At 44.3% G+C, this 115,343-nt stretch carries 99 protein-coding genes and 1 pseudogene (2 of these 100 only partly in view); 44 read left to right on the top strand and 56 right to left on the bottom strand.

Going from position 1 to position 115,343, the window contains the following annotated elements; translation table 11 throughout:
* Positions 1-295, bottom strand: partial view of a ShlB/FhaC/HecB family hemolysin secretion/activation protein gene (locus NG798_RS10610; protein WP_261222481.1) — the 5' portion only. Its footprint begins 1,451 nt before the window's first position; the window shows 295 of its 1,746 coding nt (coding positions 1-295); its start codon is at positions 293-295; its stop codon lies off the left edge, out of view.
* A gap of 325 nt (positions 296-620) precedes the next feature.
* Positions 621-1,508: a hypothetical protein gene (locus tag NG798_RS10605; RefSeq protein WP_261222480.1), complete on the bottom strand. Its 888-nt coding sequence runs from the start codon at positions 1,506-1,508 to the stop codon at positions 621-623.
* 293 nt (positions 1,509-1,801) lie between these two features.
* On the opposite strand from NG798_RS10605, the gene NG798_RS10600 reads away from it, so the two are divergent.
* Positions 1,802-2,089: a hypothetical protein gene (locus tag NG798_RS10600; RefSeq protein WP_261222479.1), complete on the top strand. Its 288-nt coding sequence runs from the start codon at positions 1,802-1,804 to the stop codon at positions 2,087-2,089.
* Between the two features lie 97 nt (positions 2,090-2,186).
* Here NG798_RS10600 and NG798_RS10595 read toward each other — a convergent pair whose 3' ends face one another.
* Positions 2,187-2,729 (bottom strand): hypothetical protein, encoded by a 543-nt coding sequence (locus NG798_RS10595; RefSeq protein ID WP_261222478.1) that lies wholly within the window; start codon positions 2,727-2,729, stop codon positions 2,187-2,189.
* A gap of 86 nt (positions 2,730-2,815) precedes the next feature.
* Between NG798_RS10595 and bchH the strand changes: the two genes are divergently transcribed.
* From bchH to NG798_RS10575, 4 genes are all read left to right on the top strand, one after another.
* The gene (gene bchH / locus NG798_RS10590) at positions 2,816-6,487 is read left to right on the top strand and encodes a magnesium chelatase subunit H (protein WP_261222477.1); all 3,672 of its coding nucleotides are present in this window, start codon (positions 2,816-2,818) and stop codon (positions 6,485-6,487) included.
* Positions 6,488-6,504: 17 nt separating this feature from the next.
* Positions 6,505-6,843, top strand: coding sequence for a Dethiobiotin synthetase (locus NG798_RS10585; RefSeq protein ID WP_261222476.1), 339 nt, complete (start codon positions 6,505-6,507; stop codon positions 6,841-6,843).
* 33 nt (positions 6,844-6,876) lie between these two features.
* The gene (locus tag NG798_RS10580) at positions 6,877-7,743 is read left to right on the top strand and encodes a shikimate dehydrogenase (protein ID WP_261222475.1); all 867 of its coding nucleotides are present in this window, start codon (positions 6,877-6,879) and stop codon (positions 7,741-7,743) included.
* Positions 7,744-7,966: 223 nt separating this feature from the next.
* Positions 7,967-8,401 (top strand): hypothetical protein, encoded by a 435-nt coding sequence (locus NG798_RS10575; RefSeq protein WP_317619579.1) that lies wholly within the window; start codon positions 7,967-7,969, stop codon positions 8,399-8,401.
* Between the two features lie 85 nt (positions 8,402-8,486).
* On the opposite strand, the gene NG798_RS10570 is transcribed toward NG798_RS10575, so the two are convergent.
* The 3 genes from NG798_RS10570 to upp all read right to left on the bottom strand — a co-directional run bounded on the left by NG798_RS10570 (position 8,487) and on the right by upp (position 9,982).
* Positions 8,487-8,783 (bottom strand): YggT family protein, encoded by a 297-nt coding sequence (locus NG798_RS10570; protein ID WP_261222474.1) that lies wholly within the window; start codon positions 8,781-8,783, stop codon positions 8,487-8,489.
* A gap of 99 nt (positions 8,784-8,882) precedes the next feature.
* Positions 8,883-9,212 carry a hypothetical protein gene (locus NG798_RS10565; RefSeq protein WP_261222473.1) on the bottom strand — a complete coding sequence of 110 codons (330 nt, stop codon included), beginning with the start codon at positions 9,210-9,212 and terminating at the stop codon, positions 8,883-8,885.
* Between the two features lie 119 nt (positions 9,213-9,331).
* The gene (gene upp, locus NG798_RS10560) at positions 9,332-9,982 is read right to left on the bottom strand and encodes a uracil phosphoribosyltransferase (protein ID WP_261222626.1); all 651 of its coding nucleotides are present in this window, start codon (positions 9,980-9,982) and stop codon (positions 9,332-9,334) included.
* Positions 9,983-10,270: 288 nt separating this feature from the next.
* On the opposite strand from upp, the gene crtH reads away from it, so the two are divergent.
* Both crtH and lepB read left to right on the top strand, forming a co-directional pair.
* A complete protein-coding gene (gene crtH / locus NG798_RS10555) occupies positions 10,271-11,836 on the top strand; it encodes a carotenoid isomerase (RefSeq protein ID WP_261222472.1) in 1,566 nt (521 codons plus the stop codon).
* Between the two features lie 69 nt (positions 11,837-11,905).
* Positions 11,906-12,958 carry a signal peptidase I gene (gene lepB / locus NG798_RS10550; RefSeq protein ID WP_261222471.1) on the top strand — a complete coding sequence of 351 codons (1,053 nt, stop codon included), beginning with the start codon at positions 11,906-11,908 and terminating at the stop codon, positions 12,956-12,958.
* Positions 12,959-13,393: 435 nt separating this feature from the next.
* Here the strand turns inward: lepB and NG798_RS10545 are convergent.
* The 5 genes and pseudogenes from NG798_RS10545 to NG798_RS10525 form a co-directional block, all read right to left on the bottom strand.
* A pseudogene (locus tag NG798_RS10545) lies at positions 13,394-13,702 on the bottom strand (avidin/streptavidin family protein); the annotation flags it as partial.
* Positions 13,703-13,714: 12 nt separating this feature from the next.
* Positions 13,715-13,870 carry a hypothetical protein gene (locus NG798_RS10540; RefSeq protein WP_261222470.1) on the bottom strand — a complete coding sequence of 52 codons (156 nt, stop codon included), beginning with the start codon at positions 13,868-13,870 and terminating at the stop codon, positions 13,715-13,717.
* Between the two features lie 128 nt (positions 13,871-13,998).
* Positions 13,999-14,469: a hypothetical protein gene (locus NG798_RS10535; RefSeq protein WP_261222469.1), complete on the bottom strand. Its 471-nt coding sequence runs from the start codon at positions 14,467-14,469 to the stop codon at positions 13,999-14,001.
* 136 nt (positions 14,470-14,605) lie between these two features.
* Complete coding sequence (locus NG798_RS10530; protein WP_261222468.1) at positions 14,606-16,201, bottom strand: tetratricopeptide repeat protein; 1,596 nt, start codon at positions 16,199-16,201, stop codon at positions 14,606-14,608.
* 310 nt (positions 16,202-16,511) lie between these two features.
* A complete protein-coding gene (locus tag NG798_RS10525) occupies positions 16,512-17,333 on the bottom strand; it encodes an RNA polymerase sigma factor (protein ID WP_261222467.1) in 822 nt (273 codons plus the stop codon).
* Positions 17,334-17,701: 368 nt separating this feature from the next.
* Here NG798_RS10525 and NG798_RS10520 point away from each other — a divergent pair, with 368 nt between their 5' ends.
* Positions 17,702-18,730, top strand: coding sequence for a DNA cytosine methyltransferase (locus NG798_RS10520; protein WP_261222466.1), 1,029 nt, complete (start codon positions 17,702-17,704; stop codon positions 18,728-18,730).
* A 117-nt stretch (positions 18,731-18,847) separates the two neighbouring features.
* On the opposite strand, the gene NG798_RS10515 is transcribed toward NG798_RS10520, so the two are convergent.
* A complete protein-coding gene (locus NG798_RS10515) occupies positions 18,848-19,381 on the bottom strand; it encodes a phosphate-starvation-inducible PsiE family protein (protein ID WP_261222465.1) in 534 nt (177 codons plus the stop codon).
* A 346-nt stretch (positions 19,382-19,727) separates the two neighbouring features.
* On the opposite strand from NG798_RS10515, the gene NG798_RS10510 reads away from it, so the two are divergent.
* Entirely contained in the window at positions 19,728-20,129 is a 402-nt protein-coding gene (locus NG798_RS10510; RefSeq protein ID WP_261222464.1) for a fasciclin domain-containing protein, read from the top strand.
* A 58-nt stretch (positions 20,130-20,187) separates the two neighbouring features.
* Here the strand turns inward: NG798_RS10510 and NG798_RS10505 are convergent, their stop codons facing one another.
* The 5 genes from NG798_RS10505 to purM all read right to left on the bottom strand — a co-directional run bounded on the left by NG798_RS10505 (position 20,188) and on the right by purM (position 24,122).
* Positions 20,188-20,472 (bottom strand): NfeD family protein, encoded by a 285-nt coding sequence (locus tag NG798_RS10505; RefSeq protein ID WP_261222463.1) that lies wholly within the window; start codon positions 20,470-20,472, stop codon positions 20,188-20,190.
* Between the two features lie 854 nt (positions 20,473-21,326).
* Positions 21,327-22,154, bottom strand: coding sequence for a PHP domain-containing protein (locus NG798_RS10500; protein ID WP_261222462.1), 828 nt, complete (start codon positions 22,152-22,154; stop codon positions 21,327-21,329).
* Positions 22,155-22,262: 108 nt separating this feature from the next.
* Positions 22,263-22,655: a HEPN domain-containing protein gene (locus NG798_RS10495; protein ID WP_261222461.1), complete on the bottom strand. Its 393-nt coding sequence runs from the start codon at positions 22,653-22,655 to the stop codon at positions 22,263-22,265.
* Complete coding sequence (locus NG798_RS10490) at positions 22,652-22,960, bottom strand: nucleotidyltransferase domain-containing protein (RefSeq protein WP_261222460.1); 309 nt, start codon at positions 22,958-22,960, stop codon at positions 22,652-22,654. Before NG798_RS10490 ends, NG798_RS10495 begins: the two co-directional genes overlap by 4 nt.
* A 157-nt stretch (positions 22,961-23,117) precedes the next feature.
* Entirely contained in the window at positions 23,118-24,122 is a 1,005-nt protein-coding gene (purM, locus tag NG798_RS10485; protein ID WP_261222459.1) for a phosphoribosylformylglycinamidine cyclo-ligase, read from the bottom strand.
* 436 nt (positions 24,123-24,558) lie between these two features.
* On the opposite strand from purM, the gene NG798_RS10480 reads away from it, so the two are divergent.
* From NG798_RS10480 to NG798_RS10465, 4 genes are all read left to right on the top strand, one after another.
* Positions 24,559-25,698 carry a septal ring lytic transglycosylase RlpA family protein gene (locus NG798_RS10480; protein ID WP_261222458.1) on the top strand — a complete coding sequence of 380 codons (1,140 nt, stop codon included), beginning with the start codon at positions 24,559-24,561 and terminating at the stop codon, positions 25,696-25,698.
* A 177-nt stretch (positions 25,699-25,875) separates the two neighbouring features.
* A complete protein-coding gene (locus tag NG798_RS10475; RefSeq protein ID WP_261222457.1) occupies positions 25,876-27,471 on the top strand; it encodes a bifunctional pantoate--beta-alanine ligase/(d)CMP kinase in 1,596 nt (531 codons plus the stop codon).
* A 164-nt stretch (positions 27,472-27,635) separates the two neighbouring features.
* Positions 27,636-28,649, top strand: a complete 1,014-nt coding sequence (locus NG798_RS10470) for a polysaccharide deacetylase family protein (protein WP_261222456.1) — start codon at positions 27,636-27,638, stop codon at positions 28,647-28,649.
* A 211-nt stretch (positions 28,650-28,860) separates the two neighbouring features.
* Complete coding sequence (locus tag NG798_RS10465) at positions 28,861-29,076, top strand: photosystem II protein, Psb35-related (RefSeq protein WP_261222625.1); 216 nt, start codon at positions 28,861-28,863, stop codon at positions 29,074-29,076.
* Between the two features lie 61 nt (positions 29,077-29,137).
* On the opposite strand, the gene NG798_RS10460 is transcribed toward NG798_RS10465, so the two are convergent.
* The 4 genes from NG798_RS10460 to gltB form a co-directional block, all read right to left on the bottom strand.
* Positions 29,138-30,799: a hypothetical protein gene (locus tag NG798_RS10460; RefSeq protein WP_261222455.1), complete on the bottom strand. Its 1,662-nt coding sequence runs from the start codon at positions 30,797-30,799 to the stop codon at positions 29,138-29,140.
* A 60-nt stretch (positions 30,800-30,859) separates the two neighbouring features.
* Positions 30,860-33,556 carry a CHAT domain-containing protein gene (locus NG798_RS10455; protein WP_261222454.1) on the bottom strand — a complete coding sequence of 899 codons (2,697 nt, stop codon included), beginning with the start codon at positions 33,554-33,556 and terminating at the stop codon, positions 30,860-30,862.
* A 97-nt stretch (positions 33,557-33,653) separates the two neighbouring features.
* Positions 33,654-34,241 carry a Uma2 family endonuclease gene (locus NG798_RS10450; RefSeq protein ID WP_261222453.1) on the bottom strand — a complete coding sequence of 196 codons (588 nt, stop codon included), beginning with the start codon at positions 34,239-34,241 and terminating at the stop codon, positions 33,654-33,656.
* Between the two features lie 260 nt (positions 34,242-34,501).
* Positions 34,502-39,172, bottom strand: a complete 4,671-nt coding sequence (gene gltB, locus NG798_RS10445; RefSeq protein WP_261222452.1) for a glutamate synthase large subunit — start codon at positions 39,170-39,172, stop codon at positions 34,502-34,504.
* Positions 39,173-39,835: 663 nt separating this feature from the next.
* On the opposite strand from gltB, the gene NG798_RS10440 reads away from it, so the two are divergent.
* The 10 genes from NG798_RS10440 to NG798_RS10395 all read left to right on the top strand — a co-directional run bounded on the left by NG798_RS10440 (position 39,836) and on the right by NG798_RS10395 (position 54,055).
* Positions 39,836-41,767 (top strand): phosphodiester glycosidase family protein, encoded by a 1,932-nt coding sequence (locus tag NG798_RS10440; protein WP_261222451.1) that lies wholly within the window; start codon positions 39,836-39,838, stop codon positions 41,765-41,767.
* A gap of 215 nt (positions 41,768-41,982) precedes the next feature.
* Positions 41,983-42,396 (top strand): phosphomannose isomerase type II C-terminal cupin domain, encoded by a 414-nt coding sequence (locus NG798_RS10435; protein WP_261222450.1) that lies wholly within the window; start codon positions 41,983-41,985, stop codon positions 42,394-42,396.
* An 81-nt stretch (positions 42,397-42,477) separates the two neighbouring features.
* Positions 42,478-42,801: an iron-sulfur cluster assembly accessory protein gene (locus NG798_RS10430; RefSeq protein ID WP_261222624.1), complete on the top strand. Its 324-nt coding sequence runs from the start codon at positions 42,478-42,480 to the stop codon at positions 42,799-42,801.
* A gap of 202 nt (positions 42,802-43,003) precedes the next feature.
* Positions 43,004-43,414: a 30S ribosomal protein S12 gene (gene rpsL / locus NG798_RS10425; RefSeq protein WP_261222449.1), complete on the top strand. Its 411-nt coding sequence runs from the start codon at positions 43,004-43,006 to the stop codon at positions 43,412-43,414.
* A 257-nt stretch (positions 43,415-43,671) separates the two neighbouring features.
* Entirely contained in the window at positions 43,672-44,142 is a 471-nt protein-coding gene (gene rpsG / locus NG798_RS10420; RefSeq protein WP_261222448.1) for a 30S ribosomal protein S7, read from the top strand.
* A 307-nt stretch (positions 44,143-44,449) separates the two neighbouring features.
* Positions 44,450-46,525, top strand: a complete 2,076-nt coding sequence (gene fusA, locus NG798_RS10415) for an elongation factor G (RefSeq protein WP_261222447.1) — start codon at positions 44,450-44,452, stop codon at positions 46,523-46,525.
* Between the two features lie 162 nt (positions 46,526-46,687).
* Positions 46,688-47,917 (top strand): elongation factor Tu, encoded by a 1,230-nt coding sequence (gene tuf, locus NG798_RS10410; protein WP_261222446.1) that lies wholly within the window; start codon positions 46,688-46,690, stop codon positions 47,915-47,917.
* A gap of 185 nt (positions 47,918-48,102) precedes the next feature.
* Positions 48,103-48,420: a 30S ribosomal protein S10 gene (rpsJ, locus tag NG798_RS10405; protein WP_261222445.1), complete on the top strand. Its 318-nt coding sequence runs from the start codon at positions 48,103-48,105 to the stop codon at positions 48,418-48,420.
* A gap of 163 nt (positions 48,421-48,583) precedes the next feature.
* Positions 48,584-49,225: an LON peptidase substrate-binding domain-containing protein gene (locus tag NG798_RS10400; RefSeq protein WP_261222444.1), complete on the top strand. Its 642-nt coding sequence runs from the start codon at positions 48,584-48,586 to the stop codon at positions 49,223-49,225.
* A gap of 648 nt (positions 49,226-49,873) precedes the next feature.
* Positions 49,874-54,055: a non-ribosomal peptide synthetase gene (locus NG798_RS10395; RefSeq protein WP_261222443.1), complete on the top strand. Its 4,182-nt coding sequence runs from the start codon at positions 49,874-49,876 to the stop codon at positions 54,053-54,055.
* Between the two features lie 72 nt (positions 54,056-54,127).
* Here NG798_RS10395 and NG798_RS10390 read toward each other — a convergent pair whose 3' ends face one another.
* Together NG798_RS10390 and pheA are read right to left on the bottom strand one after the other, a co-directional pair.
* A complete protein-coding gene (locus NG798_RS10390; protein WP_261222442.1) occupies positions 54,128-55,546 on the bottom strand; it encodes a hypothetical protein in 1,419 nt (472 codons plus the stop codon).
* Between the two features lie 515 nt (positions 55,547-56,061).
* On the bottom strand, positions 56,062-56,943 hold the full coding sequence (pheA, locus tag NG798_RS10385) for a prephenate dehydratase (protein ID WP_261222441.1): 882 nt from the start codon (positions 56,941-56,943) through the stop codon (positions 56,062-56,064).
* 220 nt (positions 56,944-57,163) lie between these two features.
* Here pheA and NG798_RS10380 point away from each other — a divergent pair, with 220 nt between their 5' ends.
* On the top strand, positions 57,164-57,751 hold the full coding sequence (locus tag NG798_RS10380; RefSeq protein WP_261222440.1) for a DUF1997 domain-containing protein: 588 nt from the start codon (positions 57,164-57,166) through the stop codon (positions 57,749-57,751).
* 50 nt (positions 57,752-57,801) lie between these two features.
* Here NG798_RS10380 and NG798_RS10375 read toward each other — a convergent pair whose 3' ends face one another.
* The 4 genes from NG798_RS10375 to NG798_RS10360 form a co-directional block, all read right to left on the bottom strand.
* On the bottom strand, positions 57,802-58,419 hold the full coding sequence (locus NG798_RS10375; RefSeq protein WP_261222439.1) for a ribonuclease HII: 618 nt from the start codon (positions 58,417-58,419) through the stop codon (positions 57,802-57,804).
* A gap of 200 nt (positions 58,420-58,619) precedes the next feature.
* Entirely contained in the window at positions 58,620-61,061 is a 2,442-nt protein-coding gene (locus tag NG798_RS10370; RefSeq protein ID WP_261222438.1) for an Rne/Rng family ribonuclease, read from the bottom strand.
* A 1,376-nt stretch (positions 61,062-62,437) separates the two neighbouring features.
* The gene (locus tag NG798_RS10365) at positions 62,438-65,059 is read right to left on the bottom strand and encodes a TIGR03960 family B12-binding radical SAM protein (RefSeq protein ID WP_261222437.1); all 2,622 of its coding nucleotides are present in this window, start codon (positions 65,057-65,059) and stop codon (positions 62,438-62,440) included.
* Positions 65,060-65,302: 243 nt separating this feature from the next.
* Entirely contained in the window at positions 65,303-65,644 is a 342-nt protein-coding gene (locus NG798_RS10360) for an STAS domain-containing protein (RefSeq protein ID WP_261222436.1), read from the bottom strand.
* A 406-nt stretch (positions 65,645-66,050) separates the two neighbouring features.
* Here NG798_RS10360 and NG798_RS10355 point away from each other — a divergent pair, with 406 nt between their 5' ends.
* A complete protein-coding gene (locus NG798_RS10355) occupies positions 66,051-66,230 on the top strand; it encodes a hypothetical protein (RefSeq protein WP_261222435.1) in 180 nt (59 codons plus the stop codon).
* A 242-nt stretch (positions 66,231-66,472) separates the two neighbouring features.
* Here the strand turns inward: NG798_RS10355 and NG798_RS10350 are convergent, their stop codons facing one another.
* Entirely contained in the window at positions 66,473-66,841 is a 369-nt protein-coding gene (locus NG798_RS10350) for a hypothetical protein (protein WP_261222434.1), read from the bottom strand.
* 118 nt (positions 66,842-66,959) lie between these two features.
* On the opposite strand from NG798_RS10350, the gene dusB reads away from it, so the two are divergent.
* The gene (gene dusB / locus NG798_RS10345; protein WP_261222433.1) at positions 66,960-68,000 is read left to right on the top strand and encodes a tRNA dihydrouridine synthase DusB; all 1,041 of its coding nucleotides are present in this window, start codon (positions 66,960-66,962) and stop codon (positions 67,998-68,000) included.
* 190 nt (positions 68,001-68,190) lie between these two features.
* On the opposite strand, the gene apcB is transcribed toward dusB, so the two are convergent.
* Positions 68,191-68,700 (bottom strand): allophycocyanin subunit beta, encoded by a 510-nt coding sequence (gene apcB, locus NG798_RS10340; RefSeq protein WP_261222432.1) that lies wholly within the window; start codon positions 68,698-68,700, stop codon positions 68,191-68,193.
* A 484-nt stretch (positions 68,701-69,184) separates the two neighbouring features.
* On the opposite strand from apcB, the gene glnA reads away from it, so the two are divergent.
* The 4 genes from glnA to NG798_RS10320 all read left to right on the top strand — a co-directional run bounded on the left by glnA (position 69,185) and on the right by NG798_RS10320 (position 73,888).
* Positions 69,185-70,606 carry a type I glutamate--ammonia ligase gene (gene glnA, locus NG798_RS10335; protein WP_261222431.1) on the top strand — a complete coding sequence of 474 codons (1,422 nt, stop codon included), beginning with the start codon at positions 69,185-69,187 and terminating at the stop codon, positions 70,604-70,606.
* A gap of 635 nt (positions 70,607-71,241) precedes the next feature.
* Positions 71,242-72,303: a class I SAM-dependent methyltransferase gene (locus tag NG798_RS10330; RefSeq protein ID WP_261222430.1), complete on the top strand. Its 1,062-nt coding sequence runs from the start codon at positions 71,242-71,244 to the stop codon at positions 72,301-72,303.
* Between the two features lie 271 nt (positions 72,304-72,574).
* Positions 72,575-73,072 carry a YbjN domain-containing protein gene (locus NG798_RS10325; RefSeq protein WP_261222429.1) on the top strand — a complete coding sequence of 166 codons (498 nt, stop codon included), beginning with the start codon at positions 72,575-72,577 and terminating at the stop codon, positions 73,070-73,072.
* A gap of 6 nt (positions 73,073-73,078) precedes the next feature.
* Entirely contained in the window at positions 73,079-73,888 is an 810-nt protein-coding gene (locus tag NG798_RS10320; protein WP_261222623.1) for a biotin/lipoate A/B protein ligase family protein, read from the top strand.
* Here the strand turns inward: NG798_RS10320 and NG798_RS10315 are convergent.
* The 3 genes from NG798_RS10315 to psaK form a co-directional block, all read right to left on the bottom strand.
* Positions 73,863-74,276, bottom strand: coding sequence for a DUF2127 domain-containing protein (locus tag NG798_RS10315; protein WP_261222428.1), 414 nt, complete (start codon positions 74,274-74,276; stop codon positions 73,863-73,865). The two genes, NG798_RS10320 and NG798_RS10315, sit on opposite strands and share 26 nt — an antisense overlap.
* Before the next feature lie 103 nt (positions 74,277-74,379).
* Positions 74,380-75,612: a site-2 protease family protein gene (locus NG798_RS10310; RefSeq protein ID WP_261222427.1), complete on the bottom strand. Its 1,233-nt coding sequence runs from the start codon at positions 75,610-75,612 to the stop codon at positions 74,380-74,382.
* A 335-nt stretch (positions 75,613-75,947) separates the two neighbouring features.
* Positions 75,948-76,214, bottom strand: a complete 267-nt coding sequence (gene psaK, locus NG798_RS10305) for a photosystem I reaction center subunit PsaK (protein WP_261222426.1) — start codon at positions 76,212-76,214, stop codon at positions 75,948-75,950.
* Between the two features lie 154 nt (positions 76,215-76,368).
* Between psaK and NG798_RS10300 the strand changes: the two genes are divergently transcribed.
* Positions 76,369-77,013, top strand: a complete 645-nt coding sequence (locus tag NG798_RS10300) for a phosphoribosylanthranilate isomerase (protein WP_261222622.1) — start codon at positions 76,369-76,371, stop codon at positions 77,011-77,013.
* 25 nt (positions 77,014-77,038) lie between these two features.
* On the opposite strand, the gene folE is transcribed toward NG798_RS10300, so the two are convergent.
* From folE to accA, 3 genes are all read right to left on the bottom strand, one after another.
* Positions 77,039-77,770 (bottom strand): GTP cyclohydrolase I FolE, encoded by a 732-nt coding sequence (gene folE / locus NG798_RS10295; RefSeq protein ID WP_261222425.1) that lies wholly within the window; start codon positions 77,768-77,770, stop codon positions 77,039-77,041.
* A 111-nt stretch (positions 77,771-77,881) separates the two neighbouring features.
* A complete protein-coding gene (locus tag NG798_RS10290) occupies positions 77,882-78,607 on the bottom strand; it encodes an SDR family oxidoreductase (RefSeq protein WP_261222424.1) in 726 nt (241 codons plus the stop codon).
* Between the two features lie 272 nt (positions 78,608-78,879).
* Positions 78,880-79,857 carry an acetyl-CoA carboxylase carboxyl transferase subunit alpha gene (gene accA, locus NG798_RS10285; RefSeq protein WP_261222423.1) on the bottom strand — a complete coding sequence of 326 codons (978 nt, stop codon included), beginning with the start codon at positions 79,855-79,857 and terminating at the stop codon, positions 78,880-78,882.
* 269 nt (positions 79,858-80,126) lie between these two features.
* Here accA and NG798_RS10280 point away from each other — a divergent pair, with 269 nt between their 5' ends.
* On the top strand, positions 80,127-80,591 hold the full coding sequence (locus tag NG798_RS10280; RefSeq protein WP_261222422.1) for a tellurite resistance TerB family protein: 465 nt from the start codon (positions 80,127-80,129) through the stop codon (positions 80,589-80,591).
* 181 nt (positions 80,592-80,772) lie between these two features.
* Here NG798_RS10280 and NG798_RS10275 read toward each other — a convergent pair whose 3' ends face one another.
* A complete protein-coding gene (locus NG798_RS10275; RefSeq protein WP_261222421.1) occupies positions 80,773-81,804 on the bottom strand; it encodes a long-chain acyl-[acyl-carrier-protein] reductase in 1,032 nt (343 codons plus the stop codon).
* A 361-nt stretch (positions 81,805-82,165) separates the two neighbouring features.
* Complete coding sequence (locus NG798_RS10270) at positions 82,166-82,861, bottom strand: aldehyde oxygenase (deformylating) (RefSeq protein ID WP_261222420.1); 696 nt, start codon at positions 82,859-82,861, stop codon at positions 82,166-82,168.
* Positions 82,862-83,177: 316 nt separating this feature from the next.
* On the opposite strand from NG798_RS10270, the gene NG798_RS10265 reads away from it, so the two are divergent.
* The gene (locus NG798_RS10265) at positions 83,178-84,068 is read left to right on the top strand and encodes a carbohydrate ABC transporter permease (RefSeq protein WP_261222419.1); all 891 of its coding nucleotides are present in this window, start codon (positions 83,178-83,180) and stop codon (positions 84,066-84,068) included.
* Between the two features lie 226 nt (positions 84,069-84,294).
* On the opposite strand, the gene NG798_RS10260 is transcribed toward NG798_RS10265, so the two are convergent.
* The 4 genes from NG798_RS10260 to NG798_RS10245 form a co-directional block, all read right to left on the bottom strand.
* Positions 84,295-84,795 (bottom strand): peptidoglycan-binding protein, encoded by a 501-nt coding sequence (locus tag NG798_RS10260; RefSeq protein ID WP_261222418.1) that lies wholly within the window; start codon positions 84,793-84,795, stop codon positions 84,295-84,297.
* Between the two features lie 254 nt (positions 84,796-85,049).
* Positions 85,050-85,346 (bottom strand): hypothetical protein, encoded by a 297-nt coding sequence (locus NG798_RS10255; RefSeq protein WP_261222417.1) that lies wholly within the window; start codon positions 85,344-85,346, stop codon positions 85,050-85,052.
* A 404-nt stretch (positions 85,347-85,750) separates the two neighbouring features.
* Positions 85,751-86,785 carry a hypothetical protein gene (locus NG798_RS10250; RefSeq protein ID WP_261222416.1) on the bottom strand — a complete coding sequence of 345 codons (1,035 nt, stop codon included), beginning with the start codon at positions 86,783-86,785 and terminating at the stop codon, positions 85,751-85,753.
* A 232-nt stretch (positions 86,786-87,017) separates the two neighbouring features.
* Positions 87,018-87,503 (bottom strand): DUF4112 domain-containing protein, encoded by a 486-nt coding sequence (locus NG798_RS10245; protein ID WP_261222415.1) that lies wholly within the window; start codon positions 87,501-87,503, stop codon positions 87,018-87,020.
* A 210-nt stretch (positions 87,504-87,713) separates the two neighbouring features.
* Here NG798_RS10245 and NG798_RS10240 point away from each other — a divergent pair, with 210 nt between their 5' ends.
* Both NG798_RS10240 and NG798_RS10235 read left to right on the top strand, forming a co-directional pair.
* Complete coding sequence (locus NG798_RS10240; protein ID WP_261222414.1) at positions 87,714-89,030, top strand: pentapeptide repeat-containing protein; 1,317 nt, start codon at positions 87,714-87,716, stop codon at positions 89,028-89,030.
* Positions 89,031-89,174: 144 nt separating this feature from the next.
* On the top strand, positions 89,175-89,945 hold the full coding sequence (locus NG798_RS10235) for a ChaB family protein (protein ID WP_261222413.1): 771 nt from the start codon (positions 89,175-89,177) through the stop codon (positions 89,943-89,945).
* Positions 89,946-90,025: 80 nt separating this feature from the next.
* Here NG798_RS10235 and NG798_RS10230 read toward each other — a convergent pair whose 3' ends face one another.
* On the bottom strand, positions 90,026-90,946 hold the full coding sequence (locus NG798_RS10230; RefSeq protein WP_261222412.1) for an Rpn family recombination-promoting nuclease/putative transposase: 921 nt from the start codon (positions 90,944-90,946) through the stop codon (positions 90,026-90,028).
* Positions 90,947-91,002: 56 nt separating this feature from the next.
* Here NG798_RS10230 and NG798_RS10225 point away from each other — a divergent pair, with 56 nt between their 5' ends.
* Both NG798_RS10225 and NG798_RS10220 read left to right on the top strand, forming a co-directional pair.
* Positions 91,003-91,890, top strand: a complete 888-nt coding sequence (locus tag NG798_RS10225; RefSeq protein WP_261222411.1) for an NAD(P)-dependent oxidoreductase — start codon at positions 91,003-91,005, stop codon at positions 91,888-91,890.
* 48 nt (positions 91,891-91,938) lie between these two features.
* Complete coding sequence (locus tag NG798_RS10220; RefSeq protein ID WP_261222410.1) at positions 91,939-93,162, top strand: NAD(P)/FAD-dependent oxidoreductase; 1,224 nt, start codon at positions 91,939-91,941, stop codon at positions 93,160-93,162.
* Positions 93,163-93,209: 47 nt separating this feature from the next.
* Here the strand turns inward: NG798_RS10220 and NG798_RS10215 are convergent, their stop codons facing one another.
* The 7 genes from NG798_RS10215 to NG798_RS10185 form a co-directional block, all read right to left on the bottom strand.
* Positions 93,210-93,956: a HEAT repeat domain-containing protein gene (locus tag NG798_RS10215; protein WP_261222409.1), complete on the bottom strand. Its 747-nt coding sequence runs from the start codon at positions 93,954-93,956 to the stop codon at positions 93,210-93,212.
* A 45-nt stretch (positions 93,957-94,001) separates the two neighbouring features.
* The gene (locus tag NG798_RS10210) at positions 94,002-94,475 is read right to left on the bottom strand and encodes an N-acetyltransferase (protein ID WP_261222408.1); all 474 of its coding nucleotides are present in this window, start codon (positions 94,473-94,475) and stop codon (positions 94,002-94,004) included.
* 107 nt (positions 94,476-94,582) lie between these two features.
* A complete protein-coding gene (locus tag NG798_RS10205) occupies positions 94,583-94,834 on the bottom strand; it encodes a hypothetical protein (RefSeq protein WP_261222407.1) in 252 nt (83 codons plus the stop codon).
* Positions 94,835-95,077: 243 nt separating this feature from the next.
* Positions 95,078-96,004, bottom strand: a complete 927-nt coding sequence (argF, locus tag NG798_RS10200; RefSeq protein WP_261222406.1) for an ornithine carbamoyltransferase — start codon at positions 96,002-96,004, stop codon at positions 95,078-95,080.
* A 311-nt stretch (positions 96,005-96,315) separates the two neighbouring features.
* Positions 96,316-96,723, bottom strand: a complete 408-nt coding sequence (locus tag NG798_RS10195) for a response regulator (RefSeq protein ID WP_261222405.1) — start codon at positions 96,721-96,723, stop codon at positions 96,316-96,318.
* A 550-nt stretch (positions 96,724-97,273) separates the two neighbouring features.
* Entirely contained in the window at positions 97,274-97,681 is a 408-nt protein-coding gene (locus NG798_RS10190) for a response regulator (RefSeq protein ID WP_261222404.1), read from the bottom strand.
* Between the two features lie 143 nt (positions 97,682-97,824).
* Complete coding sequence (locus NG798_RS10185; RefSeq protein ID WP_261222403.1) at positions 97,825-99,990, bottom strand: ATP-binding protein; 2,166 nt, start codon at positions 99,988-99,990, stop codon at positions 97,825-97,827.
* A gap of 192 nt (positions 99,991-100,182) precedes the next feature.
* Between NG798_RS10185 and NG798_RS10180 the strand changes: the two genes are divergently transcribed.
* Together NG798_RS10180 and NG798_RS10175 are read left to right on the top strand one after the other, a co-directional pair.
* Positions 100,183-100,713 carry a pentapeptide repeat-containing protein gene (locus tag NG798_RS10180; protein ID WP_261222402.1) on the top strand — a complete coding sequence of 177 codons (531 nt, stop codon included), beginning with the start codon at positions 100,183-100,185 and terminating at the stop codon, positions 100,711-100,713.
* Positions 100,714-100,788: 75 nt separating this feature from the next.
* Positions 100,789-101,643 (top strand): TlyA family RNA methyltransferase, encoded by an 855-nt coding sequence (locus tag NG798_RS10175; protein WP_261222401.1) that lies wholly within the window; start codon positions 100,789-100,791, stop codon positions 101,641-101,643.
* Between the two features lie 21 nt (positions 101,644-101,664).
* Here NG798_RS10175 and NG798_RS10170 read toward each other — a convergent pair whose 3' ends face one another.
* The 4 genes from NG798_RS10170 to NG798_RS10155 all read right to left on the bottom strand — a co-directional run bounded on the left by NG798_RS10170 (position 101,665) and on the right by NG798_RS10155 (position 106,215).
* Positions 101,665-103,029, bottom strand: a complete 1,365-nt coding sequence (locus NG798_RS10170; protein ID WP_261222400.1) for a GTP-binding protein — start codon at positions 103,027-103,029, stop codon at positions 101,665-101,667.
* 236 nt (positions 103,030-103,265) lie between these two features.
* Positions 103,266-104,702 carry a DUF697 domain-containing protein gene (locus NG798_RS10165; RefSeq protein ID WP_261222399.1) on the bottom strand — a complete coding sequence of 479 codons (1,437 nt, stop codon included), beginning with the start codon at positions 104,700-104,702 and terminating at the stop codon, positions 103,266-103,268.
* Between the two features lie 111 nt (positions 104,703-104,813).
* On the bottom strand, positions 104,814-105,311 hold the full coding sequence (locus NG798_RS10160; protein ID WP_261222398.1) for a group I intron-associated PD-(D/E)XK endonuclease: 498 nt from the start codon (positions 105,309-105,311) through the stop codon (positions 104,814-104,816).
* 637 nt (positions 105,312-105,948) lie between these two features.
* On the bottom strand, positions 105,949-106,215 hold the full coding sequence (locus tag NG798_RS10155; protein WP_261222397.1) for a hypothetical protein: 267 nt from the start codon (positions 106,213-106,215) through the stop codon (positions 105,949-105,951).
* 304 nt (positions 106,216-106,519) lie between these two features.
* Between NG798_RS10155 and thrC the strand changes: the two genes are divergently transcribed.
* Positions 106,520-107,599: a threonine synthase gene (gene thrC / locus NG798_RS10150; protein WP_261222621.1), complete on the top strand. Its 1,080-nt coding sequence runs from the start codon at positions 106,520-106,522 to the stop codon at positions 107,597-107,599.
* Here thrC and NG798_RS10145 read toward each other — a convergent pair.
* Positions 107,544-108,158, bottom strand: coding sequence for a hypothetical protein (locus NG798_RS10145; protein ID WP_261222396.1), 615 nt, complete (start codon positions 108,156-108,158; stop codon positions 107,544-107,546). The genes thrC and NG798_RS10145 overlap by 56 nt on opposite strands.
* A 94-nt stretch (positions 108,159-108,252) precedes the next feature.
* Between NG798_RS10145 and NG798_RS10140 the strand changes: the two genes are divergently transcribed.
* Positions 108,253-109,128, top strand: coding sequence for a YihY/virulence factor BrkB family protein (locus tag NG798_RS10140; protein WP_261222395.1), 876 nt, complete (start codon positions 108,253-108,255; stop codon positions 109,126-109,128).
* Between the two features lie 167 nt (positions 109,129-109,295).
* On the opposite strand, the gene NG798_RS10135 is transcribed toward NG798_RS10140, so the two are convergent.
* Entirely contained in the window at positions 109,296-109,487 is a 192-nt protein-coding gene (locus NG798_RS10135; protein WP_261222394.1) for a hypothetical protein, read from the bottom strand.
* Between the two features lie 246 nt (positions 109,488-109,733).
* Here NG798_RS10135 and NG798_RS10130 point away from each other — a divergent pair, with 246 nt between their 5' ends.
* Complete coding sequence (locus NG798_RS10130) at positions 109,734-110,291, top strand: SRPBCC family protein (protein ID WP_261222393.1); 558 nt, start codon at positions 109,734-109,736, stop codon at positions 110,289-110,291.
* A 210-nt stretch (positions 110,292-110,501) separates the two neighbouring features.
* On the opposite strand, the gene clpB is transcribed toward NG798_RS10130, so the two are convergent.
* Positions 110,502-113,132, bottom strand: a complete 2,631-nt coding sequence (gene clpB / locus NG798_RS10125) for an ATP-dependent chaperone ClpB (protein WP_261222392.1) — start codon at positions 113,130-113,132, stop codon at positions 110,502-110,504.
* 304 nt (positions 113,133-113,436) lie between these two features.
* Between clpB and NG798_RS10120 the strand changes: the two genes are divergently transcribed.
* Together NG798_RS10120 and NG798_RS10115 are read left to right on the top strand one after the other, a co-directional pair.
* The gene (locus tag NG798_RS10120) at positions 113,437-115,263 is read left to right on the top strand and encodes a DUF2079 domain-containing protein (RefSeq protein ID WP_261222391.1); all 1,827 of its coding nucleotides are present in this window, start codon (positions 113,437-113,439) and stop codon (positions 115,261-115,263) included.
* A 14-nt stretch (positions 115,264-115,277) separates the two neighbouring features.
* Positions 115,278-115,343, top strand: partial view of a glycosyltransferase gene (locus NG798_RS10115; protein WP_261222390.1) — the start only. It continues 666 nt past the right edge of the window; 66 of the gene's 732 nt are visible here — the first part of the coding sequence; the start codon lies at positions 115,278-115,280; its stop codon lies off the right edge, out of view.

Genomic DNA, 115,343 nt, shown 5'->3' with positions numbered 1-115,343 from the left:
AATTAAATTGTTGAATTTTTATTTTTCCGGGGATGTTTTCGAGCAAGCTTTCTGCTGGTGCCGGTGGGGTGGTAGGGGGTTGCAAAAGTTGTTCTGGTGGCGGCAATAAAGGCGGTATAGGCAGGGGAGTTGATTCTCTCTCCGCAGGGGGGATGGGGTTGGGAATTGGGGGATTTTGGGCGTTTGTGTAGGGTTCTGCGGCGAGGAGTGGTTTAAAAAAAGCTAATAACTCAACCAGGAAGAATATTAAAAAGTAAAAAAGCTTTTTTGCATCATTGAGGGGAGGTTTTTTCATGGGTGTGAGGAAAGTAGCTTTTTATCAGCTTTGTTTGCAATAAACTAGGGATTTCAATTGCATGAACTAAGGGCAAAAAATCGCTTTTCTAGCTTTCAGAAGCCTTGATTTATACCTAACTATCAGAAAAGGGCATTGAGACTTAGAGATTTTCTAGTGACTAAAGAAGCTGAAAACTTATTCAAACAAGAAAAATAGACCCCTGACAAAAAAACGCCTGAAACCCCTGTGAATAGTACATTCATTCGGTACTAACAAAACATAACTTTTGATTTTTGTCAATAAGTAATATTATTTGTGGAATTTGATTGATGGCTTGATAAAGTTATTCCCAGCCTCTTACTCTTTGAGTTTGAATTTGTTGGGGTTGCCGGTCGGGGAGATTTTCTGAGAGTTTAGAAAGGGCTGTTTGTAATGATTTAACTTGTTGGGGGTCAATTTGCGTTTCTAGTTCTTTGGCCAGGTTTTCGAGGTGGGTAATGAGTTGGCTAAGGGTGGCTGCGAGGGCGTCGGTATTCGATTGTTGTTGGAGTTTTTTGACTTGAATAACTAAACGTTTGAGGAAGGGTTTAATAATTTTTTGATTTTTTTGTTCGAGTTGCTCAATGCGTTCTTGGAGTTGTTGAATTTGGGTTAGCACCGGCTCGTTTTCGAGGTTTTCATCAATTTGAGTTTCGGGGTTAATTGCCGACGGGGGCAAAGTTTGCCGCAAGGTGTCGATTTCGTTTTGTAAATTGTTTTGAATTTCGCTTAAATGTGCATTGCTGGTATCTCGTAAGCGCAGAATGGCCCGCCGCAAAATCAGGAATTCTTCTTGAATTTTTGCCTCGTTTAAGGGAGTGTTGGTTTCCTCCATTCGTTGCTGTATTTGTGTCCACAATAGAGCTAATCTAACTATTGATTCTTCCATTTCTCGCAGGCGTTCTGCGGCTGGTAAGCGGCGCATTTGCGCTCGTACAGATTCTACCTCACTTCGCAGTTGACGCTCTACATAACTAATGGCGGCGTTGGTGTTTTTTGTGTTCAGTGTGGTTTGCGTTTGCAGACGTTGGCGGTTAATAAAATTTAACGAAAGCGCCACAGTTAAAGGTGCGGCTGCAAAAATGGCTTGGTTCAATATTGCAGCGCAGATGGTTCCGGCTGCTGAGGCGATCAAAGAAGCTGATTCTGCTATTTCGAGCCGGTTTGACGGCTGGTTTTTAAGGTTGCTCACGGCGTTAAGGGGCTAGAGGTAGCGCATCATAGCTGTAGTTTAGTGCAATTTAGGCCGGCCCGCGTTTATTGAGCAGGTTGTTATTGTGTGTGACAGTTTTCCGACTGTCTACCGGCTACTCGCTGGCCTATTATGGGCCGGTGTGGCGAAAAGTCTTGCAAATAAAGGATTATGGCGATTTTAAGGCAAACTGGCTCGCGGCGTAGGCGGTAAAGGCGGCGCTAAGAGTGGCACATCTTGATCCCAGTAATGCCACAATTTTTTTTAGGTTAGATACAGGGAAAAACAAGTCAATGCTCAATTTCTCACACACTTGTTTACAGTGTAGTTTCTATTTTATCCGCCAAGTTGAGGCCAAGGAGAATGTCATGTATAACAGCGATTATTTGCCGATGTGTTCTGTGATTAATGATTTGGATGCGCTAATTTCAGAAATGGATAATAACCCGGCTTTGTCTCCTTGGGTGGTTCGTTTGGTTCTCAAGTCTATTAAGGATAAAGCGATAAAAATGGCGACAGGAAAAGAAGAGATTTTGCTTTGTCTTGAGGAAGAATTTAATATTAAGGCTTTATTAAATTAATGCGGGTTTAACCAGGGTGGAAGTGTTTTTTTTTTAATAAACCCAACCCTGGTTATCAGAAAATTGCAAGTTTTAATACCCCCTCGCTGGCTTGAGTTTAAAAAAGTTCGCCACCGAGGGGATAATTTTGTTTTGCTTTGGCGAGTTTGCTGGGTTTGTTGCTGCGTTTTGTGGTTTTTTGTTTGGCGGTGTTGAGGTTTTTTTGATAGTCCGCAAGTTTTTTCTTAATTTGTGCTTTTTTGGGGTGATCTGTGGGTACTTGTTTCATTAATACAATGGCTTCTTGCCACCGGCTTTCTACGAGTTTCCAGTCGTCTGGTGTTGCGGATGACTGGGAGAGGCTTGTGGCGCTGGCGGCTTTGTCTTCTGCAAGTTCAAAGGGATCTTTTCCTGGGGGAAAGGTTGCGGCGGGGGTTGTGGCTGGTTTGGCTGGGGCTGCTGCGGGTTTGGCTGGGGCTGCTGCTGGGGTTGCAGCTTGGGGGGTTGGTGCCGGTGGGGGTGCAGTTTCGCCGCCACAGGCGCTTAGGGTGGCTAGGAGTGCAAATAGGGGCAGGAAATGGCGGGTTTTTTGGCTTTTCATGGCTGTGTAAAAACGCTTCTCTTCTGTTTTACGATCAAGTGCCGGTTTTTGATAACGCATTAGGTAAGAACTTTAAAGTTTAATTCTCGATTGTTTTGAAACTGCCATTACAATCTAAGGTGAAGAAATATTTCCGGGTTTTGGCCATGAAACGGATCGTCTTGATTGCTGGGTTTGAAACATTCAATGCAGAGTTATACCGCAAAGCTGCACAGATGGCGAGTTCTGGCTGTTTTGATTTAGATATTTGCATATTTAGTGATGCTGATATTTCTACCCAACCGGCGAATGTTGCTGAGGCGCTGCAAAATGCTGATGTATTTTTTGCCAGTTTAATTTTTGATTATGATCAGGTTTTATGGTTGCGAGAACGGGTGCAAAATATTCCTATTCGGTTGGTGTTTGAGTCGGCTTTGGAGTTGATGAGTTTAACGCAAATTGGGGCGTTTAAAATTGGTGATAAACCGAAGGGTATGCCAAAGCCGGTAAAGTTTATTTTAGATAAATTTGGCAATGGCAAAGAAGAGGATAAACTGGCGGGGTATATTAGTTTTTTGAAAGTCGGGCCGAAGTTGCTTAAATATGTGCCGGTGCAAAAAGTTCAAGATTTACGAAATTGGTTAATTATTTACGGTTATTGGAATGCCGGTGGTGTGGAAAATGTCGCGGCAATGTTTTGGGTTTTGGCTGAAAAATATCTGGGTTTAAAGGTTGGGGAAATTCCGCCACCTCTTGAAACTCCCAATATGGGTTTATTACATCCAAAATATAACGGTTATTTTGAATCTCCCCGCGCTTATTTACAATGGTACCGACAAAATATAGAAAAAAGTCTTAATCCGACGGTGGGAATTTTGCTTTACCGCAAGCACGTTATTACAAAACAGGCTTATATTTGGCAATTAATTAGGAAATTTGAGGAGGCCGGTTTAACTCCTTTGCCGATATTTATTAACGGCGTTGAAGGTCATGTGGCGGTGCGAGATTGGATGACTACAACTTATGAAATAGCACAACGTCAAAAGGGAAATATTGAAACAGCTTCTCTTTCAAAAGATGCGGTTGAAGTTGATGCAATTGTCTCAACGATTGGGTTTCCATTGGTAGGCGGGCCGGCCGGTTCGATGGAAGCAGGCCGGCAAATTGAAGTTGCTAAACGTATTTTATCTGCAAAAAATGTGCCTTATTTTGTCGCCGCGCCTTTATTAATTCAAGATATCCATTCATGGACTCGTCAAGGTATAGGCGGTTTACAAAGTGTCGTTTTATATGCTTTACCAGAATTAGATGGGGCTATTGATACAATTCCTTTGGGAGGTTTAGTTGGCGAAGATATTTATTTAGTTCCTGAACGAGTCAAACGCTTAACCGGCAGAATAAAAAGCTGGATAAATTTACGCCAAACACCCCCAGAAAACCGCCGCATTGCTGTTATGTTATATGGCTTTCCTCCGGGTTATGGGGCAACCGGCACAGCAGCATTATTAAATGTGCCTCGTTCGTTACTCAATTTCTTAATTGCCCTCAAAAAACAAGGTTATAATGTTGGGGAATTGCCAGAAGACGGCGAAGAAATCATCCGCCAAGTAAAACAAGCAGATGAAGCTGTAGAAACACCGCGACAAGTTAATGCTCAAACTTTAGAAAAATGGTTAGGATACCTTTTAACTACCCGCATTGAAAAACAATGGAAATCTCTAACCGGCACCGGCATAAAAACTAACGGCGATGAATATCAAATTGGCGGAATACAGTTAGGAAATGTTTGGATAGGTGTACAACCCCCATTAGGAATTTCTGGCGACCCCATGCGGTTAATGTTTGAGCGAGACATGACACCACATCCGCAATATGCAGCGTTTTATAAATGGCTACAAAATGAATATCAACCTCATGCAGTTGTGCATTTTGGAATGCACGGAACTGTTGAATGGTTGCCGGGATCTCCGCTGGGAAATACCGGCTACTCTTGGTCTGATATTCTCCTAGGAAATATGCCAAATTTGTATATTTACGCGGCTAATAATCCTTCCGAGTCAATTTTAGCCAAACGGCGGGGATATGGGGTCTTAATTTCGCATAATGTACCGCCCTATGGTCGGGCCGGTCTTTATAAAGAGTTGATGATTTTGCGAGATTTAATTGCCGAATATCGGGAAGATCCACAGAAAAATTCAGCCTTACAAGAAGCCATTTGTAAAAAAATTGTTGATACCGGCCTTGATGCAGATTGTGCTTTTGAGGAAGCAAAAAAATTAGGCATTTCTTTTTCGCCAGAAAATGCTCGAATGTTCAGCAAAGATGCCCTTAATCATTATTTTGTCAAGGTGTATGAATACTTGCAAATTGTTGAACAACGGTTATTTTCTTCTGGGCTGCATACTTTGGGACAATCGCCAACCGATGAGCAATTGAAGAGTTATTTAGATGCCTATTTTGGTACAGAGATAGTCACCGGCAAGATGCCGGTGCCACTTAGTGAGAAAATGCCGGTGTCACCAGAAAAAGAAGTCTCACAAATAAAAGATTTGTTAATGCAAACAACCGATGAAATAACGAATCTTTTACGCGGTTTAAATGGCGAATATATCCCCCCAGCCCCCGGTGGAGACTTGCTAAGAGATGGCCCCGGAGTATTGCCTACAGGTCGCAATATTCACGCATTAGATCCCTATCGAATGCCATCACCGGCAGCCTATGAAAGAGGACGAGAAATCGCCAAAAAAATCATTTCTCAGCAGTTAAAAGAAACAGGCAAATACCCGGAAACTGTGGCTGTAATGTTGTGGGGTTTAGATGCCATTAAAACCAAAGGTGAATCCTTGGGAATTTTGTTAGAATTGGTAGGGGCTGAACCTGTCAAAGAAGGAACCGGTCGCATCGTTCGCTATGAATTAAAACCACTCGCAGAAGTCGGACATCCTCGCATTGATGTGTTAGGAAATTTATCAGGAATTTTCCGCGATAGTTTTGTAAATATCATTGAATTATTGGATGATTTGTTTTTGCGGGCATCCCAAATAAATGAACCCGAAGAACAAAATTTTATCCGCAAACACGCCTTACAATTAAAAGCCCAAGGCGTTGAAAACGTTTCCGCGCGGTTGTTTTCTAACCCTGCCGGTGATTTTGGTTCTTTGGTAAATGACCAAGTAGTTGATAGTAATTGGGAAAATGGAGATGAATTAGCCGATACTTGGCGCAGCCGAAATGTCTTTAGTTATGGCCGCAAAGATAAAGGTCAAGCGCGCCCAGAAGTGCTGGATAAGCTATTACAAACCAGTGAAACAATAGTGCAAGAAATTGATTCTGTAGAATATGGTTTAACAGACATTCAAGAATATTATGCCAACACCGGCGCCCTCAAGAAAGCAGCAGAAAAACAAAGTGGTAAAAAGGTAAATGCCAGTTTTGTTGAAAGTTTCTCTAATGACACCACCCCGCGTAAATTAGAAGAAGTATTACGGATGGAATATCGCAGCAAATTACTTAACCCAAAATGGGCTGAAGCAATGGTAAATCAAGGTAGTGGCGGCGCTTATGAAATCTCCCAACGAATGACAGCTTTGATCGGGTGGGGTGGAACAGTAGATTTTACTGATAATTGGGTTTATGAACAAGCAGCGGATACCTACGCTTTGGATACAGAAATGGCGAAAAAATTGCAGCAAGCCAACCCGGAAGCATTTCGCAATATTGTGGCGCGAATGTTAGAAGCAAATGGGCGAGGTTTTTGGCAGGCTGATGAAGATAAGTTAAATAAATTACGCACCTTGTATGATAGTATAGATGAGAAAATCGAAGGCGTAACAGTTTAACTTAATCTTAGATAAAAATGGATTACAAAACCGCTCGTAACTTTCTCATAGACCAGGGAACTGCTTTAATTACTCAAAAAAATCCTGACGCTTTTCTCCTCTTACTCAAACAAGGAAAACCCCCCATCCCTGGTCAAATGACCTCTCTTTTACTTGCCCTGAAACTTATCCAAGATACCCTCGTTGAACAAACTACAATTGACCGCACTCTCGGCGGCGCTATCTATCTATTAGTCATAGAAAGCTATAGACTATTTGAAGACGGAAAGCGGGCCGGTGTTGATTGGCCGCCCCTTTTAAAAGAAGACCTCAGACGCCTTTCTGATACCGGCGCTGAAATATTTTTTGGTCATTAGTCATTAGTCATTAGTCATTAATTCTTAACTCCCATGATTACAGGAAAAACACAACTTTTAGGCGTCATTGGCAACCCCGTTGAACACTCCCTCTCACCCGTAATGCACAATGCAGCAATCGCCAAATTAGGCGTTAATTATGTCTATATTCCACTGCCGGTTAAACCCGAAAACTTAGCAGCCTCAATTAACGGATTTTCTGCAATTAACCTAGCCGGTTTTAACATCACCATCCCCCACAAACAAGCGATTTTACCTTTCTTATCCGAAGTTTCAGATGTCGCCAAAGCAGTCGGGGCAGTTAACACTGTTTGGCGTACTCCTAACGGTTGGGCCGGCACTAATACCGATGTTGAAGGCTTCCTCGCACCCCTCCACACCTACAACCGCAACTGGCAACAAACCAGCGCCATTATATTAGGAATTGGTGGCGCTGCCCGTGCCGTTGTAGCCGGTTTATCTCAATTAGAAATCGCCGAAATACACTGCATTGGAAGAGATATAAACAAACTCGAAGCCTTTAAACAAAGCTGGCAAAATAGCCCGGTGCCGGTTAATATTATCACCCATACTTGGGAAGAATTAAATGCTTTAATTCCTGAGTGTGGCTTACTCGTAAATACAACCCCAGTCGGGATGTATCCCAAAGTTGAGGAAATGCCGGTTTCTGGCGAACAAATCGCCTTATTAAAACCAGAAACAATTGCTTACGATTTAATTTATACACCCAATCCCACCGAATTTTTAAAAGCCGCAAAACAAGCCGGCGCTATTGCCATAGATGGCTTAGAAATGCTTGTTCAACAAGGCGCAGCAGCCCTAAAAATTTGGTTAAATCAGCCGGTGCCGGTAGATATAATGCGCGATTCTTTGAAAGCAGCCCTTGGCTTAAAAAACTAAATTTCAGGACTTACCCACGTTAAGCTTAGAAACCGGCTTTTTCTACCAAAATCTTAGATTTTCCTCCTAAATACTGATTAGAAACCCGGTTTGTGAACTTGCAACACGCGCTTATAATCAAAAAAAATCTGTAAACCGGCCCCAACACCCCAGACAGGTCTATAACAAGGTTAAATAGAAGAATAACCCCAAAAAATTGTTTAAAACTTAAGGAGTTGAACCCGTGCTAAAAATCATTCGACAGACACTTATCCTTACCATCATATCTCTGCTACTGGTGACTTGCATTTATGCTACCCCCGCCATAGCATTAACCCAAATTCAACTCACAAACACATCCTACAAAGAATGTCCCCCCGAACTTGCAAAAGGCAGCGTCACCAGTGGCGACATCACCCCAGCCAACTGCTTTTTAATCACCGGCACCGCCATCAACCCCACCGGCAAAAGCGTCTTTGATGCCGACGTTTTTGGCCGCATTTACGACGCCAACAACGACACAGTAATGCCAAACCGCACCCGCATCGGCAACCTCGAAGAAATTCCCCCTGGCGAAAGTCCTTTTGAATTCAGAATTTCCGTGCCGGCAAACCAACCCACCCCATTAAAACTCGAAAAACTAAAAGCCGCCGGTTTTACTCGTCAAGTCCGCCGCTAAAATCATAGAAGCCCAGTTTATTAAATAAACCGGGCTTCTGGAATTTGTCGCAAAAAGCAACCAATGGTTTGTAAAAGCTTTTTCCCTAAAAACCAGCCGTTGGAAATGACAACAAAGCCGGTATTTGACCAATTACACTCTGAAGAACATTCAGCAAAATAAATGCCAAAAAAGGAGAAAAATCTAAGCCACCAATGGGCGGAATAAGCGAGCGAAAAAGATTCAAATAAGGATCAGTTAATTGGCTCAAAATTGAAAAAGGCGGATTGTAGAAATCAATATTCGGAAACCAACTCAAAAGAATCCGAACCACCAGCAGCACATTGTAAATCGCCAAAAACTGGACTAGGGCGTTAACCAATAAAAGAACAGCAGAACTCATAGGCTTTTAGCTTTTTTTGTGAACTTTACCACCATGCCTTAGTTTAATCCATCCAGGCGGCTCGTAATGATCGGCTCTCCGAACCTATCTTTCAGCCGCTTAAATATCTTCCATCGGCAAACGCTCAGTTTCCATCCCAGCACTACCATTCACAGTCTGTAAACCGTGCCTTACATCATCAATGGCATCATTCAGTTGAGCGATCTTATCTTCCAAACTCCGCCGCGCCGACTCCATATTATTATCTTCCTTCAACTGCCGGTTTTTTCCCCGCATCGCCTGACGTTCCATCCGCGCATTCAAACGCGCCTCATCGCCGGAGCCAGCCTCAGCACGACGCGACAGCAAAACCCCCAAAACACCACCCACCACACCGCCAAACACAGCGCCGGCAATAAATCCACCCGCAAAACCATCTTTATTACTCATTGTTTGCCCTCAAAAACGTACCTCAATTTCACTTTAGATTGTCATTGGCCAAAAGTCATTAGTCATTGGTCTTATGACTATGGACTAATGACTATGTGGGAATTCAGCCTACCGCAAAACTAAGTTCCAAAAGTTCTATCACCGGCATCACCCAACCCAGGCACAATAAACCCCTGTTCATTCACTGTTTCATCAATCGTTGCCGTATAAATATTCAAACTGGGATAAGCCACACTCAACTTTTGCAGAGCCGGCGGCGCCACCACCACCGAAATAATCCTTACCAAAGCCGGATCTACCCCCCGTTTCGTCAATTCCCCCATCACCGCCATAATTGTCCCACCAGTCGCCAACATCGGCTCACTGATCAACACCCGCGTCTGCGGAGCAAACTGTTCTGGTAACTTATTCAAATAACAGCTAACTTCCAGCGTCTCCTCATTTCTCACCATGCCTACATGATAAATTCCCGCCAAAGGCAACACCGCCTGGGCACCTTCTAGCAAAGCCAAACCGGCCCGCAAAATCGGCACCACCACCACCGGCACCTCTGGCGATACCATCGTTGCAGGACAAGGAGCCAAAGGCGTTTGCACCGCTGTTTCTTCCGTTGGCAACCAATCTCGACTCGCCTCATAAGTCAACCACCGGCCCAACTCCGTCATCGCACTGCGAAACAACGGCGTCGGCGTCAGCGCATCGCGGGCCACAGCCAGCCAGTGCTTAATCAACGGATGGGGAGGAACGTAGACCCGCATTTGAATACTCATAGGCACTAAATCACCGCGCTTGTTACAGACGCGAATATCATACCGTGCAAGCTCCCCCTCCAACCTCCCCACCGCTTCTTGAAAATTTTTTCCAAGAGTATTGACAAAGATTTTCAACAAGCGTTATAGTCATTTAAAGTGTTCTCCTCTCTAAGGATCGGCAGGCGGGATCGGTAGGTCATGGTTGACAGATCCCGTGCTTTTTTTTTCAGGCCGGCTTTTCTAATGGTTGCAAAGCTGTACACTCAAAAATAATTCACGCACTTCTTTAGAATTTCAGATTTCCCCATGCCAGCTTCTGCTCAAAATAAAGCCACCCTCAACCCCATCCCCTCCCAGGGGCCGGCGGAGGGTCAATCTGATAAAGCCTTTGATGTTATTGTTATTGGCTCTGGAATTGGCGGTTTAGTCACCGCAACCCAACTGGCCAGCAAAGGCGCAAAAGTCCTCGTTCTGGAAAGCTACATTATCCCCGGTGGTAGCGCTGGGTATTTTGAGCGCGAAGGCTACCATTTTGATGTTGGTGCCTCGATGATTTTTGGCTTCGGCTCCAAAGGCACCACCAACCTGCTCACCAGAGCGCTTTCTGCCGTTAACGTCAGCCTCGAAACCATCCCCGATCCCGTCCAAATTCACTATCATTTACCGGGTGACTTAGAGCTACAAGTCCACCGGAATTATGAGAAATTTTTGCAAGAACTAACCGAACGATTTCCCCACGAACGCGAGGGAATCCGTCGGTTTTATGATGAGTGTTGGAAAGTCTTTAACTGCCTCAACGCGATGGAACTCTTATCGCTAGAGGAACCCAGGTATTTAATGCGGGTATTTTTCCAGCATCCGCTCGCTTGTTTGGGGTTGGTAAAATATTTGCCTTTAAATGCTGGAGATATTGCCCGGAAATTCATTAGTGACCCGGAGTTGTTGAGGTTTATTGACATTGAGTGTTATTGTTGGTCGGTGGTGCCGGCAGATATGACACCAATGATTAATGCCGGTATGGTATTTTCTGACCGGCACTATGGGGGAATTAATTATCCCAAAGGCGGAGTCGGCCAAATTGCTCAAAAACTCGCAGACGGTTTAGAAAAAGCCGGTTCACAGATTCGCTATAAATCAAAAGTCAGTAAAATTATCACCGAAAAAGGCCGAGCAGTTGGCGTGCAATTGGTGAGTGGGGAAGTGTATAAAGCCAAGCGGATTGTTTCTAATGCAACTCGTTGGGATACCTTTGGAAAACTATTGCCGGCTACCGAAATACCTTTTGCTGAGCAGAAATGGCAAGAACGTTATAAAAAGTCGCCAAGTTTTTTAAGTTTGCATTTGGGAGTTGAGGAAGATTTAGTGCCGGTGGGTACAGCTTGCCATCATATTTTGCTGGATAAATGGCAAGAAATGGAACAGCCAGAAGGCACAATTTTTGTTTCTATTCCTACCTTGCTTGATCCAGATTTAGCGCCCAAAGGTTATCACATTATCCATGCTTTTACGCCCAGTTGGATCGATGATTGGGAAGGGTTATCGGCGAGTGAATATGAAGAGAAAAAAGAGCAAGCGGGGTGGCGTGTAATTGACCGCTTAGAGAAGATTTTTCCGGGGATAGATAAAAAATTGGATTTCATGGAAATAGGGACTGCTCGCTCACACCGGCGCTTTTTAGGCCGGGAAGATGGAACATACGGGCCAATTCCTCAACGTAAATTAATGGGGTTATTAGGAATGCCTTTTAACCGCACATCAATTCCGGGGTTATATTGTGTTGGAGACAGCACTTTTCCGGGGCAAGGTTTAAATGCGGTGGCATTTTCTGGGTTTGCTTGTGCTCATCGCATTGCTGTTGATTTAGGATTGTAATTTTTTGCCCAGACCGCCTATTGTCTGGGCTATTATTTCCATTCCAATACTTAACCTTAAAGTATCAACATGGCTAACACAGAACAAATTTCAAAAGAACCTTGGCTGGCAGTTAATTTATCCAAAATATTCCCTGGAATTGGACAAATCTATGCCGGCAATGTTTTGAGGGGAATTATTTGGATAATTGCTTATATTGGTTTATTGATTTTTATAATTTATTCCTTAATCAATCCTCAAATAAATTTGGGAATAACTTTAATATTTACAGGGATTTATTTATTCTTGAGTGTAGCAAATTTTTTTGATGCTCATCGCTGTGCAAAAAAAGCAAATCAGCCGCACTTTGAAAGCCAAAGAAAAAGTAGCAAAGACCCCTGGCTGGCTGTATTTTGGACATCCTTTATTTTAGGGGCCGGTCATCTTTATATCAAAAAAACATTAATTGGTTGTGGTTTGTTATTTTTTTGGGTCTTAGGATTAATTATTCCCCCGCTAGGATTGTTGCAAATTTTACTAACTCCTTTTATTGCTTATCACGCCTATAAAGCCACTCCTACAAATCGGCCAAAATCGCAAAAATATCTTAAAAGTTTGATAGCATTAGTCATAATTTTGCCATTGGTAATTTCTGTGGTTATGAGTGGGGCAATCAGATTATATATTGCTGAAGCCCGCTATATTCCCAGTGATTCAATGCAGCCAACACTACAAATTAATGACCGCTTAATTATTGATAAAATAACCTATCAATCCCAAGCACCACAACGGGGAGATATCATAGTTTTTAATCCTACCGAAAGTCTCATTCAGCAAAATTTTAAAGACGCTTTTCTTAAGCGTGTAATAGGTCTAGGCGGAGAAAAAGTAGAGGTAAAAGAAGGCCAGGTTTATATCAACAATCAGCCTTTAGAAGAAAGCTATATTGCAGAGAAACCCGATTATCAATACGGCCCCATAACAGTAGCCAACAACGAGTATTTTGTGCTAGGAGATAACAGAAATAATGCTTATGATAGCCATTATTGGGGCTTTGTACCAAGGCAAAATATTATTGGCAAGGCAACTAAAAAGTTTTGGCCTCCTCAGCGGAGCGGTTCCATTGAAAAAGTAAACTATTAATTGGATAATCGAAAAAACACGGCTTGAAATCACTAGCAAGCTTGTGGTTTCAAGAATTTTTTAATTAAGCAAGGTGGCTACAGGATTGTGTGGAATGAAGATATCGATCAAGCGTGAGTATAAGCTTTGAAAAAATGGCATAACCGTAGCAGAAGGTGATGGCTTAGTTATTCCTAGAATAGCAACTGCATTTTTGTCTTCGACCCCCCCAGCCCCCCTTGGTAACGGGGGAGTATGATGAGTTGCGGATTTTACCCCCCCAGCCCCCCTTATTAAGGGGGGAGTATGATGTTAATTTCAGGTATCCCCTCAATCTCCCATCATCTCCCGCCATTAGTATTCAGCGAGAAGGCATCATAGACATCACACGACAATTGAGAAGGTGCGTTACGAACAGAGCTAACGCACCCTACAAGATTAGTGATCGCTGCAAGATCAATTGTCTTTTGTGAAAATGTCTTGATTAACCCAGGTAGATTGCCAATTATTTGTGGGGACTGTCTGCGCTGTAAGCAGCCAAGTCGTAACTATCTGATCTTTTTGTAGTTGACCAGACCAAGCAGTAACAGAACTACATTTCGACAAATCGTTTGTCCAAGAAACTAGGAATCCCAACGAGGGTAAATTGGTGCGTCCTACTAATGGAAAAGTTCCTTTTGCACAGCCACTTGCGGAAACGGCGGTTTGATAAGAACCTTTAACTTCTCCGTCAGCGCTTACACTTTCAATAATCATTTTCGATCCTAACTGGTTTTTCTAAGTTCCTACCAGAATCGACGTATTACTTTGAGCTTTAGTAACCTCACCATCCACATCAGCCATAGTCCGAGCATTAGCAGGAACCTGAAAACCTCCAAAGGCAAAGGTTACAGCTAATAACACAGCAAAAAAAACTTTAGTTAGAGATTTCATTGAGATTTTCATCCTCTAGTTGTCAAGATATAACAGACGTTTCCCAACCCCAATTTGGGAATTTTTCGAGTTACGAGGAAATTTTCTCCCCAAAAATCCCCCCTCAACCGCTAGAACCCTTCCCCCTCTTACCTTTTCATTCTAATTTCCCTAACTGCATTGCTTATATCCATCAGTTTGTCTGCTAAATCAAAATTGTCGGCGTCCATAGCCATCATCGCTTTCGTCCCTGCCCAAGCGTTTAGCATCCGCCAACAGTTTTCAACTTTGTCTTGAGGTTGAGATGGGCAGAACGCCAATAATATTGTTTTACTGTCTGGCTTTGTCAAGGCATCTTCAAATTTTGGAAAATATTTATCACCAGACCAATCTGCCCGCCTCACCATATCGTATATCTGACTTGCAGACTGAGCAATTAAATAAGTATCTTGTGTGGAATTTAACTGCCTAGATGGAATACTTTCCACAGGAAGTTTTACAGAGTCTGACTGAAAATTTTCAGAAGTAATTAAGTTGGTCGCAGCAAAACTGCTTATTGATGTGGATGACCACAGGAAAATTGTGCCGAGTGCAATCTGTATTTTGCGGGATGTGTTCATTTTTTGCTAAGTAAAGATGTAAGTAATGTACAGCCTGTAAGCGGTCTTCTTTGACCGCTTATTTATTAGACGTTTCCCAACCCCAATTTGGGAATTTTTCGAGTTACAGGCAAATTTTCTCTCCAAAAATCCACACTCAACCCCTAGAACCCTTCCCCCTCTTACCCTTCAACCGCAGCAAACTCTTCTCAACCTCCCCACGCGCTGGATACAACAACTGCTGACTCAAAGCACTTTCATAAGCCTGTACCGCCCCCAACCTATCCCTCAACCCCACCAAGACTCTCCCTAACCAGTAATCAGCCATAGCCGGGTTAAACGTTCTCAATTCCTGACATCCCTCACCGGCAACTTTCCACCACCGCTGACTAGCCCCAACATCCCCCAGCACCTGGTAACTCTCCGCCAGCCACAACGCCGTCGGCACGAATTGCAGAGAAATTCCCGCTGGTAACAACTTCCATCCTTTCTCCAACGCCTCCACCGCTTCTTGATGTTTAAGCGCCAAAGCCAACACCCGCCCATGACGAAACCAAGCATCAGCTAACTGCGGCTGAAGTTTTGTCGCCTGAACAGAAACTTTACATCCTCGTTCAATTTCTTTGAAATGTTCCACCAACACCCGCCCCGCAGTCGCCCAAACACTCCAACGTTCAGGAAATCGTTTCAGCATCTGTTCTACCACAAAACGCAATTCTTCCCAGCGTTTGGCAGCCGGTAAAATTTCACATAATACGCGATAAATTTCACAATTATCGGGATACAGTTGATAAGCATTCGCCATCATCTGTGCTGCTTTTTGATATTCTCCCGTGTCGTATAAGCACCGGCCATAGTAATACCAACCATAAGGATGATTGGGGTGTTCGGTGGTAAACTCTGCTAACACCTCCACACCTTGCCGCCAATCGCCTCGGAAGATGTGATAATAGCCCAGAGAATTGTGAGCCTCAGCCCCATGAGGAGTTTGCCGTAGTAAAGAGGTAATCATACTTTTCGTTAGTTTCCCCTCTGTGGCAGAAACTAACCTCATCTGAAGACGTTGCTCGATTTGTCTTTGCATTACCCTAAAATCATTGGGAAATAGAGCTATAAGCTTGCTCAACTGCTCTGTTGCGGCGCTCATATCCCCCACCGCCAGATTCGCATCATGGCTGTAAATCAACGCCACAATATCATCTGGGTTAATTGCCAAAATTTGCTCCACAGCACTGAGCACGCCAAGATGATTTTCTATCTGCTGATACACCTGTGCCAAAGCCAGCCAGTGAACGACTATTTCAGGTTCTAAATGAGTTGCTAAATTAAAGGCAATAATTGCTTTGTCACTCTCACCCCGACAAACTGCAATCAATCCCTTGATATGATGCTGAGTTGCTTCGTTTTCGTAACAAAATAAGGCTTTTTCATAGACTTCTATTGCCTCTTTTTCTCGTTTCATTATCTGCAAGATTTTCCCCAGTTGCAGCCGCACACCCATTAATTTTGGTTGTCGCTCAATCACTTGATGATATTCTGCAACGGCTTGGTGCCAGTTTCCCATCTGGTAAAGCAAATTAGCTAGTTCTAACCTTTTTTTCCATCCTTGGGGATATTTCTGGACATACTTACTTAAAGTGTTCAATTTCTGCTCTTGTCTAGCCGGCTTTTCTTCTAAGAAAAAGTGAACATTCATCTCCAGCCCAGAGGATTGACAGAACTGCACCAATGATGTTGTAAAGTGTCCAGACATAATTTAGACTGGCTTATAGATAAGGGGAAATAGAATAATTAACGTTGATCAGATTATGTCTTGGTTACTCAAACTGAACAAGCTATAAAAGATTAATTCTTATCAAAGAAAATCCAATAGGGAGTATCCCAAATGTGCAAATTGCCCTCAGACTGGAAGTCTGGAGCTATTGCATTCTTAGTCAGCAAATAATGCACCCCCCCTAGCCCCCCCTTGTCAAGGGGGGGCTAGGGGGGGGTTAGGGGGGTGGAATTTCCCGCCTTAATAAGCAGGGCTGGGGGGGTTCCAATTTGTATGACTCCAGCCACTTTCATCTCCAGGCTAGAGAATTGAAGGAACTGTACAAGTAATGTGATAAGCTTTCCTGACATAGTACGGTGACTTGATAGCTAATTTCTTCATCCTGGCTTTTTGGGGGAATTAGTGATTCCCAATTGCATTCGGGTTGTGACTTTTCTGGCAAAGGAATTACCAACTTTAAGGCGGGCGAGGAACAATTTAAAGAAGTCTTATCTTCACCGGCCAGATATTTGATTAAATGCCTTCGCAGAATACGTCCGGCTTTTCTCACGCATTTGCGGACGTTTTCTTCAGAGAATGGAAAGAGCTTGGCAATATCTTGATAAGATTTATTTTGGCAGTGGTATAAGACAAAAGTCTCGCGGAGTGTCGGAGGCAAGCAGTCAATTTTATGGTAGATATATGCCTGCAATTCCAGGTCTATAAGATTAGGTTCAGTAAATCCTAAGTTAGAATAAAGTGCTGAATAATCTTCAAATTTAATCTCGTCTATGTTTTCAATTATTAATGTTTCTCGTTTTTGTTTTCGATGCAAATTTATGCAAAAATTATGGACAATTTGAGTTAACCAAGCTTTAGGACATTTAATTTGACTTCCATAGTTTTGCCATTCATTCCAGGCTTTAAGCATTGCCTGACTCAATACTTCTTCGGCATCAATTGGGTTTGAGTTCATCCACTTGAGACAGCAATGGGAAAGATAATCTTGATGCGTCTGCCATTCTTGCCAAAAACTTGCATTTTTATTTTCTGTTTCATCCCACAAAGTTGATGCAGCCACTGATTGAAAAGATGACCTGATTTTTAGATTTCCATTGCCATTGTTTTCCATTTACATTTATTATAATGGATAATATAATAATTTTTGCTGATAAGATTATGTCTTATATAAGCAAGCTTAACAATACAATAAAGGTTAATTTTTATTAAAAAAATCAATAAACTCTGACAATTAAGAAATACCCCCCTTAATCCTAATTTTGTAGGGGTTTGATCAAAACCAAAAGTGTAGTGTGGAAGCCTCGACTAACTCGGTGTAAGCTGAGATACATTCCGGCTTTTTTAGCACCTCCTTGTCAATTTGTAACAACAAAGCTTTCCCTTTAACAAAGCTGCTTGGGTTCATAGATCCAAGGTGACATAGTTAAAGTAATTAGGACAAACGCTTAGAAACGCCTGTTTTTTCGGTAAGACTAGATTTTGATTGGTGAATTTATGAATGAATATTTGTTTTTATTAAATAATTTGCTTCGGCCTTTAGAAGAAAAAAATAAAGCAATTGCTGTTTCTTTATTTTCGGGAGGTGGTGGCTTAGATTTAGGGTTATCTTGGGCCGGCTTTGATATTAAATATGCTAACGATACTGTAACCTCTTATTGCCATACCATTGCTTACAATTTTCCTCATTGTATAGCCGAAACCAAAGATATCCGCACTGTAACCGGCGCAGAAATTAAAGACAAAATCAAAGAAAATTCGATTACCCTGTTGGCCGGCGGGCCCCCCTGTCAAGCCTTCAGTATTTTAGGACAGCGGGGTTCCTTTTCGGATGCACGGGGACAGCTAGTTTTTGAATATATCCGCTTGGTGAATGAATTACAACCGGCAGCCTTTATTTTTGAAAATGTGCCTGGTTTATTAACCTTAAATAAAGGCAAAGATTGGCAGAAATTACTTTCATATTTTCAAGAAAAAACCGGCTATTTTATCCAACAGCCGCAAGTATTAAATGCCGCAAATTATGGAGTACCGCAAATTCGTAAACGGGTATTTGTCGTAGGGTTTCGGCAAGAAAAAATATTTAATTTTCCGCCACCCACACACCCAGACTCAGCAAACTGGATACCAGCAAAGTTAGCCTTAGAAGATGTCGAAAATTTACCAAATCACGAGATTAGAATTCATGGCGATAGAGTGAGAGAAAGGTATGAAAAACTAGCCCCAGGAAGCCGAGATAAAATAGATCATAGCGATAGAATTAATCCTGAAAAACCCTCACGCACAGTGTTAGTAGGTTCCGCTGGGGGTGGGGGTAGACCACATATTCATCCTTATTTTCCCCGCCATATTACAGTCAGAGAAGCGGCGCGTTTGCAGTCGTTTCCTGATTGGTATAAATTTTTAGGAACAACAACAGCACAATACCGGCAAGTAGGAAACGCAGTACCGCCGTTATTAGCATTAGCTATTGGCAACTCTCTGAAAGAAGCTTTAGAAAAAAACCCTTAAACCCTCAATTACAATCAATTTCTATCTGCGTTCATCTGCTACAGGATGCGGTTAAAATATAAACCGCAGATAAACGCGGATAAACGCAGATATAGAAAAGTAATTTTGGCCAAAAGTTTAATGACCGTTTTTGTCGGCGTATATTTGACTATCAAAAGTCTCTTTGAGTTGCTTTTCTTTGTAGCGTTGGACGATGCGGCGTTCTGGATCTACTCCTTCAAAGGTTGGAGGTATCCAAGCGCGAACAAGGAGAATTGCGGCTAAAACAAGTAAAAAGGCACCGGTGGATAATATTTGCACCCATGCTGTTTCTAAGACTCCTCGGACAATAACTTCTCGCAAAACAGACACGATAGAAACTTCCACAGCAACACCAATAGAAATGCGCTGTTCTTGTAAGTAAAGAATCAAAAGGCGAAACAGTTCAACTAGAATCAAGAGAAATAAAATATCGGCTGTGACTTCTTTAAAGTTTAATGGCGGAAGCAGGGAGAAAAACATTTCTCGAAGCTGTAGAACCATGAAGCAAAATAAGCCAATACATAGGGAAATTACGATTAAGTCTTGGATGGTTTCGAGAATTGGAATTACCCAAAAGCGAGTTAACCATTTTTCGGCACGGTTAACGGGTGGTTGTTCTAAGTTGTCCATTTCTAGCACCTCTGGCCTTTGTTTACCGTTCTACTTTATCTTAGTTTTACTTATAAAAAAACCTAAAAATGATTAGCTTTTTATATTGAATGGATTATTTAATTTCGTAGCATGGGTAAGGTTTAAGGCTTTTTCTAGGGCGATATGGTTTGGCTGAGCTTACCTTTTTAAGATATAAGTGCAAGGTATTATGACGGGAAAACTCCAAATTTCAATAGAAATAGTTAATAAATACAATGTAAGTATTACACTAATTAAGTAGCGATTTTTGATGCCGGTGCTAATTATTACGCGGAATTAGCTTAGGATACGATCATGGTTTTTTTTGAGAAGTCCAGAGAAACGCATGGCTGATATTGTGGATATTGCGGTGAGTTCCGACTCGTTTAAGACGCTTGTTACTGCTGTTCAAGCTGCCGGTTTGGTGGAAACGCTGAAAAGTCCGGGCCCGTTTACGGTTTTTGCGCCAACAGATGATGCTTTTGCAAAGCTTCCCCCCGGAACTATACAAACGCTGGTACAAAATATTCCCCAACTTACGAGAATTTTGACTTATCATGTTGTCGCCGGTAAATTAATGAAGGCGGATTTAGAAAAGTTGGGTGTGGTGACTTCGATTGAAGGTGCACCGATTCCAATTGATTGTTCTGATGGTTTTGAAGTGAAAAATGCTACGGTTGTTGCGGGAGATATCGAAGCTGATAATGGGGTTATTCATGTGATAGACAATGTAATTTTAATGGGTTAAATGCAGAATGTAAAAAAACCCGGTTTTAATCAATGACCGGGTTTTTTATTAAGCTTCTTTACATCATCCACAGCGGTTCAACAATTAAGGTAATGCGCTGTATGCCGATTACTCGAACTTTTTGGCCTGGTTCTAAAACAATTTCTGTTTCGCAACGTGCCGGCCACCAGGTTCCTTGAAATCTCACTCTTCCTTTTTTACTAGGGCCCAGGATTGTTTCATCAACAATAGCAATTTCTTCGTGATCTCCGAGTTCTTCGCGGACTCTAAGTTTTGTTCTATGGCAGTTGGGATTTGAGCAATAAGGAGAAACTGAAAATAAATGGCTTATAAAGTGAAACATATCCTAACACCACCTTACTATGCAGAAAATTAAAGTTAATTGCTATGGGTTTTTTTATCCCTACAATTTAACTTTATGATGGTTCTGGAGTTCCTAGACCGGCCGGTATCTCACTATCTGGGGTGGTTTGATTTGCGGGGTGAAACCCTACAACTGGTAACGGTTTGAAGAGAAGAAAAAGTAGACAGTTGACAAATTGGTTTAAAAAAAAACCCCTAACTGGCCGGTTAGGGGGGGTGAATAGCTTAAAAATTTAAAGAGGTTCATTGCAGGCTTTTTGAGGGGTGTGATACCCTGGGGGTAACTCACACCGGCTTGGGGTTTAAGTGACATTTTAAAAGGGCCTCTTGTGTTTTAATAACGACCCAGCGGCCAGTGTGGGGGTCACGGTAGGTGTGAAAAGGGTTTTGTTGCAGTTTGGGGTTTTTGGTAGTAGTCATAATTGCAGAACTCCTGACAAGCATACCCAGTTTTTATGCTTTGCAAATATTGTAGGGCTTTTGTGATTAGTTTTCTGTGAGGATAATAAAGGTTTGATGTGATTGTTGTCAACAAATAGCTGTGATTTTGATCGGGTTTATGCCTGCTGTCTGCCGGTCTGGCATTTTATCGGTGTTTAGCGTCTTTGCTGGTGTTTTCTTCCCCAGCACAGAAAATCTGCTTTTGACTAGACAAAGTACGGAAAATTTTTGTTAACTAGATAGCCATTTAACGGGGAATTAAGGGGGGAGTTTGGTTTCTTTTGTTTTCACTCAGAAATGTGTGAGAAAGAAGCGATAAACGAAAAACCCGGTGTCGTCTTCTTCTAAGCGAAAAGGTACCGGGTTTTTGCTGTGAAGATATGCGGCTTCTTGCTATTTTAAAGTGGCGGCAGCTTGCTTCACCGGCTCTAATAATTCCAAGGGAATATGCAGCATATTAAGAGTAGTGGCTTCGCTGGCTTTAAACTCAGCATTGGGGCCGTGATAATCGCTACCGCCGGTGATAATTAAGTTATATTCTCGACACAATTTTTTGAGGTTTTCTGTTTGGCTAGGAGTATGGTTTGGGTGATAAACTTCAACTCCCATCAAACCGGCTTCTACTAATTCTTTGAGGGTGGTTTCAACGTCACCACCGCGAAATAAATAAGGGTGTGCCCAAACCGGCACCGCACCGCAACTTTTTAAGAGGTTTATTCCATCGGATATGGAGAATTTATCGTAATGAACGTACGCGGGGCCGTCATCTCCTAGCCAGCGGTCGAACGCTTCACGGGAGGAGGAAACGTGGCCGGCTTTTACCAATGCTGAGGCGATGTGAGGGCGTCCGGGTGCCATATTGGCCGGCATTTCTGGTAATTCGATGGGATAGCCTAGTTCTGCAAGTTTTGCTGCCATTTCTTGAGCACGGCGTTTGCGCCCTTCCAGGCGTTCGTGGAGGGGGGCGCGGATTTTTTCGGCATCAGGGTAAAATCCAAGTATATGTAGTGAGCGCCCATTATGGACGGTACTAAGTTCGAGGCCGGGTACAATTTCTAGGTTGTGAGGTGCGGCGGCGTTGAAGGCGTCATTCCAGCCGGCTACGGTGTCGTGATCGGTGATGGCGAGGGCTTTTACTCCCGCTTTCACAGCTTTATTTACAAGTTCGGTGGGGGTGAGGGTGCCGTCGGAGTAGGTTGTGTGACAGTGGAGTTCTAGCATAATGTGAGAATTGGGGGAAATTGGCTGTTTGTGGATCTATTATGATGGTTTTTTTGGCCGGTGGTTGGGTGGTTGCCGTTTTTCTCCACAGAAATCAATAGTTTCGAGTTAGCTTCTGCCAAGGATTTCTTTTATTTTATTTAAAAAAGCTTCACCGGCCACAATAGCTTCTTGCGCTTCCTCTGGTAAAACATGACGACTTTCCCCATAATCTCCGATGCTTCGCAATTCAAATAGCCAGTTTAAATTTTTGCCATATTCTTTTTCAATAATTCCGGTTTTTACAAAGTCTTTATGAATCGCTTTAATCACGCTTCTATGTTGTTTAAAGCGCAAACCTTGGGATAAAATTGCTGCGATTGCTGCATAAAAGGCTGTGTAGTAAGCACGGGAGGCAGCAAAATCAAAATATCCCGCCGCTGCTAATATTTTCGCTGCCTGGATTGACTCTTCGGCTCGTTCAAGGTTAACAGATATTTCAGACTCGTAGGAGTTAGTCACAGCATAACTCCTTCTTCTTTGGCGTTTCGGTAAAGTTGGATAGCGCCATTCTCGAATTCATCAATTGATGCCGGTTTAGCTGAAATTAAATAATCTGATTCCAATTGGACGATATAAAGAATGTCTACAATCATCCTTAATTCTTTGAAATAATCAAACGGTTGTTTAAGCAAGACAAGCAAATCTATATCGCTATCTGCTCTTGCTTGATGGCGAGCAAATGATCCGTAAAGTATAACCCCGGCAAGTTTATCACCGTAGTGATTTTTGAGGATGTTTTTACATTTTTCTGCAATGGAATTCATAACACTAAATTGAGTAATTTCTGGGATATTTATAGTTTACTCTATAGGCCGGTGAGGATAGGTTTAGACAAAACCAAAAAAAGAGTTAATCGATAAGAATTACGACTAACTCCACCCTTAATCTAGGGGCGATGCAGAGGTGCCGCCCCCAAATTTCCTACAACCCAATCAACTCCCCATTCCCCTCAACAACCTCACCAATTACCCAAGCAGAAGAAAACCGGCCCACAACCTCATCCGCCAAATTTCTTGGCACCACCAACACAAACCCAATCCCCATATTAAACGTATTATACATATCCGTCATACTCACATTACCCACCTCAGCCAACCAACGAAACACCGCCGGTACATCCCAACTACCGGCATCAACCCGAATAGACTGCCCCTCACCCAAACAACGCGGCAAATTTTCCGGCAAACCACCGCCGGTAATATGCGCCATCCCGTGAATTTCCAACGCCCTCCGCGCCTCCAAAACCTCACGCACATAGATCCGAGTTGGAGTCAAAAACACATCTCCCAAAGTACCGCCTAACCCATCAATCGTATCTCCCCAATTAAAATTACCATCACTCACAATTTTTCTAACTAAACTATAGCCATTGCTATGTATTCCAGAACTTGGCAAACCAACCGCTACATCCCCAACTCTCACTTGAGAACCATTCAATAACTCACTTTTCTCGCCAATTCCCACACAAAACCCAGCCAAATCATACTCCCCAGCCCCATAAAATCCAGGCATCTCCGCTGTTTCACCGCCCAGCAAAGCACATCCCGCCTGCCGGCACCCCTCCGCAATTCCCGCTACAACCTGCGTCAACTGCTCCTGATTTAACTTGCCGGTCGCCAAATAATCCAAAAAAAACAACGGTTCGGCACCCGAAGTGAGAACATCATTCACACACATTGCTACCAAATCAATCCCCACTGTATCATGCCGATCAAGCTGATGAGCAACTTTTAACTTAGTCCCCACCCCATCCGTACCCGACACCAAAACCGGCTCTTTATAGCCCCCCGGTATCTGAAAAAATCCACTAAAACCACCCAAACCCCCCAGCACCCCAGGCCGGTGAGTGCTATTCACTAAACCGCGAATTTGATTCACAAACGCACGACCCGCCTCTACATCAACACCGGCTTCCCGATAATCCATGCTTAAAAACCTCAAAACATTATTGCCGCAAGCATTTTACCCCTCATTGCACCCACCTGGTAAACCCAAACCCCAGCAACCGCCCCACCCCACAAACCGGCTCCAATAATTGTAAAGATTTGTTAAAGATTTAAAAAATAAAAAAATCCTTAAAACCTTGATTAACAAACAGGTTCAGCTAAAAAAGCCCAAAGAGCAAATTTAAAAATTCTGTAAACTTACCGCCAAAGTCGAGGATATGCTGATCCCCAAATCAAAAACTTCGTGTTAATCTGTTGCAGTTCCCGCATTCAAAGCGAACACGGAACAAGTACGAGAAACTGCGGTGCATCAAAGCGCAAAAATCACACACAACTTTGCGACAAATATGCCAACAAAACCCAGCGCTTCGCGCCGACTCGCGTACCGAATGCAAAAGCTCTTCACAAAAAACCTTATGAAACATAAACTCTGGAGTAGTCTAACCGCCGCCATGCTGATAACAGCCATCGGGCAGATACCAGCCACCCACGCGGAAACCAACCAAACAGAAAACCAAACCAAAGAGGCTAAAACACCTCAAACCGAAAAACCAAACAACCCGCAAGCAGCCAACTCAACAACCACCGAAAAACCAGTAAAAACGGCATTAAACAGCCAAAATCCAACAGAAAAAGCCGAGATTGCCAAAATACACTCCCACATCCTCACAGGCAGGCAAGCAGCAACACTCTACATCCGAAACATCCCCGTCCTGACCTTTTTGGGAAACAGCCTCAACAAATCTCAATCGATCACTCCACCAGGGAAACGTCAAATCATCTACGGGCTGCAAAACACAGATTCCGCAACAAAAGCCTCGAATACCGGCACAAATAATCCTAAAGGCGAAAACCAAGCCTACCAAAGCCAATCCGACGATCCCGTCCGGCGAGCCAGCGAGATAGCCGCCGAAATCAACAAAATTAGCCGCCAAAACCTCGACTTAAACAGCATCAGCGTCATTCCTGAAAAAGGCGACACCTACCTCATCAAAATCAACAACCAAAACCTAGTCGCCATAGACTCTGCAACCATTCTCCCAGACACAACCCTAAACCGCGCAGAAGACGCCCTCCAAGCCACAAACCGCCTGCGCCGGCTTCTAGCAGACGCCCCACCCATAAGCGAAATCCCCGGACGGCCACGACAACAAACAGCCGTCAACCCCTATCAAACCAACACCAATCAAGTCTCCTACAGCGTCCAGCAACCCTCCACCAACACGCAGGTACTCTCCCGCATCAGTGGTTGGGCTTCCTGGTACGGCCCCGGTTTTCACGGCAATACCAGCGCTTCTGGCGAAATTTTCAACCAAAATGACCTCACCGCTGCTCATAAAGAATTACCCTTTGGCACTTTTGTGAGAGTCACAAACCTTGATAACGGGCTCTCCGTTATCGTTCGGATCAATGATCGTGGCCCTTATGTTGGTGATCGGATCATTGACCTTTCTGCCGGTGCAGCCCAAGCTATCGGTATGATGGGTAGTGGAGTCGCGCCGGTGAGCGTCGAAATTCTCGGCACCCAAAACTCACTCGCTCTACCAAACCGTTAATCTATGCCTTTGCTCTGCTACCTTTCAAATTTAATCTAGGCTGGGCTTAGCCTTACAAATGAAAACCTCGATCAACCAGCCGGTGGCAGAGCAAGCATACAGTTAAAATATTTTCCCCCAAGTGATCTAAACGCTACAATACTGACTGGCAAAAAACGAACACTTGGGGGAGAAGGCGTGCGCCTGTACACCACAGTTGCAGCATTACGCAGCTATATCAAACAACAAAGAACCGCCGCTGCATTGACAACCGGCAGCATCCAGCCCACCGGCATCGCCCTTGTCCCCACAATGGGAGCCCTGCATATCGGTCATCTCAGCCTCATCGAGCGAGCCAAACAAGAAAACAGCACTGTCATTGTCAGCATTTTTGTCAATCCCTTACAATTTGGCCCCAAGGAAGATTTCCACAAATATCCCCGCACTCTCGAACAAGACCGGCAACTCTGTGAAAAGGCCGGTGTAGACATCATTTTTGCCCCCACCCCCCAAGAACTCGGCCTCAGTTCCTCTCTTGCTAAGGCCGGTGAAACCAACCAACCGCTTACCCAAGTTTTCCCACCGGCCTCAATGACATCTGTTCTCTGCGGTCGCTTTCGTCCGGGCCATTTTCAAGGCGTCGCCACCATCGTCACTAAGTTATTTAATCTTGTACAGCCAGACCGTGCTTATTTTGGCCAAAAAGATGCTCAACAAGTTGCCATTATTCAGCGGATGGTCGAGCATTTAAATATTCCTGTGGAAATTGTTCCTTGTCCTATTATTCGAGAGCCCTCTGGGCTGGCTTGCAGTTCTCGCAATAAATATTTATCTGATCAAGAAAAAGACATTGCACCGGCTCTATACCGCAGCTTGCTTGCTGCTGAACAAAGTTTTAAGGCCGGTGATCACACTGCGTCTGCTATGATCGCATCTGTGAAAAACGAGTTGATGAAGTTTGCCCAAATTCAACTCGAATATATTGAATTAGTTGATCCTATTACTCTGATGCCTTTAGAAAAAATTGAGGAGGTCGGACTGTTAGCCCTGGCAGCCCGCCTTGGTTCTACGCGCTTAATAGATAATATAGTGTTGCAAAACCGGCAGCCGATTGTTGCTATTGATGGCCCTGCCGGTGCCGGGAAATCTACTGTCGCCAGTATGGTTGCCAAAGCTTTGGGACTTTTATATTTAGACACCGGCGCCATGTATAGGGCGGTAACTTGGCTTGTGTTGCAATCAAAAATTCCTTTAAATGATGAACCGGCTATTGCTGAACTGGTAAGCCGGTGTGAAATCACCTTTGCCAGCCCAAATAACAATCTGGCCGGTGATTCTGGTTCACCTAGTCAAATTTTTATTAACGGTGAGAATGTTACACAAGTGATCCGCTCTTTGGAAGTAACCGCTCATGTTTCTGCGGTTTCGGCGTTGTCGGCGGTGCGTCAAGTGCTGGTGAAACAGCAACAAAGTATAGGAAAAAAAGGCGGTTTAGTTGCAGAAGGACGGGATATTGGGACGCACGTTTTTCCTGATGCAGAGTTGAAGATTTTTTTGACGGCTTCGGCAAAGGAACGGGCACGGCGGCGGTTGACGGATCTGCAAAAGCAAGATCAGGAAACCATAACAATAGAAAAGCTGGAAGCTGATATCAAAGAACGAGATCGCAAAGACAGTACGCGCTCTGTTTCGCCTCTGCGGAAAGCGGCTGATGCTATTGAAATTGTAACGGATGGGTTGACAATTCCTGAAGTGGTGAACAGGATTGTTAATTGTTACCTTTCTCGCAGTTGATTAGCAATCATTATAGTCATTGGTCATTTGTCATTGGTCATTTGTCATTGGTCAAAGGAGGGTTTTTAGCGATTGTTAACGAAGTGTAATATGCGACACCCGACTAAAGGATAAAGGTGGTGTATATTCGGTGCATAGCGATTAGTGGGAGGAGTGCTAGTTTTGTGGCATATAACAATTCGTTAGCAAGGCAACAAAAAGTTATTGTTGGCCTTGGGGCTGCTATTGGCAGTTTTGTGATGGGTGCTATGTTTCCGCTTTATACAACTTTATTAGAAGATGTACAGTTACCGGAGCGGGCGTTCTGGGAGCTAGAAACTAAAGCTTTTGAGAAGTCACCTACTGTGCAAGTTGCCGTTCAGCAGCGGGTGGATGGTTTTACAAGCACTGTGGTTGAACTGCAAAAGGAAAAGGAAAAGCGTTTGACTTTTGCGACACCGGCTCATTTTGCAGGGAAAACTATTGAAGATGTGAAACTTAGCGCTAAGCAAAAGGTTATTGCTTTGACTTTTGATGATGGCCCTTGGCCGGGAACAGCGCCAATTTTAGATGTTTTGAAGAAGAATAAAGTCAAGGGTACGTTTTTTGTGATTGGCCGGCATCTGCAACTGTATCCCGATATGGCCCGTCGCGTTGTGGCGGAAGGTCATGCTTTGGGAAATCATACTTGGAATCACCATTATCACAATGTAGGTACCGAAACGGCTGCTAAGGAAATTGAGGATACGGCGGCGCTGATTTATAAAACCACCGGCGCGAAAACCAGTTTCTTTCGGCCACCGGGAGGGGTTTTGACGAACGGTTTGGCAGATTATGCTAAGTCCCAAAAAATGACGGTGGCTATGTGGTCTAGTGATTCTCAGGAGTCTTCTCAGCCTTCGCAGGAACAGCTTATTAAGAATGTTCTCAGCAGTGCGAAGTCTGGGGGAATTGTTTTGATGCACGATGGCGGCGGTGAGCGTTCTACAACTTTGAGGGCGTTACCTGTGATTATTGCTGAGTTGAGAAAGCAGGGTTATACGTTTGTGACGGTGCCGGAGTTGTTGGAGTTGAAGGATAAGGAGCTTAAGGCTGAGGCGGCAGCTAAGGCTAAGTTTACAAAGCCGACTTCTGTTAAACCTAAGCCCGTTAAGCCGGTGGAGCCATCAAGAGCGGTTCCAAGGTCTTTACATCGTTAATTTGTTTTTTGCTGAATCCCGGTTTCCTAGGCGAAACCGGGTTTTTTTTGGCTCTGTATATATCTGGGACAAATGCGTCACTGTTGGCACTGCCCCTACAAAGCTAGGGGGGTTAACCGTATTTATTACAGGTTGACGGGCTTGGCAAGAGTTTGTTACATTTATTTACATAAAGGTAAACAAATGTTAAGAGGCAAAATAAATGGCTACTATGATTATTTTGGGTTGTTTGATTGTGGCCGGTTGGGGCGCTGCGGCGGTGTTGGGCACTCAAGCGTACTTCCGGGGTGAGCAGTCTAAGCCTATTCATGCCCGTAATTGGGATTCTGATCAGTTTGAGACGTTGGCGGAGTCTGTGACTGGCACGAAAATTGACTATAGTGAGCGGGTGCCGGGTTATCCGATTGATGTTGCCGGTGTGAATTAATTTATTAGCGATGTTTGGGTTTGGATGCCGGTGTTTTTGGGGCTAAAGCCCAACTACATACTTATTTTCTATTATTTGGCTCCCCTTTTTGGGAGTCTTTTTTTTGTTTGTTTTGTTTAAATTGCCATTCTTTTATAAAGAGGAAAAACGTTACCGCTGCTACTAAACCCCATACTAAACTCGATTTTTTTATAAAGAGGAAAAATGATCCTACTGCTACTAAACCCCATACCAAACTCAATTTTTTTCTAGGTAGTAAAAACGTTCCCGCTGCTATTCCACCAAATACCAAACTCCATAAAATTGATTGGGTAAAGGGATGGAATTTATGGGCGTTTGGATGCCAAGGTGGTAATAATGGTTGTTCTGCTTTTATTAATGGATAGCTAGTAGCAACAACACCGGCAGTTGCCATTCCTGCACCGACAACCGCTATTTTAACGTTTAACTCGCGGTTGTCCTCTGCGTCTTGTTTGCTGCTGTTTTGAATTTCTGTTTGCAAGTCGAGTAATGAGTGTTGTAAATTGCGGCTTTCTGTTACCTGTTGGATTAAAGTTTCTTGAATTTTTCTCTCGGCTTCTACTTGCTCAATCTCAAGATTAGCGCGAATTGTCGCCACCATTTCTTGAAATAAATTTTGCCCTGCCATTAGGTAATTTATATCGGCTTCTAATTGCTTTTGGTACTTATTTTGGGCTAACTCTAAAAAACTTTCCCACAATTCCAAATTATCATCGGGCAATTTTAAGCGTTGAATATCTTTTAAACTTTCTGCAAAATTGTCAGTGTTGATCGTGATGGTGTTGTAGCATTCTTGCAAATAACGTAAGGATTGCCGGTAATTAAAACCTTCTTTGAGGATTTCTTTTAATAATTCTCGATATTTTTGCAACCGGCTTTCTTGTTCTGATTCTTGGGTGATTGCGTCAAAGTCGGGTATCTTTTTTTCTAGGATTTTGGCTATGTTTTGCCCTTCTGCGTAGTGTTTTCTCCCTTGGAAATAGGCATACAATACTTTGCGCCGGTAGAGTAGCAGAGTTCGCAAGTATGAATCAAATTCTTTTGTTACCAGTGCTAAAGTGTCTGGGTGGAGTTTCAGCCAAACTAAAATATGGCAGTTTTGTAGGGGGTTTAATTGCCGGTTATCGTACTCAAAAATCGGGCTGCCTAAGAGTTCGCCCTCGTTGACAAATTGAGGTAGTTGTGTTATGTGATTTTGAATTAAATCTTGAATGCAAGTGTCGGCAAGTTTGCGGTAATTATCAAAAACTGCCGGTTCTGCATAAAGCAAAATTGTTTGCCCAAAGGTGGCTTTTATAGTAGGTTGTAATAAACAGCTATCGGGGTTGAATTCGGTTAGGTTGCCGGTGGGAATTGGGGTTTGTTTGTCTTTGCAAAAAAGGGTTAATTCGGCAATGTAAATATCTTGTGCTTTTTGTGCGCGAAATGAGCCTTTTAGTGGCTGGTTTTCTGGTTGAGATAATTTTAAAGATTTGCCATCCTTCAGGAGTGAATATTCCCACTCGTTTAGGTTGTTGAGTTTTAGCTTATTCTGTAGGTTTTCCAATTCAGAAAAATATAGTTTATTCGCGGCAAACTCAACATTTACCCACACATCATCTGCATTTTGGGCGGGTTTTTGATAGCCTTCGTCTGCTGCATCTCTTAGCTGAAATGCGTAGAGGGTGAGAATGGGGTTTTTAATTTGTGCCGGTGTTGTCATAATTTTGTTGTTAAAGATACGCCACCGATTTCAATTGGTGGCGAATTTGCGCCATTTTCCTCATCCTTTATTATCTGACGACAAATTTTGTGAAGTTTGCCGATTTTCATTAGCGCGATATTTTTCCTGACATCTTCTTAATATTTCCTCTAAGATTTCTGGTTTTTCCTCATCCGCATCTGCTGCCCCAGCTTCGTAGATTTCATTTTCGATATTTTCTTCTACATTGGGACGAGTTTTGCACCACTTTTTGATTCTCTCTGCCAATTCTTCTATGCTATCGGTTTGAATATCTAAACCTGTTATTTGACTCAAAAACTGGTTATCACAAGTATCAAATAGCCGGCTAAACGCATCAACAATTTCTTCGGGTGTGCAGTTATCAAGGTTTGCCATAGTGCGTAATGCTTCCTGTATTTTTTGGATGGTTAACTCTAAAGGATCGCTTTCACCAATCAATGTAAACCCAGCCCAAGCTTTAGGCGAACTAAAGCGCTTTTTAGTTTCTAGCATAGCATGGCGCAAGGAAGCAGCCCGATTTTCTCCTTGGCTTAAATTTTGATAAAATTTTGTCATCAAAAACTTAGCTGCCGGTGCGCCAATATTCCAGAGGGAAACGATTAAACTGGGAACTCCTGCCAGAATGAAACAGCGAGATAATCCTACAATACCATCACCAGTAATTTTACCTTTGCCGGTGCTACAGGCAGCCAATACAACTATCTCGGAATTCAGTTCTAAATTTAGGATTTCTGCGGCATTTAAAGCCCCATCCTCTTCTCCATCGGGGGCTAAAACAATAGTGCCAGGAATACCTAGTTTAGCATTTTCCTCGTTTTGATATTCATCTAAAAGCCCGTGAGCGAAAATGTGCAGAATTCGCGTTCCCAGCATTTGGTTGATAACAGCTACTTTAGTAGCATTATTGCCGGTGATAGATTGAGTGTCTAAAATACTGGCGATGCTTTCCCCCGCTTCTATCATAGAGGGATAAGGTTTGAGTTTATAGGGATCTTTTTGGAAGCTTTCATGTAATGTTGGTTCCGCCACTACTAGGGCTTTTTTCTGTAAGTTTCTGACTCGCTTTTCGTGGGTAATTTGTAATACTTGAATTGATGGAGAAATTAGGGGAGTATGATCTTCGATGAAATAGCGCCCTTGGGGGTTTTGTAAGGCTGCAAAGGGTACTAAAAAGAGGGCATAGTGGGGAATGAAAATTATCGGCGCTTCGGGATGGCTGGGTAAAAGATCGGCTATGGGTTCGATGAGAATTTTATACAACAGTTGCAGTAAGGGAAAATTATCTTGCTTGTCTTTTATAAATTCGCTTTCTAAGGTAATTGTTTGGTTGTTATTGTCTTTTTCTACAATGCCGAGGGAAACTCTGGCTTTTAAAATAATTTCTTCGAGATTATTAAGGGATTTGCCCAGGGTTTCTAAGGGTTTTAAGTTGGCTTGACGAAAAGTTATTTCGCCGGTGGGCTGAATTACCCAGATATAGATTTCTCCAAAAACTATCGAATATTCAATCAGGGTAGCGTTTTGGGTTTTGGCTACTTTTTGGATGTCGGAAATGGTGATATAAGTGGTTTTTTCTTCGGCTTTGTCTAAATTTGCCGGTGTGGTGAGTCGCTGTCTTAGCAATTCCACAAAAGCACGGGTACGCCCCCTTTCCGATATTTCTAACGCTGTGGTAAATTTATCTTGAGCAACTAATACTTCTTGTAAGTTTTGATAAGCCTGTTTTTGGGTTTCAAAAATTGAGATTTTATGGCTGTCATCAACTAACCCGCCTCTAATTTCTTCCCAAATTGTAATGGCTTCCCATAAATTTTTTTCTGCTTCAGCAAATCGATTCAGTTTTTTTAGAGTTTCGCTGAGATTATTAAGGGAAAATGCCTCTCCCTGACGATTTCCTATTTCTCGGGAAATTTCTAAATACTGTTGGTGGTAGTCTATGGCTTTCTGATATTGCCCTAATGAATTGTAGGCACGTCCGAGACTTCCCAGGCAAATTGCCTCTCCCTTACGATATCCTATTTCCCGCGCAATTTCTACAGACTGCTGAAGGTACTCTATGGCTCGCTGATATTGCCCTAATGAATTGTAGGCACTTCCGAGATTTCCCAGGCAAATTGCCTCTCCCTTACGATATCCTATTTCCCGCGCAATTTCTACAGACTGCTGATGGTAGTCTATGGCTCGCTGATATTGCCCTAATGAATCGTAGGCACTTCCGAGATTTCCCAGGGAAGCTGCCTCTCCCTTACGATATCCTATTTCTCGTTTAATTTCTAAAGACTGTTGGTGGTAGTCGATCGCCTTTGGGAATTGCCCTAATGAATAGTAGGCATTTCCGAGCTTTCCCAGGGAAATTGCCTCTCCCTGACGATATCCTATTTCTCGGGAAATTTCTAAAGACTGTTGGTGGTAGTTGATCGCCTTTTGGAATTGCCCTAATGAATAGTAGGCAACTCCGAGATTTCCCAGAGAATTTGCCTCTCCCTGACGATATCCTATTTCCCTCGCAATTGTTAAAGACTGCTGATGGTAGTCTAGGGCTTGCTGATATTGCCCTAAAGAGTTGTAGGCATTTCCGAGACTTCCCAGGGAATTTGCCTCTCCCTGACGATTTCCTATTTTCCTAAAAATCGTTAATGCTTGTTGCCAAGATGCGATTGCCTCTGGAAACCGACTTTTATCACACTGCTCCTTTCCTAAATAAAATAACCTTTTCGCTTCCCGTATTCTATCCATTTATGTCTCACCAATCCTCAGCTAGACGCATCCTACCACAACCCAAAAAACCACACCGGCACCCCATTCAACCACCGGCACAAACCGGCATCATTAACTACCAAATACTTTGTAAATCTAAAACAAACCCAGGCAAAACCGGCTCACCACTCACAGAAGCCGGCTCATTTAAAACCACCACCGGCACCCCCGCAGAATAAACATAAACCTGCCGTTTTTCTGCATGAATTAACCAAGCCAAAGACACACCATTATCAATATATTGCTGCATCTTTTCTTTAAGATCACTCAGGCTATCACTAGGCGATTTTAACTCAATCACAAAATCAGGAACAATTAGCGCAAATTTCTTTTTTTCTTCTGGAGTTAAAGCGTTCCATTTATCCAACTTCACCCAAGAAACATCAGGAGAAACCACCGCATTATTAGGTAAAGTAAAGCCACTACTTGAGTCAAAACCTTTGCCGGTGCCGTCACGTTTTACCCAGATAAAAAACTGACCAATTAAGTCAAAATTACGTCCGCCGGTTTCCAATCCTGTTGGTGGCATAATTAAAATTTCTCCTGATGCACTTCTCTCAATTCGCCAATCGCGGTTAGTTTGGCAAAACTCAAAAAACTCATCATCCGTTAGTTTTTTATGGAGTTTGAGCATTAATGGTTTTTGTTCAAAGGTTGTTGTCATAGTTTTAAAGGGTAAAATTTTACCCCAAATAAAAAACCTTTGTTTTTATATTAATAGATTGTGGCCGGTATTTGTGGCCGGTATTCGTCATGGGTATTGGGTGCCGGTAATATTCGCCGCCATTCGTCACCGGTTAAAACCGGTGCCTACACGAAAAAAACCCCCTTTCGGGGGTTGGAAAAACCTGTCATTTGTAGTCCGTAGGACTTTATTCTTGTAGACACCGGTTTCAACCGGTGGCGAATACCGATGTCGAATACCTACGCCAACACCGGCGCCAAATCACCAACCTCAGCCGAAGCCTCTGGACTATCAGCCTCAGACGGCGGTACCACCTGATAAAACTTCGGCAAATACTCACCCCAATTAGCCAAAATCATCTTAGCCTTCGGACTGCCCGTGCGGTCAGCGTGTAACTCAATCAACTCCTTGAGTTGCAGTTCCCCAGCCGCAGTAGATACCCGCTGGATCTTCACAATCTCATAATTCACCCGTTCCGCAAAACCACCATCCTCATCAAGGAAATAAGCCAAACCGCCAGTCATACCGGCCCCAACATTACGGCCAGTCTTACCCAGCACAACCACCACACCGCCAGTCATATACTCACAAGCATGGTCGCCCGCCCCCTCAATAACCGCCTTAGCCATCGAATTACGAACCGCAAACCGTTCCCCAGCCTGTCCATTCGCAAACAGATAACCGCCGGTAGCCCCATATAAACAGGTATTGCCAATAATCACATTTTGTGCAGGATCAAACGTCGCCGATGCCGATGGCTTAATCACAATCTCCCCACCATGCAACCCCTTACCCACATAATCATTAGCCTCACCATGCAGAACAAGAGTCACACCGCCAAGGTTAAACGCCCCAAAACTCTGACCGGCACTACCCGTAAACTCCAGAATAATCTGACCCTCAAAGCCATTATTGCCGTACTTCTTAGCAATAACCCCAGCCAAGCGAGTCCCCACAGTCCGGTCAGTATTCACTAAATGATGTTGCTTTTTCACCGAACCTTGATTCTCAACCGCAGCCAAAACCTCAGCATCCGCAAGCAACTGATCATCAAACACCGGCCCATTACTATGAACCTGCTCATGCTGCAACCAAGCGCGATTTTCCCGCGTATCCGGCAAATTAATCAAACAATCCAGATTAAGCGCCTTCGTCTTCGTCAGGCTCACACCTTCCCGCACTTTCAATAAATCCGCACGTCCGATAACCTCATTAAGTGAGCGATAACCCAAACGAGCCAAAAGTGAGCGCACTTCCTCCGCAACAAAGTAGAAGAAATTAACAACGTGCTCAGGAATCCCAGGGAAACGCTGACGTAATTTCTCTTGCTGAGTCGCCACACCAACCGGACACTGGTTTGTATGACAAATCCGGGCCATAATACAGCCTTCAGCAATCATCGCAATACTGCCGAAACCGTACTCTTCACCACCCATCAACGCCCCCATCAAAACATCCCAGCCGGTTTTGAAACCACCATCAACCCGCAAAATCACCCGATTTCGCAGTTCGTTATCCATCAAAACCTTATGGACTTCCGTTAAACCAAACTCCCAAGGCGAACCGGCGTGCTTAATCGAACTCAGCGGCGAAGCACCAGTACCGCCATCGTGACCAGAAATCTGAATAATATCAGCATTAGCCTTAGCCACACCGGCAGCAATAGTCCCAATTCCAATTTCCGACACCAACTTCACCGAAACCCCAGCCTTGGGATTAATTTGGTGCAAATCAAAAATCAACTGCGCCAAATCTTCAATCGAGTAAATATCGTGATGCGGCGGCGGCGAAATCAACGTCACACCAGGCTTAGACCGGCGCAACATCGCAATATAAGGACTGACTTTCTTACCTGGTAACTGTCCGCCTTCACCTGGTTTCGCACCCTGAGCCATCTTAATCTCAATTTGTTGAGCACTCATCAAATACTCAGGAGTTACCCCAAACCGGCCAGACGCCACCTGCTTAATCGCCGAGCACGCCGTATCCCCATTTTTCAAACCACGCAAATGTGGCATAGTCGGACTGTAGCCGGTTTCATCGACATCCGTAAGCGTTTTCAAACGCACTGGATCTTCGCCACCTTCACCAGAGTTCGACTTACCGCCGATCCGGTTCATCGCAATTGCCAAAACCTCATGGGCTTCGGGAGACAAAGCACCCAAGCTCATCCCGCCGGTGGCAAAGCGCTTCATAATACTCTCAACCGACTCAACCTCATCAATTGAAATTGGTTGCCGGTCAGAATTAAAATCAAGCAAATCGCGTAAAGCCGTGACAGGCCGGTTTTCCAGAAACTTCTGATAAACCTCATAGTGGTCATATTGCTTGCTATCGACCGCCTTATGCAGCGCCTTAGCCATTTCGGGACTATTCATGTGGTACTCACCACCAGGCCGGTATTGCACAAAACCGAAGTTTTCTAATTTCTTGATGTTGATTTCAGGGAAAGCCTTACTGTGGAAAGAAAGCACCTCTTGAGCTAGTTCGCTCACACTCAAACCACCGACACGAGAAGTCGTTCCCTTAAAGCCAAGCGCCACCAAATCAGACCCCAAACCAATCGCCTCAAAAATTTGAGCAGCATGGTAACTTGCCAATAGGGAAATCCCCATTTTTGAAAGGATTTTCAGCAAGCCGGCCTCAACAGCCTTACGGTAATTATTTTGCGCCTGAGTCTGGCTTACCTTTGGCAGTTTGCCATTTTCCATCAACTTTTGAGTTTTGGAACTTGTTTGCCATTGGCGGATACTTTCCCACACCAAATAAGGACAAACCGCCGAAGCACCATAACCAATCAAGCAAGCAAAGTGATGGGTGCTCCAACACTGTGCAGTTTCCACCACCAAGGAAGTTTTCAAGCGCAAACCTTGATTAATCAAATGGTGGTGAACAGCGCCGGTGGCTAACAGAGGGGGAATATAGCTGTGTTCTGTATCTAAGCCAGAACGGTCACTAAGTATAAGAATTTCTGCGCCATCCTTAACCGCAGCGACAGCTTTCTCACACAAATTCTTAACCGCAGCTTCTAAACCATTTGGGCCGGCTGCAATTTCAAACAAGGTAGACAGCGTTGCAGTGGGACAGGCATCTTGCCTGTCATTTGTCGATTTCCAATTGCGAATAACCTCTAATTCCGCCTCATTCAGCACCGGCGTCGAAAGTTTCAGCCGTCGTGCGTGTTTCGGATCAGCTTCTAGGATGTTACCCCGCACACCTAAGTGCATACTTAGTGACATCACCATGCCTTCGCGCAGTGGGTCGATTGGCGGGTTAGTCACTTGTGCGAAACGCTGCTTAAAGTAATCGTACAAAACGTGAGGGCGACCAGATAGCACAGCCAAAGGAATATCATCACCCATACAGTAGGTAGGTTCCTTGCCGGTGCCGGCCATTTCCTCAATGGTTAATTCCACATCTTCTGAGGTATAGCCAAAAGCCGTTTGCTGACGCAGCAGTTGTTCGGTTTCAAGTTGCAGACTTTCAGTGAAAGGTTGTAATTGCAATTCGCTGCGGTTTTGCTGTAACCATTCCCCGTAGGGGTGTTTATGAGCAATGCGCTGTTTAATTTCCCAGTTTTTCAGGATTTCGCCGTTTTGCAAATCCACAGAAATCATCTGTCCGGGGCCCAGGCGTCCTTTTTCGAGGATCTCTTCTTCTGGCAAGTCTACAACACCGGCCTCAGACGCCACAATCACCAAACCATTCTTCGTTTTACAATAACGGGCCGGTCGCAAACCATTACGGTCAAGGGTAGCACCAACCTGAACACCATCACTGAACACCAGCAAAGCCGGGCCATCCCAGGGTTCTTGCAAAGTGCTGTAATATTCGTAAAAATCGACAATTTCGGGATATTCTGCCAAATCAGGCTGATTTTTGTACGCTTCCGGCACCATAATCATCAAAGCTTCTTGAGGACTACGGCCAGAACGCACCAACAACTCCATCACATTATCCAAGTTAGCAGAGTCGCTGTTATGAGAAGTCACCAACGGAGTTAGATCGCGGATACGTTCACCCCAAAGCTGGCTTGATAAATTACCTTCGCGGGCAATCATCCAGTTAATATTACCGAGGAGGGTATTAATTTCGCCGTTGTGACCGAGCAAACGCATCGGTTGAGCGAGAGGCCATTTCGGCATCGTGTTGGTACTAAAACGCCGGTGATAGACAGAAAAAACACTCTTATAGAGAGGATTTTTTAAATCCAGATAAAACTCACCCAACACAGCCGAGCGTACCATGCCTTTATAAACAATAGTCCGCGACGATAGCGAGCAAACATACAAATCTTCTCCCCAGTTCAGAGAAGTTTTATCAAGTTCCTTACCAATAGCGCGACGCACTAAATACAAGTGTGCCTCAAGATCATCTCCCTGCCATTGGTCAGACTCAACGATAAACTGTTCAATTTGTGGCTGGTTTTCTCGCGCTTGGATGCCTAAAATTCCCGGTACAACCGGCACCTCACGCCAACCTAAAAATTTTAAACCTTCTTGAGCCACCATTTTCTCAATTAATTGGCGAACCAAAGAAGCCCTTTCAGCATCTTGAGATAAAAATACCATCCCCACACCCAAGGAGCTATCGGGGGATTTAGAAATACCTTTTTCACTCATCCACTGCGACAACAAATCCCAAGGAAGCGCCGTCATCACACCGGCCCCATCCCCTGAATCTTGGTCAGCACTGCAACCGCCTCGGTGTTCCAAACAAGTCAACGCCGCCAGAGATTGTGCAACAATTTCGTGAGTGCTTTCTCCTTTAAGATTAGCAATAAAGCCAACACCACAAGCATCTCTTTCTTCCACTAACCATCGTGGCCCTAAAGGTGATGCTGGTTGTCTGCTGTCGCTGAGATTTAATTGACTTTGTGTATTGTTAGTGTTCACGCTCTTATTCTTCATAGTTAGGGATCGTTTTGCTCTGTTCGTTGGAGTAGAGAAGTTCCGGCGGAACGTCTGTACTGGAAGAGTTTTTAGGGTTGGGTGTTGGTGCCGGCATTCTTTGGGAGATACAGTATCTTAAGAGCCGGCTGTCCGCAGTTCAGTTGTGGATTTTTTGTTTAGGTCGGAGCTTTAAGTAAAAAATCTTGTCATCCTAGAAGCTTTGGCGCTATCTTTTGGCTAAAGATCAGAGACTAAGCGCGTGTTGTCGGGAGTATGACTCACGAGGGTGTTTTCCAACTGATCATCAAGAAATATTACAAAAAATAGCGATTACAAGCAATCCTCAGATTTACTTAATCTGGTTTTTGAGCGCCTCATTGCCTGTGTGAACCCTCCCTACCGCGCACAAATGCCGTGTTATCTAGGATAAACAATAAAATCAATCCGTGAGACTGGCTTAATACCGAACAAATGCAGATTTTTACAGGCTTTTATGCACTTTAGGCATTCTAGCTCCCAACTGCGCCCAAAAAAGCTGGTATTTAGTTACGATTCGCGCTCTTATCTTTAAGACTCGACGGATAGCTCAAATGCTTTGGGGTAAATAGGTCATGGTTTGTTGATAGGGTTGGTAAAAATGTAACCCTTGGTTTCCAAAATTCTAAAATTTATTTGCCACTCATGCCTAAATTATTTAAAACGCTGTTCGTTCCCGCTTCATTTTTAATCGTACCGGCTGTTTTGGCTTATGCGCCGCTCAATACCAGCGCCGGTGCTGAGCAACCCCCCAACTCTTCCCCCGTACTTGCCCAAAGCTTAACGTATTTTGTCAGCCAAGGTTCACAAATTTCGCTCAACGGTCAAAAAATACTGGCACCTTGGTTTCAACAAAAGGATACCACCGGCACACTCGTCACAAACATCAGCGATATCGCACTTTGGCAAAATTTCGGCTTAGAGTTGTTAAGCACCAACAACCCTCAACGTCAGCCGGTGCGCTGGTTTTCCGACACTATTCTCAGCGCCGAACACAAAGAAAATATTCGTTATCTCAATCTTACCAATTTTGCCAAATCTCAAAACTGGCAAATTCAAGCCACCGGCAATACTTTATTTATTTCCACACCGGCAGTCCGCACTCAAGCAATCGATACTCAAATTCAAACTTGGGGAGAACCTCAATCAACTGTTACTTTACCCCGTCAGATAAACATCTCCCTCACCGCACCCACACCGGCTCAAGCTAATTTTATCCGCAGAGTTCCCGCACCTTCCCCCACTCCGACAGAAAACAAGCCGCTAACACCACCAGACTCTCCTGATGATCCTAGCAAACCGGCCACTCAAACCCAACCTCAACAACCATCGCTACCCAGACTGGATGAATGGTTAATTTCTTTCAACTCTCAAACAGACCCAGCAATTTTTCCCCAAATCAACATTCCCAATAACCAACCGGCCCCCCTCAAGCTAGAAACCACCCCCAACTCTACCAACATCACAATTTTAGTTCCTGCCGGTTGGCGACCAAAGCTTTCTACCTCGGCAAATCCCTATCGATTAACTATTGACATTCAGCCAGCATATATGGTAGAGAAAGATATTTTTTGGTCAAAGGATATCCGCTGGCAACAAAAATATCTACCTTTAGGCTCTGACCGTTTCCCCGTTGTCTGGCTAGAAATCACACCCAGCACCACCCTTACACCTATTTTGCCATCACCCCAAACTCAAGTAGGAACAGCAGCTTTAACTCAAACAGCCGGTTTCTGGCAAGCCGACGCAGCCATTAATGGCGGATTTTTTAACCGAAATAACAAAATGCCTTTAGGCGCTTTGCGGCGTGACGGCGTGTGGTTATCCAGTCCGATTTTAAACCGAGGTGCCGTAGCCTGGAATAATCAGGGGAGAATGGTAATGAACCGGCTGCAATTACAAGAAACCGTTATTACCAATACAGGAGAACGTCTGCCGGTAGATTTTGTTAATAGTGCTTTTGTCCAAACCGGCATAGCTCGCTACACCCCCGAATGGGCATCCGACTACACACCCCTGAGCAATAATGAAATTATTATCGCCGTCGAAAACAACATTGTCACCGGCCAACTTTCAGCCGGAGAAGCTTTAAAAACTGCAATACCCATCCCCAGAAATGGATACTTGCTTGTTTTTCGCAAAACCACACCATCAGGGTTGCCGGCAGGAACGCAAATCACCCTAGAAAGCCAAACTAACCCAGCAAATTTTAAAGATTATCCGCATATTTTGGGAGCCGGCCCGCTTTTAATTCAAAATAGACAAGTTGTGCTAGATGCGGCATCAGAAGGCTTTAGCGATGCGTTTATTAAACAAACCGCTTCCCGTAGTGTCATTGCCACAACAAACCAGGGAAAAATAATTTTAGCAGCCATTCACAACCGCGCTGGGGGTGCCGGTGCCACCTTAGCAGAATTAGCGCAACTGATGCAGCAACTCGGTGCCGTTGATGCGCTTAACTTAGATGGCGGAAGTTCTACAGCACTATATTTAGGAGGCAGTTTAATCGACCGGCCCCTGTCAACAGCCGCGCCGGTGCATAACGGATTAGGTATAAAGGCACCCTTGAATCGTTAAAGCTTAGATAAAGTGTACAGGGTTTAAGTAAAGAATCGATGTAGATTAATCCAACTATCCGTTAGACAGATGACAGAGCCCTAGAGGCAGTTGCTATGTTGGATTGGAATTAAAACACTCTCAAGTAAGGAATTGTTAACTTTAATTCCCACTTGGCTTTTTATTTTTTCACTTTTTTACTTTTTCACTCAACCCCAACTTTCAGGAGAAAAAAAATGACACAAGCAAAAGAAATTAACCCTTTAGCGGCTGTTGCTAATCTCGGTTCTAACACAGTAGCGGCTACAGAATTGCGTCCTTGGGGTTCTTTTACAGTTTTAGAAGAAAGCAGGGGTTATAAAATTAAGCGTATTGAAGTGAAACCCGGACACAGGCTAAGCCTGCAAATGCACCACCACCGCAGTGAGCACTGGATCGTTGTCTCAGGGACAGCAAAGGTGACTTGTGGGGATACTGAAGAAGTTATTTATAGTAATCAGTCTACATACGTCCCGCCTTGCACAACGCACCGGCTAGAAAACCCTGGTGTCATACCCTTAATTTTGATTGAAGTCCAAAATGGCGAATACTTGGGAGAGGATGATATTGTCCGCTTCCAAGATGACTATGCGCGTGCCGGTGGGAAATAATATTTGGTAAAGGCGATTGGTGAAATGGCAACAATACCCTTTTTACCAATCCCCTTTTTACCCCTTAGCAATTATCAATCAATGATTAATTTGAGTAAAACCGCACAGCTAGAAATTAACCGGCTTAAGTCTAAACAGGCAAACCCAAGCGCAAAGTTTCGTCTCGGTGTTCAGCCAGGCGGGTGTGCCGGTTTTTATTACACAATGGAGTTAGATGAGGTCGTCCGTGAGGATGATCAACTGTGGGAGTGTAATGGAGTTCAAGTTCTGGTTAATGCAGAAAGTCTGCCTTATGTCAACGGTCTGAATGTAGATTATTCAGAGGATTTGATGGGTGGAGGGTTTCGGTTTAATAACCCTAATGCGGCGCAGTCTTGCAGTTGCGGTCATTCATTTAGTTTATAAAGAATAGAAAACTCAACATTGCTCTTTTCCCGCTACATTAAGTATCGGCGTTGTTGAGGGCTAGTTTTTTTTGTCTGGGATGTTTTCGCCGCCCTTGGCGAAAAAAAAGACAAACAGAGGAATTGACAGAAGTTCCGCTAAATGGGTATAATGTCCTTTTGTTGAAACTCGGAACAGTCACAAGCTGTAAAAGCCTTAACTCATGCCAACAATTCAGCAACTCATCCGCAACGAACGCGAAAAAGCGAACAAGAAAACAAAATCGCCGGCATTAAAGAGTTGCCCTCAGCGTCGTGGTGTTTGCACAAGAGTGTACACAACCACACCGAAAAAGCCCAACTCAGCCCTCCGTAAAGTAGCGCGGGTTCGTTTGACTTCCGGTTTTGAAGTCACCGCCTACATCCCAGGGATCGGTCACAACCTCCAAGAACACTCTGTCGTTATGATTCGCGGCGGACGGGTAAAGGATTTACCTGGTGTGAGATATCACATTATTCGCGGAACATTGGATACAGCGGGAGTAAAAGACCGCAAACAAGGCCGGTCTAAGTATGGTGCCAAGCGTCCGAAACCAGGCGCACCGGCAGCAACCACAGGAAAAGGCAAGAAGTAGACAGTCGGGCTGAAACTTTCTCATTATGCTGAGAGAAAGATAGGCAATAATCGGGGAGTTTTGTATCTCACGACCAAGAGCGTACCCGTATAGACTGTGAAAAGTGATTAAGTAAAAAATGTAAGAGGTAAAAACTGCCCTTACAAAAATGGAAACCTCAGCCATGCTATAAGCCCCTGGTTGGGCTGAGAGAGCCAAAAAGCCGCCAAGAAATAAAGCGGCAAAAAAGTCCTGAACTGCATTTTTAAACAGAAACTATGTCTCGTCGCTCTGTCGTCCAAAAACGTCCTATCCCTGCCGATTCAGTGTACAATAGCCGACTCGTCACCATGATGGTGCGGCGTGTAATGAAAAAAGGCAAAAAATCTGTAGCCAACCAGATAGTTTATGATGCCTTTAAGATTATTCAAGAACGCACTGGCTCCGAAGCCATCGAAGTGTTTGAGAAAGCCGTGCGGAATGCGACACCCTTGGTAGAAGTGAAAGCTCGCCGAGTTGGGGGTGCAACTTATCAAGTACCAATGGAAGTAAGATCAGATCGCGGTATCGCTCTGGCGTTGCGGTGGTTGATCCAATATGCAAGATCGAGAACAGGCCGGTCAATGGCAATCAAATTAGCAAACGAGCTAATGGATGCAGCCAACGAGACAGGCAGTGCAATTCGCAAACGCGAAGAAACACACCGGATGGCAGAAGCAAACAAAGCCTTTGCCCATTATCGGTACTAGAAGCGGCCAACGAGTTCCAAAAGTTCCCCCGAGCAATTTGGCTCTAGGGAACAAAACTTAACAAAAAATATTAAAATATTAATAACAAGGAACTCGGAATCCACTCGCGCTGCCCGGAATGGTGGCAAAATGGAGTGTGAAGGACACCCAAACCCGTTAGGGAGACTAACGGAGAGTAGGCTAGAGATGGCTTTAAACAAGCTTGGCTTGAGAAGCGCACCTAGCGCCAAACTCAGCAATAGCGCATATAGAACCTTGACAAAGCGCAAGTAGCAAAACATCTGCGGCTAACATAAAGGAGGTAGCTGTGGCACGCACCACCCCGCTCGAGAAAGTACGCAATATTGGGATTGCAGCCCATATTGACGCAGGAAAGACAACAACAACAGAGCGAATTCTGTTCTATTCCGGCGTGGTTCACAAAATCGGAGAAGTTCACGAAGGGACCACAGTAACAGACTGGATGGAGCAAGAGCGGGAACGCGGCATTACCATCACCGCTGCGGCAATTAGCAGTAGCTGGAAAGACCACCAAATCAACTTGATCGACACTCCGGGGCACGTTGACTTCACAATTGAAGTCGAACGCTCAATGCGGGTACTGGATGGAGTGATCGCAGTGTTTTGTTCCGTTGGTGGCGTTCAACCTCAATCGGAAACAGTGTGGAGACAGGCAGATAGGTATAAAGTGCCGCGAATTGCCTTCGTCAACAAAATGGACAGGACAGGGGCAAACTTTTACAAAGTTTATAACCAAATCTGTGACCGGATGCGGGCAAATGCCGTTCCCATTCAATTGCCCATCGGTGCTGAAGACACCTTTAGTGGGTTGGTAGACTTGGTACGCATGAAAGCCATGCTCTACACCAACGACAAAGGAACCGATATTCAAGAAAGCGACATCCCCGAAGAAATGCGGGATATCGCCGAAGAATACCGGATCAAATTGGTTGAAGCCGTAGCGGAAACCGATGATAAGCTGACAGAAAAATACCTCGAAGGCGAAGAATTAACCGAAGAGGAAATTCGCACGGCTCTGCGCAAAGGTACCATCGCAGGTACAATCGTTCCGATGTTGTGCGGTTCGGCTTTCAAAAACAAAGGGGTTCAATTACTGCTAGATGCAGTGGTAGATTATTTGCCGGCCCCTATCGAAGTTCCTCCTATTCAAGGAACGCTCCCCAACGGTGAGACAGCAGAACGCCGCGCCGATGACAATGCACCGCTGGCTGCCTTGGCTTTCAAAATCATGGCAGATCCCTATGGTCGTCTGACTTTTGTGCGCGTGTACTCAGGCATCCTCAAAAAAGGTAGCTATGTGTACAACGCCAGCAAAGGCAAAAAAGAACGGGTATCTCGCCTGATTCTAATGAAAGCCGATGACCGCATCGAAGTAGACGAATTGCGGGCCGGTGACTTGGGGGCAGCGTTGGGCCTCAAAGATACCTTCACCGGCGACACCATCTGCGAAGAAAACGGCCAAATTATTCTGGAATCTTTGTTTATTCCAGAGCCGGTTATTTCTGTGGCAGTGGAACCCAAAACCAAAAACGACATGGAGAAGCTATCAAAAGCACTCCAGTCATTGTCTGAAGAAGACCCCACCTTCCGGGTTAGCATTGACCAGGAAACTAACCAAACCGTTATTCGCGGGATGGGTGAATTGCACCTAGAAATCCTGGTAGACCGGATGTTGCGGGAGTTTAAGGTAGAGGCCAACGTAGGCGCACCGCAAGTTGCTTACCGCGAAACCATCCGCAAATCTGTCAAAGCCGAAGGCAAGTTTATCCGTCAAAGTGGCGGTAAAGGTCAGTACGGCCACGTCGTCATCGAACTGGCACCGGCAGAACCTGGCACCGGCTTTGAATTCGTCTCCAAAATTGTTGGCGGTACAGTACCTAAAGAGTACATCGGCCCCGCAGAACAAGGGATGAAAGAAGCTTGCGAAACCGGCATTTTGGCAGGCTATCCGCTCATTGATGTGAAAGCAACAATGATTGATGGGTCTTACCACGATGTGGACTCTTCAGAAATGGCTTTCAAAATTGCCGGATCTATGGCAATGAAAGAAGCCGTAATGAAAGCTTCGCCGGTGCTCTTAGAGCCTATGATGAAAGTTGAAGTGGAAGTACCGGAAAACTTCCTCGGAGATGTCATGGGCGACCTCAATTCCCGCCGGGGCCAGATCGAAGGAATGGGATCTGAACAGGGAATTGCGAAGGTTACGGCAAAAGTTCCGTTAGCGGAGATGTTTGGCTACGCTACGGATATCCGGTCTAAAACCCAAGGCCGGGGTATCTTCACGATGGAATTTAGCCACTACGAAGAAGTACCTCGTAACGTTGCTGAACCCATCATCGCAAAAAGCAAAGGGAACGCTTAATTAGTTGGTGGGATTGGTCATCGGTCACGGGTCACGAGTCACCAGTAAAAATGACCACTGACTAATGACCCTGACCCCCCCAAACCCCCCTTAAAAAAGGGGGGGGGACTAATGACCAATGACAACTAAAAACTGACAAAGGAAAAAGGAACAGAATTATTCATGGCACGCGCAAAGTTTGAACGGACTAAACCCCACGTTAATATCGGTACCATCGGTCACGTCGATCACGGCAAAACCACTCTGACTGCTGCTATTACAACGACCCTGGCTGCTCTGGGACAGGCAAAAGCCAAAAAATACGATGAAATCGACGCAGCACCCGAAGAAAAAGCGCGGGGGATTACCATCAACACCGCTCACGTTGAGTACCAAACCGAAACTCGGCACTACGCTCACGTTGACTGTCCGGGGCACGCTGACTATGTAAAAAACATGATCACCGGCGCTGCTCAGATGGATGGTGGAATTCTGGTGGTATCTGCGGCTGATGGCCCGATGCCTCAAACCCGCGAACACATTCTGCTCGCCCGTCAGGTCGGCGTTCCTGCGTTGGTGGTTTTCTTGAACAAGGAAGACATGGTGGATGATGCCGAATTGCTGGAACTGGTGGAGTTAGAAGTCCGCGAGTTGCTTAGCTCCTACGATTTCCCAGGCGACGATATCCCCATTGTGGCCGGTTCTGCTCTCAAAGCACTTGAATACATGATCGCTAACCCTGGTGCTAAGAAGGGTGAGAATGAGTGGGTTGATAAAATCTACAATCTCATGGAGCAGGTTGATGCTTATATCCCAACTCCAGAGCGTGAAATTGATAAGCCTTTCTTGATGGCCGTTGAAGACGTATTTACAATCACTGGTCGCGGTACGGTGGCAACTGGCCGGATTGAGCGCGGAAAGGTCAAAGTTGGCGAAACTGTCGAGTTGATCGGTATTAAGGATACTCGCACCACCACTGTAACCGGCGTTGAAATGTTCCAGAAAACTCTGGACGAAGGGATGGCCGGTGATAACGTTGGTCTTCTGTTGCGTGGTATTCAAAAGGCTGATGTTGAGCGCGGTATGGTGCTGGCTAAACCCGGTTCTATTAAGCCTCATACTTTGTTTGAGTCTGAAGTGTACATCCTCAAAAAAGAAGAAGGTGGTCGTCACACTCCCTTCTTCCCCGGCTACCGTCCTCAGTTCTATGTGCGTACAACCGACGTAACCGGCACCATCAGCGAATTTACTGCTGATGATGGCAGCGCTGCTGAAATGGTTATGCCTGGTGACCGCATCAAAATGACGGTGGAGTTGATCAACCCCATCGCTATTGAACAAGGTATGCGCTTTGCTATCCGTGAAGGCGGTCGCACTGTGGGTGCCGGTGTAGTTTCCAAGATTCTCAAATAGATTAGCTAGTTGAGGATCGCCAGAGCAGAAAAGCGATAAAATTTCAAGTTGCTTTTCTGCTCTTATTTTGTGTCTTTAGTTATTGCCAGCCGTCATGTTCCATTGAGCAATGACAGATGACTAATGACTATGGACAACTGACGATTGACTCTCTTAAAAACCCGAACCAAGAAAACTAAACAAAAATGGCTACTTTACAGCAACAAAAAATTCGCATCCGCTTGAAAGCTTACGACCGCCGCTTGCTCGATACATCCTGCGAAAAAATTGTCGATACTGCCAACCGCACCAACGCTACAGCTATTGGCCCGATTCCTCTGCCGACTCGCCGGCGCATTTATTGCTTGCTGCGTTCTCCTCACGTTGATAAGGACTCCCGCGAACATTTTGAAACTCGGACTCACCGCCGCATTATTGATATTTATCAGCCTTCTTCTAAAACCATTGATGCTTTGATGAAGCTAGACTTGCCGGCCGGTGTGGATATTGAAGTCAAACTCTAAAAGTCTGCTTCAAAAAAAGCCTTAATTTGTGCTGGAAGCCAGCCCCACAGTCCTTGCAGAACCCTTTAGATCACCCTCTAAAGGGTGTTTTGGTTTGAAAGCCTGGGCTGTTTGGGTTAAAGTTATGATATAAAAAGGCACTTAGCAATTACTCTGAGGAAAAATGGCTTCAGCATCCTCGATAGCAGTTCGAGAACTCCCCCTCTTTCCCTTGCCTGAAGTAGTTTTATTTCCAGGCCGGCCCCTCCCCCTGCACATTTTTGAGTTTCGCTATCGGATTATGATGAACACAATCCTCGAAAGCGACCGCAGGTTTGGAGTTTTGATGTGGGACCCCGTTCAAGGTCAACCCGCCGCCGTTGGATGCTGTGCAGAAATTTTGCAATTCCAACGTCTCCCCGATGACCGGATGAAAATATGGACTCTGGGCCAGCAACGGTTTCGGGTGCTGGACTATGTACGCGAAAAACCCTATCGTGTGGGTTTGGTTCAGTGGATTGAAGATGAAGTTCCCCAACAGGATCTCCGTCCTTTGGCAACTGATGTTGAACAATTGCTTAAAGATGTTGTTCGCTTGTCGGCTAAGTTGATGGATCAAAAAATTGAGTTGCCAGAAGATATTCCGTCTTTACCTACGGAGTTGTCTTACTGGGTGGCGAGTAATCTCTATGGGGTGGCGGCTGAACAGCAAGCGCTTCTGGAAATGCAGGATACGGCGAGCCGGTTGGAACGTGAGGCGGAAATTCTCACTTCTACTCGCAATCATCTGGCGGCTCGGACTGTGCTTAAGGATGCTTTGAAGTAGTTATTTTTGCAGATTCACCGGCACTTAAGGCGTTAACAAAACCTACTTTTGCCTCAAAACTGTGGCTGATATTGAGAAATATCTCAACCCTACCCTAACACGAAAAAATGTCGAGAGCCGGAAGCGCTCCCACCAGGGAGAACTTCCGGCTAAAACTTATCATAAATAAATTTTTTCTGGATATCTTATACCAATTTCCATAATTATGACTACAGTTATTGGCATCTAAAAAATTTTTGGTTATAGTGGATTTAAAAAGTGCTGGTAAAAAAATAGATTATGAGTTTTTTGGTTATCCTTTACTGACTTGCCAATCGAGTTATCAATTACTAGAACCGCAAAGAAACTGATGTGAAAAAATATAGTCAGATTTTATCAAAATTTCAAGCGTGAAAAGATTATTTTGTCTCCTTAAAGCTTTTGGCAGGACACCATATTGATGAAGCACGCCTGTTAAGCCAAAGTGTAGGTTATAAATGTGGCTGGTTACTTGATCAATCGCCGGATATTATCGCGGTCGCCAAAGAATTAAAACGGCAAGGCAAAACATCACGAAAGCCGATATAACTCAAAAGAATTTTGGGAAAACTTAAAATAGATTTATCTGGGAAGGCTACTTGACAAATTAATTGCCTAAAAGAGGTAAACATGACACAGCCCATTAAAGATATTACCGCCTTATCAGCCACCAAAAGAGCTTTATTTGAAGCTTTAATCAAAGATAAAGGGCTGACAATTTCCAAAATCCCAAAACTTTCCCGCGAAAACCCTAACAAATATTATCCCCTTTCTTTCGCCCAACAACGGTTATGGTTTTTGGAGCAGATTGAGCCTGGTAATTCGGTATATAACGAAACAATCAGCTTGCGAATCAAGGGTGAGCTTAATATTACAGCCCTTGAATATAGCATTAACGAAATTATTTCCCGACATGAAATTTTACGCACAACCTTTGTTTCTTTAAAAGGTGAAGCATTTCAAGTAATTTCCAACGATGAAAAATTGGCTTTATCGGTTACAAAAATTAGCGGACTTTCCCCTTCAGAAAAAGAAAAAAAATGCGATAAATTGCGTTCTCAACTTGTTAAGCAGACCTTTGATTTAACTAAATGGCCGCTGATGCGAGCAAATTTATTTCAATTTGAGGAAAACGAATTTGTTCTGTTTTTAGTTTTGCATCATTTGATTACCGATGGTTGGTCGAGTGATAGATTCATTCGGGAAATGGCGGCTATTTATGAAGCTTACCTTGCTGATCAACCGGCCAGTCTTCCAGAACTTCCTATCCAGTATGCTGACTTTGCTTCCTGGCAAAAACAGTGGTTAAGTGGGGAAGTTTTAAACCGGCAAATTTCTTACTGGAAAAAGCAACTTAGCGGCCCATTGCCGGTGCTAGAATTGCCAATTGATTATCCGAGGCCGGCAATTCAATCCTTTGTCGGTGCTAAAGAAAGTTTAATGCTTTCTAAACCTGTTAGCGACCAAATTAATCGCTTTTGTCAACAGCAAGAAGTCACCTTATTTATGACTTTGTTGGCAGGATTTCAAATTTTGCTTTATCGTCACACAGGACAAGAAGATATTTTAATCGGTTCCCCTATTGCCGGTCGCAACCGTGCTGAAATAGAAAACCTGATCGGATTTTTTATCAATACCTTAGTTTTTCGCAATCAACTTGATGAAAATTCAACATTTCACAAACTTTTGCAAAGGGTGAGGCGGGTAGCTTTAGACGCTTATGCTCATCAAGATTTACCCTTTGAGAAATTAGTTGAAGAGTTACAGCCAGACAGAGATTTAAGCCGGACACCTGTCTTTCAAGTATTTTTTAATCTCTTGAATTTTGGCATAAAAACAATTGATGTAGCCGGCTTAACTTGGGAAACTTTACCGCGTCCAGAAGCCGAAGCAAAATTTGATTTAACTCTTTATGCCAGAGAAAAATCAGAGGTAATACAATTAGAATTTGTCTATAATGCCGGCCTATTTACCTCGGCGCGCATCAAAGAGATGCTGATACAGCTTTCCGCTATCATCGAGCAAGCAGTTAACAACTCTGAGACAAAAATTAATCAATTTTCTCTCGTAACGGTTGAGGCTCAAAAGCTGTTACCTCATCCAGAACAATTTTTTAATATTGAACAACAGTTACCAATTCATCAATTATTTGGTCAGCAAGCCCAACGGGTTCCGCAGCAAGCAGCCGTTAGCGATGAAAGGCAAACTTGGAATTATCAAGAACTGGATACTACCAGCAATCAACTTGCTAATTATCTCCTCCAAAATGGCATTGAATCTCAAGAAATTATCGCCATTTATGCTCACCGTAGTGCTGCTTTAGTTTGTGGGTTGCTGGGGGTGCTGAAAGCTGGTGCTGCTTTCCTAATTTTAGATGCTAAATATCCACCAGAAAGGCTTATTGATTGTATCAAAATCGCTCAACCTAAAGCATGGATTCAAATGGAAGCAGCCGGAGAAATGCCAGAAAAACTGCAAGAATTTATTGAGGCTTTTTCATGGAAAGTTAACGGGTTTTTGCCGAAAACATTAGGGCAAATTCAAAACTTATTCAAAGAATTTTCCAACGAATTACCGGCCAAAGAAATTAAAGAAGATAACTTAGCTTATGTTGCTTTTACCTCTGGCTCAACCGGCCAGCCTAAAGGCATTTTAGGCACTCATGGGCCCGTTTCTCATTTTCTGAAATGGCATACTCAAACCTTTAAATTTGATGAATCAGATCGCTTTAGTATGCTCTCAGGACTATCCCATGATCCGTTATTAAGAGACATTTTTACACCCTTAAGTATAGGTGCCTGTCTGCATATTCCCAATCCCGATAAAATCTTGACACCGACATGGTTAGGGGACTGGATACAGCAGTGTAAAATTACCGTTGTTCACTTAACACCGGCAATGGGAGAAATTCTAACTTCAGGAGTAAAACAGCCTTTAACTTCGTTGCGCTATCTTTTCTTTGGCGGAGATGTATTAACCGTACAAGAAATTAAAAAAATCCAAAAAATAGCAACTTCAGCTACTTGCGTTAATTTCTACGGAGCCACAGAAACTCCCCAAGCAATGGGATATTATATCGCCAATGATTTATCCTACTTGGAGCAAAATGAACAAGCTAAAATTCCCATTGGGCGAGGAATTAAAGATGTTCAACTGCTGATTTTAAATTCCTCTCAACAACTAGCAGGCATTGGAGAATTAGGAGAAATTTATATACGCACTCCTTACCTTGCTAAAGCATACTTAGGTGATCAAACCCTCACTCAACAGCGATTTATCACAAATTCCTTAACAAATATTGCCGAAGACCGGCTCTATAAAACAGGAGATTTAGGCCGGTATTTACCAGGAGGAGAAATTGTCATTGCAGGACGGGCAGATAACCAGATAAAAATTCGTGGTTTTCGTATAGAACCGGCAGAAATAGAAACCTTATTAAATCGACATCCAAACATTCAACAGAGTGCAGTTATTGCGCGTAGCGTCACATCTTCTGCCGATAAATACTTAGTAGCTTACATTGTTATTAACGCTCAGCAAATAGAGTCAAAAACCCATAGCCAAGAATTAATAATTGAGGAAATACGCAACTTCTTAAAAGAAAAACTTCCCGATTACATGATACCTTCTTTCATTGTCATCCTTGACACTTTGCCCCTCACTCCCAATGGCAAACTAGATCGGCGCGCTTTACCGGCACCGGAATTCTCAAAAACCCCAGAAAAAGAAAGTTTTACCTCAGCCCGCGACGAGATAGAAACTCAGCTAGTAGAAATTTGGCAAAAAACTTTAGGAGTTCAGCCCATTAGTGTCAAAGATAATTATTTTGAATTAGGGGGACATTCTCTGCTGGCGGTGCGTTTATTCTCGCAAATAGAGGAAACTTTTAATAAAAAATTGCCATTAGCCGTACTTTTTCAAGCACCAACCATTGAGCAAATAGCTCAAATTTTGCGACAAAGAAATTCGTCTTTCTCGTGGGAAACACTCGTACCCATTCAAACAAAAGGCTCTAAACCGCCTTTATTTTGCGTTCATGCCATTGGAGGAAATGTCTTATCTTATATGGGTTTAGCGATTTATTTAGGCCCAGATCAGCCGATTTACGGCCTACAAGCAAGGGGCTTAGATGGACAACAACCGCCTCATACAAAAATGGAAGACATGGCGGCAGACTATATCAAAGAAATGCGTAATGTTCAGCCACAAGGGCCCTATTTTTTAGCCGGTCATTCTTTGGGTGGACTGATCGCTTTTGAGATTGCCCAGCAGTTAGTGGCGGCTGGTGAAACCGTCGCTTTTCTGGGAATGTTTGATAGTTTTAGTCCTACTTTGTTTAACAAAGAAACACCACCATTTTCTTACCAAATGTCTATTCACAAACTCAACCTTTCTCGACTCCAAGGGCTGCAAAAAGTTACTTACATCACGGATCGCGTGTATTGGAAAATCAAACCCTACATTCAAAAAATTAATAACCAATTTAACTTAGGGCTTGATCGATTTTTAGAGGAGAAATTCGGCGGTGGCATCAGCATAAATCAGGTTAAATCCTTCCAACACATTGAAGAAGCGAACCGAGAAGCAGCTAAAAATTATTCACCGGGTATTTATTCAGGAAAAATTACCCTTTTTCAGGCCATAGAAAGGCCGACAAATAAATATCATTATCCCCTGTTGGGCTGGGAAGAATTTACAGAAAGTGGTGTGGAAGTTGTCGAGGTGCCGGGGCATCACAAAACTTTAATTTTAGAGCCTTATATTCGCTTTTTAGCAGAAAAATTAAAGTTGTGTCTGGAAAAAGCTGTGTAACAAAAAAACCTAGAAAGCATGAAGTTTCCTGATAGCAAAACTTCCCCAAAATCAGGAAACTTCGATTGATTTCTAAAGATCATACTTGGCGTGAGATGTTGCCTGATCGCTGATGCGATACAAACCATACCAGTGTAAAACTGCCACCCACACAACCGATAATAAACCGGCCAAACTTAAAGTTAAACCGCTATAGGTAGTAACTAAGCCAAACACCGGCAAAACACCACCGGCAATTGTGGCAATTACCGCCGCAATGGAGGCTGATCGGCTGTTACCTAATCCCCACACTAAAACCAGCATAACAGGGAAAATTAAACACCAGGCCAGTTGTGCATCAATCACTCGGCTGAGGTAAGTGAGTGCAAGCAAGCAGGCAAAAAATAAACCCCCGGCCAAAGTTATATCTTGCAAAGTGAGGCGGACAGATAAGTATAACAAAACAATCCACCAGAAAAATAGGGCCGGTGCAAGTAAAAGCAAGCGGGGGAGAATGCCGGTGTTGGTAACTTTGCCGGTGGAAGTAAAAACGCCAAAAGGATTTTTCACCGAAACATTATCATCAAATACCCAAATAAACCGCGTTCCTTGTCCTTCTACTTTGCTTTGTGTGGGTACAATTCCACTAGCAAAATCTGCATTTTCAAAATTAGCTAAAGCCGTTAAACGAAAATTAGAAAGTAACTGTCCATTAGCATCATAAATCCAACGCGGGCCGCCTTGCGCTTGATAAGTAACCCGAAACGTTGTTTCTTCCCCAGCTTGCAAACGAAACGGAAAACCATAATCACCAGGGTTCACCGGCACTAAGCGGTTTTTATCCCGTTCTACCTTAAAATTTTGCAGCAACGAATAACCATTCGGCGGGGTAATTTCAAAGAAAAATTGCTGATCTTCTTTTAACTGATTTTTAACTTTATAATCTCCTTCAAAGCCTACCCGATAAACAGACCGCAACTTCTGTACATCTTTGATTTGTTCAAGTTTGACATTAATTTGAGAACCGGCCACCATTAAAAATCGGTTAATATCTCGTGTTGCTTTCACCCGAACAATTTTGCCTTTAACTTGCGTGTCATAAGTGTAGGGTTCTTTAACCACATATCGCACTTGTGGTGCAAATTGTTCGAGCCGGTCGCCGCTAACCGTTGCAGCTACTTTTGCAACTCTTGCTTGTTCCCAATGATGATAGCGATTAGCTAAAGTTGAACACAGAAAAAATCCCCCAATCATCAGCGAAAAAATTAACACAGCGTGGGGAAATTTTCGCAGTAATAAATCATAACGTTTAATCCAAATTTCCAGCCAGTCGAGAAGTTCCGGTTTTGTCCGCCGTAAAGCAAAGCCGACTAGAGCAAGCGCTATTCCTAAAAATATGACTAAAATTGCTAATTTTTGCGATAATTTCAGCAATTCACCGCCAAACTGAATTAACTCATTGGGATGGGTTAAATCTGGCAACCCTGGTACACCCGTTGCAGTTTCCGACATAAAAAGTCTCCTCTCACAGCAGTAGCTTATTTTACTCTGGACTACAACTCTGTTTCGGGAGTTTCTGGAAGTTCCTACGGGCGAGTAGGTGATTAAACTTAAACGATTGCTGGAAAATTTCACAAACTTGTTACCTAGATGTCACAAGAGTGTCACACCGGCCCCCTAATCTATTAAATAGAAAGCATTTTGAATGCTCCTCACACCATTTTGTATTACCCGCTCAAACCCTCCGAGCGGGTTTTTTATTACCAGGTGTTTTCTCAGACGGATACATTAACAATAATGCCCCTAAAACGAGAGGTATAGCTAATACCGCATCTTTAACCAGCATCAGGTTTGTGTCATCTCTTCTAATTTGCTATTTAAAAACAGGCTTATACCAACCCGATTTAAAAAGTCAACCTATCGGCATCTATCTGTGGGGCTGGCATCTTGCCTGCCTTCCATCTACCCTTGAAAAAATAACTCTTCTAACCCTCCAGAAAACGACCCTATAAAAATCAAATTTCCTATCATCCCACCGGCGCAGGGGAACCCACAACCATCACCCCATAACTACCAAAAACCTTTAAAGTTTCCGTATGCAGCGCCAACAATTCCAACGCCAACTGCATCTCATGCGAATTAATATCAGCCTCCAAATCAATAAAGAAAAGATACTCTCCAAGAGAGCGTTTAGTCGGGCGTGATTCAATCCTGCTCATATTAAGATTCAACAAATTAAAAACCTGCAAAGGCTTCAATAAACTCCCCGGAACATTAGCCGGCAGACTAAAAGCCAAAGACGTATGACTTCCCTCAATTGATAGCGATAACGTAGCCTTAGCCTTATCCTCTAAACTTAATACCCAAAAGCGCGTACAATTATCCTGATAATCATTAATCGGATGCGCTAAAACCGGCAAATTATATAACTCAGCCGCCCGCAAAGATGAAATCGTAGCTGTATTTTCTTCATCTAAATATTTCAAACCTTCCGTTGTTGAATTCGCCGGAATTAACTGGACATTAGGCAAAAATTCTTGCAACCATCCCTGACACTGAGCCAAAGCTTGCGGATGAGAATAAACAATTTTAACTTCCTCTAAACTGCTTGCTTTTGATAACAAAGCATGAGACACCGGCAACACAATTGCCTTTTGGATATGCAAACCCTCCAATTGCCATAAACTATCCAACGTCATCGCTACGGCACCCTCAATAGAATTTTCCACCGGCACCACACCCACCTGTACTTGTCCTTGGGCCACTGCCATCATTGTCTGAGCAATGGTAGGAAACGGACATAAAAAACATTCCTGTCCCGTTTCTTGGGCTAAATAATTCACATAAGCCAATGCTGCGGCTTCTGCATAGGTGCCGGTGGGGCCCAGATGTGCTATGGAAATCGTCATAAGTTTTTCTCTAGGGATTCCTAATCAATTTACTGATGCAACGAATTGTCTTACTTTTATCAGAAATCTAGTACAATCCTTTCAACCTCAAGCGTCGCTCATCTGAGCCTTTTGAGATATTTTTAGGTTTTTTGCTCATTACAGCATTCTCAGCCTTTTGCTACTTTTTGCAAAAAAACGTAAAATAACTTTATATAACGTCATCCTTTGCCATACTTTCATGGAAACTCGGTTTATCGCCTCTCAATCCGTCGAATTAGCTGTTGCGGAACAACCCGCACCCATCCAACACTATTTGCGTCAGCCTAAACGTCTCGTCTATGCTTTGGTTGACGAGACGCGGATGGAACAACTTACTCCAGACCTTTTCCGCTTAAAAATGCGCCCTCTCAGCTTTATGATGTTGAGTATTCAACCCATTGTAGACATGAAAGTGTGGGCTGATGCAGAGGGGACAATTCATTTAAGATCAGTGCGCTGTGAAATTCGCGGCGTTGAATATATTAATCAGCGGTTTGCGCTTAATTTAATAGGAAAACTTTATCCGTGCAAAGTTAATGGCGTAACTTACCTCAAAGGTAGAGCAGATTTAGAAGTCAAAGTAGAATTACCGCCCCCGTTTTGGTTAACTCCCAAGCCAATTTTAGAAACCACCGGCCACGCTTTACTTAATAGCGTTTTGCTGACAGTAAAACACCGCTTAATGCACCAATTGTTATCAGATTATCGTCGCTGGGCAACCGAAGAAAGAACTCCACAACTACAAGAAGGAGTCTCGGTTATTTCCAATGGAGAACAAATTGTTTAAATTTGAAATTAGTTATTGGTGATTGCCTGGTTTTAATTGTTTAGGCACAATTACCAATGAAAAGACTGCCGGTGTTGCCCTGAAGCACCGTATTTTTGTAAGGCTAAACGATGTTTTGCTGTACCATATCCCTTATTGTTTATCAAGTCATAATGGGGATATTTTGCAGCCAATCTAACAATTAAATCATCACGCCAAACCTTAGCGATAATACTAGCCGCAGCAATAGATACAGATTTGCTATCACCTTTTACCATTGTTTCTTGGGGAAACGGCAAAAAAGGCACACGCTGATTACCATCTATCAAACATAATTCTGGCTGAACTTTTAATTTTAAAATAGCGCGTTTCATCGCTAATAAAGAAGCTTGGAGAATATTCAATCGGTCAATTTCTTTAACCGAAGCCATGCCAATTTTACAATCAATTGCCACATCCTTAATCAGTAAAGCTAAGTAACTTCTTTGACGACTATTTAACTGCTTACTATCTTTCACCCCAGCCGATATTAACTGCTCAGAAACATCAGAGGGCAAAATCACCGCCGCAGCCACCACCGGCCCAAACAAACAACCACGACCAACCTCATCCACCCCCGCCACAAAAACCGCTTGAGAAGGGGCCGGTGTCTCCCAAAAAGAAAGCTGTAAAGGTTGAGAATTGAGCATTTATTATACTATTTCGTTAATGCTTGAAAGTGATCTTGGGGCAACCAAGATTGTAATTTTCCAACTCCGCTGAAGCTAGAAAAACTTAATTGCCCCTAAACTTTTTCCAGAGAAAACTAGAAGCGGTAGATGCCATTTAACCAAAGACAAGTTAAAAAAACCCAGTTGCTTAAAAAACCGGGTTTTTAGTAACAATTTTGTTAACCGCGCCCCTGATCAGAATCCGTTGCACTGGAACGACGACGACGGCGACGATTCAAAGCGGTACCAGAATCAGCCTCATTTTCCGGATCGCTTTCAGAAGACTCAGAAGACATCGAACTTTCCGGTGGAGCCTCATTAAAAGATTCAGAAACCGGCTCATCATAACTCGAAAAATCATGTCGTGAGGGTAAATTCGACTCCTCCTCCATCAACTCCATAGACTCGTCATCCATGCGAGAAAAACGCGAAGAAGAAAGCGTAGGTTTCACAGAACCGCGACGCACCGGCAGACTCTCCCGCGCCGGCGGTGGAGGCGGCACCGTATCCGGCGACTGACCAGGCGAAAGCACAGACACGATAGCCGTTTTCGGGTTTTTTACCTCACCCTCTGCCAACAGCAAAGGCGAAACACCCATCATGCCATAAATTTCCTGCTCCTCCGGTGTCATCTCCACAGCAATAACTTCTGGCGGCTCAGGCGGCGAAGAAATAGCCTCCCGGCCATAAAACCGGCCTCTTGCAGAGGGTGGGCCTTGGATATTGGCTCGTTCCTCGAAATTACGGGGTGATTCGCTCATAGAAGAGCGGGGACGCGGTAGGGGCAAAGAATTGCGTTCTCGTTCCGAGAGCGTCGTATTCTCTCGCGGCGGCATCGAAAACGAAAAATCCTCTGGAACCTCTGGCTCCGGGGCTGGTTCCTCAATTTTCGTAGCCGGTTTCGCTGGCAAAACCGGTCGAGAAGAAGCGGCAGGTGCAACCTCATCGATATTATTTTCCCGCCATCCCGCCTCTGGTGTAGCCGGATCGCCAATGCGGCGGCGGCGGCGGCGGCGGATATCTCCACCACCTCGGTCTGGATAATTAGCGTTATAAGCAGAGCCGGTTTCTTGAAAATCGCTTAGAGGCTCTAACTCAGCCGGCTCGGAAGGCGAACGTTCTGGAGACGACACCTCGCGTCCAGGCAAGTTGTTCAATCCTAAGCGAGACACCGGTAACGAAGGCGCTTCCCCAAAATCAAGAGTTTCGCTGGTTGCTTCGGGCGAACGTGAAATCTTTAAGTTGGAGGAGCGTTCCCCAGGAACCTGCCAAAGATTGGCCTCTGGTGTTGGAGTGCCGACATTCTCAGCACTACTACGCGCCCGCGCTTCTCGCATTGCCATCGCCGATAAACGTTCCACCGGCTCCCCAGGCGACTGCTCCGGTTCACCAGGCAAATGCACCAAATGACCAAACCCGCCACAAGAAGAACAAGTACGGCCAAACAATTCATAAATATTTTGACCTTGGCGCTTGCGAGTCAACTCCACCAAACCCAACTCAGAAAGCTGAGCAATTTGAGGCCGCGCTTTATCCGCCTTGAGGGCTTTATTGAAATGTTCCAGCACTTGCAGTTGGTCGCGCCGCGAGTCCATATCAATAAAGTCAACAATAATCACCCCTGCAATATTGCGTAACCGCAACTGACGGGCGATTTCTGTTGATGCTTCGCAGTTTGTCCACAGCACTGTTTCCCTTGCTGTTGCCGAGCGAGTAAACGAGCCAGAGTTTACATCTATAACCGTTAAAGCTTCGGTGGGTTCAATGATGATATAACCCCCCGAAGGCAAATCTACTCTGGGTTTGAGCGCTTCGCGGATTGCCGCATTCACCCGAAAATATTCTAAAACCGGTGTTCTCTCGCGGTGGTGATCAATGAGTACGCCTTGGGGTGGTTTGCCTCCACTCCAAGTTAAAATTTGTTGCTTGACTCGTTTAATGGCTGATTGCGAGTCTACGACAATTCGATTTACATCTGAACTGTACATATCTCGCAAGACGCGCTGGATAAAATCATCATCGCGGTTGAGTAGGCTTGGTGCTCGCGTTGAAACTGCTTCTTGCTGGATCGTTTCCCACTGACGTTGGAGAATCTCTAAATCTTCGATAATTGCTTCTTCTCCCATGCCTTCGGCTTCGGTGCGAACCAAAAGACCCATACCGGCCGGCTTGACTAAAATGGCTAAGGCTCTTAACCTGTTTCGCTCATTTTCATTGCGGATGCGCCGTGACAAATTCACGCCTCGCCCATAGGGCATTAATACGAGATAACGTCCGGGGAGGGTGATATTGCCGGTCAGCCTTGGCCCTTTAGTGCCGGTGGGCTCTTTCATTACCTGTACTAAAACTTTTTGCTGGGGCACTAATAATTCTGTAATTGCACCGGCTGAGCGCTTCAGACGCAGGGGCCCCAAATCTGTAACATGAATAAAACCATTTCGTTCTGCATCGCCAATATTGACGAAGGCTGCATCTATCCCAGGAAGTACATTTTCCACTACTCCAAGATAAATATCACCTACTTGATGTTGGCCGGTGGCAACCACCAGTTCTTGAATTTGATCTTCTGAAAAGACAGCAGCAATTCTGTGCTGCTCTGCGATAATAATTTGCTTGGGCATTCAACAATTTTCCTCAAAACTTTTGGTGTTTCACCTATTGCCGATTGATTATGTTTGCGTAGCGTCCCGCCGGGAATAGTTTTGCAACCCCCAGTCAGGTCAATAGCCCGCTTTTTTTAACAAATAGCTACGCGCTAAAATCAGATGTTTTGTTCGCGTAGCGTCTTTGTGGGAAACGCATTTTACATCCATAAGAGTTTAACGTTCAAAAAAGCCTAAAATGGCTGCGATCTTGAGCGTTCAAGAAACAAATCGTTACCGTGATCTTCTGGCTCCAGCGGCATCCGTTGCAAGAATTAACAAGCTCGTTTCTAGGGCTATTACTGCGGCTTCATCTAATTGAAAGCTAACCATCGCCTTTTACTAAAAGTTTGAAAGCCTTTCAGGATTAAGCTAAATTGACGTGGTGCGGGCCTTCACTAAAAGCCAGCACAGCTTCTACTTCCCAAGCACGCTTTCCAAAAACAATCAGATGCTTAAAACTTGCAGACGGCTATCAGAAACGGCTTTGTTTCTTCACCGACTGCGGGGTTTTCTATCTGTTGCCTGAAACCACACCCAGACCAAACGCCCGTACTTTCTACACCAAGCGCCCAGCCTGAGACGAATAGCAAGGGCTGCTACCACGCTTCGTTATCGGCTTGGCACCGCCCCAGGAAGTGAATTTCCTTATCGGGACAACTCCTGTTACTTCAGAGTCGATAAGGCGAATTGTGCCTGCTATGCTCTTAGAAACCAACAATCTTTTAGACGGTTAAGTTAAATCTATCTTGCGAGCTAGCCAGCCTCTCTGGGTAAAGCCTCAACATTCAAGCTGTTTTTCACTTGATAAATAACTCTTGTTTTTGTTGAGACTTTTTACCTTTGACCTGTGATTCCAAAGCGTTTTGCTAAGGTCACAGATTTTTACTTGATTGTTGAGAGGGTATCACTGCGGTCGCAGTCTGACAACCCCGCTCACCCCGAAAACGAAGAGCCTATTTTTAATAGCTCTTTCCAGAGTCTCATTACGTTTGAGTCTGTGCTGAGATAATTCTACCGTTTTTTGGCGATAGATTAAGCTCCGCTATCGCTAAACTTCCCTCTTAACACCGGCCTACACAAATCCATTTTGCCTCCAACACGCGAACACCTTCAGGTCAAACCTTAAAAGCTGCATGATTTCTTATTTTGACATATTAGCGCTCGTGTGGTTGAGAGCCAATTTCTAGGGGCCAGCTTCGCCGAACTCCGAAGTCCGAGCGGTTCTTCAACAACTTGGCTTTAAGCATCGACTAGATACCCACCCCTACTTTTACGGTCAGAGACTTAGTTAAAAAACAACCTTTGACAGCCTTGGATATATTTTTGCGCTTCCTGAGCACCAAAAAAACTTTTTAGCCTCCCAAAATCAAAGCTGAACGATGAACGTGCAACAAATCAACCTCCTGATCGCTGACTTGTTGAAGCATATAAACCAAATGTTCAGGGCGCAATAAAGTGCCGTCATTGCGACTACTGCCAATGTACCGCAGCGCACAGCGTCCCTCACCGGCCAAAACTTTCTTCTGCACCGGCTCAGGAGAAGATGCCGCTATCTCTAACTCAAAAAGTGAAGTTCGCAAATTCAAAACCTTTTTCTTTCCAGACTTGGTTAATTGCTCCCACAAAATCGTATCTGTAGCCTTCACTAACTCAATCCACTTTTGCCATTGCGGCTGAAGCTCTGTATTTGCAGTTGCCAGTACCAAAAAATACTCGCATCGCTCTAATAACTGAGTTGCTGAAGCCGCCTTTAAATCTATCTCCTCCACTCTCAAAATAGGAACATCCACCGGCAACTGTAGAGCCAACTTTTCACTAAAATCAGCCACATCCATTGCTTCGGTCAACTCAAAATCCACTATTTCGCCGCTACTCGTGGCACCTAACGAAAGGGCACTGGCTATGGAAATGCGAGGTTGAGGATGAAACCCTCCCGTAAAAGCCACCGGCAGACTGGCCCGCCGCAAGGCCCGGTCAAACAAGCGCAGCAAGTCTAAATGACTCACTAGCGCCATATCGCCTTGTTTGCCAAACCATACCCTTAAGCGTTGGGTTCGCTCGATTTGGGGCTGAAACTCACCCGCAAATTGTGGAATGGGGGCCGGTTCGATGACGATATTATGGCCAAAATCTGGCGAACAAACGCCACAATGGGAACAACCTTCAAACGAACAATCTGGAACTGTTGCCGCTTCCAAAGCCCTTTGGAGGTCAGCTTTTAGCCATTCCTTCTCAATGCCGGTGTTGATATGGTCCCAAGGCAAAGGTTTATCCAAGTTGGGGCCTTCTTCTGCCCCTTCCTGCATGATATTCCATTCTCCGGTTTCAACTTGCTGGTATTTCCAAGTCAAACCGGCCTCGGCAATGGCTTCTCCCCAAGCTTGATAAGCTCTTTCTGCACTATCAAACCACGAATCCATTCCCGCCCCCAACTCCCAAGCACGGCGCAACACCGGCCCCAAACGACGATCACCGCGTCCGATGAAATCTTCCATTGCAGAGATTCGCACGTCGGTAAAATTGGCCTTAACGCCTTTGATGGTGCGAAATTCCGCTCTCAGCATCGCTTGTTTGCGTTTAAACTCGGCATTTGAAACTGAATGCCACTGAAACGGAGTGTGAGGTTTTGGGGTGAAATTAGAAATCGTCAGGGTAAAATTCAGTAGTTTTCGGCCTTGAGTACGGCATTCTTGCTGTAACCAGCGGACTGTTTCGGCAATTCCCAAAACATCGGCATCAATTTCCCCTGGCAAGCCGATCATAAAGTAAAGTTTGATTTTGTCCCAGCCTTGCTCAAAAGCTGTTTTGACTCCCCGTAAAAGTTCTTCGTTGGTCAAACCTTTGTTGATAATATCGCGCATTCTCTGGGTACCGGCCTCTGGGGCAAAGGTTAAACTACCTTGCCGGTTTCCGCCGATAATGTTGGCGATGTTTTCGTCAAAGCGATCTACTCGCTGAGAAGGAAGAGACAGGGAGATGTTTTGATCTTTGAGACGGTTGCGGATCTCCATGCCTACGGATGGCAGGGAAAGATAATCTGAACAGCTAAGGGAAAGCAGGGAAAATTCGTTATGGCCGGTGGCCCGCATTCCTTTTTCGATGGTGTTGATCACTTGGTCTGGGTGAACATCGCGGGCCGGTCGAGTTAGCATTCCTGGTTGACAAAACCGGCATCCTCTAGTACAACCGCGCCGAATTTCTACGATCAAACGGTCGTGAACGGTTTGCGTGTAGGGAACAAGGCCAATGGAGTAGGCCGGTATGGGAGTGGCGACACGCCGCAATATTTCTTTGGGGACATCCGTGCGGTTGGGATGAACGGAACCATCCTCAGCCATGTCATAAAATTGCGGAACGTACACGCCTGGTATTTGAGCAAGGTCAAGTAAGGTTTCTTGGCGCGATGCTCCTTTAATTTTATTTTCTTCTAGGACTAGGCCAATTTCGGGTAGGAGTTCTTCTCCGTCTCCCAAGGCGATGAAGTCGAAATAGTCGGCGTAGGGTTCTGGGTTAGAGGTGGCTGTTTGTCCACCGGCAAAGATTAACGGCCATTTTTGGGGTTCTTGATTTCTTTCTTGCCACGTTAGCGGAATAGCGGCCAAATTGAGCATTTCTAAAATATTGGTGGCGCCGAGTTCGTAGCTGAGGCTGAAGCCGAGAATATCGTAATCTAGGACAGGCCGGCGTTGTTCAACGGCAAAAAGCGGGGTTTGGGTGGCGCGAAGTTTGGCACCTAGATCGGGCGCCGGTAAGTAGGCGCGGTCACAAAGTTGTCGCGGTTGGGTGTTAAGGATGTTGTAGAGGATAATGTGACCGAGGTTTGATGCACCTACTTCGTACACTTCTGGGTAGGTTAAAACCCACCTCACGACGGCGTTTTCCCAGGGTTTATGGAATGCTCCCAACTCGTTACCGAGGTAACGGGCCGGTTGCATGATTTCTGGTGTGATTAATTCTTCTACTGCAACTGCCACTGCACTACTCCACTTGTCGTCCAGTGATGGAAAACGTTTTTTGTCTTTTATTTACTATAGTGGAGCGTCGGGGGTGCCTTGGCAAGTTGGCGGAGGATTTATCGAAAATTTTGCTACAGGTTCAGTTGTGAAATTACCGCTGTGTGGGTGTTTCACAATTGAATTTATGATCTTTTAAAACAAAACTAGGGGAGGGTGGGTGCTTCGGGTGGTTGTCGTGACAGGTGAGCCGGTCAGTGCGCTTTAATCTTGCGAACAAGCGCGTTCAAATTCGCTGCGGTTTTCAAATATCTCGAAAACTCGGTCAAGCTGAGTCAGTTCAAATATGATTTTTATGGCTGGAGAAACGCAGCAAAGACTAAATCTTTTCTCTTGACGTTGGGCCAAGCTTAAGGCGGCGACTAAGGCCATTAAACCGGCACTATCGAGAGATTCGACTTGATGAAGATCGACTAAAACACCTTTGATATCTGAGTTTACTAAGGTGGTGAGTTGCTCTTTTAACTGGTCAGCGTTGCTGGCATTAATATGCCCTTGGGGCTTAGACTCTGCTATTTTTAATGGGCTAATCAGATTGGACATCATATTGTGTTCCTTGGTGGGTTATTAAGAAAAGTTACCCTATTTGCTATCAACGATAAAGCCTACACTCCTGTGTACACCTATTCCGTATGGGTGATTTTACTTAATCTTAAGGCCATTTTACTGAATCTTTATAACTGGTCGGGGGTTTTTTAAAGTTATGATTAAGTTATTCTGAATAAAAGTATATAAAGCTACCAAAAACTTCTTCCAGTCTTAATATTTTTGGTGCCAATCTGTGCATTTTCTCAATTTCGCCGCCAAACAGGCGAAGTGGCCCGACCATGAAGAAAGTAAAGTGATTTAGATCATCACTGAAGTGAGGCTTAAATCACATTCTTGAGACTGGTTTCAACGGACAATAGTAGCTGACCGGAGTTTTGCTGACTTACTACCAAGGAGTGCTACGATGATTCGCCACCTTGTTGAAAAAGCTCTGTATTTCAAACGCCTCACCCCGGATATTGAAAATGAAATCAATTACGAGTTAACTCGTTTGGGGTATATCTCTGATGTGGATTATGAGGCTCTTGAGTTACTAATGGCTGAGATGGATGCTGGCCGTATTCAGTTAGTGCCTAGTACCTAATTTGACTGCTGTCTTACTTTTCACGGTGTCTGTGGTTATGCTTTTTGCGATTATAGCTGTTGATGGAACGGGTGCATCAACAAGCGCAATATTACTTGAGCGTAAATAGGCGCTCAGTAGAACTCGTGCAGAGGTTTGGAAATTAACCATGCAGTCATCTATCTTGAGATTGATATTATTGTGCCGCAAATAACAAAATTTTTCTACAGGGTTGCCAAAAAAATCTCAAATTTAGAGAAAATTTAGCTGACACCAGACGAAGAGCTAAAATTATTGGGGTGATCTTGCCAGACTTGTTGAATAAAAGCTCGCAATTGTCGGTGAGCAATTTTGGCTGAGTCCACCGGCCTATCTTCTACTGTGGTTATCTGAACAAGTAAGGGTATTAATTCTGTATCCAAAGCTGGGCGAAATAAAGTGAGGGGCAAGAGTATATCTGCACCTTCCCGCAAGTCATATAATATGGGCAGTTCGCCGCTGGCCAACAACAGGGGCCGGCCCCAGCACATTTGACGGGTTTCTATGATATCAATGACCTCAGCGTAGAGGTAGGTGTTTTGATGTTCTAGGCAAACAATTTGTTTAGCTTGAAATTTACTAGCACTCTGCATTGATACTCACTCCAAAAAAAGCAACGCTTATTCTTTGCTTTGGCTTTATTGTAAGAGAGAAAGAGCCGCGATACAATAATACAATAAAAGAATCAGACCTGCGCTGCAAATTCACCAAATGCCTGTTATTTCTGCCGACTTACAACAAAGACTTTCAACACCTCTCAAAATCGGGAATTTTGAGGTAAAAAGCCGCGTCTTACAATCGCCGCTTTCTGGAGTAACGGATCTGGTGTTTCGCCGGCTTGTGCGGCGTTATGCCCCAGAGTCGATGATGTACACAGAAATGGTGAATGCCACCGGCTTACACTATGTGCGACAACTGCCGAAACTAATGGAAGTTGACCCCAACGAACGGCCCATTAGTATCCAACTGTTTGACTGCCGGCCAGATTTTTTGGCGGAAGCAGCCCAAATGGCGGTAGAAGAAGGCGCAGACACGGTAGATATCAATATGGGCTGTCCTGTTAATAAAATTACTAAAAATGGCGGCGGTTCTTCTTTGTTACGCGATCCAGAAACCGCTGAAGCGATTGTGCGAGCGGTAGTGGAAGCGGTGAAAGTGCCGGTGACTGTAAAAACAAGAATTGGCTGGACAGAAAAAGAAATTAATATCCTTGAATTTGCTCAACGAATGGAAACTGCCGGTGCTCAAATGATAACCGTTCATGGACGCACAAGAGCTCAAGGTTACAATGGGCCGGCTAAATGGGAATGGATCAAAAAAGTTAAAGAAGTGCTTTCTATACCCGTTATTGCAAACGGTGATATTTTCTCAGTTGAATCAGCAGTGCGCTGTTTAGAATACACCGGCGCCGATGGTGTGATGTGTTCGCGGGGGACGATGGGATATCCGTTCTTAGTTGGCGAAATTGATTATTTCTTAAAAACCGGCACAGAAAAACAACCACCGACTGTTATTGAACGTTTGGAATGTGCAAAAGAACATTTGATTGCTTTGTGGGAATATAAAGGCCAAAGCGGAATCAGACAAGCTCGTAAACACATGACTTGGTATGCGAAAGGCTTTCCTAATGCCGGAGAATTGCGCGATAAATTGGCGCGAGTTGATACTGTCGAGGAAGGGAGTAATTTAATTGACAAAGTGATAGAAGAGTTACGGGCTGGGGAGCGAGAATTGGCCGGTATAGGAACTTAAAGCTTTGAATTGGAAGCTTTTTTAATGAAAAAAGAGCGACCATTAAAGACAAAAATCTGTAGAAAAGGATGTAAAGAAAATTTTTTAAACCGGCTTTATGGGTCGTGAGGGGGTTAGTAGTTACTAGAGAGTGATCATCAAATACCACTAACCATTAACTCCTAACCGCTCACAGACTCAAAAAAAGTTATTAGATATCGCGTTCGCTCAATTCGCGGATCAGGTGATCGAACGGTTGATCTAACCAAGCACCCGGAGTGATACCGGCCTCGGCGACTTTTTCTTTTACCAAGTCTTTGAGAATGGAGATGCCGATCACGGTGGGGCCAATGGGTACACTCAGCGAGTTGTAGGTTTCCCGAAGACCTTGCAATACTCTTTCATCGAGGACGTCGGTGCTACCGGCCACCAGAGCATAACTGGCATAGCGGAGGTAGTAGTCCATATCCCGCAAACAAGCGGCATAACGGCGAGTAGTATAGGCATTTCCACCTGGACGGATCAGTTCCGGCAATTGTGCGAACAACTGGGAACCGGCCCCTTTGACGAGGGCGGCTGCATTGCCGTTGATCACGCCTGCGGCCTGAACTCGTGCCGTGCCGGTGTCAAAATAGGACTTTAGCGAATCGAGGGCGTTACGGTCAAGATAACGGCCTGCGAGGTCATAGTTCTTAATTAGGTTTGTTACGGCGTCCCGCATTAATTTTTTCTCCCAACAATCTCAACAAATGTTTACAACGGCTGTTCGGCTTCGCCGGGCCGTAGGCGATATCAGCGCACCAGCACCCACACCAGCACTATCGGGGAGTGCCACCCGCCCTTAGATTTTTGAGGCGCTTTTTACGCTTGGTGTCATATAAAGAGCCACTTGCAGACTACCATAAACCGATGCCACCCTACATATTGGGTTTAGAGGGTCTTTCTGGGGTCAATTGTCAGGTAAAATTGAGCGTCGGTTCAGTTTTAGCGAAAAAAGCAAAGCTTACAGTTTGGCAACCCCACAAAGGTGAGTTTTTAATTTTTTTCAATGGAAGCTGAAAGCCTGATTGTGGTTAAATCCTTTCAGGATTCTCTTTCCCCTCTAGGAAAAGTGTATCAAGGGATACAAAAAAATGGTGGCCTTAATCCCTACCATTGTCCAGATTCCCAAATAGAGGCAGCTACAACCATTTAAGGAGTTATTCATGTTTCAGACGGCCCAAGAAGTCTTGCAATACATAAAAGAGCAAGACATTAAAATCATTGACCTTAAATTTATCGATATGCCGGGTATTTGGCAGCACTGTTCGTTTTATCACGATTTTATTGACGAGAGTGCGTTCACTGAGGGTGTAGCATTTGACGGTTCGAGTATTCGTGGTTGGAAAGCCATCAATGAGTCGGACATGGCAATGGTACCCGATCCGACGACTGCATGGATTGACCCGTTCATGTCAGAGAAAACTCTAAGCATGATTTGCAGTATCAAAGAACCGCGTACTGGCGAATGGTATAGCCGCGACCCCCGAACGATTGCTCAAAAAGCAGTAGATTATCTGATTTCTACCGGCCTTGGCGATACGGTATTTGTTGGCCCGGAAGCTGAGTTTTTCTTGTTTGACGATGTTCGCTTTGACCAAAAGGAAAATCAAGGCTTTTATTACCTTGATAGTATTGAAGGTCGCTGGAATTCTGGCCGGGAAGAAGCCGGCGGAAACTTGGGTTACAAACCAGGCTACAAACAAGGTTATTTCCCAGTCGCACCAACGGATACAGCCCAAGATATCCGTACTGAAATGCTGCTGACTATGGCTGCTTGTGGTATTCCCATTGAAAAACATCACCACGAAGTTGCAACCGGCGGTCAGCATGAGTTGGGTTTCCGCTTCGATACGCTGCTCAAAGCTGCTGATTATTTGATGACTTACAAATATGTCATCAAAAACGTGGCTAAGAAATATGGCAAAACGGTGACGTTTATGCCGAAACCGTTGTTTAACGATAACGGTTCTGGGATGCACACTCACCAGTCGATCTGGAAAGATGGTCAACCGTTGTTTGCTGGCGATGGCTATGCCGGTCTGAGCAAAATGGCGTTGAACTATATCGGTGGTTTGATTAAACACGCACCGGCTTTGTTGGCTCTGACGAACCCCACTACGAACTCTTATAAGCGGTTGGTGCCAGGGTTTGAGGCGCCGGTGAACTTGGCTTATTCTCAAGGTAATCGCTCGGCTTCTATTCGGATTCCGCTTTCTGGCAATAACCCGAAAGCGAAGCGTTTAGAGTTCCGTTGTCCTGATGCGACTTGTAACCCGTATTTGGCGTTTGCGGCGATGCTTTGTGCCGGTATTGATGGCATCAAAAATGAAATTGATCCGGGCGAACCACTGGATGTGGATATTTATGATCTCTCGCCTGAAGAGTTGGCGAAGGTTCCTTCTACCCCTGGCTCTCTGGATGCTGCTTTGGCGGCTTTGGAAAAAGACCATGAGTTTTTGACTGCCGGTGGTGTGTTTACGGAAGATTTCCTCAAAAATTGGATCGAGTACAAACTTGATAACGAAGTTAACCCGATGCGGTTGCGTCCGCACCCCTACGAGTTTTCTCTCTACTACGATTGCTAAATCTTGTTAAGTGCGTGCGATGACTCTGCTTGCCACCCGCCGGGGTGGTTTTTTTTTGATAAATTTTTCTTTTGGTGGAAAAAATAACTCTAAGGCGAAAGCCAGAAAAAGACGCTGTGGAAATCGAATCTGATAATATGCCGGATTTGAAGGGTTTGCTAAATTCCTCCAACATTATTTAGAGGTAAAATATTTTTGGCAGCTTGGTTTTAAAGTCAGCCGGCGGACTGTAAGAAGAATTTGGATAGGCTTAATCCACCGGCAAGAGAACATCGAGAAACCAGCCAGTAAGTAGAAGCACTTAATTATTTGTAGGATGGGTAGAGCGTAAGCAAAACCCATCAAAGCCTCTGTTGGGTTTCGTTCCTCTACCCAACCTACAATACATCCTTAGTTTAATTAAGTTGACTTACTTAACTCAGTGGCAAAAATTTAATTAACGTTAAAACTGAAAGGCCAAACTGCGATAAACAGCAAAACAAGCTCTACTTTTAGCAGAAAGCAGTCACGTCCGCCTGGTTAGTTTTTGCTGGTAATGATGGTGAGGTACGGGCATTCCCTCTTTTGGTTGAATAAATTTTCGTTACAATTATTTACAATTAGTAATTATTGATCTGCTCAAGCAACAGCACCTCATGTCTGACACTCTGACAAAACTGGCTTACCAAACATTTCAGCAAGGCAAAAGCGTCTTTGCGCTTGCCCATAAAAACCTGGGTTCGCAGTTAATGAAAACCATTGCACCGGCTGCTCAACCCCAACTCAATCGTGTGCCAACGCAAGTTTTACTCAGTATTCAGCAACGCCTGAACAACATTTTAGAAGTTGACTGGCAAGATGCGGAACGAGGAATTTATCCCGCCGCGATATTGTTTGATAATCCTTGGGAAGATTTCCTAAAATTTTACCCGCAAGTTTGGCTAGATATGACGAGTATTTGGAATCGAATAATCGATAAAAAATATCAACACTTTTCGCCAGGAATTGTCACCGAAGAATATCCCAGCTACTACACCCAAAACTTCCACCATCAAACCGATGGTTATTTGAGTGATTCCTCAGCAAACCTCTATGATTTGCAGGTGGAACTCCTCTTTAATGGTGGGGCGGATGCCATGCGCCGGCGCATTCTTGCCCCTTTAAAAGAAGGAATAGAAAAGGCTTTTCCTGAAGTTTCTCCCCGCCAAATTCGGGTTTTAGATGTAGCTTGCGGAACAGGACGCACACTGAGATTTATTCGCGGAACATTGCCCCACTCTTCCTTATTTGGAGTTGATCTTTCTCCGGCTTATTTACGCAAAGCCAATCAATTGTTATCACAAATACCCGGAGAATTACCGCAACTTTTACAAGCTAACGCCGAATCTTTGCCCTATCGAGATAACTATTTTCATGCAGTAACCAGCGTTTTCCTATTCCATGAATTGCCGGCATCTGCACGCCAACAAGTAATTAACGAATGCTTCCGAGTAACGCAACCCGGAGGTACATTTGTAATCTGCGATTCAATTCAAGTTGTTGATGCCCCAGAATTTAAACCGCTCATGGAAAACTTTCCTGAAATGTTCCATGAACCTTATTACCGGCACTACATCACTGATGATTTAATCGAGCGATTGGAAAAAGCCGGCTTCCAAAACATTAGCACCCAGGTTCATTTTATGAGCAAATATCTCATCGCCCATAAACCTTTATAACAAATAAATCAGGGTTCATTGTTCCAACAAAACACCCCCAGCAAAAGTTATAAATTGATCGGTGGAGTAGGCATTGCCGCTGCTATACATCAGTGGGGCCGGCATCCCTGCCGCTATACATCTGCGGTTAAAAATAAAAAAATTGCAACTTTTGCCAAAAGTTGAGAACAATGAACCCTGAAGCATTTTAAGATTTGTAAAAGCTGAAAAACACAAAACCGGCAACAAATGCTACTGTGAGACTATACCCACCTAAAACAGAGGAATAAACATGACAAACTCGCCAACAGTTTCTACCGAAATACCTTCTACAGAAGATATGATCACAAATGAGTTAATTGAAGATGCCGTTTCAGTTAATCTGGTCTTAGAGATTGAAACCGTGATTGGTAGCATGGCCCTTGACCAAAAAGTGATGGTAGGCCACAGCGAGGAAGCATATTTCTGGAAGTTTCAGTATGGATCAGTGGAAGTATTTGTGCAACTCACCGGCTTTGATGACGAAGATACATTAACCGTTTGGTCTGTTGTATTACCCTTGCCGGCCAAAAATGAACAGGATTTATTTCGCAAGATTTTAGAAATGAATTGGTCGGCAACTTTTGAAGCAAGATTTGGCATTTTAGAAGACAATATAATAGTGGTATCAAGCCGAACAATTGCCGATCTGTCGCCCCAGGAAATTTCGCGGATCATCACCATTGTCGCCACAATTGCCGATGAGAATGATGATGCCTGGCAGGCAGAATATGGAATGAATAATGGGTAAAAAATGATGCCTAGTAGGGAATGCCGGCGGTGGCGTTTAATTCCTTTTTTGGAAGAGTCGGGAAAAATTCAGATGGCAATAGATGCCTGGTTACTAGAACAATATCGCCTGGGTTTATGCGGTCCGGTGTTACGCTTTTATTCTTGGTCGCCACCGGCAATTTCTCTCGGTTATCATCAACACAAATGGCCGAATTTTTGGGAAAATTTGACATGGCAAGGCGGCAAATTGCAGTTAGTACGCCGGCCTACAGGCGGACGAGCAGTTTTGCATCAAGGCGATTTAACCTATGCAGTAATAACATCAAATTTAGGGGTAAAGCGCTTAGAAAGTTATGAATTTATTTGCCGGTTTTTAATAGAAGGTTGGCGAAAATTGGGGATTGAATTAAGTTATGGTATGGCGGGGCGGGGATATATTCATAATCCCAATTGTTTCGGAACGGCGACGAGTGCAGATTTGGTTTTAGCGGATGGCAGTAAATTAATTGGTAGCGCCCAATTACGGCGAGATGGGGCAATTTTGCAACACGGTTCTATACGTTTAAAACCTGATGTCGAGTTATTTGCTCAAGTTTTTGGAGAAGCAGAAAAGGCAAATTTAGATATAAATTTTGATACCAAAGATGTGATGGATGCTTTAATTCAAGCGGCGGCGGAGTGTTTTGGCGGCGAGTTTGTCGTCGAAAATTTAAGCGATGAAGAATGGCAAGTTATTTTAGAAACCTCTTCCAAATATAGCGTTAACCTTTCTGGCTATGACCATGCTGAAGAAAATAACGCAGCAAGTATTAAAAAGCAGCAATATTTGCCATAAAAACCACCAATTTAAGAAAGGTTAAGCCTTGAATTAACTCGAAAATTTCCGGGGAAATACTAACTCCCACCAATCCTAACACTAGAAGTCTGGCCCAGGTTTTTTCATACCATAATCCAATTGCCTCAATGGCTGTTACGATAGAATAAACTGCCGCCACTGCGCCACTAAATGCTAGGGTTTTTGGTGGGAGACTGGTTAGTTTATCAATCAGCCACTCAATAATGGCTAGTTTGCCTCCGATAACGTAGGATTCGGAAAAAGCCAGCAAATTCTCTAAATTTTGGAAAGATAAAAGTAAAATAATCGCTGTAATTCCCAGCAAAAAAGCTACAAAAGCCTTATAAATTACAATAGCGACTAAACCAGCCGGTCGTTTATTTTCCAAACCAAATATTACGCTAAAGTAATTTTTTGGTCAAAATTACATTGTTTTCCATCCTGCTTTGTAAATTTGACCAGTTTTGATTGCAGCATCCCTTGTCAATTATCTACTGAGTTTCTAACACTTCTGCCGCTGCTTTTGCCATCGCTGTAAGCTGCAAAGATTGAGGATACCGACCCTCTTGTTTAATCTGCTTAATTTCCGCATCAGAAATTGCCAAATTAAGCTTTTTTCCCACCGTGCGTACAATATCCCCCCGATCAATCACCCCAGCAACCGCACCGGCCGGTGATAAAACCGTAATTTGTTTTAATTGATGCGTTTCTAATTGATTAATCACTTCCACCAGAGGCGTTTTTTCGTTAACCGAGATAATTTCTGTTAAGGGGGAAACAATACTTAGCAAAGTGTGAGTTTCCCATAAACTGCGCTCCCTAAAATGAATTTGTTCCATGTTTACCATGCCGCGATATCGACCTTCTGAGGCGGCATAAAAAATCTGATTTAAGTTCTGAGGCTCAAAAAGCAAATATTTGTCTGTAAATTCTCGTAAAGTTAAATTGGCATCAACTACTCGAAAATCACAGTTGATAGTATCCCCGGCAGTTAGTTTTAATAAGGTTTCTTGTAAATCTGTTTGCCGTTCATAAAGTGTTGCATTTCCTACACTAAACCAACCTAATAACGCAATCCATAAACCGGCAATTCCATTTCTTCCTGCCAACAACAGCGCCGAAATGCCCAACGTCATAGCCGTAAAGCCCAACAGTTTACCAGCTTTGGCAGCCCAGTGAACTCCTACAAAACGATTGCCGGTGATTTGCCATACCGCCGCTTTAACAATTTGGCCGCCATCTAAAGGCAAACCCGGTATTAAATTAAATAACGCTAAAACTAAGTTAATTCGAGCCAGATCCACCGCCACAACGGTAACAGGATTTGATTCGGGCAAAAACTGCACAGCTAATGCCAATAAAGCAAAAATAATAAAACTCACCGCCGGCCCAGCAATTGCCACCTCAAAAGCTTCTTTTGCTGTTTTCGATTCGCGCTCAATTGAAGCAATTCCGCCAAATAAAAATAGCCTAATTGAATTTACTTTAATTCCCTGCGATTGAGCAACTAAACTATGCCCCAATTCGTGAATTAATACCGAGGCAAAAAGTAACAACGCCATCAAAAAACCAGCGCACCAAGTAACAGCCGATGACCACTCTGGGTGAACATTCTCCCAATTAGCATGATTCGCCAACGTTAACAGGGCCAAAATGATCAACCAAGAGGTATCTATATAAAGAGGAATTCCGCATAAATAGCCAATTCGCCAACCTGACTGCATGACATTACCCTTATTTATCGTAAATGTTTATCTAAACAATCGCTTTATCCTTATTCTAATAACTTTCCCAGATTCCCATCGGCCCCTACTCATCTATCGGTAGATGTAACCTCAGCCTTTTCTTTTGTTTGCGTTGGTTGAAGCTAGACGAGTTCTTGTCAGTAAACCTAAATGTTGTAATAAAACTTAAAATAAATTTCTATCTTCAGAAATATTTTTGTATTTTTAACCGGCCCAGCTTGTTAACAAAAATTAAAGTATTATTTTTGATATTGGGGAGGGGAAGACAGATTTCTCCCAATCCCCTATTACCTGATCAGCAGATGGAAATTTCCTTAAAGGACGCCGGCATTACCCAATCCCAAAATCACCCCAGCCCCCAGCAAGTGACCGAAGCTCATGGTAGCCAGCAATTCTGGCCAGCCAAAGCCGCTGAACAGTCCGGGTACAGACAGCGGTAATTTTGGCCCTGCGCCCCGTTTTTGAATAGCAGGACGTCCGATAGCAATGGCAAACAAATTGCAAAGAACCATCACCAAACCCACGCTAGGCGACCAAGACACGGTAGAAGGAAGAGCAGCCAGTAAGAATTGGTAAATCACGTTGTTAACTCCTGCCTTGATAAACAAGCAAAAAAACTTTGATGTTCTTTGTACAATAAACCTTTACTCAATAGACATCTTTTGTTTCAATAGTTAACAATAGTTTCTTTTTTCGATACAAATCTACAAACTTAACGAGGACTTAATCGCGTTGCTGAGGATAAAAATTTGCGGCATTACCAAACCAGAGCAGGGCTGTGCTATTGTCCAGATGGGCGCAACGGCTTTAGGTTTTATTTGCGTACCTGCTTCCAAGCGCTACATTTCCCCCCAACAAATTAAAGAAATCTCATCTCAACCATCGCTGCTGACCATTGACCGGATCGGAGTTTTTGCTAATACCACAATTGAAGAAATTTGTCAAGTTTCTCAGCAAACAAACCTCACCGGGATTCAATTACACGGAGACGAAAGCCCGGAATTTTGCCGCTCTCTGCGAGAATTATTACCCAATGTTGAAATCATCAAAGCCTTGCGAGTAAGTTCAGCAGAAGCCCTAAAGCAGGCAGATCATTACTTTAATGATGTCGATAGCCTGCTGTTGGATGCCTATGACCCACAAATGCTAGGAGGCACCGGCAAAACCCTAGACTGGCAAAACCTCAAAGAATTTTCACCCTCAAAGCCTTGGTTTTTGGCCGGTGGTTTAACTCCCGATAACGTCGAAGTCGCCCTCAAGCAAATAAACCCCAGCGGTATAGACCTCTCTAGCGGGGTAGAGACGGCGCCGGGGGATAAAGACTTAACAAAAGTCGCCAAGTTGTTTGAAAAATTGAAAAAGTCAGCGGTAAGTTTTTGAGCAATTACCGCCTCAAAAGCCAAACTTAAAAGAATGCCGGTTGATGGCGGATCAAATTGAGGTATTCTTCGCGGGTTTTTTGATCCTCTTGAAACACACCCAACATCGCACTGGTGACAGTCCAAGATCCGGGTTTTTGGACACCGCGCATCACCATACACATATGGGTTGCTTCCATCACCACAGCCACGCCTTTGGGTTCTAAAATGGTTTGCACGGCTTCGGCTATTTGACGAGTGAGGCGTTCTTGTACCTGCAACCGGCGCGAATACATTTCGGCAATACGGGCTAATTTGCTCAACCCAACCACTTTTTGATTAGGAATATAAGCAATGTGGGCCCGTCCCATAAACGGCAGCATATGGTGTTCGCAAAGGCTGAAAAAAGTAATATCGCGCACCAGTACCATTTCGTTATGACCTTCATCAAAAATGGCACCGTTGACGAGTTTTTCGAGAGACTGGGAATAACCGCTGGTTAGAAAACGCATGGCCTCAGCAACGCGCTTGGGGGTTTTCAGCAGTCCTTCGCGGTCGGGGTCTTCGCCTAACCCTACCAACATTGCTCGGACATTATCGGCAATATTAGCGATGTCTTCGTCGGTGGGGGGGTGGAGGTTGGGTTTCTGGCCCCCCTTGGCGGTATTGCGGTCTGGACGGGTTGGCAGGTTGGCGACTGCCTCGGCCATTTCTTCGGCGTTGTTGTTAGCGTTCAGGAGATTGGGAAGGGTCGAACCGTTGGAGGATGCAATAGTCATGTGCAATCTTAGTTATAGTTGGGCTTGATCTTGACAAAGCGGGCAATCTCTGATAAATGATTTAGGAGTCAGTTAAGAGCGTTTCAAGACGCGCTACTGACTATCGATCATCTATAAAGCGCCGCCACTCGGCATGAGGGTAAGTTCTTCAACCGTCGCGGCTTGTGGCAACATAGCCGTGTATAAAATTGACTGCGCCACCATATCGGGGGTCAGCATTTTAGAGCGGTCAAAGTCTGCTTGCATGGTTGGGGTATCCCAGATCGGGGTGTTGACAGCACCCGGAGAAACAACGGTTACGCGAATGCCATTACCACGTTCCTCAGATGCCAGGGTTTTTGAGAGGGCAACCAAGGCGGCTTTGCTGACGTTGTAGGCACACCACCCCGGAAAATGTTGGTAAGCTGCAATCGAGGCGATGTTAATGATTGTCCCTGATTGCATTTGCCGCATGGCAGGCAAAACTCCTTGGATGCACTGAAAGACACTGGTGAGGTTGAGATCCATCACTTGCTGCCAGTCAGAAAGGGGAGTTTCTAGTGTGGTGCCGGTGTAGCCGATGCCGGCATTGTTGACCAAAATATCGATAAATCCTTCTTGAGCGACAATCGCAGAAATGCCATCTCGCACTGACTCAAGCTTGGCTAAGTCTAGGGGATAAACCGCTGCTTTTACTCCGGCTTGCTGGGCCGCTTGGGCGACTTGCTCTAATTTTTCAGGTGAACGACTCACCAGGGCAAGATTAATTCCAGCTTTGGCAAAGGCTAGGGCTGTTGCTTGTCCTATCCCACTGCTTGCGCCGGTGATTAGGGCGCGTCGTTGATTGGGAAAATTCATCAAATAGAATGTGTGAGGGGCCAAAACCCAGCCAGTCTAAGACTGGAACTTGGCTTTTATGAAAAAGTATTACAATTCGTAACTTAGCAAATTATACCACTCAGGATTGATGACATCACAGAAAGTTTTTGTTTTGTCAACTACTCGGTAGACGGTTTTTTTGGGGTAGCTGGGATCGATTCAGGCAAAGAATGGTATTAATTCTTTGATGATTCTAGCATCTTATTTTATACTTGCATGGGTATGTCTGGATGTCCGGTGGGGGGAGTGGCTCAAGCCGACTCCAAAAACATCCCGATGCGGCGAAATTTTTGATAGCGAAGTTCTCGCCTTTGTTGGGGGGAGAGTTGGCTGAGTTCGTCTAAGTTCTGCACAAGGGCGTCTTTGAGAATTTCTGCGGCTTTGAGAGGATCAGAATGGGCACCTCCCACCGGCTCTGGTAACAAACAGTCAAGAATTCCCAAATTTTTTAAATCCCAGGATGTGATTTTGAGCGCTTCAGCGGCGAGTTCAGCTTTTGCGGCATCTTTCCATAAAATAGCCGCGCAGGCTTCGGGAGTGGCTACGGTATAAACAGCGTGTTCAAACATTAGCAGCCGGTCGCCGACACCAATACCCAGCGCCCCACCGGAGCCGCCTTCACCAATAACGGTACATAAAATCGGCACATCTAAACTGAACATTTCCCGTAAATTATAGGCGATGGCTTCACCTTGGCCTAAATGTTCGGCTTCGATACCGGCCCAGGCACCGGGGGTGTCAATAAAAGTGATAATTGGCATACTGAACCGGTTGGCGTGTTCCATTAACCGCATTGCTTTGCGGTAACCGCCTGGGGCAGCCATGCCAAAATTTCTGGCGACGTTATCTTTGGTATCGCGGCCTTTTTGATGGCCCAACATTACCACCGGCCGGCCAGCCAAACGAGCGATTCCGCCTACTAAGGCTGGATCATCGGAACCGCCACGATCACCATGTAATTCTATCCATTCATCGCTGATGGCTTGAATATAATCAAGCGTGCTAGGCCGGCGGGGGTGGCGAGCGACTTGCAGGCGCTGCATGGGGGAAAGATTACTAAAAATTTCGCCACGCAGTTGAGTCGAGCGCAGTTCCAGCAAGCGTATTTGTTCGGAAACGTCCACGCCGTTTTCGTCTGCCAGTTGGCGGATCTGGTCGATGCGTGTTTCGAGTTCCGCTAGGGGCTTTTCAAAATCTAATAGAAATATTCGGCGGGATTGAGTGGCCACGATAGCAATCTGGATAGCATGGACAAGATTCTTAAGAGATCGTACCTTGTTGTGGATGTTTTAGAAAATCAGGTTAAGAAAAAAATAGATTGTTGCCCAACTAGAGCGATGGGTAGGAAAATTAGATTTAATCAAGAGTTTAGCTTGCTGGTTTTGCCTGCGATCAGAAAATTTTTTTCCTTGGGCCGGTCGCCCGCTACTTCCGGGTCAGTTTGGGGCCGGTCAAAGCTGAACGATTAAGTCGAGACAGAAAACAATTTAAAAAAACTATGATCAAAAATCCCAAGAGCACTGGCAATGCTGAGATTTTCGAGAGTTTAAAACGTTCGACAACTGATTTAGTTTTAGAACCGGCTGAGGCGTTGATGGCGATTTCAATTTTGGCGACGACGGCGGATGGAAATTTATCTGAGGAGGAAAAATGGACGCTTTATGCCAATCATATCCGCATTTTTAAGTCTCATTCTGGTGAGGAATTTCAAGCTTTGTTAAATAAGGTTTTGCAATTAATTCAGCAGTATAGTTCAGCGGCGGTTTTTGCGGCGGCTAAGGTGGCTTTGACATCTCAATTAAGACAATCTGCCTTTGCTATGGCTGCGGATCTTGTTTTATCGGATGGGGTTTTGGTGGCCGAAGAAAAAGAGTTTTTGTTGCAACTTTGGCACGCTTTGGATATTCCCGATGAAATAGGAGAGAAAATTTTAAATGTGATGATTATCAAAAATTGTCATTAGGTTTTGTGGGGCGTGTTTGTTTTCTCTTATTTCGAGCAGCCTTCAAAAATTTCTGGTGGGTAGAGGGTTTTGCTGGAGGCGATTACTTTGGATAAATCAATAAAAAAGAGTTCTCTTAAATTTTTAGGGTGCTCCGGGCCTTCGGCCCGGAGTTTGGTTTGGAATTGTTGGGTAAAACAAGCTAGGAAGAGAAGGACAATAAGGGGCGGAAGCCGTGTTTGACGGACATTTGGCCGATTAATTCCATTTTTTCGACGGTGATTTGATTGCGTCCCCAAGAAAAATTGGTGTACAGTTTTTCAAATTCGAGTAACATGGATTCGGCAAAACAGGCGAATAGCTGACGGGCCGGTGCGTCCATGTTGACGATAGACATGATTTTCCATTCAATATCGAGGGAGTGCTCAACAATACCGCCGTTGAGGACGTAAACCCCCGGATGTTGGAGTTTGGTTGCCATGTTTTTTGGGTAGCCGCCATCGATCAGTAAACAGGGTTGTTTTAATTTGCTCGCGTCTATTTCTACACCTTTGGGCATACTGGCAACCCAGACGACGATATCGGCTTGGGGGAGGGCTTCTTCTAAGGAGAGGATTTTGCCCCGACCGAGTTCTTCTTGTAAAGCCAGCAGGCGTTCTCCGTCGCGGGCTATGAGCAACATTTCGGCAACGTCGGTGCACTTGTCGAGCCAGCGGCACACAGCAGAACCGATATCGCCGGTGGCGCCGCAAATGGCAACAGTGGCTTTGCTAAGCTCTATGCCGAGTTTTTGGGAGGCTTGTTCTACTTGCCGGCAAATGATATAGGCGGTATGGGTGTTGCCGGTGGTAAAGCGTTCAAATTCCAGTTTGATATTGCGGATCTGCTGGAATTGTTGTTCGAGTTTGAAGTTTTCAAAGATAATTGAGGAAAATCCTCCTAGGGCGGTGATTTTGAGGCCGCTTTTTTGGGCATGGGCCATTGCATTGAGGATTTTTCGCGTGGCTGCTTTGATGCGTCGGGTGGCTAGCATTTCGGGCAGAAAGCACGATTCGACATACCGGCCTTGGATTTTTTGGCCGGTGATGCTGGTAACTGTGATTTCGTCTACGATTTGCGGTGGAGCAGAACACCAGAAATCTAAGCCTTGATCGGCATATTCTGGGTAGCCAAGTTCTTTTGCCACAGCCTGGGCGTGTTCCAAACTCGTTAAATGACCGATTAGACCAAACATGAACTGGTTTTACTTAGCCGGTGAAATCCGGTGGCAAAAAAGGTAAATAATCGTTAAGTATATTGGTTTGAATCCCTATTCGGGATTATTTCGGAGATTTCTTTTGCTTTTGCTTCCTAGAGCTTCTGTTCGGCTTTCTGGTCAGCAGCAGATTTTTTTGAGGTTTGTCGCTTTCTATGGGCATAACATACTAAGTTTCCCTATCGATAGGGGCCGGTTGTTCCGCACCCCTATTGACTGATTGAGTGTTTGATTTTTGCTGATTAATCTGGGCATAAACGCGGGCTTTTCGGCCCGCCCCACAAAAACCAAGGATTTTTGTTGTTTTGCTAATTGCTTATCACACGCCACTGATCACAGTTTAAGCTGCTGCTAATCCGTGAGCAGACAGACGCATGAGTTCACGGGGGGTAAAGCCAATATTCCCCAGTGCTTCGCCATAGGAAATCATAAAGTCCTCTACGAGGGCTTCTTTTTCCATACCTAGTATGTGTGCATCTTTTTCTACTTCGTTAAGCATCCGCCAGACGAGGGGGAGGTTTTTACGATTGGCTTCTTCGAGTTGAGCTTTGGACTCTTCAAAGTGTTCTTTGAGCCATTTTTCGCCGAAGTTTAGGTGCATATACTCGTCTTTGAGGACTCCTTCGGTGATTTTACGGGCGAAGTCATCAGCTACGGGAATGTAAATGTTGTAGGCGGCGATGGCGAAGCATTCAATGATTAGGGCTTGAATGAGTAAGCAGGTGACGATGTTGCCGGTGGCGGCTGCTTCTTGGAAGTTTTTGTGCAGATCGGCAAAAAATTGCCGGGCAAATTCCATGTCTGGGGTCACTTCCAGGTTTCGCCCACAGGCTTGGAAGCCTTTTTTGTGCCGGTTCTCCATTTTGGATAAGCTGATTAACTCGTCTTTATGATCCGGCAGCAGTTCAGCGAGTCTGATGTAGTTTTCGTTGGCCTCTTGTTCGCCTTCAATGACGATGGCGTTGATCCGGCTGTAGGCATCTTTATAAATTTCGCTTTGAAAGTCAATGGCTGGGCTGGCTTCAAGCTGCGGCATAGGGTTCTTTACTCCTCATCACTACGACAAGCGCGGTTATCAGTTTGGTTAGGTTACGCGGATTTATTCGTTTGAGTTAACGAAATGTGAATTAGCTTATAGTTTACTTTACAGAGTTTCAACAAAGCTTTACTTGCCTCAAAGTGGCCAGCGTCTCCAAAGTGGCCTTGATCCGACTTGTCCTTTAACAAAGTTTAACATGAAAATCTGTATTCTAGGATACTAAATGTTGGGAGATTTGGGGGCTTTTTGTGGCGGTGAGGGGGTTGAGATTTCAATGTCTTATCGTTTAAATAAGTTTATTAAATAATTGTCAATGGCTGAAAATCGGCTGGAAACTCAAGTATCCAAGTTTCAACCCCAGAATCGTTTATCAGCGGGCGTTCGATCTGTTGTACCTGGGCTTGACTGGTTTTTAAATTCCGCGAGTTTATTTGTATTGATACTTGGTGCTTTAATTGTGCTATTGCCGCTGGGGGTGGTTTTTTTAACCTCACTTTCTCCCACCGGCACGATAAGTCTCTGGCCTTCGCAGTGGACGCTGGCCAATTATCAGGAGGCTTGGCGGCGAGGGAATTTTTTATTAGCGTTTGCAAATTCAACTTTTGTGGCGTTAATGGTGACTTTGTTTCAGGTGGTAACTTCGGCGCTGGCGGGGTATGCTTTGGCGCGGTTAAAGTTTGGGGGGAAAAATGCAATTTTGTTGCTGGTTTTGGCGACTTTGGTGATTCCGTTTCAGTTGTTGGTGATTCCTATTTTTTTGGTGTTGAAATGGGGTCATTTAATTAATACTTATGCGGCGTTGATTTTGCCGACGGCGGCTAATGGTTTTGGGATTTTTTTGATGCGGCAGTTTTTCCAAACTGTGCCGGTGGAATTAGAGGAGGCGGCTGCTTTGGATGGGGCGACAAGGTGGCAAATTTTATGGCGGGTGATGCTGCCTTTGTCTAGGCCGGCGGTGGTGACGTTGTTTTTGTTTACGTTTATTGGGGAGTGGAATGATTTGTTTAAGCCTCTGATTTTTACGACTAAGCCGGCTTTAAAAACTGTGCAGTTGGCGTTGGCAGATTTTCAGGAACAGTTTACTAATAGTTGGGGATTATTGATGGCGGCGGTGGTGGTGGCGACGGTGCCGGTGGTGTTGTTGTTTTTGGCCGGTTCTCGTCAGTTTATCCGGGGAATTGCTACGACAGGGATTAAGAATTGAGGGGGGTAAGATGATTGCTCACTCTGAATTACCGGCTTCTATTTCCAAAGCTTTGAGAAGTATGGCTAACGCCACGCTGCGCTAACAGAAACAGTCATGCCTAAACCACCGGCCAGACTTACAAAAACACTTAGGGAGAAATCTCTCACACCGCGTTCGATTCCAGAAATATATGTGCGAGAAAAATTCCCCCTCACCGGCTATGGAGAGGGGGCACAGAGGGAAATTAACAACCGGCCCCATCTGGCAAATAAGCACGGGGGATGCGGCTTAAGGCCCACCAAGTGCGCGGCCCAACAATGCCGTCTTGAATAAGATTAAAACTGTGCTGTAAATTTCGGACGGCTGCTTCTGTCACCGGCCCAAAAACTCCGTCTATTTGTCCATAATAAAAACCGGCTTCTTTAAGGACATCTTGTATCGTGCGGACGGCGTTGCCGGTGGAACCCAAACGCAACACCGGCACATTCACCGGCGCACCCGTTTCCAAAGCTTTCCAAGTCAGCGACCCAACAATCCCATCATCTGCTAAAAACACTGCAAACTGAAAACGCTTAACCGCTGCTTCTACAAACCGATCAAATTTTCCGTTAATTTCGCCGCGATAAGTTCCCCAGTGAGCAAGCAAAGTTTGCAATTCTATAACGGCGGCGCCGGTGGAATGCAGTTGCAGTTGGGGTTTATTGGTAACGAGAGTAAAAGGTTTAACTTCACTGTGTGAAAGCATGATTGGTATTCCTTGTAAATTGGTAGTAAGTGTCAGTTCGTTATCTACTTACCAATGTACAGGGGGTGAGACCCCTCACCGTCCCCAGATAGAATTATCTAACCGGCTCAATATTGCGATGCCATTAGGATCATCCGATGGGATGAGGTGGCTGCAAGATAGTCGTGCATAATATCAGGCTTCGAGAAAAAGAAAAGGTAGAGCCTCGTGAGTTGGTTCCCAGGCACCTCCCTGGGAACGAGTGTTAACGAGTGTTAAGAAGCATCAAGCAAAGAGTATTGAGCAAACCAGCGAGTAACAAATTCTGGGCCCGACTCAATAGCTGCTTCAGGAGAGGGAAAAATTTGTGAGTCTGTGCAGATGCCAAAAGTGGGGCTGTGGGCTTCTAAAACCCAACCGCCCGGATGTTGCACCGGCACCAAAAGCCAGTTCATATAAGGCACTCCACGAGGAGCAATCAACCACCCTTTATTTTCTTGAAAAAAGCTACAGCGTAAAAGCTGAGCATTGAGGGTGTGGTCATGGGTTAAAACAACCTCTTCACGGATCATAAATATCTGCGAGCCTCTAATAGTTGACGGGATGCACCGAAAATTGAAGGCTCTTTTTTTCTGGCTGGCACGCAATTTGATTTATAGCTTTTTAGTGAATGGACAGAAACTAAGTACAGCGTACTGTGCGTTGGGGACTGCACTCTCGAACTGGTTTGTTTTGCAACATTCCAATTTTTAATTACCAACCCCTTCTCTGCAATCCCTGTGTGTAATTTTTTTGGACTTGCCAAAGGATAGATTCACCTTTTTAAGCTACTTTTCAGGAATAATTTATCCCTTAAAAAGATTATTCCCAAAAAATAGCCGGCTTCAACAAACAAAGTTTTGGACGTCGGTAGGTAAGGGCTAAATGTTTGCAAAAACTTTGCTGAATTTCAGGACAATTTCTGCTTTAAAAACTTTTACTCCTCCGTAAGAACACGGAGACGGATCGTGCGTTTGTCACCATCACCGAGTGGAACTTCTATCACTTCTCCTGCAAGTCGATCTAAACAGGTAATTAATAAACGTAAATGGGGCGTCGAAGCGCCGGTATCGACATAAAGCCGGTCGGTAAGACTTGACACTTTCTTCCAAGTAGTGTATAGCTTGGCAACTGTTTGTTCTAAAAGAGCGGATTGTTTGACGAGATCGGCGGCGGTGTTGAGACAGCCATTGCGGAGGGCTTCATCGAGGGCCATTTCCATGTCAACCGAGGACTGGTTAATGGCGGAGACGAGGGCGGCGGCGTGGAGATATTTGGAGAGGTTGCGGGCGTCGGAGGTGAGTTGGCGGACGGTGGAGATGTCGGGGTTTTCGGTAGCTTCTTGCTGAATGGCTTTGAGGTGGGTTTCGGGTAGTTTTTCCATTTCTCGCACAAGGGGGGCGAGAAATTTGGGGGGAACCGAACCAGAGGCGGCTTTTTCTTTAATTTCTTCGGGGAGGAGGTCGGAACTCATGGCTGTCCATTCGTCGGTGAGTTGACGGACTTCGCGCCTGGTAATGCGGTCGCCGGTTTTTGCAGCTTCGGCGATCAGTTGTTGAACTTGGGGGGCTGATTTTGCGGTTTCGACGAAGGCGCGTTTGCTGAAGTGGTTAATTGAGGCGGGGTCAAGTTTGCCTTCGGAAAGGAGGGTGTCGGCGCTGTTGGCGAGTTCGATGAGAGAGTAGGCTTGACTTTTGCTGATTTCGCGTTCTTTTAGCCAATTGAGGAAGCCGGTGCCGCGTCCGTCTCCGCCGCGTTTTTCGCGGTCACGAATGGCGCGAAGGATGCGTCCGCGCCAAATGTCGGTTTGCAGGTCGAAGTGGTCGCAAACTCGCCAGGCGTTGTCGAGTTGTTGCTCAAATTCGTGTTCGGGAATTTCCTCGTTTTCTGGATCGGGGATTTCAAAGTTCATGTCGCTGAGACCTTTGAGGGCAGCGGCTAGATCGTCGGGTGACTCGAAGGATTGAACCATTGGACATTTGGGCGATCTGTGAAGAGGTTATTGATCGCGTTTGCAGTTTATTATCTCACGAGGGGGTAGAGACGGGGGGTTGATTATTTTTGGAGGTTTTAACCGCAGATGAACGCAGATGAACGCAGATGGGGGGTTTTGTTGGGTGGGAGGGGGTGCCAAGTGGGATTTTTTGCTGCTTGATGCCTGTAATGCAGGCGGGACGCCTGCGCCACTAATATATGGGGGATTTTTAGGTGCCGGTGATCAGTCGAAATAGGGAGGTGATGAGGAATATGCTAAAACTGGCAACTAAAATGATGACGAGGATTAAACCGGCCAGGAGGAAAAAGACAAACCAGGGATTTGCTTTTTTGCTGGTGGAGGGGAGTTGGAGGTGGGTTTCGAGGAGTTCTAGGTTTCTGATGTTTGCTTTCCAGGCTACATCTACGACGTCGCCAACGACGGGAACTGTGCCGGCGATGACTTCAAAAAGGACGTTTGACACCATTTTCGTAAGAGTTTCTTGGGGGAGTCCAAGTTTGGCGGCGTTGTAGATGATGTAAACGGAGAGAAGGCCACCGGCTATGTCGCCACCGGCGGGTAATAGTCCTAATATGGGGTCAATTCCTATGCGGTAGCGAGTACCGGGGATGGGAATGGCGTTATCGAGTAGGTGGGAGAGTTGGCGCAGGCGTTGGACGGTTTTGGTGTGGGTGAGGGGCGGGGTTTTGGTCATTGGGGGGGTTTTGGATTTTTGTTTTTTATTCAAGCATTTTTGGAATTTTTTTGAATATGTCGAAGGATAGAAGCCGGTGGCTAGAGAATGTTTTGCGGAATTGGGTATGGTTTGTGGGGTAGTTAAGGCAATCTTGGGGGGAACTGTTGGCTGTTTAGGGCTGATTTTTTTGTTTTCTCCTTTTATTGTTGATTGTTGAGAGATTGAAAGATGCTACAAGATTTTTCTCTTCAAAATTTACAAGGCCGGAATTTTAAGGGCCAAGATTTATCGGGATGTAATTTTGCCGGTGCGGATATTCGAGGGGCCAATTTTACGGGGGCTGTTTTAAAAGGGGCTAATTTTAGCAACATTCTGGCTGGGGTTCAGCCAAGTAAAGGTGTTTTATTACGGCTTTTGTCTTGTTTTCTTTCGGTATTAGCCGGAGCATACTCGGTTTTTAGTGGGGTGGCTATAAATCCTAATTTTACAACTTTAAGTGGGATTTATCAAGGGGTAATATTGCTTTTTTTGTTTGGCATTTTTGGTGGTTTTACTTTTTATAAAAATCTTGAGTGGGGGGTTTTAAGTTTGGCGGTTTTGTCTTCGCTGGTTGGTGCGATGGGGACTGCGACTTGGAATGAGAATTTGGGTTTGATTTGGGCTTTTTCTAGTATGGTTGTTTGGGTTTGGTTACGAATTTTGGCGGGTGTATTTGCTTTGGCTTGTGGGGGTGAAGGCGGAGGTGCTGCGGCGGGATTTTTAGCTTGGCTTTTTGGCTTTTTTGCGATGATTTATGGTCTTTGGATCATGGGAATAAGTGATTTTCTTTTTTTAATTTGGGGGCTGATAATTTATTTGGTGGTGGGAGTTTTTTCGGGGTATGGGTGCCGACGGGCTATCCGGGGAGATTTGCGGTTTAATTTGGTTCTTAAGTTGGGGGTTATTTTGGCGAGTACGGTGGGGACTTGTTTTCGTCGGGCTGATTTAACTGATGCTAATTTTTCTAAGGCTGTGCTGGATAATGTTGATTTTCGGCAGGCAATTTTGACTCGTACTTATTTGCGGGAAAGTTCTTTTATCTTCCGCGCCAGGCTGGAGGGTACTATTTTGGAAAATGATTTGATTCGAGATTTATTGGTAACGGGTAATGGCAGAAATAAGTGCTATTCTGGCTTAAGTTTAAAGGGGGCTAATTTGGCGGGGGCGAATTTAGAAAACGCGGATTTACAAGAGGTTAATTTGAATGAAGCAACACTGAAAAAGGCTTGTTTAAATGGGTCTAATCTTAGAGGTACTCAGTTACTTGGGGTAAATTTATCTGAAGCAAAGTTAACTGCTGCTGTTTTGGCTGATTTGAATGTTAATTATTTAACAAATGTTGATGGGGTTATCTGCGATTATTTTTATTTTCAGGCAGATCAGTTAGAACGTTTGCCGAAAAGTGGGGAGTTTTTGCCTGGAGAGTTTGATTGTGCGTTTGAGGAGGTTTGTTTGGGCAAAAAATCGCTTTTTAATACGAAAGAGGTTGAAGTTAAAAATAAATAAATAAAATTGATCTTTTCTTTCTTAGGTATGAGAGATTGTGGGAAAATTGTAAAAATTATCAATCTGGAGGTAGATAACAAGGATAGGGTAAAAGTTGTTATGGTTTCTACTGTGATTAATGGTGAAACAAGTTGAGGTAAAATAATGGTGGATGCAGCCTACAAAGCTGAACGTACTGTGTCAGCAATTTTTAAGGATCAACAAGAAATAGATGGGGCTATTCGCCGTTTGTTGGATCGCGGTATTCGTCAAGATCATATCTCGGTAATGGGGAAAAATTTTCAGTCTAAAACTCGTATTGCGGGTTTTATTACTAAGCGAGATTTGATTTTGGGTGGGTTGCGAAATGGGGCTATTTTTGGCTCTTTGTTTGGTTCTTTTTTAAGTCTTTTAACCGGCGTTGGGGTGTTGTTTATTCCTTTTGTGGGGCCGGTGGTTGCGGCGGGGCCGCTGGGTGCTGTATTGTTAGGTGCAGCTAGTGGTGCTCTGGCTGGTAGTGCTGGTGCTGGTTTGGTTTCTGCGCTTGCTGCTTTGGGTATGCCGGAGGAGAAGGCGGCGGTTTATCAAACTCGTGTTGAAGCTGGCGAGTTTTTGGTGATGGCTGAGGTGCCGGCTAATAAGTCTGGTGAAATTCAGCTATTATTGGAAAGTGCCGGTGGTGAAGAAATTTCTGTGCATGATATGACTTTGCCTCGTGCTTGTGATGGCCGGTGTGATAGTGTGAATGAGTTGGCGCCAGAAGTTCGTTCTCATTTGTCGGATGCAGCGCAAAAAGTTTTTATGGAGCGCTACAATGCTGTGTACGATGAAAGCCAGAATGGTTTGGATGCTGAACACGCTGCTTGGGATAGTGTACGAGAGCAGTTTGATGAGGATGAAAATGGTGTTTGGTCTAAACAAAAGGTGAGTGTTTAATTAAGGTTTCTTCCTAAAGTCAAAAACCCGGTTTCTTAAAGAAATCGGGTTTTTAAAAACTTAAATTTCCGGGCTTTTGCTTAGGTTGTACTTGAATTTGCTTGCAACCACTCACTCAACTGGGAAAAGTTTGTTAGTTCTAATATAGTTTCTCCTAAACTGTTGAGTTTTTCAAGAGTTAGGGAGTTTATTTGATCTTGAATGTCTGCCGGCACTTCTCCCAAACGCCGGTTAAGTAGTCGTAAAATTAATGTAGTTTGTCCTTCCCTTAACCCTTGTTCTCTTCCTTCTCGCAAACCTAAACGCAGCACTCCTTTTTGATCTTCTAAAAACATTACTCGCTTTTCTAATTCTTCCATCTCTTCTCGGCTTAAATTCACTTCATTGGCAATTCTTAAGGCTTTTTCCAATGCCGGCACTTCTGCCATTTTATCCGGTACAGTCTCTAAGCTTGGTGCTGTTTTTATAAAAAATATCCACTTATCTGCTAAAGTTTCCAATTCTTCTAAAGTTTTGGTAAATTTTGGCAATTCCACAAAGACTAATTCAAGATGGTTGTCTTTGTAATCAAAGAGTTTTTGCTTTTCTTTAAAAACAAATCTTGAGCAAATTTCATCGGTCTCTTCAAACATGATAAAGTCGGTAATGGTTAAGGCTATCACCGGCTTTAATTTAAAATAGCCTTCTCCTGATTTCAGTTGCGTTGCGTAGGTTTTTGCTGCATTGTACAAAACTCGTTTATCAAATGCTTCTACATTCAATACCTGCATTTCAATTATGACTATTGTTTCATCTTGTAGTCTGGCTTTGACATCTAAATACGAGTCTTTTAAACCGATGTTTCTTCCTGCACTATAGGGGTCGATTATTTCTAAGTCTTCGATGGTTGGTTCTCCTTCATACAGCAAGGCGTTTAAGAAACTAATTAAGATGTCTTTGCTGTCTTCTGAGGCGAAGATTTTTTTAAAGGCAAAGTCTGTTTTGGGGCTGATAAATCTCATAGTTAGAATTTGAACTTGATGCTATAATTATAACCTAATTTTAGATTTGTCTAAAAATGCAAAAATTACTCATCACCGGCAGTAGTGGTTTTTTAGGTTGGAATCTCTGCCAAGTTGCCCAACAAAACTGGCAAGTTTACGGGGTTTATTTTTCCCATCCTGCCGAGAATTCCGCCATTAACCTCAAAATTGATATCACAAATTTTGCCGCTTTAAAACAGCTTTTTTCTGAGGTTAAACCGGCGGCTGTCATTCATACGGCGGCTCAATCTCAGCCGAATTTATGCCAAAATAATCCTCAAGAATCATATCCTGTAAATGTCACTGCTTCTTGGAATATTGCCGGCCTTTGTGCAGATTATAATATTCCTTGTGTTTTCACTTCAACAGACTTGGTTTTTAATGGCTTAAATGCACCCTATAAAGAATCTGATCCTGTCTCACCGATCAGTATTTATGGCGAACAAAAAGTTATGGCAGAAACAGGTATGTTGGAACGTTACCCACAAACCGCAGTTTGCAGAATGCCTTTAATGTTTGGTGCCGGCAGTCCCCATTCACAAAGTTTTATTCAACCTATGTTAAACTCTTTACGGGCCGGTAATGAATTGGCTTTATTTATTGATGAGTTCCGCACACCGGCCAGCGCAACCTCCGCCGCTAAAGGTTTATTATTGGCTTTAGATAAAGTTCATGGTATTATTCATCTGGGAGGCAAAGAACGAGTTTCCCGTTATGAATTTATGCGCTTGCTACTGCAAGTTTTAGAAATGAAAGAGGCTAAAATTACAACTTGCCGCCAACAAGATGTTAAAATGTCGGCACCGAGGCCGGCAGATGTTTCTTTGGATAGTTCTTTAGGTTTTAGTTTAGGATATCAGCCTTTGAGTTTACGCGAAGAATTTAAGTTTTTAAAAACTCAAAATTTAGGCATTAAAAGTTAGCAAAAAAATATTTTAATTGGATCAATTACCTGAAATTACACAATAACCATGAATTCTGATTCTCTTAACATTATTATAATTGGTGGCGGCGCTGCCGGCTTTTTTGGGGCAGTTTCAGCCGCAGAAACTAACCCTCATTGTCGGGTGACAATTTTAGAAGCTGCGCGGGAACCTTTAGGCAAAGTTCGTATCTCTGGCGGCGGACGTTGTAATGTGACACATTCTTGTTTTGATGCGGGTAGTTTGGTGCAAAATTACCCCAGAGGTGGTAAAGCTTTACGAGGTGCTTTTACTCGTTTTCAAGCCCGTGATACCGTCAATTGGTTTGAAAGAAAAGGTGTAAAGCTAAAAACCGAAGAAGATGGCAGAATGTTTCCGATTACAGATAATTCTAACACGATTGTTTATTGTTTGTTGAATGCAGCCGAAGATGCAGGAGTAAAAATTTACACCGGCACCTCCGTAGCTTCAATTTCAGCCCTTTCTCCAGGCTTTGAAATTAATCTAAAAGCTGGCAAAACTTTAAAAACAGACCGGCTTTTACTCGCCACCGGCAGCAACCCAAGCGGTTACAAATGGGCGCAAGAATTAGGTCATACTATAGAAAAGCCGGTGCCTTCTTTATTTACATTTAATATTAAAGATGAACGCTTACAAGACTTAGCCGGTGTGTCTGTTGCTAATGCAACTGTTCGCTTAACTGACGCCAAATTAGAACAAACAGGGCCGGTTTTAATTACCCATTGGGGGTTAAGCGGGCCGGCTGTTTTAAAATTATCAGCTTGGGGGGCAAGATTTTTGCATGATAGCGCTTATAAAACAACCATTACTATCAATTGGTTGCCGCAATATAAGCAGGAAAAATTACGGGAAATGTTGCTTGCTGTTAAATCTCAATTACCCCAAAGAATGGTTTCTTCAAGTTGTCCGCTTCCCATTCCCCGCCGGCTGTGGGAAAAGTTAACTGTTGCAGCAGAAATTGATGAAAATAAACGTTGGGCAGAAGTTTCTAATAAATCTCTTAATTTGCTAATTCAAGAATTAACTGGAGGCAAATATCAAGTCACCGGCAAAGGAGTTTTCAAAGAAGAATTCGTGACTTGTGGCGGCGTAAACTTAAAAGAAATTGACTTTAAAACAATGGAAAGCAAAATTCAGCCAGGTTTATATTTTGCCGGGGAAATTTTAGATATTGATGGCATCACCGGCGGTTTTAATTTCCAAAGTGCTTGGACGACAGGCTGGCTGGCAGGGAAAGCAATTTCTCAATAGTCGCCACCGGCTAATGCCAAGAGTTTTAACCGGTGGCGTTAGTAGCTTTATATCCAGCCTTCGACTTCTAACTCTTCAATTAACTGTAAACCACGCGGATCACCAACTCGCAATAACGAAGCTTTGGCATCTTCGCGTACACCCATATCCTCATCCTCCGCAAAAGCCTCAATCAGAGCATCAATTGCGGTAGCATAAACCACATTAGAAGGCAATTCTCGACATAACTGGCCTAAAGCCCAAGCACAATTACTTCTGACAGCCGGCACCGGATCACGTCGCAAAGCTTCAATAATCGGCGGTAGAGACGCAATCACCGTATCATACCCCACCGCTGCCATTTGGCCCAATGAACTCGCCGCCCAGAGACGCACAGCCGAAATTTCAGTTTTCAACGCATCTAGTAGCGGTGCCAAAGCACGACGATCTCCGCAGTTTCCTAGCGCCCAGACAGCGCCTTTGCGGACATAACCATTCCAATCGCGGTTAAGCTGTTCGATGAGGGGTTCTACGGCATCCTTGCTGGGGTTTCGCCCCAAAGCATAGGCTGCACTTACCCTGATCAAAGGGCAAGCGTCTTTTAATAGTTCAATAAGATGGGGTATGGCTCGCGGATCTTGCACTTCGCAGAAAGCACGCGCTGCTAACATCCGTTGCTGAGGTTGCGAGGATGTAAGCAACGGCAACATTTCCTCTGGATCTGGTTTGGGAGGCTCTACCTCATCCATACTATCCAGAGGGCTTTCAAATTCGCCCCCATCCGTTAGTGTTTTTAAGTCATCATAATCATCCATATTTGTAAATTTACCGCAGGATGGTTCTGTGTGATGCAGGTTTGGTTAGGTTTCTTTTGGTGGTAAGGGTTTGAGCATCCAAAGGGACTGGGTTGTATAGCCAAGTTTACGATATAAGTTTAATGCTGGCTCATTTTGGACAAAAACTTGCAGCCCTATTTGTTTGTCTCCGCGTTGTTGTGCCCAGCTTTCGGCTTGCTGCATTAAGAAACGCCCTATGCCTTGGTAGCGGTGTTGGGGGGCAACATATAATAAAAATACATGGCTGATGCGGCTGCCGGTGACTTGATCGATGGCATTACCTAACCATAAACCGGCAATGGGATTGTTTTGTTCCTCATCGGCGCTGTCTACCCACCATAGCGGCGTTTTGCTGGAAAAATATTGCTCAACGGTACGAGCCAGATGTGATAAGTCTTGATCGGGGTAAAGTTCATGGTAGGTTTTAGCCATGAATTTTACCACCAAGGCTCGATCTAAGCTAGTGCCGGTGCGGAGGTTGTATCCGGGGATATTCACGAATTTGCTTATTTATAGAACAAAAGCAGGGGTTCTCAGAAACCGGGTTTTAGCAGCAAAGACCTGTAAAAACCCGGTTTCTTTGGTCTTGATGCGTTTGTCCTAATTTAGTTAAATTGCCCAGAAAGTAAGGAGTCTTCTGGCAAACCTCGAATGAGGCTAGAAAGGGAAGCTGGTAAACCGGCTTCTGCGTGGAGGTTTTGAAAGGATGTGCTGGACGTTTGGGGGGCTGCTTCTTCTATGGGTGCCGGTGCTGCCATATCTGCCGGTAAGAAGCTACGGATACCGACGGCGACTAGGGCAAATACGAATACTAAGACGATTAATAGGGGGGCGATGTATTGACGGAAAATAGCCATATTGGGATTTTTGTATTGTGAGGTGTGCAGGCTTTGGGGGGTGGCTGTGCCCGCTCTGATTTGGGCATTGGGCCCTGATGAGAAGGCTGTCAAGTTTTGTAAATGTTTTTTTTATTTTACTGTAATAAGGGGTGCTGTGTTTTTGGAGTTTTTGATTTTTTAACCGTAGATATAAAGCAGGCAGGATGCCTGCTCCACAAATAAACGCAGATAGGTTTTGATTGGGTTAGCGGCGTTTTGGGGTTATTCTGCACCTAGAATGCTTGCAAGTAAGGCTTTTTGAACGTGCATTCGGTTTTCGGCTTGATCCCATACGCGGGAGTGGGAACCTTCGATGGCTTCATCTGTTATTTCTTCGCCTCTGTGCGCCGGCAGGCAATGTAAAACTATGGCGTTTTTATCGGCCACACTTAACAGTTTTTCGTTTAATTGATAAGGCTGAAAAATGGGAATCCGGCTATTGGCTTCTTCTTCTTGTCCCATGCTTGCCCAAACATCGGTATAAAGTGCATGGGCGCCGGTGGCTGCGGCGATGGGGTCGTTTGTTATTGTTACTTCGCTTTTGCCATTGGCGTAAGCTTTTGCTTTTTCGATAATTTCTGCCGATTGTTCAAAATTTGATGGGGTGGCTACTCGTACATTTACTCCCATCATTGCACAACCTAACATTAAAGAATTGGCAACGTTATTGCCATCTCCAACGTAAGTAACAGTTAAATTTTTAAGGTCGCCAAAACATTCTTGAATTGTTAATAAATCCGCCAAGGCTTGACAAGGATGCGCTAAATCGGTGAGGGCGTTAATAACAGGAATTTTGGCATAATTGGCAAAGGTTTGTAAGTCTTCTTGGGCAAAGGTGCGAATTGCTAAAACATCTAAATACCGATCTAAAACTCTCGCAGTATCGATGATCGGTTCGCCGCGACTGACTTGGGTAACATTGGGGTTGAGGTCGAGTACCTGTCCTCCCAGTTGATACATGGCGACTGTAAAGCTAACTCTTGTGCGGGTAGAGGCTTTGTAAAATAATAGTCCCAAAATTTTATTACAGCGCAGGTTAACCTTGCCGGCTTTCATATCCGCTGCGAGTTGCAGTAACTCTGCGACTTGTTGCCCAGTTAAGTCTGCCAAACTCAAAAAATCTTGTCCTTTCAGTGTTTCTGTGATCATCCCCTCTTCCTTTGCTCAATCTTGGTGGTAATTTTAGTTAATTTTTTGCTCTAATCCTTTTTTGCAACCGCAAGCGCAAACTCCTGAAGGCTGCATTTAGCATAGATTACCACAGGCATGAGGATTTTAGATTGCTCTGGGGGGCGATAGGAGGATTTTAGAGAATAATGCCGGTTTTTGTAGGGACTCACCTTTTCCTAAATTCTAAAGGCTACGCTGTTTAAAATAATTTTGTTATTTTTGCTACAAATAAAATTAGGCTGGATGTTAACCAGCCGATGCACGAATATTTCTAGCGGGTGCCGGGAAAATTAGTCTTGGAGGACAAACGACGAGGGTTTTTTTTCTGCCAGCAGAAAGTGGATGTGCTGCAAAATGTTGTCTAAACCGGCATCTTTGGCTAAAAAACTATCTGCCTCTGGGCAAATTTCATAGCCGGCTTGTTGATCACGGGTGCTAATAAAGCCGCTTGCCAAAACCAAGATCGGCGGATTTTTTAATTTTGATTTTATATTTCTGATAATTTCGCTGCCGTTGGTTTTGGGTTCAAAGACTGCCCTCGGAAGTGAGAAATCTACAATTGCTAGATCAAAGCGATCTACTTGGCCCAGAAAAATCTCTACATCGGCGAAAACTGAAACTTGATAGTATTTTCTAAAAAATCTCTGGATCGTAAAACACCAGTTTTCATCATCATCTAGTACCGCTATTCTGTGCATTTTTCTGTTTCCTTTTCGCTTACTTAAAAAATTTTAAACGCCGTGTCCCGATTGTGTGGGTTTTTAAAGATAAATTTTATAACATCTCAAAAAACTTAATGTATTGTAACCATTTTAACTTGACATTTTTTTTCATATCTGCCGGCTTAATGTTTTCTGGCTTTTATTTGTAGCTTTTATTTATTGAATGATGTTTGAGGATAATCGCTTTTTTCCCAGTTTTTCATGGGTGCTGTCTTTATCCCGTCCTCACTTTATTTGGTTGTTTCAGTTTTGCTAAGGTAACTTTTTGCTAAAAAAACCCACTTTTTGTTTTAACTCAATTAAGCAACCTCAGCTAAAACTGGTTTCTATAATTCTGTAGTTTAGCCTAAAAAAAATGGCTGGGGTACTGAAAAATCTTTGTCTGCCAAATACTACCGAACGAGGTCAAGAAGAGAAGAAGCTTAAAATAATCTATTTTATTTTTCCTCAGCAGAAAGCCAAGCAAAGCGACCGGCCTGTGAAGGCAAGGCTTTGGATAAAAATCAGTCGGTAAAAATGGCATTCTCTAGTTCTGCTCGCTTTGTTTTTTGGTGAGACGCTCAATTAAATTTAATAAAAATTCATAATCTGTGATCGGTTTGGTGCAAAATTCATCGGCTTGAGACAGGGCGAGTAAGGTTTGCCGCTCGGTCAGCATTGCGTAGGCTGTGACCATAATAATCGGAATGTGGGCAGTAGGGGGTCGAGTTTTGAGGATGCGTGATAAGTCTGCGCCGCTGATTTCTTGGCCTTGCCACGAAGCGCCCGGTAAGTTTACATCCATGAGTACCACGTCTACGGTGCCTGCTTCACATTGCTTAACAATTTCTGCTGGCTCATCGCTGATGGTTACGTTGTGTCCTCCGATGCGCTGTATTAATTTTGCAGTTCCCTTTGCTAGGAGATAATCGTCATCTACTAATAAAATATTCAATCAATACCTCTCAAATATTGCTCGTAATGTGATAGTTAAAGTAGCTATTTTTAGCTTTAAGAATGGAAACTTTGAAGAAACTATAGTACCCCTGGGGGTGGGAAGTTTTTTCGTTTTTAAACTCGGCTATTCGTCATTGAGTATTAGTCGGAAACGTCATTTTGATAGGGTAACGAGAAACTGACGGTTGTGCCTTGATTTTTGCCGGCGCTTTCGAGGCGAATTCGGCCACCCATGAGCTCTACCAGACGCTTACATACGGTTAAACCGAGGCCGGTGCCGCCATAGCGGCGCTTGATACTGCCATCGGCTTGCACAAAAGGTTCAAACACCATGTCGCGTTGATTGGCGTCAATTCCTATGCCGGTATCGGCTACAGAAATTTCGATAATGGGGGCCGGTGCTTGAGATATGTCGCTTTTCACAGGGCGATAAATTGCTCGCAAGCGAATTTCGCCTTCGGTGGTAAATTTAAAAGCATTAGAAAGCAAATTTGTCAAGATTTGCCGCATTTTTACTGTATCAGCCCAGACGGTTTCGACTTCACACTCAACAATCAGCGGGATATTTTTACGCCGGCTATCGACCGAAAACAAGCGCCGCAGTTCTTCAAGCATGGGTGGCAAGTTGACTTCCTCAAAGTTGACACTCATCCGACCGGCTTCTATTTTGGCAATATCCAAAACATCATTAATAATTGCCACCAAATTTTCGGCTGATTGATAAGCAATAGAAATGTACTCTTTTAACTCTACTTCATCATCATAAAATTCTTCTTTAAGAAGTTTTAAGTAGTTAATTGTTGAGGCTAAAGGCGTGCGTAACTCGTGGCTGGTGGAGGAAAGAAAATCTGATTTGAGGCGGCTGGCTTGTTCGGCGGCGGCGCGGGCGGCTTTGAGTTCTTGATTTCGCATTTCTACTAAAAGCCGGTGTTCGCGTTCCCACAAAAAAAGCCGGTTTTGCATCACAGCCATTGCAACGTGGGTACCGAGAGATTGAACTAATTCTGTTTCTTCATTGGTCCAGGGATGAGCTTGACCGCGTTTGATTTCGCGCCACGCATCAAAAGAATCCCTTACTCGCTGGATTCTTTCATCGGGGTTAAACCGGCCTGCCCAAACAATATCTGTATCTATTTGATTGCGAAAAACGCTCAAGCAACCCAAAGAATATTGGCCATAACGCATGGGCATGACTAATAATCCCCGGATCAAAGTTGAGCCAAAGGTTTTAGCTACTTTTAATAATTGGGGTTCCTGGTAAATATCATCAATTACGCGCAGAGGCGCGGTAGCTTTTTGATAAAAGTTTAAATCTTCTAGGGGATTTGGCAGTAAATCAGACCAAGGCGGCTCGCTGCTGTCGTAGTTGTCTTTAAAGGCGGCTTGTAAAGATTGGGCCGGCCAACCCATCAGAGATTGCCAGTAGGGGTGATGTTCTAGCCAGTCGGGGTAGTTGCTTTGAGGGGGCTGTTGTGGTTGGGTGCCGGTGGTAAACAGTTCTGCTGTGGCGCTGGTATCTAAGGCGACGATATAAAGCCGGCCACCACTTCCGCCCACCGCCGCCACAATTTTTTCGAGTACGCTTTGGAGAGTTTCTTTGATATTCAAAGGTGCGTGCAAGAGGGTGGAAACTTGATTTATCAAGGCTTCCCGGCGAGTTTGGGAGCGGGCTTGGCTGAGTAGTTCTGATTGGGAAATTGCCACTGACATTTGATTGGCAATCATTTGGACGATTCGCAGTTGTTTGGAAGAAAAGCTTTTTGATGTACTGTGGTGGGCTGCGAGTATCCCCCAGAGTTTTTGCTGGTGCATCACCGGCACGACTAAAGATGACAGCACTCCCATTGCTTTTAAATAGTTGACGTGGCAGGGGTCAACTGGACGCTGGATAATGTCTTCAATGGGTTCTTTTTTCAAGTCTTCTAGGGTGAGGTCGCCGGTGGTTTCTGTTTCGAGGCGGTTGAGGATAATCTGCTGTTGGGCGACATCGACTATAGAGCGGGTGCGGGCTTTGATGAACATTTCGCGGGCGTGCGGGGGAATGTCGCTGGCCGGAAAATGTAATCCAAATAAGGCCGGCAGGCGATTTTTGTGGATCGATTCCGCAATGACAATGCCGGTGCCGTCTTCTTCAAACTTGTACACCTTCACGCGGTCTATGTCCAAAAACGAGCGCATTTCGGCTGCGGTTGCCGAGAGAATTTCTTGTAGCTCTAGGGACTGGCGGATACGGTTGGTTATTCGGTTTAACAAGTCTCCTTCGCTGAGGGAGGTAGCTGTATTTTTTCTGTTAAGTTTGCCAGACATGGGTTGTTCCCTTTTGCTGCTCTAAATTAAAAAGCCAGCCTTTTATATTCTTCAATAATACCAAGCTTGTCAATATTGGGTGGCGGTTTCGCCAATGGCTTTTAAGTCGATTTTTGTTTACAATAGGGCCGACTCTCTATTAAAAAAGTTGTTCCCCATTGCCCACAAATCGTTATATTTTTTTAAACTTTTATGGCAAATCTTAAACTCTTGGAGTTGGTCAACAAAGGGGTAGATTGTTGGAACCAATGGCGCAGCGACTATCCCGAAATTCAGCCGGATCTCAGCAGAGCGATTTTACCGGAGTTTAATCTCCAAGGTTACAATTTGGCCGGGGCTGACTTGCGCGAAGCCAATCTCTACGGTTCTAATTTGGCCCTTACTAATTTGAAGGGTGCTAATTTGAGCGGTGCGGATCTGCGTTGTTGTGCTATGGCCGGTGCTAATCTCTGCGATGCTTGTCTTGTTTCAACGGATTTTCGTAAAGCTAACCTCAGCGGATCTCTTCTTAAAAAGGCCGATTTGCGGCTGGCTTTTTTGTACTCTTGTAATCTCCAAGGTGCCGATTTTACAGGGGCTAATCTCCAGCGCGCAGATTTGACGTGCGCCCTTGTAACGGGGACAATTTTTCACCAGGTTAATTTAGAATCTGCTAATCTTTCCGGCGTTGATTTATCGACGGCTGATTTAAGGGATGTTATTTTTCCCAATGGTAATGGGTGAATAGGCAATTTTATTTTAGAATTGAACAGAAACAAGTTTTTTAAAGCAAACGCCTGAATTTAAGCGGTTATTTCCTTGGCAAAGCAACGTCTCGATAGTTTATTGGTAGAACGTGGATTATGCGCCTCTCGACAGTTGGCGCAGCGGTTGATTGGTGCCGGAGAAGTGATGGTTAATCAGCAGGTGATTGATAAACCAGGCACGGCTGTTGATGTGGAGGCGAAAATTTCTATAAAAGAGCGTTCCCGCTTTGTTTCCAGAGGTGGAGAAAAGTTAGCAAAAGCCTTAGAAGTTTTTGCTATTAAGGTGCAAGATCGCATTTGTTTGGATGGGGGTATTTCTACGGGTGGTTTTACGGATTGCTTATTACAGGCCGGTGCAAAATTAGTGTACGGTATTGATGTTGGCTATGGTCAAGTGGACTGGCGTATTCGCACCGATGAACGGGTGATTTTGCGAGAACGCACGAATTTAAGACACTTGACAAAAGCAGATTTATATGGTATTGAAGGGGCCGACATAAAGGCGGAAAACCTGCACCAAAAGCCCCTACCAGATTTGGGTGTTGTGGATGTTTCTTTTATTTCTTTAACCAAAATATTGCCGGCTTTGTTGGAATTATTAGCACCTCCAAAAGAGCTAATATTGTTGGTGAAACCGCAGTTTGAAGTCGGGAAAGAAAAAATCGGAAAAAAAGGTGTAGTAAGAGATGCAGATGCTCAAGCTTTTGCCATTCAACAAGTATTAGAAACGGCGAAAATTTTGGGTTGGGAATATCGCGGTTTAACATTTTCTCCAATTACGGGGCCGGCGGGGAATATTGAATATTTGTTATGGTTGGGAATAGATGGAGGAGTGCCGGTGCCTGTATTTAAAGAAATCACAAAAGCAGCACAAAAACAATTAAAAACCGCAGACGTAGGCGGCTAACTCATCTGCGTTTATCCGCGTTTATCTGCGGTTAAATATTTCCTGCTTTAAACGAGCAATAATTGTATCTGGTTCAGCCTGATTTAAGATAGTTTGAATGATGGTATCTGGCCCCATTGGCCCCCAGGTACAACCTTGTTCTAAATAGATTTTTGCGGCTTGTCCAACACTATAAGCACCATAACCGGCAAAGGAACCTTGAGCAATAGCAGAGCCGGCAAAGGTAGCAATTCCCATACCATCGCCCATACCACCGGCGGCGGCACCGGCTGTTTTACCAATTCCTAATATTAATCCGCTGCCTAATTCGCCTAAAAGTAAGCCGCCAGAACTGAATAAAATGGTTTTCCAAAGTTTGCTGGCTTCGTAGCCGGTCATGGGTAAACCATAGAGTTTTGCCAGGGAACGAATTAAGATTAAATCTGCACCAATTCCGCCTAATAAATCAAAGAAAGCGATGGGGTTAAGGCCGACGGCTAAGGCTTTGTATTTGGCGAAATCCCAGATAAGTTTTTCGGCTGCTTCTTCGCGGGATTGTAAGAGTTTTTGTGCAATGTTTGTTTGGGCTGTTTTGGCTTGAATTAGGGCGTTTAAGGCGAGTAAAGATTTGCCTTCGCTGTTGAGTATTTCTAGGATTTTGAGTTTGAGTTCATCGATGATGGGTTCTGGGGTTTCCCATTCGTAGGTAATGCGTCCATCCGGCCATTCAACACGCACTTGTAGGGGAATAGGTTCGGCGGCTACCATGACGATTTCATCGGGTAAAATGATCGTTTCGCCACTGCCTAATTCTTGGAGTTGTTGATAGATGGCGTTGCGATCTTGTTCAGGGTAAAGGTCAATTTTGTTAAATACTAAAATCAGGGGTTTTTGGGTTTTACGAAGTTCGGTTAGGGCTTTATATTCGGTGCGAGTGATGTCACCGGCGACTATAAATAAAATTAAATCAGATTGACGGGCGATGTCTTTTGCCATTTGGGCGCGGCTTTCGCCTTCGACTTCATCTAAGCCGGGGGTGTCGGTTAGTTCGACGATTATTTTACTGTCGGGGTTGGGTGTCCAGCGGACGGTTCTGGGCCATTGGGTGATGCCGTTGATGGGGCCGGTTTGGAGGATTTTTTGCTCCATTAAGGCGTTTAATACGGATGATTTGCCGCGACTGACTAAACCAAAGGCTGCTATACGAATGATGCCGGTGTCGAGTTTGTTGAGGTTGCCGGTGAGGGTATCGAGTTGTTTTTGGAGGGTGGTTTGGAGTTGGGTGTCTTTGCTGAGTTGGGGTTGCCGGCGGATGTGGGAGTACCAGGTGAGAGATTGGCGGAGGCTTCCTTTGGCGCTGTTGATGTGGCTGTCGCCTCGGTTGGGTTTTGGTTGGGGTGTGTTCAAGGTTGGTTTGGGAATTTGGGGGGTTATAGGTTTATTTTATCAGTAATTTTGGGGGGGTTTGGGGGGATAATTAGGCTCAGCAGTATACAGCCAAATTTGACTTCTAGGCATAGTGATCATCTTCATAAACTTCTCTTTTACAAACATCAACAAACTCAGTGATTTTGCTACCATCTCAATAGTAGGAAACCATCATTTCAGCATACAAAAAAGGTGGGCTTTGCCCACCCTAATTTCTACACCGGCACCTTCGCATCCGGCATCAACCGCCCAATCCCTTGCCTCACAAAAGATTGCAAAAACTCCTTACGTTGATTCTGCTGAAAAACACTTTGCAAAGTATTCTTTAATTGCTCAAAATTCAAACCGCGATTCTCCGCCGCACTAATTTCTTGCTCTTGGAAATACTCAATCAAACTTAACCCGGCAATTCGTGTCAAATATGCCGCACTCACACCCTGCACAGCACCACCGGCAACAAAGGTAATGGCATTACTTTTAAGGATATGCGTCACCGTCTGCGTAGACAGTTCAACTAACCCCAACTTAAACATAAACTCAGCCATTGTACCCGCGACAGTTTTAGCTTGCTCAAACGAAAACTGTTGCTTATAAATCCCCCCCAAATCTACCACCAACTGCGCCGTAATTGCCCCCGTTGCCAACAAATCCAAAGCCGGCACCGGATTCGCAAAAGCAGCCGCCGCCGCAATCCATTGTGATTGTTCTATAATCGGCAAAGCGCGTTCTTTCCGCACCTTATTTAACAGCATTTTCGCTTCAGATTTGATAGTATTCACAGAATGCAAGCTGCCGCTATAAATTAATTGCTGCGCTTCGTTTTCCAAAATTTCATTTAGTCTGCCGGTTAAAGCTGCAATTTCTGGAGTTTGTTCTTCCAGCCATTCTTGCCAAGAACCATCTTCTAAATGACGGCGGACTTTCACCGGCGCCGGAGAAGCCGAAATCGCCATTACATCCCCCAAATTAAGCGTTTCTTGCAGTCTAATTTGCTGTTGTTGCAAAACCGAGGCGCGTTCTTCCGGCAAGCATAAATCTTGTTTATTCCACAGCAACAAAGTCCGCAAACCGCTATTTTTTAATTGCTGGATAACTTGAAACTCAGGATCAGTAATATCCCCAGTCGTTACAAACAGCACCAAATCAGCTTTAATCTGCCAATTTGGATCAGAAAATAACGAGGAAATTTCTGTAAAAATAACCTTTTGTGGTTGCTCTTGCCAGTTTGCTTGCAACAGTTGTATTAAAGTGCTCTTACCGCAATTTTTCCCCCCGACAACAGCAATGCGAACTTCGGGCCGGTCGAGTTCGGCGGTTAACTTCGAGATTTGTTCTTGTAAATTTTCACAAATTACATTAATTGCTGATTTTGCGTTAGAGTCGAGAGATTCGGTTTCCGATTTCAACGCCGTAATAGAAGCTTCAGCCGTTGCAATGGCTTTTTCTAACGCTTCTCTGGTAAGGGGAGAAGTCATGCTGGGGAGGAATGGTTGGGTAATTCCTTGCAACCACCAAGCAATACCGCCGGCAGCTAATACCCCTAACATTGTCCAGTCTCCCATATTTACCAGAGAGTGATGGACGGTTTGAAATATCCCCAAAGCAGCAGTTAAACCTAAACCACCTACTAAAATCGGTTGTTTCATTGCCATAGTACAAAATTTAATAATTTTTTGGGATCGTGCGAATGAGAAGGAAAAACAGGGTCAAGTATTCCCTACCATATTCCTTTTAAGCTAATCTCATTCTACCTTTTGGGGGGTTTAGCCGGTGGTGTCGTGGCTTGCAAGCGATGGTAAGATTTCACTAATTTTTAGGTGTGTACTTCGCTCTTCAACCCATTCTAAGATTAGCAGCCAAGCGTCCCGATATTCGGCGGAGCGAGGTTTTCTCTGGCGTTTCTCAGCTTCTACAAGGTGTATCTCGCTTTTATAGCCGGTGAATATCTCTACCGGAAACACATAAAATAAGTCGAGGTTTTCGATATAAACTAAGGCAAAATCAAAGTCTGTTTGCTTGTAAGCTTCTCGAAGCATGACGCGGCGATTTGTTTTCGTTCGCCGGTTGTCTGTAACATAGTTACCAGATGGGGCATCCAGCCAGGCATATTTGACTTGAATTTTAACTAAAATTCCTTCTACATCAAAAACTAAATCGTAAGCCAGCCTGTCTCCCACCGGCTTTAACACTCCCCAGCCACGCTTAAGCGCCTGCAATACGGCGGCTTGCTCTGCAATATCACCTTTTAGCTTTGTATCCACCGGCTTTTTTAGCTACTGCGGCTTTTTACTCTACAAAAAAACCCCGCAACCTTAAAGATTACAGGGTTTTTTTGGTATTTGTCTTTAATAGCGGGAAGTGGATTTGAACCACTGACCTTCGGGTTATGCTTACCTACTACAGCTTTCGCTGCCTGGAATTTGTAGCACAGGCATCTTGCCTGTTATCCCAGTTTGGGGTCTGGACTCTCCCTTCATCCTCAGCCTAACTGTTAGGATGCCTTCCATCGAGCCTCTACACCTTCCCCGTTTCTGGGGCTTGGCTCGGGATTACCATTTTACAGGCTTCCCCGAATTTGAAAGGTTGTCATACACGAGTTTCCTTGTGTACAGCCCATTGCAACGTTAACTTTAAAGTTAACTTTGTCGTTGAGCCCGACGAGCTACCAGGCTGCTCTATCCCGCGTCGCTTTCTTTATTATAAGCGCATCTTTCTTGATTTGGCAACCCCTTGAGCAAAAGTTTTTTTCAACGAGCCGGCACGACCTCTGGAAGCATTAGCCTGCGGGAGATGAGAGCCACTCCATCGGCTCTCAGGGCAAGGCTGTCGAAAAGTGAAAAAGGGTTTTTAGCAAAAAAATCTTATCAAAGGAGGCGAACCGGCGCTCTCAAATTGAACCTAACGACCGGCCCCGACGGGCTGACGATCCGTTTCTTGCCGTTTGTGTTTAAGGGTTTGCAACTCAAGCAATAGGGTATCGATTTCAGCTTGGAGGTGCAGATACTTAACTTGCTGATCGGCGGGTAATGGAGATTTCATGCAATGGTTAAGGTTAGGTTTGGTGGGTGACAAAGGAGCAGCCTTTTGTGGGGCTGGGGATTGAGATTGTTCGCTGGCGGTTGCCAAACTAGGCGTATCGGCAGACATAGAAAGTGGGGTAGTCATTTGTACTTACTCACACCTGAGAAATATCTTAACCTGAAATATAAGTTAATTTGCATCCACTTGTACACTTTTACGGTAATGTGTCAGTTTCCGAAGTGACTGGGGATGGGGCATGGGAAAGGAGGGCAACCAGGAAAACCAAAGAAAAGGACATTTGGGATTGGGTAATTCTGAGAAAAAACGCAGGCTATCGGGATGTTCAAGGTAAACTAGAGGTTAAAACAGATACTTTTTGCATCCTAAACTTCTAAATATCGTGACTCTGAGCCTGTCTGCTAATTCGCCTGCCAAACCCGCCTCCCCGATGAGCAACTCACCGGCTACCTATAAAGGTTGGCCCGGATTAATCGAAGCCTACCGGCCTTATTTGCCGGTGAGTGAAACCACGCCGGTTGTGACATTGCACGAAGGTAACACGCCGCTGATTCCGGTTCCCGCGATTTCCCAAATCATCGGCAAACAAGTCAAAGTTTATGTAAAATACGACGGCCTCAACCCCACCGGCAGCTTTAAAGACCGAGGGATGACAATGGCCATTTCTAAAGCCAAAGAAGCCGGTGCCAAAGCCGTAATTTGTGCCAGCACCGGCAACACTTCTGCTGCTGCGGCTGCCTATGCTCGTCGGGGTGGAATGCGAGCTTTTGTCTTAATTCCCGATGGCTATGTGGCGCTTGGCAAATTAGCGCAGGCATTGGTTTACGGGGCGGAAGTGCTTTCAATTAAAGCCAATTTTGACCGGGCTTTAGAAATTGTCCGCGAAATGTCGGAACATTACCCGGTGACGCTGGTTAACTCTGTCAACCCTTACCGGCTGGAAGGTCAAAAAACCGCAGCTTTTGAAATTGTCGATGTGTTAGGAGAAGCGCCCGACTGGCTGTGTATTCCAGTGGGAAATGCCGGCAATATCAGCGCTTATTGGATGGGATTTTGCCAATATCACCAAGACGGCAAATGCCAACGTTTACCCCGGATGATGGGATTTCAGGCGGCTGGGGCGGCGCCTTTGGTGCATGGGGCTGTGGTGGCGAATCCTGATACGATTGCAACGGCAATTCGGATTGGCAACCCGGCTAACTGGCAAAAAGCAGTGGCAACTTCCCAATCCAGTCAAGGCGAGTTTGCGGCGGTGACGGATGAGGAAATTTTGGAGGCTTACCGGCTTTTGGCAAGTCAGGAAGGAGTTTTCTGCGAGCCGGCCTCTGCGGCTTCGGTGGCCGGTTTATTGAAGGTGAAAGACACCGTGCCCGAAGGGGCGACAATTGTCTGTGTGCTAACCGGCAATGGTTTAAAAGACCCCGACTCAGCCATTAATCATTGCAATAATCAGTTTAAAGCGGGGGTTGCTCCTGATTTAAGGGCGGTAGCTCAAGTGATGGGTTTTTAGGTAAGACGGGGTAGGCGCTGGTGGTTTTTTGATCGCCCGCGCTTGCTGGTTTTGGCGTAGCGGAAAGAGTTGCGCGATGGGCTTTAAATTGTCCTACTGCATCGGCGAGGGCGTTTGTTAAACTTTCGCGGGTTTTGATGTGGGCGGTTTTTTCAATTTCTAAGGCTTCGTTGAGACGGGCTACTTCTTCGAGGGCGGCTTTTTGTTGTTTAATGAGTTGCAGTAATTTGGAGCGCATTGTGTGGGGGCCGCTGCTACCGCTGGTGAGGGCTGCTAAGAGTTGATCGGCCATTTGTTCGAGGGCGCTGTCGGGGCCGGTTTGTTGAATTTCTACGACTACGGGTGAGCCTTCTTTGAGAAGCTGATTTTCTGCTTTGAGGGCTTCAATGGTTTGCTGTGCTTGTTTGATTTCGTTGCGCCGCTGTTGGGCTTCTTTGTTGTAGAGTTCCCGCCAGCGATCCGCCCCGCTGTGGGCTTCTTCGATTAAACGTTCTTTGTCGGCGATTTGCTGTTGCAAGTCTTGGATTTCTTGTAACCACTGGGTGACATCGTGATTCATAAGTATATGGTAATTGGTTATTGCTCATTGTTAGTCTGTAGTCACCACTGAGTTTTTACCAGTGAATAATGACTAATGACTAATCACTAATTAAATGTTATTTTCTCGATTTTTTAGTTTTTTTCGCTACTTGAATGCCAAGACGCTGTGGAGGATGGCCCAAAGTGCCGGTGAGGCGCGTTTAACCGGCCTTGCGGCTGAGATGGCTTATAACGCTATGTTAGCCTTGTTTCCGGCAATTTTGGCGTTTTTGGCGGCTATTGGCTTATTTCATCCTCTACAAGCGACGATTTACGAGTTGGCGAGTGAGGTGGGCAAACTGACACCGGATGATGTACGCGGCTTGGTTCGCGGTTTTATTGATGAACTCAGCGCCTCGCACAATCCAAATTTATTTTCTGCGAGTTTTATTGGGGCGCTTTGGGCTTTTTCTGGGGTAATTAATACGGCGATGGCGGCGCTGGATCGTATTCACAATATACCAATCACTCTAGCCCGTCCTTTTTGGAAGGCAAAGCTGGTTTCGCTTTCCTTGAGTTTGGCGGCTATTTTGCTTTTGATTAATGCTTCTTTTCTTGTTTTTATCAGTGATTTAATTGTAGAGACAGTTGCAAAAGAGAGTGGTAATCTTGAGTCAGGTTTGTTGGCAATTTGGCAGCGGGTTACTTGGCCGATAGCTTTGACAATTGTTGCGCTTGCTTTTGCCTTGGTTTACCGCTTTGGGCCTAGCTATCGGTATAAGGAAATACCAATTATGCCGGGCGCAATTTTAGCGGCGATTTTTTGGGCTATTCTGTCGAATTTATTCCGGCAATATGTGTTACATTTTGGCAACTATAACCGCACTTATGGCGCTGTGGGAGCGGTGATTGTGTTGATGTTTTGGTTGTACTTGAGTTCGTTGGTGATGCTGGTGGGCGCGCAGTTAAATGTGACGGTTGGGGAGGCGATGAGACGAAGATCAAATTAAACAGGAGATAAAAAATATTTCTGAAGATAGAAAATATCCGCAAGCTTTTTATGTCTAAGGTAACTTGCCGTTCGTTCGCAAAACGCAGAAAATAGCCAGTTAAAGAGGCTAATTTTTTGAGTTAGAAACTGAAAGGCTAAAACTTAAAAGCGCCAATTTAAAATCTGTTAATACCGGCCCCGGCGGCTTTGGAGGTTGCTGATGATGCCGGTGGCAATAGAAAGCAAAATCAAGACCCACAAAACTGACCCAGGAAAGAAGGTGAGTATGCCAAAACCCCGCAGTAGCCAAAGAAGTACGGTTAAGCCTAAGAGAGTGGCAAAAATAAGATTTAAAGTTCCAAAGTTGGGAGGAATCATAACGTTAACTCGTGAAGATTTTTAGAAGTCCGTCACCGGCGCTTTTGGTGGTGGCTGCTAAGAGATGTTGTGGTTTGCGGATAATTTTAGCATTTTTCTCAACCTGAAAAAACCCAGCGCTAAGATTGTTGAACCTTTTTTCTGGAGTTGCGTCAAGCGGTAGGAAATTCACAGAAAAACTGTAAACCGCCAGTAAGGATGTGAAGTTTTAAGACTGATTGCAAAAATTATGGGGACATTAGGTATATGACTGTATCACTTACATCAGATTTTCGAGAATTTGCGGCCCCTACAGGCTGCAAAGATGCAGCAAAAACGGCTTTATTGGGGGGAGAAATTTTAATCAAAACCCAAGAACATACCGCCTGGGGTGGTTCGGTGACGGCTTCAATGTATTTGCCTTTGTCGCCGGCTGAAGTTTGGCAACAAGTAACAGATTATCCTCGCTGGGTAAAATATTTTCCTGATTTGACACACTCGCGGCTTTTGGATGGCCATCAAAAAACCAAACGCATTTATCAAGTAGCGAGTAAGACATTTTTGTTTTTAAGCGTACAGGTTGAAGTTTATTTAAAGGTTTTAGAATTGCCGTATCGTCAGATACAGTTTTGTTTAGAAAAAGGCAATTTTTTAGATTTTGAGGCAAATTTGAAATTGCAAGATTATGGGAAGGGAACGGTCTTAACTTATTGGGTACAAGCAACTCCAACTATTCCAGTGCCTAGTGTTTTTATCCAGCAGGCAATGCAGATGGATTTGCCCTCAAATATGCGCCAAATGCGGCGGGTAATTTGTGGGGGTTAATGTCTATCTTTGGATGATTGGCCTTCTATCTATGGGGTGAGGTTAGTTTGTTTTAAATAAAGGAAGATAGGATGAAAGCGAAGTAAACAAGGTGGTCATCAGCAGGGCATCAGTTTCCGACTGAGATGCCCTATTTTTATTTTTAAAGTATTGAATATTACGAAAAACCCGGCTTCTTGAAGAAACCGGGTTTATGTTATCGAGAGACTTTTACACTTGTTGGGTGGTTAGGAGTTCTGCGGGCAAGCGTTTGAAGGCAAGACGCTCATTTTGAATATCGACAAAGATGGTGTCGCCGTCGGTAAATTCGCTGCGTAAGATTGCTTTCGCTATTTGTGTTTCTAGTTCGCGTTGAATTGCTCGTTTTAATGGACGGGCACCGAAAACAGGATCGTAGCCAACTTCGGCGATAAAATCGAGGGCTGCTTCTGATAGTTTGAGGGCAATTTTGCGTTCTGCAAGACGTTTTTCTAGGCGTTCAATTTGCAGTTTAACGATTTCACGGAGTTGGGCTTTTGTGAGGGCGTGGAAGATGATACTCTCGTCAATTCGGTTGAGGAATTCGGGGCGGAAGTTGGCTCGCATGGCTTCCATGACTCGACTCCGCATTTCTTCGTAACGATCATCGTCACCGGCCACATCTAAGATGTATTGAGAACCGATATTACTTGTCATTATGATGATCGTATTTTTGAAGTCTACGGTGTGTGCTTGGGAGTCGGTTACTCGTCCATCATCAAGGATTTGTAGCATGATGTTGAAGACGTCAGGGTGTGCTTTTTCAATTTCATCAAATAGCACAACTGCGTAGGGACGCCGGCGAATTGATTCGGTTAATTGTCCGCCTTCATCGTAACCAACATAGCCCGGAGGTGCGCCAATTAAACGCGAGACGGCGTGTTTTTCCATGTATTCGGACATATCAATTCGCACCATTGCTTCTTCGGTGTCAAAAAGATAGGCGGCGAGAGCTTTGGCAAGTTCTGTTTTACCGACTCCTGTGGGCCCTAAAAATACGAAACTTGCTACCGGCCTGTTGGGGTCTGATAAACCGGCCCGCGAACGTTGAATGGCATCAGCAACGGCGGTAACGGCTTCTTCTTGTCCGATGACTCTTTTATGCAGTTCGTCTTCAAGGTGAAGAAGTTTTTGCATTTCAGATTCGACAAGTTTGCTGATAGGAATTCCTGTCCATTTAGAAATTACTTCGGCAATATCGGACTCTGTAACTTCTTCCCGCAGTAAGGTTTTGCCGCTTTTTTGAGCTTGGGCAAGTTGGGTTTCAGAGGTTTCGAGTTGCCGGTGTAGGTCGGTGAGTTTGCCATATTTTAACTCAGCGGCGCGGTTAAGATCGTAGTTACGTTCTGCTTGTTGAATTTCAACATTAACGCGGTCTATATCTTCCTTAATGGTTTGAATTTGGGTGATGATGTCTTTTTCAGCTTGCCATTGCCCGTTAAGCGCTCGCTGGTCTTCTTTGAGGTTAGCGAGGTCTTTTTCAAGGCGTTCTAATCGCTCTAAAGAAGCTGGATTGCTTTCTTTTTGGAGAGAAAGTTTTTCCATTTCCAGTTGCAATATTTTCCGGTCTATTTCGTCGAGTTCTTCCGGTTTAGATGTGATTTCCATCTTTAAGCGGGCGGCGGCTTCATCTACTAAATCAATGGCTTTATCTGGTAGGAAGCGGTCGCTGATATAACGGGTAGATAATGTTGCGGCGGCAACTAAAGCGCTATCGGATATTTTGACGCCGTGATGCACTTCGTAGCGTTCTTTTAATCCGCGTAAAATAGAGATAGTATCTTCGACGCTTGGTTGGTCAACGTAAACTTGTTGGAAACGTCTTTCTAGGGCTGCATCTTTTTCGAGATATTTGCGATATTCGTCTAGGGTTGTGGCGCCAATACAGCGCAATTCTCCGCGTGCAAGCATGGGTTTGAGGAGGTTGCCGGCATCCATTGCACCTTGGGTGGCACCGGCCCCTACGACAGTATGAATTTCATCGATAAAGAGGATAATTTGCCCTTTTGATTCGGTGACTTCTTTGAGTACGGCTTTGAGGCGTTCTTCAAATTCACCACGATATTTTGCACCGGCAATTAAGGAACCCATATCTAGGGTGATGAGTTTGCGATCTTTGAGAGATTGCGGCACATCTCCGGAAATGATTCTTTGGGCTAATCCTTCGGCAATTGCGGTTTTACCAACTCCAGGTTCACCAATTAAAACCGGGTTATTTTTGGTGCGGCGAGATAGTATTTGAATGGTACGGCGTATTTCGTCGTCACGGCCAATTACGGGGTCAAGTTTGCCTTGGCGGGCGGCTTCGGTGAGATCGCGTCCGTATTTTTCTAGGGATTGATATTTGCCTTCGGGATTTTGGTCGGTCACTTTTTGGCTGCCTCGAATTTCATCAATGGTGTTTTTGAGTTTGGTTTCATCTAGTCTAAATTCTTGAAATAAGGATTTACCCAAGCGATCATCTTTGGCAAATCCTAATAGTAAATGTTCGACGGAAATAAATTCATCGCTATATTGTTTACGATAGTCTTCAGCGCGATCTAATAGGGTGTCGAGGCTGCGTCCGAGATAAATTGAGTTGCTGCTGCCGCTGACTTTGGGTTGTCGGTTCGTGAATTCTTCGGTGCGATCTCGCAGTCTTTGAACGTTGACACCAAGTTTATTAAATACGCTGGTGACTAATCCTTCGGGTTGTTCGAGAAGGGCTTTTAGGAGGTGTTCTGTTTCGAGTTGTTGGTGTTGGGATTGTTTGGCAATGTCGGGGGTGCGAACAATTGCTTCCCAGGCTTTTTCTGTAAATTGGTTCGGATTGGTTGGTTGCATAGGCTTTTTTGTCCTGATTGTTATTTGTATGAAATAAAAGTGCAATTTAGAGGAGATTTCTCGTTTTCTGTGAGAATCGCCTGCTGTTTTTATTGTAGGGAGGTTGAGGATTTTTGCTAGATCGGTGTTTGCGAATTATGTTGCGGGATTGCCCGTCCTGGGGCTGCGCTGGGTTTAAAATTGTTGAGTCTGTGGTGGGATGACGCGCCACTTGGCTAGTAGTGAAAGGGGGGTTATCAGGGCAAAGTCTCCTGGTGGGAGAAAAAAGTAGGTATGGAGTGATCAAAGTAGCCCTTTTTGGTGTATGAATAAAACCATCCCACTCCGATATCTGCGTCAAGACGCGGTTAAATCTAAAACTTTATCCCCTCTGGCAATGAAACAATATTTATCTTTCAAACCTTTTAGGGGTTTGTGGCAAAATCAACTTGGTTTAGGCAAGGTTCTTATCTTGGCTGGAGTTTTTTTTGCTGTTACTTTTGGTCTGGCACTGCACCGTTATTATAGTTTTTATACTTCCTTTGATCACGGGTTGTTTAATCAGCTTTTTTGGAATAGTACGCACGGGCATTTGTTTCAGGGTTCGCTTTCTTCTAATAATTCTAACGCTTCTTTGGTGCAGGGTCAACTTCCCTCGGTTAGTTATGTTCATTTGGGGCAACATTTTGTTTTAAGTTTGTTGTTGTGGATGCCTTTGTATGCTTTGTTTCCTTCTCCTTTGACTTTGATTGTTTTGCAGGTGGGTTTGTTAACGGCGGCGGGGGTGGTTTTATATTTTTTGGCACGGTGTTATTTACCGGATCGTTTATCATTTTGGATTTCTGCTAGTTTTTATGGGGCTAATCCTGTTATTGGGCCGGCGGTTGATAATTTTTACGAACAATGTCAGATTCCTCTGTTTGTTTTCGGTTTGCTTTTGGCGATGGAAAAAGAATGGTGGTGGGTGTTTTGGTTGCTGGCTGGTCTGCTTTTAATGGTGCGAGAAGATGCAGGAATTACACTTTTTGGAATAGGGTTTTATTTGTTGTTGAGCCGCCGTTATCCGGTGACGGGTTTGTTTTTATGTTTTGTTAGTTTTAGTTATGTTGTGGCGGTAACAAATCTTTTGATGCCTCTGTTTTCAGATGATAATTCGCGTTTGTATTTGGGGACGTATTTTAAAAAGTTTATTAAAAGTGAAGATCCTTCTACGTTAGAGTTGCTTTGGGCAATTATCACTCAGCCTCATTTAATGTTGCAGGCAATTTTTGTGAAGTTTGATCAGCAAGTAAGATATGTTTTGGGATTGGGGTTGCCATTGGGCTTTATTCCGGCTGTTTCCCCGGCTGCTTGGCTGATGTCAATTTTTCCTTTAATGGTTTTGGTTTTACAAGTGGGCAATAAGTATGCTCTTTCGATTAATACTCGCTATACTTTAACTGTGGTTCCTGGGTTGTTTTACGGGGCGATTTTATGGTGGGCAAGGCAAAGTGAGTTTAAGTTGCCGGTGAAAAAGTTTGATAGGCAATTTATTCGCAATTGTTGGAATTTTTGGAAAACCCAACGGCAAAAAATATTAACGCAGAAAAATCCAAAAAGTTTAACGCCTCGGTTCCGTCGTTTGTGGGTGGGTTGTATTATTTTATCGATGTTTTTTACGGTTACTTCTAACCCGCACCGTTCTTTATATTTTATGGTACCGTTTTCTATTCAGCCTTTGGTTTATATGCCTTTAAATCAAAGGTGGGAACATTCTGCACAATTACAAAAGGTGATGCAATTAATTCCTCCTGATGCAAGTGTGGCGACGACTGGTGATGGCGTTCCTCATCTTTCTAGGCGTCGTGAAATTGTACGGATACCTTTTTTACAGGTTAAAAATGAGGAGGGAATGCCGGTGGATATTGAATATGCACTGGTGGATTTTTGGCAACTGAAACAGCCAAAATTAGCGGCACCTTTAGATCGAGGCCGGTTGGGAGAAATGGGGCCGATAGTTGACAGAGTTTTAGCGAACAAAAGCTATGGAATTATTAAATTTACCGATGATATTGTTTTGCTGAAAAAGGGTACTGTTTCTAATCCTGATGCTCTATCTGGATGGTTAAAGTTACGCGAAGAATTACGCTCAGTGTTTCAACGTTTTGCTTAGATTAGTGTAATAAAATGAAGACTGTATCTGTGATTGTGCCCGTTTACAATGAGGCGAAATGTATTGAAAGAACCTTTGAT

Origin of the sequence: Ancylothrix sp. D3o, from assembly GCF_025370775.1 — a bacterium.
GTDB lineage: Bacteria > Cyanobacteriota > Cyanobacteriia > Cyanobacteriales > Oscillatoriaceae > Ancylothrix.
This window is presented reverse-complemented; position numbering and strand designations above follow the sequence as displayed.

Bases quoted from the DNA above. Each gene is read 5' to 3' on its own strand.
- NG798_RS10260 (WP_261222418.1), bottom strand. From the start codon at position 84,795: ATGCTTTCACACAGTGAAGTTAAACCTTTTACTCTCGTTACCAATAAA.
- NG798_RS10540 (WP_261222470.1), bottom strand. From the start codon at position 13,870: ATGAAATCTCTAACTAAAGTTTTTTTTGCTGTGTTATTAGCTGTAACC.
- NG798_RS10460 (WP_261222455.1), bottom strand. From the start codon at position 30,799: ATGACAACACCGGCACAAATTAAAAACCCCATTCTCACCCTCTACGCA.
- NG798_RS10155 (WP_261222397.1), bottom strand. From the start codon at position 106,215: ATGACTACCCCACTTTCTATGTCTGCCGATACGCCTAGTTTGGCAACC.
- tuf (WP_261222446.1), top strand. From the start codon at position 46,688: ATGGCACGCGCAAAGTTTGAACGGACTAAACCCCACGTTAATATCGGT.
- NG798_RS10535 (WP_261222469.1), bottom strand. From the start codon at position 14,469: ATGAACACATCCCGCAAAATACAGATTGCACTCGGCACAATTTTCCTG.
- lepB (WP_261222471.1), top strand. From the start codon at position 11,906: ATGGCTAACACAGAACAAATTTCAAAAGAACCTTGGCTGGCAGTTAAT.
- NG798_RS10270 (WP_261222420.1), bottom strand. From the start codon at position 82,861: ATGCCGCAGCTTGAAGCCAGCCCAGCCATTGACTTTCAAAGCGAAATT.
- thrC (WP_261222621.1), top strand. From the start codon at position 106,520: ATGAGCAACTCACCGGCTACCTATAAAGGTTGGCCCGGATTAATCGAA.
- NG798_RS10310 (WP_261222427.1), bottom strand. From the start codon at position 75,612: ATGCAGTCAGGTTGGCGAATTGGCTATTTATGCGGAATTCCTCTTTAT.
- gltB (WP_261222452.1), bottom strand. From the start codon at position 39,172: ATGAAGAATAAGAGCGTGAACACTAACAATACACAAAGTCAATTAAAT.
- NG798_RS10450 (WP_261222453.1), bottom strand. From the start codon at position 34,241: ATGACAACAACCTTTGAACAAAAACCATTAATGCTCAAACTCCATAAA.
- NG798_RS10490 (WP_261222460.1), bottom strand. From the start codon at position 22,960: ATGAATTCCATTGCAGAAAAATGTAAAAACATCCTCAAAAATCACTAC.
- NG798_RS10435 (WP_261222450.1), top strand. From the start codon at position 41,983: ATGACACAAGCAAAAGAAATTAACCCTTTAGCGGCTGTTGCTAATCTC.
- NG798_RS10165 (WP_261222399.1), bottom strand. From the start codon at position 104,702: ATGGCAATGAAACAACCGATTTTAGTAGGTGGTTTAGGTTTAACTGCT.
- NG798_RS10275 (WP_261222421.1), bottom strand. From the start codon at position 81,804: ATGTTTGGTCTAATCGGTCATTTAACGAGTTTGGAACACGCCCAGGCT.
- NG798_RS10325 (WP_261222429.1), top strand. From the start codon at position 72,575: ATGACAAACTCGCCAACAGTTTCTACCGAAATACCTTCTACAGAAGAT.
- pheA (WP_261222441.1), bottom strand. From the start codon at position 56,943: ATGACGATTTCCATAGCACATCTGGGCCCCACCGGCACCTATGCAGAA.
- NG798_RS10585 (WP_261222476.1), top strand. From the start codon at position 6,505: ATGGATTACAAAACCGCTCGTAACTTTCTCATAGACCAGGGAACTGCT.
- NG798_RS10320 (WP_261222623.1), top strand. From the start codon at position 73,079: ATGCCTAGTAGGGAATGCCGGCGGTGGCGTTTAATTCCTTTTTTGGAA.
- NG798_RS10465 (WP_261222625.1), top strand. From the start codon at position 28,861: ATGATTATTTTGGGTTGTTTGATTGTGGCCGGTTGGGGCGCTGCGGCG.
- glnA (WP_261222431.1), top strand. From the start codon at position 69,185: ATGTTTCAGACGGCCCAAGAAGTCTTGCAATACATAAAAGAGCAAGAC.
- NG798_RS10280 (WP_261222422.1), top strand. From the start codon at position 80,127: ATGATCAAAAATCCCAAGAGCACTGGCAATGCTGAGATTTTCGAGAGT.
- NG798_RS10140 (WP_261222395.1), top strand. From the start codon at position 108,253: ATGTTATTTTCTCGATTTTTTAGTTTTTTTCGCTACTTGAATGCCAAG.
- NG798_RS10205 (WP_261222407.1), bottom strand. From the start codon at position 94,834: ATGGCTATTTTCCGTCAATACATCGCCCCCCTATTAATCGTCTTAGTA.
- purM (WP_261222459.1), bottom strand. From the start codon at position 24,122: ATGGATTATCGGGAAGCCGGTGTTGATGTAGAGGCGGGTCGTGCGTTT.
- NG798_RS10350 (WP_261222434.1), bottom strand. From the start codon at position 66,841: ATGCAGAGTGCTAGTAAATTTCAAGCTAAACAAATTGTTTGCCTAGAA.
- rpsJ (WP_261222445.1), top strand. From the start codon at position 48,103: ATGGCTACTTTACAGCAACAAAAAATTCGCATCCGCTTGAAAGCTTAC.
- NG798_RS10120 (WP_261222391.1), top strand. From the start codon at position 113,437: ATGAATAAAACCATCCCACTCCGATATCTGCGTCAAGACGCGGTTAAA.
- NG798_RS10250 (WP_261222416.1), bottom strand. From the start codon at position 86,785: ATGGTTCAATCCTTCGAGTCACCCGACGATCTAGCCGCTGCCCTCAAA.
- folE (WP_261222425.1), bottom strand. From the start codon at position 77,770: ATGACTATTGCATCCTCCAACGGTTCGACCCTTCCCAATCTCCTGAAC.
- NG798_RS10230 (WP_261222412.1), bottom strand. From the start codon at position 90,946: ATGAGATTTATCAGCCCCAAAACAGACTTTGCCTTTAAAAAAATCTTC.
- NG798_RS10530 (WP_261222468.1), bottom strand. From the start codon at position 16,201: ATGTCTGGACACTTTACAACATCATTGGTGCAGTTCTGTCAATCCTCT.
- NG798_RS10225 (WP_261222411.1), top strand. From the start codon at position 91,003: ATGCAAAAATTACTCATCACCGGCAGTAGTGGTTTTTTAGGTTGGAAT.
- NG798_RS10600 (WP_261222479.1), top strand. From the start codon at position 1,802: ATGCTCAATTTCTCACACACTTGTTTACAGTGTAGTTTCTATTTTATC.
- NG798_RS10220 (WP_261222410.1), top strand. From the start codon at position 91,939: ATGAATTCTGATTCTCTTAACATTATTATAATTGGTGGCGGCGCTGCC.
- NG798_RS10580 (WP_261222475.1), top strand. From the start codon at position 6,877: ATGATTACAGGAAAAACACAACTTTTAGGCGTCATTGGCAACCCCGTT.
- NG798_RS10215 (WP_261222409.1), bottom strand. From the start codon at position 93,956: ATGGATGATTATGATGACTTAAAAACACTAACGGATGGGGGCGAATTT.
- NG798_RS10500 (WP_261222462.1), bottom strand. From the start codon at position 22,154: ATGCTAGAACTCCACTGTCACACAACCTACTCCGACGGCACCCTCACC.
- NG798_RS10455 (WP_261222454.1), bottom strand. From the start codon at position 33,556: ATGGATAGAATACGGGAAGCGAAAAGGTTATTTTATTTAGGAAAGGAG.
- NG798_RS10525 (WP_261222467.1), bottom strand. From the start codon at position 17,333: ATGGAAAACAATGGCAATGGAAATCTAAAAATCAGGTCATCTTTTCAA.
- NG798_RS10330 (WP_261222430.1), top strand. From the start codon at position 71,242: ATGTCTGACACTCTGACAAAACTGGCTTACCAAACATTTCAGCAAGGC.
- NG798_RS10400 (WP_261222444.1), top strand. From the start codon at position 48,584: ATGGCTTCAGCATCCTCGATAGCAGTTCGAGAACTCCCCCTCTTTCCC.
- NG798_RS10265 (WP_261222419.1), top strand. From the start codon at position 83,178: ATGGCTGAAAATCGGCTGGAAACTCAAGTATCCAAGTTTCAACCCCAG.
- NG798_RS10290 (WP_261222424.1), bottom strand. From the start codon at position 78,607: ATGAATTTTCCCAATCAACGACGCGCCCTAATCACCGGCGCAAGCAGT.
- NG798_RS10355 (WP_261222435.1), top strand. From the start codon at position 66,051: ATGATTCGCCACCTTGTTGAAAAAGCTCTGTATTTCAAACGCCTCACC.
- NG798_RS10360 (WP_261222436.1), bottom strand. From the start codon at position 65,644: ATGATGTCCAATCTGATTAGCCCATTAAAAATAGCAGAGTCTAAGCCC.
- NG798_RS10135 (WP_261222394.1), bottom strand. From the start codon at position 109,487: ATGATTCCTCCCAACTTTGGAACTTTAAATCTTATTTTTGCCACTCTC.
- NG798_RS10145 (WP_261222396.1), bottom strand. From the start codon at position 108,158: ATGAATCACGATGTCACCCAGTGGTTACAAGAAATCCAAGACTTGCAA.
- NG798_RS10480 (WP_261222458.1), top strand. From the start codon at position 24,559: ATGAAACATAAACTCTGGAGTAGTCTAACCGCCGCCATGCTGATAACA.
- rpsG (WP_261222448.1), top strand. From the start codon at position 43,672: ATGTCTCGTCGCTCTGTCGTCCAAAAACGTCCTATCCCTGCCGATTCA.
- NG798_RS10515 (WP_261222465.1), bottom strand. From the start codon at position 19,381: ATGGACAACTTAGAACAACCACCCGTTAACCGTGCCGAAAAATGGTTA.
- NG798_RS10440 (WP_261222451.1), top strand. From the start codon at position 39,836: ATGCCTAAATTATTTAAAACGCTGTTCGTTCCCGCTTCATTTTTAATC.
- NG798_RS10240 (WP_261222414.1), top strand. From the start codon at position 87,714: ATGCTACAAGATTTTTCTCTTCAAAATTTACAAGGCCGGAATTTTAAG.
- NG798_RS10595 (WP_261222478.1), bottom strand. From the start codon at position 2,729: ATGCGTTATCAAAAACCGGCACTTGATCGTAAAACAGAAGAGAAGCGT.
- NG798_RS10565 (WP_261222473.1), bottom strand. From the start codon at position 9,212: ATGAGTAATAAAGATGGTTTTGCGGGTGGATTTATTGCCGGCGCTGTG.
- NG798_RS10380 (WP_261222440.1), top strand. From the start codon at position 57,164: ATGGAAACTCGGTTTATCGCCTCTCAATCCGTCGAATTAGCTGTTGCG.
- rpsL (WP_261222449.1), top strand. From the start codon at position 43,004: ATGCCAACAATTCAGCAACTCATCCGCAACGAACGCGAAAAAGCGAAC.
- clpB (WP_261222392.1), bottom strand. From the start codon at position 113,132: ATGCAACCAACCAATCCGAACCAATTTACAGAAAAAGCCTGGGAAGCA.
- NG798_RS10185 (WP_261222403.1), bottom strand. From the start codon at position 99,990: ATGTCTGGCAAACTTAACAGAAAAAATACAGCTACCTCCCTCAGCGAA.
- NG798_RS10570 (WP_261222474.1), bottom strand. From the start codon at position 8,783: ATGAGTTCTGCTGTTCTTTTATTGGTTAACGCCCTAGTCCAGTTTTTG.
- NG798_RS10180 (WP_261222402.1), top strand. From the start codon at position 100,183: ATGGCAAATCTTAAACTCTTGGAGTTGGTCAACAAAGGGGTAGATTGT.
- NG798_RS10195 (WP_261222405.1), bottom strand. From the start codon at position 96,723: ATGCACAGAATAGCGGTACTAGATGATGATGAAAACTGGTGTTTTACG.
- NG798_RS10235 (WP_261222413.1), top strand. From the start codon at position 89,175: ATGGTGGATGCAGCCTACAAAGCTGAACGTACTGTGTCAGCAATTTTT.
- crtH (WP_261222472.1), top strand. From the start codon at position 10,271: ATGCCAGCTTCTGCTCAAAATAAAGCCACCCTCAACCCCATCCCCTCC.
- apcB (WP_261222432.1), bottom strand. From the start codon at position 68,700: ATGCGGGACGCCGTAACAAACCTAATTAAGAACTATGACCTCGCAGGC.
- NG798_RS10395 (WP_261222443.1), top strand. From the start codon at position 49,874: ATGACACAGCCCATTAAAGATATTACCGCCTTATCAGCCACCAAAAGA.
- dusB (WP_261222433.1), top strand. From the start codon at position 66,960: ATGCCTGTTATTTCTGCCGACTTACAACAAAGACTTTCAACACCTCTC.
- NG798_RS10505 (WP_261222463.1), bottom strand. From the start codon at position 20,472: ATGTTTCACTTTATAAGCCATTTATTTTCAGTTTCTCCTTATTGCTCA.
- bchH (WP_261222477.1), top strand. From the start codon at position 2,816: ATGAAACGGATCGTCTTGATTGCTGGGTTTGAAACATTCAATGCAGAG.
- NG798_RS10375 (WP_261222439.1), bottom strand. From the start codon at position 58,419: ATGCTCAATTCTCAACCTTTACAGCTTTCTTTTTGGGAGACACCGGCC.
- NG798_RS10255 (WP_261222417.1), bottom strand. From the start codon at position 85,346: ATGATCCGTGAAGAGGTTGTTTTAACCCATGACCACACCCTCAATGCT.
- NG798_RS10370 (WP_261222438.1), bottom strand. From the start codon at position 61,061: ATGCCCAAGCAAATTATTATCGCAGAGCAGCACAGAATTGCTGCTGTC.
- NG798_RS10245 (WP_261222415.1), bottom strand. From the start codon at position 87,503: ATGACCAAAACCCCGCCCCTCACCCACACCAAAACCGTCCAACGCCTG.
- NG798_RS10390 (WP_261222442.1), bottom strand. From the start codon at position 55,546: ATGTCGGAAACTGCAACGGGTGTACCAGGGTTGCCAGATTTAACCCAT.
- upp (WP_261222626.1), bottom strand. From the start codon at position 9,982: ATGAGTATTCAAATGCGGGTCTACGTTCCTCCCCATCCGTTGATTAAG.
- argF (WP_261222406.1), bottom strand. From the start codon at position 96,004: ATGATCACAGAAACACTGAAAGGACAAGATTTTTTGAGTTTGGCAGAC.
- NG798_RS10130 (WP_261222393.1), top strand. From the start codon at position 109,734: ATGACTGTATCACTTACATCAGATTTTCGAGAATTTGCGGCCCCTACA.
- NG798_RS10430 (WP_261222624.1), top strand. From the start codon at position 42,478: ATGATTAATTTGAGTAAAACCGCACAGCTAGAAATTAACCGGCTTAAG.
- NG798_RS10510 (WP_261222464.1), top strand. From the start codon at position 19,728: ATGGCTGATATTGTGGATATTGCGGTGAGTTCCGACTCGTTTAAGACG.